The organism is Rhizobium sp. SEMIA4064 (genome assembly GCF_003025035.1).
In the GTDB taxonomy this organism is placed as follows: Bacteria; Pseudomonadota; Alphaproteobacteria; order Rhizobiales; family Rhizobiaceae; genus Rhizobium; species Rhizobium paranaense.
Map to the genome: position 1 here is coordinate 1 of NZ_PYJN01000018.1, position 111,128 is coordinate 111,128.

General features: G+C 59.5%; 116 protein-coding genes and 1 tRNA gene (1 of these 117 running past the window's edge). 50 read left to right on the forward strand and 67 right to left on the reverse strand.

Features of this window, described 5'->3' with window-relative positions; translation table 11 throughout:
- From C9E91_RS12185 to C9E91_RS19885, 5 genes are all read right to left on the reverse strand, one after another.
- Positions 1 to 1,706: phage tail protein (locus C9E91_RS12185; RefSeq protein ID WP_210203683.1), on the reverse strand; the 1,706-nt coding region annotated here is incomplete at its 3' end.
- Positions 1,707 to 1,810: 104 nt separating this feature from the next.
- Complete coding sequence (locus C9E91_RS12190) at positions 1,811 to 2,239, reverse strand: DUF6950 family protein (protein ID WP_107108566.1); 429 nt, start codon at positions 2,237 to 2,239, stop codon at positions 1,811 to 1,813.
- Positions 2,236 to 2,856, reverse strand: a complete 621-nt coding sequence (locus tag C9E91_RS12195) for a hypothetical protein (RefSeq protein ID WP_107108567.1) — start codon at positions 2,854 to 2,856, stop codon at positions 2,236 to 2,238. The genes C9E91_RS12190 and C9E91_RS12195 overlap by 4 nt, the downstream gene beginning before the upstream one ends.
- 3 nt (positions 2,857 to 2,859) lie before the next feature.
- Positions 2,860 to 3,504, reverse strand: a complete 645-nt coding sequence (locus tag C9E91_RS12200; RefSeq protein ID WP_107108568.1) for a hypothetical protein — start codon at positions 3,502 to 3,504, stop codon at positions 2,860 to 2,862.
- Complete coding sequence (locus C9E91_RS19885; protein WP_210203684.1) at positions 3,504 to 6,017, reverse strand: hypothetical protein; 2,514 nt, start codon at positions 6,015 to 6,017, stop codon at positions 3,504 to 3,506. Before C9E91_RS19885 ends, C9E91_RS12200 begins: the two co-directional genes overlap by 1 nt.
- Before the next feature lie 61 nt (positions 6,018 to 6,078).
- Here C9E91_RS19885 and C9E91_RS12215 point away from each other — a divergent pair, with 61 nt between their 5' ends.
- On the forward strand, positions 6,079 to 6,633 hold the full coding sequence (locus C9E91_RS12215) for a hypothetical protein (RefSeq protein WP_107108570.1): 555 nt from the start codon (positions 6,079 to 6,081) through the stop codon (positions 6,631 to 6,633).
- A gap of 29 nt (positions 6,634 to 6,662) precedes the next feature.
- Here the strand turns inward: C9E91_RS12215 and C9E91_RS19665 are convergent, their stop codons facing one another.
- The gene (locus tag C9E91_RS19665; RefSeq protein ID WP_146143996.1) at positions 6,663 to 6,866 is read right to left on the reverse strand and encodes a hypothetical protein; all 204 of its coding nucleotides are present in this window, start codon (positions 6,864 to 6,866) and stop codon (positions 6,663 to 6,665) included.
- 110 nt (positions 6,867 to 6,976) lie between these two features.
- Here C9E91_RS19665 and C9E91_RS12220 point away from each other — a divergent pair, with 110 nt between their 5' ends.
- Together C9E91_RS12220 and C9E91_RS12225 are read left to right on the forward strand one after the other, a co-directional pair.
- On the forward strand, positions 6,977 to 7,300 hold the full coding sequence (locus C9E91_RS12220) for a hypothetical protein (protein ID WP_107108571.1): 324 nt from the start codon (positions 6,977 to 6,979) through the stop codon (positions 7,298 to 7,300).
- 91 nt (positions 7,301 to 7,391) lie between these two features.
- Positions 7,392 to 8,069 (forward strand): transposase, encoded by a 678-nt coding sequence (locus C9E91_RS12225; RefSeq protein ID WP_107108572.1) that lies wholly within the window; start codon positions 7,392 to 7,394, stop codon positions 8,067 to 8,069.
- Between the two features lie 206 nt (positions 8,070 to 8,275).
- On the opposite strand, the gene C9E91_RS12230 is transcribed toward C9E91_RS12225, so the two are convergent.
- The 13 genes from C9E91_RS12230 to C9E91_RS12290 form a co-directional block, all read right to left on the reverse strand.
- A complete protein-coding gene (locus tag C9E91_RS12230; protein ID WP_107108573.1) occupies positions 8,276 to 8,581 on the reverse strand; it encodes a phage tail assembly chaperone in 306 nt (101 codons plus the stop codon).
- Between the two features lie 23 nt (positions 8,582 to 8,604).
- Positions 8,605 to 9,006 carry a hypothetical protein gene (locus tag C9E91_RS12235; protein ID WP_107108574.1) on the reverse strand — a complete coding sequence of 134 codons (402 nt, stop codon included), beginning with the start codon at positions 9,004 to 9,006 and terminating at the stop codon, positions 8,605 to 8,607.
- Between the two features lie 81 nt (positions 9,007 to 9,087).
- A complete protein-coding gene (locus C9E91_RS12240) occupies positions 9,088 to 9,573 on the reverse strand; it encodes a hypothetical protein (protein WP_107108575.1) in 486 nt (161 codons plus the stop codon).
- Positions 9,574 to 9,576: 3 nt separating this feature from the next.
- Positions 9,577 to 10,008 carry a phage tail terminator-like protein gene (locus tag C9E91_RS12245; protein ID WP_107108576.1) on the reverse strand — a complete coding sequence of 144 codons (432 nt, stop codon included), beginning with the start codon at positions 10,006 to 10,008 and terminating at the stop codon, positions 9,577 to 9,579.
- Positions 10,009 to 10,044: 36 nt separating this feature from the next.
- Positions 10,045 to 10,464, reverse strand: a complete 420-nt coding sequence (locus C9E91_RS12250) for a hypothetical protein (protein WP_107108577.1) — start codon at positions 10,462 to 10,464, stop codon at positions 10,045 to 10,047.
- A 249-nt stretch (positions 10,465 to 10,713) separates the two neighbouring features.
- Positions 10,714 to 11,070, reverse strand: coding sequence for a hypothetical protein (locus C9E91_RS12255; protein ID WP_107108578.1), 357 nt, complete (start codon positions 11,068 to 11,070; stop codon positions 10,714 to 10,716).
- Positions 11,070 to 11,567 (reverse strand): DnaT-like ssDNA-binding protein, encoded by a 498-nt coding sequence (locus C9E91_RS12260; protein WP_107108579.1) that lies wholly within the window; start codon positions 11,565 to 11,567, stop codon positions 11,070 to 11,072. The genes C9E91_RS12255 and C9E91_RS12260 overlap by 1 nt, the downstream gene beginning before the upstream one ends.
- Positions 11,568 to 11,636: 69 nt before the next feature.
- Positions 11,637 to 12,608, reverse strand: a complete 972-nt coding sequence (locus C9E91_RS12265; protein WP_107108580.1) for a DUF2184 domain-containing protein — start codon at positions 12,606 to 12,608, stop codon at positions 11,637 to 11,639.
- A 3-nt stretch (positions 12,609 to 12,611) separates the two neighbouring features.
- On the reverse strand, positions 12,612 to 13,082 hold the full coding sequence (locus tag C9E91_RS12270; protein WP_107108581.1) for a structural cement protein Gp24: 471 nt from the start codon (positions 13,080 to 13,082) through the stop codon (positions 12,612 to 12,614).
- Positions 13,083 to 13,109: 27 nt separating this feature from the next.
- Positions 13,110 to 14,225, reverse strand: a complete 1,116-nt coding sequence (locus C9E91_RS12275) for a DUF2213 domain-containing protein (RefSeq protein WP_107108582.1) — start codon at positions 14,223 to 14,225, stop codon at positions 13,110 to 13,112.
- Positions 14,226 to 14,274: 49 nt separating this feature from the next.
- Positions 14,275 to 15,675: a DUF1073 domain-containing protein gene (locus C9E91_RS12280; protein WP_107108583.1), complete on the reverse strand. Its 1,401-nt coding sequence runs from the start codon at positions 15,673 to 15,675 to the stop codon at positions 14,275 to 14,277.
- Positions 15,676 to 15,721: 46 nt separating this feature from the next.
- Positions 15,722 to 17,206, reverse strand: a complete 1,485-nt coding sequence (terL, locus tag C9E91_RS12285; protein ID WP_181316076.1) for a phage terminase large subunit — start codon at positions 17,204 to 17,206, stop codon at positions 15,722 to 15,724.
- Complete coding sequence (locus C9E91_RS12290; RefSeq protein WP_107108833.1) at positions 17,163 to 17,510, reverse strand: hypothetical protein; 348 nt, start codon at positions 17,508 to 17,510, stop codon at positions 17,163 to 17,165. The genes terL and C9E91_RS12290 overlap by 44 nt, the downstream gene beginning before the upstream one ends.
- 292 nt (positions 17,511 to 17,802) lie before the next feature.
- Here C9E91_RS12290 and C9E91_RS12295 point away from each other — a divergent pair, with 292 nt between their 5' ends.
- Positions 17,803 to 18,495, forward strand: coding sequence for a class I SAM-dependent methyltransferase (locus C9E91_RS12295; RefSeq protein ID WP_107108584.1), 693 nt, complete (start codon positions 17,803 to 17,805; stop codon positions 18,493 to 18,495).
- A gap of 53 nt (positions 18,496 to 18,548) precedes the next feature.
- On the opposite strand, the gene C9E91_RS12300 is transcribed toward C9E91_RS12295, so the two are convergent.
- From C9E91_RS12300 to C9E91_RS12320, 5 genes are all read right to left on the reverse strand, one after another.
- Complete coding sequence (locus C9E91_RS12300) at positions 18,549 to 19,214, reverse strand: DUF6362 family protein (protein ID WP_107108585.1); 666 nt, start codon at positions 19,212 to 19,214, stop codon at positions 18,549 to 18,551.
- Positions 19,189 to 19,605, reverse strand: coding sequence for a hypothetical protein (locus tag C9E91_RS12305; protein WP_107108586.1), 417 nt, complete (start codon positions 19,603 to 19,605; stop codon positions 19,189 to 19,191). Before C9E91_RS12305 ends, C9E91_RS12300 begins: the two co-directional genes overlap by 26 nt.
- A gap of 55 nt (positions 19,606 to 19,660) precedes the next feature.
- Complete coding sequence (locus C9E91_RS12310; RefSeq protein ID WP_107108587.1) at positions 19,661 to 19,951, reverse strand: hypothetical protein; 291 nt, start codon at positions 19,949 to 19,951, stop codon at positions 19,661 to 19,663.
- Positions 19,952 to 20,039: 88 nt separating this feature from the next.
- On the reverse strand, positions 20,040 to 20,291 hold the full coding sequence (locus C9E91_RS12315) for a hypothetical protein (protein WP_107108588.1): 252 nt from the start codon (positions 20,289 to 20,291) through the stop codon (positions 20,040 to 20,042).
- Positions 20,288 to 20,482, reverse strand: a complete 195-nt coding sequence (locus C9E91_RS12320) for a hypothetical protein (protein ID WP_181316077.1) — start codon at positions 20,480 to 20,482, stop codon at positions 20,288 to 20,290. Before C9E91_RS12320 ends, C9E91_RS12315 begins: the two co-directional genes overlap by 4 nt.
- 158 nt (positions 20,483 to 20,640) lie before the next feature.
- Between C9E91_RS12320 and C9E91_RS12325 the strand changes: the two genes are divergently transcribed.
- Positions 20,641 to 21,432 (forward strand): S24 family peptidase, encoded by a 792-nt coding sequence (locus C9E91_RS12325; RefSeq protein WP_107108589.1) that lies wholly within the window; start codon positions 20,641 to 20,643, stop codon positions 21,430 to 21,432.
- 213 nt (positions 21,433 to 21,645) lie between these two features.
- Positions 21,646 to 22,440, forward strand: a complete 795-nt coding sequence (locus tag C9E91_RS19990; RefSeq protein WP_245407481.1) for a hypothetical protein — start codon at positions 21,646 to 21,648, stop codon at positions 22,438 to 22,440.
- An 80-nt stretch (positions 22,441 to 22,520) separates the two neighbouring features.
- Here C9E91_RS19990 and C9E91_RS12340 read toward each other — a convergent pair whose 3' ends face one another.
- From C9E91_RS12340 to C9E91_RS12350, 3 genes are all read right to left on the reverse strand, one after another.
- Positions 22,521 to 22,991: an MEKHLA domain-containing protein gene (locus C9E91_RS12340; protein ID WP_107108592.1), complete on the reverse strand. Its 471-nt coding sequence runs from the start codon at positions 22,989 to 22,991 to the stop codon at positions 22,521 to 22,523.
- 212 nt (positions 22,992 to 23,203) lie between these two features.
- On the reverse strand, positions 23,204 to 23,611 hold the full coding sequence (locus tag C9E91_RS12345; protein ID WP_107108835.1) for a hypothetical protein: 408 nt from the start codon (positions 23,609 to 23,611) through the stop codon (positions 23,204 to 23,206).
- Positions 23,612 to 23,746: 135 nt separating this feature from the next.
- A tRNA-Ile gene (locus C9E91_RS12350) sits at positions 23,747 to 23,822 on the reverse strand.
- A gap of 164 nt (positions 23,823 to 23,986) precedes the next feature.
- Between C9E91_RS12350 and C9E91_RS12355 the strand changes: the two genes are divergently transcribed.
- Complete coding sequence (locus tag C9E91_RS12355) at positions 23,987 to 24,727, forward strand: SIMPL domain-containing protein (protein ID WP_107108593.1); 741 nt, start codon at positions 23,987 to 23,989, stop codon at positions 24,725 to 24,727.
- 129 nt (positions 24,728 to 24,856) lie between these two features.
- Here the strand turns inward: C9E91_RS12355 and C9E91_RS12360 are convergent, their stop codons facing one another.
- The 3 genes from C9E91_RS12360 to C9E91_RS12370 form a co-directional block, all read right to left on the reverse strand.
- On the reverse strand, positions 24,857 to 25,195 hold the full coding sequence (locus tag C9E91_RS12360; protein ID WP_107108594.1) for a hypothetical protein: 339 nt from the start codon (positions 25,193 to 25,195) through the stop codon (positions 24,857 to 24,859).
- 312 nt (positions 25,196 to 25,507) lie between these two features.
- Positions 25,508 to 25,945 carry a secondary thiamine-phosphate synthase enzyme YjbQ gene (locus tag C9E91_RS12365; RefSeq protein WP_107108836.1) on the reverse strand — a complete coding sequence of 146 codons (438 nt, stop codon included), beginning with the start codon at positions 25,943 to 25,945 and terminating at the stop codon, positions 25,508 to 25,510.
- An 87-nt stretch (positions 25,946 to 26,032) separates the two neighbouring features.
- On the reverse strand, positions 26,033 to 26,386 hold the full coding sequence (locus C9E91_RS12370) for a DUF1428 domain-containing protein (protein ID WP_107108595.1): 354 nt from the start codon (positions 26,384 to 26,386) through the stop codon (positions 26,033 to 26,035).
- Positions 26,387 to 26,564: 178 nt separating this feature from the next.
- Here C9E91_RS12370 and C9E91_RS12375 point away from each other — a divergent pair, with 178 nt between their 5' ends.
- On the forward strand, positions 26,565 to 26,957 hold the full coding sequence (locus C9E91_RS12375) for a GNAT family N-acetyltransferase (protein WP_107108837.1): 393 nt from the start codon (positions 26,565 to 26,567) through the stop codon (positions 26,955 to 26,957).
- Between the two features lie 13 nt (positions 26,958 to 26,970).
- Here C9E91_RS12375 and C9E91_RS12380 read toward each other — a convergent pair whose 3' ends face one another.
- From C9E91_RS12380 to C9E91_RS12435, 11 genes are all read right to left on the reverse strand, one after another.
- The gene (locus C9E91_RS12380) at positions 26,971 to 27,897 is read right to left on the reverse strand and encodes a LysR substrate-binding domain-containing protein (protein WP_107108596.1); all 927 of its coding nucleotides are present in this window, start codon (positions 27,895 to 27,897) and stop codon (positions 26,971 to 26,973) included.
- A gap of 293 nt (positions 27,898 to 28,190) precedes the next feature.
- Positions 28,191 to 29,420 carry an MFS transporter gene (locus C9E91_RS12390; protein ID WP_107108598.1) on the reverse strand — a complete coding sequence of 410 codons (1,230 nt, stop codon included), beginning with the start codon at positions 29,418 to 29,420 and terminating at the stop codon, positions 28,191 to 28,193.
- A gap of 149 nt (positions 29,421 to 29,569) precedes the next feature.
- Positions 29,570 to 30,262, reverse strand: coding sequence for a B3/B4 domain-containing protein (locus C9E91_RS12395; protein WP_107108599.1), 693 nt, complete (start codon positions 30,260 to 30,262; stop codon positions 29,570 to 29,572).
- Positions 30,263 to 30,345: 83 nt separating this feature from the next.
- Complete coding sequence (locus C9E91_RS12400; RefSeq protein ID WP_107108600.1) at positions 30,346 to 31,155, reverse strand: AraC family transcriptional regulator; 810 nt, start codon at positions 31,153 to 31,155, stop codon at positions 30,346 to 30,348.
- Positions 31,152 to 31,808 carry a glutathione S-transferase family protein gene (locus C9E91_RS12405; protein WP_107108601.1) on the reverse strand — a complete coding sequence of 219 codons (657 nt, stop codon included), beginning with the start codon at positions 31,806 to 31,808 and terminating at the stop codon, positions 31,152 to 31,154. The genes C9E91_RS12400 and C9E91_RS12405 overlap by 4 nt, the downstream gene beginning before the upstream one ends.
- 143 nt (positions 31,809 to 31,951) lie before the next feature.
- Positions 31,952 to 32,245, reverse strand: a complete 294-nt coding sequence (locus tag C9E91_RS12410) for a GYD domain-containing protein (RefSeq protein ID WP_107108602.1) — start codon at positions 32,243 to 32,245, stop codon at positions 31,952 to 31,954.
- Between the two features lie 254 nt (positions 32,246 to 32,499).
- The gene (locus tag C9E91_RS12415) at positions 32,500 to 33,465 is read right to left on the reverse strand and encodes a DMT family transporter (protein ID WP_107108603.1); all 966 of its coding nucleotides are present in this window, start codon (positions 33,463 to 33,465) and stop codon (positions 32,500 to 32,502) included.
- Positions 33,466 to 33,596: 131 nt separating this feature from the next.
- The gene (locus tag C9E91_RS12420; RefSeq protein ID WP_107108604.1) at positions 33,597 to 35,267 is read right to left on the reverse strand and encodes a DUF930 domain-containing protein; all 1,671 of its coding nucleotides are present in this window, start codon (positions 35,265 to 35,267) and stop codon (positions 33,597 to 33,599) included.
- Positions 35,268 to 35,634: 367 nt separating this feature from the next.
- Positions 35,635 to 37,698, reverse strand: coding sequence for an RNA polymerase sigma factor RpoD (gene rpoD, locus C9E91_RS12425; protein WP_107108605.1), 2,064 nt, complete (start codon positions 37,696 to 37,698; stop codon positions 35,635 to 35,637).
- A gap of 444 nt (positions 37,699 to 38,142) precedes the next feature.
- The gene (gene tdh, locus C9E91_RS12430) at positions 38,143 to 39,180 is read right to left on the reverse strand and encodes an L-threonine 3-dehydrogenase (RefSeq protein WP_107108606.1); all 1,038 of its coding nucleotides are present in this window, start codon (positions 39,178 to 39,180) and stop codon (positions 38,143 to 38,145) included.
- Positions 39,181 to 39,201: 21 nt separating this feature from the next.
- On the reverse strand, positions 39,202 to 40,389 hold the full coding sequence (locus C9E91_RS12435; RefSeq protein WP_107108607.1) for a glycine C-acetyltransferase: 1,188 nt from the start codon (positions 40,387 to 40,389) through the stop codon (positions 39,202 to 39,204).
- A 168-nt stretch (positions 40,390 to 40,557) separates the two neighbouring features.
- Here C9E91_RS12435 and C9E91_RS12440 point away from each other — a divergent pair, with 168 nt between their 5' ends.
- Both C9E91_RS12440 and C9E91_RS12445 read left to right on the forward strand, forming a co-directional pair.
- Complete coding sequence (locus tag C9E91_RS12440) at positions 40,558 to 40,803, forward strand: type II toxin-antitoxin system VapB family antitoxin (RefSeq protein ID WP_107108608.1); 246 nt, start codon at positions 40,558 to 40,560, stop codon at positions 40,801 to 40,803.
- The gene (locus C9E91_RS12445; RefSeq protein WP_107108609.1) at positions 40,803 to 41,225 is read left to right on the forward strand and encodes a type II toxin-antitoxin system VapC family toxin; all 423 of its coding nucleotides are present in this window, start codon (positions 40,803 to 40,805) and stop codon (positions 41,223 to 41,225) included. Before C9E91_RS12440 ends, C9E91_RS12445 begins: the two co-directional genes overlap by 1 nt.
- Before the next feature lie 17 nt (positions 41,226 to 41,242).
- Here C9E91_RS12445 and recQ read toward each other — a convergent pair whose 3' ends face one another.
- Both recQ and dnaG read right to left on the reverse strand, forming a co-directional pair.
- Positions 41,243 to 43,123 carry a DNA helicase RecQ gene (recQ, locus tag C9E91_RS12450; RefSeq protein WP_107108610.1) on the reverse strand — a complete coding sequence of 627 codons (1,881 nt, stop codon included), beginning with the start codon at positions 43,121 to 43,123 and terminating at the stop codon, positions 41,243 to 41,245.
- A gap of 6 nt (positions 43,124 to 43,129) precedes the next feature.
- Positions 43,130 to 45,121: a DNA primase gene (gene dnaG, locus C9E91_RS12455; RefSeq protein ID WP_107108611.1), complete on the reverse strand. Its 1,992-nt coding sequence runs from the start codon at positions 45,119 to 45,121 to the stop codon at positions 43,130 to 43,132.
- A 570-nt stretch (positions 45,122 to 45,691) separates the two neighbouring features.
- Between dnaG and C9E91_RS12460 the strand changes: the two genes are divergently transcribed.
- Both C9E91_RS12460 and C9E91_RS12465 read left to right on the forward strand, forming a co-directional pair.
- The gene (locus tag C9E91_RS12460; protein ID WP_107108612.1) at positions 45,692 to 45,934 is read left to right on the forward strand and encodes a DUF1344 domain-containing protein; all 243 of its coding nucleotides are present in this window, start codon (positions 45,692 to 45,694) and stop codon (positions 45,932 to 45,934) included.
- Positions 45,935 to 46,380: 446 nt separating this feature from the next.
- On the forward strand, positions 46,381 to 47,181 hold the full coding sequence (locus tag C9E91_RS12465; RefSeq protein WP_245407482.1) for a hypothetical protein: 801 nt from the start codon (positions 46,381 to 46,383) through the stop codon (positions 47,179 to 47,181).
- Here C9E91_RS12465 and C9E91_RS12470 read toward each other — a convergent pair.
- Positions 47,162 to 47,614, reverse strand: coding sequence for a GatB/YqeY domain-containing protein (locus C9E91_RS12470; RefSeq protein WP_107108613.1), 453 nt, complete (start codon positions 47,612 to 47,614; stop codon positions 47,162 to 47,164). The genes C9E91_RS12465 and C9E91_RS12470 overlap by 20 nt on opposite strands.
- Before the next feature lie 308 nt (positions 47,615 to 47,922).
- Here C9E91_RS12470 and carA point away from each other — a divergent pair, with 308 nt between their 5' ends.
- Complete coding sequence (carA, locus tag C9E91_RS12475; protein ID WP_107108839.1) at positions 47,923 to 49,131, forward strand: glutamine-hydrolyzing carbamoyl-phosphate synthase small subunit; 1,209 nt, start codon at positions 47,923 to 47,925, stop codon at positions 49,129 to 49,131.
- Between the two features lie 201 nt (positions 49,132 to 49,332).
- Here carA and C9E91_RS12480 read toward each other — a convergent pair whose 3' ends face one another.
- The 4 genes from C9E91_RS12480 to C9E91_RS12495 form a co-directional block, all read right to left on the reverse strand.
- Positions 49,333 to 49,905 carry an EVE domain-containing protein gene (locus C9E91_RS12480; RefSeq protein WP_107108614.1) on the reverse strand — a complete coding sequence of 191 codons (573 nt, stop codon included), beginning with the start codon at positions 49,903 to 49,905 and terminating at the stop codon, positions 49,333 to 49,335.
- Positions 49,906 to 50,001: 96 nt separating this feature from the next.
- On the reverse strand, positions 50,002 to 51,399 hold the full coding sequence (locus C9E91_RS12485; protein ID WP_107108615.1) for an MATE family efflux transporter: 1,398 nt from the start codon (positions 51,397 to 51,399) through the stop codon (positions 50,002 to 50,004).
- 145 nt (positions 51,400 to 51,544) lie between these two features.
- Positions 51,545 to 52,801, reverse strand: coding sequence for a TCR/Tet family MFS transporter (locus C9E91_RS12490; RefSeq protein WP_107108616.1), 1,257 nt, complete (start codon positions 52,799 to 52,801; stop codon positions 51,545 to 51,547).
- A gap of 162 nt (positions 52,802 to 52,963) precedes the next feature.
- Positions 52,964 to 53,875, reverse strand: a complete 912-nt coding sequence (locus C9E91_RS12495; protein WP_107108617.1) for a LysR family transcriptional regulator — start codon at positions 53,873 to 53,875, stop codon at positions 52,964 to 52,966.
- Between the two features lie 117 nt (positions 53,876 to 53,992).
- Between C9E91_RS12495 and C9E91_RS12500 the strand changes: the two genes are divergently transcribed.
- On the forward strand, positions 53,993 to 54,985 hold the full coding sequence (locus tag C9E91_RS12500) for an aldo/keto reductase (protein ID WP_107108618.1): 993 nt from the start codon (positions 53,993 to 53,995) through the stop codon (positions 54,983 to 54,985).
- A 19-nt stretch (positions 54,986 to 55,004) separates the two neighbouring features.
- Here C9E91_RS12500 and ypfJ read toward each other — a convergent pair whose 3' ends face one another.
- Both ypfJ and C9E91_RS12510 read right to left on the reverse strand, forming a co-directional pair.
- Positions 55,005 to 55,940: a KPN_02809 family neutral zinc metallopeptidase gene (gene ypfJ / locus C9E91_RS12505; protein WP_107108619.1), complete on the reverse strand. Its 936-nt coding sequence runs from the start codon at positions 55,938 to 55,940 to the stop codon at positions 55,005 to 55,007.
- 79 nt (positions 55,941 to 56,019) lie between these two features.
- A complete protein-coding gene (locus tag C9E91_RS12510; RefSeq protein ID WP_107108840.1) occupies positions 56,020 to 56,514 on the reverse strand; it encodes a DUF2306 domain-containing protein in 495 nt (164 codons plus the stop codon).
- An 85-nt stretch (positions 56,515 to 56,599) separates the two neighbouring features.
- On the opposite strand from C9E91_RS12510, the gene C9E91_RS12515 reads away from it, so the two are divergent.
- The 4 genes from C9E91_RS12515 to C9E91_RS12530 all read left to right on the forward strand — a co-directional run bounded on the left by C9E91_RS12515 (position 56,600) and on the right by C9E91_RS12530 (position 63,056).
- Positions 56,600 to 57,424: a LytTR family DNA-binding domain-containing protein gene (locus C9E91_RS12515; RefSeq protein WP_107108620.1), complete on the forward strand. Its 825-nt coding sequence runs from the start codon at positions 56,600 to 56,602 to the stop codon at positions 57,422 to 57,424.
- A gap of 171 nt (positions 57,425 to 57,595) precedes the next feature.
- On the forward strand, positions 57,596 to 61,081 hold the full coding sequence (gene carB / locus C9E91_RS12520; RefSeq protein WP_107108621.1) for a carbamoyl-phosphate synthase large subunit: 3,486 nt from the start codon (positions 57,596 to 57,598) through the stop codon (positions 61,079 to 61,081).
- Between the two features lie 412 nt (positions 61,082 to 61,493).
- Positions 61,494 to 61,970 (forward strand): transcription elongation factor GreA, encoded by a 477-nt coding sequence (gene greA / locus C9E91_RS12525; protein WP_107108622.1) that lies wholly within the window; start codon positions 61,494 to 61,496, stop codon positions 61,968 to 61,970.
- A 6-nt stretch (positions 61,971 to 61,976) separates the two neighbouring features.
- The gene (locus C9E91_RS12530; RefSeq protein WP_107108623.1) at positions 61,977 to 63,056 is read left to right on the forward strand and encodes a glycosyltransferase family 4 protein; all 1,080 of its coding nucleotides are present in this window, start codon (positions 61,977 to 61,979) and stop codon (positions 63,054 to 63,056) included.
- 9 nt (positions 63,057 to 63,065) lie between these two features.
- Here C9E91_RS12530 and C9E91_RS12535 read toward each other — a convergent pair whose 3' ends face one another.
- Genes C9E91_RS12535 through C9E91_RS12545 form a run of 3 tightly spaced genes read right to left on the reverse strand, consistent with a single transcriptional unit; the run spans position 63,066 to position 65,378 of the window.
- Complete coding sequence (locus C9E91_RS12535; RefSeq protein WP_107108624.1) at positions 63,066 to 63,980, reverse strand: glycosyltransferase family 92 protein; 915 nt, start codon at positions 63,978 to 63,980, stop codon at positions 63,066 to 63,068.
- 18 nt (positions 63,981 to 63,998) lie between these two features.
- On the reverse strand, positions 63,999 to 64,907 hold the full coding sequence (locus tag C9E91_RS12540) for a WaaZ-like lipopolysaccharide core biosynthesis protein (protein ID WP_107108625.1): 909 nt from the start codon (positions 64,905 to 64,907) through the stop codon (positions 63,999 to 64,001).
- Positions 64,908 to 64,910: 3 nt separating this feature from the next.
- Positions 64,911 to 65,378 (reverse strand): Lrp/AsnC family transcriptional regulator, encoded by a 468-nt coding sequence (locus C9E91_RS12545; protein WP_104823707.1) that lies wholly within the window; start codon positions 65,376 to 65,378, stop codon positions 64,911 to 64,913.
- Between the two features lie 240 nt (positions 65,379 to 65,618).
- Between C9E91_RS12545 and trxB the strand changes: the two genes are divergently transcribed.
- The 6 genes from trxB (at position 65,619) to C9E91_RS12580 (ending at position 71,577) form a co-directional block, all read left to right on the forward strand.
- Positions 65,619 to 66,593, forward strand: coding sequence for a thioredoxin-disulfide reductase (gene trxB / locus C9E91_RS12550; RefSeq protein WP_107108626.1), 975 nt, complete (start codon positions 65,619 to 65,621; stop codon positions 66,591 to 66,593).
- Between the two features lie 23 nt (positions 66,594 to 66,616).
- The gene (locus C9E91_RS12555; RefSeq protein WP_104823709.1) at positions 66,617 to 67,513 is read left to right on the forward strand and encodes a LysR family transcriptional regulator VtlR; all 897 of its coding nucleotides are present in this window, start codon (positions 66,617 to 66,619) and stop codon (positions 67,511 to 67,513) included.
- Between the two features lie 565 nt (positions 67,514 to 68,078).
- A complete protein-coding gene (locus C9E91_RS12565) occupies positions 68,079 to 68,372 on the forward strand; it encodes an ArsR/SmtB family transcription factor (RefSeq protein WP_107108841.1) in 294 nt (97 codons plus the stop codon).
- 1 nt (position 68,373) lies between these two features.
- Entirely contained in the window at positions 68,374 to 69,540 is a 1,167-nt protein-coding gene (locus tag C9E91_RS12570) for an MFS transporter (protein ID WP_107108627.1), read from the forward strand.
- A 46-nt stretch (positions 69,541 to 69,586) separates the two neighbouring features.
- Positions 69,587 to 70,696 carry an alkene reductase gene (locus C9E91_RS12575; protein WP_107108628.1) on the forward strand — a complete coding sequence of 370 codons (1,110 nt, stop codon included), beginning with the start codon at positions 69,587 to 69,589 and terminating at the stop codon, positions 70,694 to 70,696.
- 80 nt (positions 70,697 to 70,776) lie between these two features.
- The gene (locus C9E91_RS12580) at positions 70,777 to 71,577 is read left to right on the forward strand and encodes an aminoglycoside phosphotransferase family protein (protein ID WP_107108629.1); all 801 of its coding nucleotides are present in this window, start codon (positions 70,777 to 70,779) and stop codon (positions 71,575 to 71,577) included.
- A 6-nt stretch (positions 71,578 to 71,583) separates the two neighbouring features.
- Here C9E91_RS12580 and C9E91_RS12585 read toward each other — a convergent pair whose 3' ends face one another.
- Complete coding sequence (locus C9E91_RS12585) at positions 71,584 to 72,558, reverse strand: NAD-dependent epimerase/dehydratase family protein (protein WP_107108630.1); 975 nt, start codon at positions 72,556 to 72,558, stop codon at positions 71,584 to 71,586.
- A gap of 90 nt (positions 72,559 to 72,648) precedes the next feature.
- On the opposite strand from C9E91_RS12585, the gene C9E91_RS12590 reads away from it, so the two are divergent.
- Positions 72,649 to 73,548, forward strand: a complete 900-nt coding sequence (locus C9E91_RS12590; protein WP_107108631.1) for a LysR family transcriptional regulator — start codon at positions 72,649 to 72,651, stop codon at positions 73,546 to 73,548.
- Between the two features lie 65 nt (positions 73,549 to 73,613).
- On the opposite strand, the gene C9E91_RS12595 is transcribed toward C9E91_RS12590, so the two are convergent.
- Positions 73,614 to 73,895 (reverse strand): DUF2188 domain-containing protein, encoded by a 282-nt coding sequence (locus C9E91_RS12595; RefSeq protein ID WP_028751637.1) that lies wholly within the window; start codon positions 73,893 to 73,895, stop codon positions 73,614 to 73,616.
- A gap of 231 nt (positions 73,896 to 74,126) precedes the next feature.
- On the opposite strand from C9E91_RS12595, the gene C9E91_RS12600 reads away from it, so the two are divergent.
- The gene (locus C9E91_RS12600) at positions 74,127 to 75,224 is read left to right on the forward strand and encodes a calcium:cation antiporter (RefSeq protein WP_107108632.1); all 1,098 of its coding nucleotides are present in this window, start codon (positions 74,127 to 74,129) and stop codon (positions 75,222 to 75,224) included.
- A 141-nt stretch (positions 75,225 to 75,365) separates the two neighbouring features.
- On the opposite strand, the gene C9E91_RS12605 is transcribed toward C9E91_RS12600, so the two are convergent.
- Positions 75,366 to 76,568, reverse strand: coding sequence for a pyridoxal phosphate-dependent aminotransferase (locus C9E91_RS12605; protein WP_107108633.1), 1,203 nt, complete (start codon positions 76,566 to 76,568; stop codon positions 75,366 to 75,368).
- A gap of 458 nt (positions 76,569 to 77,026) precedes the next feature.
- Here C9E91_RS12605 and C9E91_RS12610 point away from each other — a divergent pair, with 458 nt between their 5' ends.
- From C9E91_RS12610 to C9E91_RS12635, 6 genes are all read left to right on the forward strand, one after another.
- Positions 77,027 to 79,426, forward strand: a complete 2,400-nt coding sequence (locus C9E91_RS12610) for a marine proteobacterial sortase target protein (RefSeq protein WP_107108634.1) — start codon at positions 77,027 to 77,029, stop codon at positions 79,424 to 79,426.
- Positions 79,427 to 79,455: 29 nt separating this feature from the next.
- Positions 79,456 to 80,160 (forward strand): class GN sortase, encoded by a 705-nt coding sequence (locus C9E91_RS12615; protein ID WP_245407483.1) that lies wholly within the window; start codon positions 79,456 to 79,458, stop codon positions 80,158 to 80,160.
- 123 nt (positions 80,161 to 80,283) lie between these two features.
- On the forward strand, positions 80,284 to 81,375 hold the full coding sequence (locus C9E91_RS12620; protein WP_107108842.1) for a PQQ-dependent sugar dehydrogenase: 1,092 nt from the start codon (positions 80,284 to 80,286) through the stop codon (positions 81,373 to 81,375).
- 85 nt (positions 81,376 to 81,460) lie between these two features.
- On the forward strand, positions 81,461 to 82,351 hold the full coding sequence (locus tag C9E91_RS12625) for a DMT family transporter (protein WP_107108636.1): 891 nt from the start codon (positions 81,461 to 81,463) through the stop codon (positions 82,349 to 82,351).
- 500 nt (positions 82,352 to 82,851) lie between these two features.
- Entirely contained in the window at positions 82,852 to 83,067 is a 216-nt protein-coding gene (locus C9E91_RS12630; RefSeq protein ID WP_004116423.1) for a cold-shock protein, read from the forward strand.
- Between the two features lie 148 nt (positions 83,068 to 83,215).
- The gene (locus C9E91_RS12635) at positions 83,216 to 83,644 is read left to right on the forward strand and encodes a BA14K family protein (RefSeq protein ID WP_107108637.1); all 429 of its coding nucleotides are present in this window, start codon (positions 83,216 to 83,218) and stop codon (positions 83,642 to 83,644) included.
- Between the two features lie 144 nt (positions 83,645 to 83,788).
- On the opposite strand, the gene C9E91_RS12640 is transcribed toward C9E91_RS12635, so the two are convergent.
- Positions 83,789 to 84,433 carry an MBL fold metallo-hydrolase gene (locus C9E91_RS12640; RefSeq protein ID WP_245407484.1) on the reverse strand — a complete coding sequence of 215 codons (645 nt, stop codon included), beginning with the start codon at positions 84,431 to 84,433 and terminating at the stop codon, positions 83,789 to 83,791.
- Positions 84,434 to 84,602: 169 nt separating this feature from the next.
- On the opposite strand from C9E91_RS12640, the gene C9E91_RS12645 reads away from it, so the two are divergent.
- Entirely contained in the window at positions 84,603 to 85,220 is a 618-nt protein-coding gene (locus C9E91_RS12645; protein ID WP_107108638.1) for a DUF1236 domain-containing protein, read from the forward strand.
- A 245-nt stretch (positions 85,221 to 85,465) separates the two neighbouring features.
- Entirely contained in the window at positions 85,466 to 85,726 is a 261-nt protein-coding gene (locus tag C9E91_RS12650) for a hypothetical protein (RefSeq protein WP_107108639.1), read from the forward strand.
- Between the two features lie 72 nt (positions 85,727 to 85,798).
- On the opposite strand, the gene C9E91_RS12655 is transcribed toward C9E91_RS12650, so the two are convergent.
- Positions 85,799 to 86,689 carry a branched-chain amino acid aminotransferase gene (locus tag C9E91_RS12655; RefSeq protein WP_107108640.1) on the reverse strand — a complete coding sequence of 297 codons (891 nt, stop codon included), beginning with the start codon at positions 86,687 to 86,689 and terminating at the stop codon, positions 85,799 to 85,801.
- Positions 86,690 to 86,947: 258 nt separating this feature from the next.
- Here C9E91_RS12655 and C9E91_RS12660 point away from each other — a divergent pair, with 258 nt between their 5' ends.
- The 4 genes from C9E91_RS12660 (at position 86,948) to C9E91_RS12675 (ending at position 90,306) form a co-directional block, all read left to right on the forward strand.
- Entirely contained in the window at positions 86,948 to 87,424 is a 477-nt protein-coding gene (locus C9E91_RS12660; protein WP_107108641.1) for a MarR family winged helix-turn-helix transcriptional regulator, read from the forward strand.
- Between the two features lie 89 nt (positions 87,425 to 87,513).
- A complete protein-coding gene (locus C9E91_RS12665) occupies positions 87,514 to 88,215 on the forward strand; it encodes a response regulator (RefSeq protein WP_107108642.1) in 702 nt (233 codons plus the stop codon).
- Positions 88,216 to 88,231: 16 nt separating this feature from the next.
- Complete coding sequence (locus tag C9E91_RS12670) at positions 88,232 to 89,611, forward strand: ATP-binding protein (protein ID WP_107108643.1); 1,380 nt, start codon at positions 88,232 to 88,234, stop codon at positions 89,609 to 89,611.
- 113 nt (positions 89,612 to 89,724) lie between these two features.
- Entirely contained in the window at positions 89,725 to 90,306 is a 582-nt protein-coding gene (locus C9E91_RS12675) for a DUF1349 domain-containing protein (protein ID WP_107108644.1), read from the forward strand.
- Positions 90,307 to 90,340: 34 nt separating this feature from the next.
- Here C9E91_RS12675 and C9E91_RS12680 read toward each other — a convergent pair whose 3' ends face one another.
- The 4 genes from C9E91_RS12680 to C9E91_RS12695 all read right to left on the reverse strand — a co-directional run bounded on the left by C9E91_RS12680 (position 90,341) and on the right by C9E91_RS12695 (position 92,699).
- The gene (locus C9E91_RS12680; protein WP_107108844.1) at positions 90,341 to 90,682 is read right to left on the reverse strand and encodes a tRNA-binding protein; all 342 of its coding nucleotides are present in this window, start codon (positions 90,680 to 90,682) and stop codon (positions 90,341 to 90,343) included.
- Positions 90,683 to 90,707: 25 nt separating this feature from the next.
- The gene (gene proC / locus C9E91_RS12685) at positions 90,708 to 91,547 is read right to left on the reverse strand and encodes a pyrroline-5-carboxylate reductase (RefSeq protein WP_107108645.1); all 840 of its coding nucleotides are present in this window, start codon (positions 91,545 to 91,547) and stop codon (positions 90,708 to 90,710) included.
- 1 nt (position 91,548) lies between these two features.
- A complete protein-coding gene (locus C9E91_RS12690) occupies positions 91,549 to 92,049 on the reverse strand; it encodes a type III secretion system chaperone family protein (protein ID WP_107108646.1) in 501 nt (166 codons plus the stop codon).
- A gap of 389 nt (positions 92,050 to 92,438) precedes the next feature.
- Positions 92,439 to 92,699, reverse strand: a complete 261-nt coding sequence (locus C9E91_RS12695) for an accessory factor UbiK family protein (RefSeq protein ID WP_107108845.1) — start codon at positions 92,697 to 92,699, stop codon at positions 92,439 to 92,441.
- 265 nt (positions 92,700 to 92,964) lie between these two features.
- Here C9E91_RS12695 and lgt point away from each other — a divergent pair, with 265 nt between their 5' ends.
- The 6 genes from lgt (at position 92,965) to C9E91_RS12725 (ending at position 99,077) form a co-directional block, all read left to right on the forward strand.
- On the forward strand, positions 92,965 to 93,852 hold the full coding sequence (gene lgt / locus C9E91_RS12700) for a prolipoprotein diacylglyceryl transferase (protein WP_107108647.1): 888 nt from the start codon (positions 92,965 to 92,967) through the stop codon (positions 93,850 to 93,852).
- 78 nt (positions 93,853 to 93,930) lie between these two features.
- A complete protein-coding gene (locus C9E91_RS12705) occupies positions 93,931 to 95,028 on the forward strand; it encodes a class I SAM-dependent methyltransferase (RefSeq protein ID WP_107108846.1) in 1,098 nt (365 codons plus the stop codon).
- Between the two features lie 126 nt (positions 95,029 to 95,154).
- Positions 95,155 to 95,937, forward strand: coding sequence for a peptidoglycan editing factor PgeF (gene pgeF / locus C9E91_RS12710; RefSeq protein WP_107108648.1), 783 nt, complete (start codon positions 95,155 to 95,157; stop codon positions 95,935 to 95,937).
- Between the two features lies 1 nt (position 95,938).
- Entirely contained in the window at positions 95,939 to 97,090 is a 1,152-nt protein-coding gene (locus C9E91_RS12715) for a M24 family metallopeptidase (RefSeq protein ID WP_107108649.1), read from the forward strand.
- Between the two features lie 55 nt (positions 97,091 to 97,145).
- Positions 97,146 to 98,039: a hypothetical protein gene (locus C9E91_RS12720; protein WP_107108650.1), complete on the forward strand. Its 894-nt coding sequence runs from the start codon at positions 97,146 to 97,148 to the stop codon at positions 98,037 to 98,039.
- A gap of 105 nt (positions 98,040 to 98,144) precedes the next feature.
- Positions 98,145 to 99,077: a ribose-phosphate pyrophosphokinase gene (locus C9E91_RS12725; RefSeq protein WP_028751659.1), complete on the forward strand. Its 933-nt coding sequence runs from the start codon at positions 98,145 to 98,147 to the stop codon at positions 99,075 to 99,077.
- A 16-nt stretch (positions 99,078 to 99,093) separates the two neighbouring features.
- On the opposite strand, the gene C9E91_RS12730 is transcribed toward C9E91_RS12725, so the two are convergent.
- From C9E91_RS12730 to C9E91_RS12740, 3 genes are all read right to left on the reverse strand, one after another.
- Positions 99,094 to 100,329, reverse strand: a complete 1,236-nt coding sequence (locus C9E91_RS12730) for an MFS transporter (protein WP_107108651.1) — start codon at positions 100,327 to 100,329, stop codon at positions 99,094 to 99,096.
- A 25-nt stretch (positions 100,330 to 100,354) separates the two neighbouring features.
- Complete coding sequence (locus tag C9E91_RS12735; RefSeq protein WP_107108652.1) at positions 100,355 to 101,812, reverse strand: hypothetical protein; 1,458 nt, start codon at positions 101,810 to 101,812, stop codon at positions 100,355 to 100,357.
- 113 nt (positions 101,813 to 101,925) lie between these two features.
- Entirely contained in the window at positions 101,926 to 103,368 is a 1,443-nt protein-coding gene (locus C9E91_RS12740) for a hypothetical protein (RefSeq protein WP_107108653.1), read from the reverse strand.
- A 294-nt stretch (positions 103,369 to 103,662) separates the two neighbouring features.
- Between C9E91_RS12740 and C9E91_RS12745 the strand changes: the two genes are divergently transcribed.
- The 5 genes from C9E91_RS12745 (at position 103,663) to C9E91_RS12765 (ending at position 108,911) form a co-directional block, all read left to right on the forward strand.
- Positions 103,663 to 104,277, forward strand: coding sequence for a 50S ribosomal protein L25/general stress protein Ctc (locus tag C9E91_RS12745; RefSeq protein WP_107108654.1), 615 nt, complete (start codon positions 103,663 to 103,665; stop codon positions 104,275 to 104,277).
- A 246-nt stretch (positions 104,278 to 104,523) separates the two neighbouring features.
- A complete protein-coding gene (locus C9E91_RS12750) occupies positions 104,524 to 106,890 on the forward strand; it encodes an EAL domain-containing protein (RefSeq protein ID WP_107108655.1) in 2,367 nt (788 codons plus the stop codon).
- Positions 106,891 to 106,906: 16 nt separating this feature from the next.
- The gene (locus tag C9E91_RS12755) at positions 106,907 to 107,638 is read left to right on the forward strand and encodes a substrate-binding periplasmic protein (protein WP_107108656.1); all 732 of its coding nucleotides are present in this window, start codon (positions 106,907 to 106,909) and stop codon (positions 107,636 to 107,638) included.
- Between the two features lie 75 nt (positions 107,639 to 107,713).
- Complete coding sequence (gene pth / locus C9E91_RS12760) at positions 107,714 to 108,430, forward strand: aminoacyl-tRNA hydrolase (protein WP_107108657.1); 717 nt, start codon at positions 107,714 to 107,716, stop codon at positions 108,428 to 108,430.
- 1 nt (position 108,431) lies between these two features.
- A complete protein-coding gene (locus C9E91_RS12765) occupies positions 108,432 to 108,911 on the forward strand; it encodes a GNAT family N-acetyltransferase (protein ID WP_107108658.1) in 480 nt (159 codons plus the stop codon).
- A 15-nt stretch (positions 108,912 to 108,926) separates the two neighbouring features.
- Here the strand turns inward: C9E91_RS12765 and clpS are convergent, their stop codons facing one another.
- Positions 108,927 to 109,238 (reverse strand): ATP-dependent Clp protease adapter ClpS, encoded by a 312-nt coding sequence (clpS, locus tag C9E91_RS12770; protein WP_107108659.1) that lies wholly within the window; start codon positions 109,236 to 109,238, stop codon positions 108,927 to 108,929.
- A 259-nt stretch (positions 109,239 to 109,497) separates the two neighbouring features.
- On the opposite strand from clpS, the gene ychF reads away from it, so the two are divergent.
- Positions 109,498 to 110,601, forward strand: coding sequence for a redox-regulated ATPase YchF (ychF, locus tag C9E91_RS12775; protein ID WP_107108660.1), 1,104 nt, complete (start codon positions 109,498 to 109,500; stop codon positions 110,599 to 110,601).
- A gap of 16 nt (positions 110,602 to 110,617) precedes the next feature.
- Here the strand turns inward: ychF and C9E91_RS12780 are convergent, their stop codons facing one another.
- On the reverse strand, positions 110,618 to 111,128 hold the 3' end of the coding sequence (locus tag C9E91_RS12780; RefSeq protein WP_107108661.1) for a hypothetical protein. The gene runs 614 nt beyond the window's last position; 511 of the gene's 1,125 nt are visible here — the last part of the coding sequence; the start codon falls outside the window, past its right edge; its stop codon occupies positions 110,618 to 110,620.

A 111,128-nucleotide genomic window follows, 5' to 3' on the forward strand; every position in this document is an offset into this window, starting at 1 on the left:
GCCGCGCAACTGATCTTGATCGCCGGCCGACGATCGATACCGCCGGCGTCTTTCACAGTCGCCGGCTCGACGGTCCAGCCGACCATTGGCTGTGAGGGCGGCGTAATGGGGCCGATCCAACCTGTAGCAGTGGGCAATTGCAAACCGCTGTGCCAGTCGTAGTCGGCAGGATCGACTTCCTTCAGCGTGACAACGATGAGGAAATTCGGCTGTGGCTCGACCTTGACGACAAGGAATTTCTTTTCGTCATAGCCATTTCGCACCGAAGTCCAGGAAACGACATCGTTCGGCTCCAGCGGATAGGCGTCCGGCGGCAGCGATACCTGGTGCACGCGGAAGCGCCGGTAGTCCTGGATCATCGCCAGGCCGACACGTTGCACCTGATTGGCGAAGGGAACTGTCGGCAACTGGATCTGTGCCGGCAGACGGCGATTGCCGTCCTGAGCTTCCAGATCGGCATTGTAACGGCCGGGCGCATCCTTCGTCGCCCACTTCTCGGTGGGCTCCGGATAGGTCGCCTCGATGGCGTTGTAGGTGTCCGAAAGCGACGGAAACGGCTGGAAATCCTGCTCCTCCGTCACGACGATATCATCGTCGGAGAAAGAATAGACAGCGCCGCCAGGCGTGCTGATAAGCACCTTGAAGATGCCGCCGACTTCGGCCATGCGGCCGTTGCAGCCTTTCAAGAGTTCGGAGATCACGTCGAGCGGCTGTTGATCGCATTGCACTTCGTAGCCGGCGCGGAAGGCGGGTTCGCTAGTGCCGTCACCGAGTGCAACTGGAGCATCGCAAGCGTTTGCCGCCGCCATCCAGTTCGCGGCGGGCAGACAGAAGGCAGCGATATTCTGGCCACCACAGACCCATTCCGACCCACGGTAGACGCCGCGCGCCAGATTGTAGATCATCGTGGCCGGGTTGCTCGTCGGCTCCCAGCTAGCCGGATTATCCCAGCGATGGGTGCCATTGCCGCCGACGGACGAATCCTTGCGGATATCGTAGAGCGGCACCGGATGCGGCTGGTACAGGCCGGCGGGAATGCCGGAGAACAGATTGGTATTATAACGTGCAGTCAGGATGACGACCTGACAGCCAAGGCCAATCATCGTCGGCTTCCATGGGCGATCGGGATTGGAACCGAATTTCGCAGTCAGGAAGGCGTCGGCGCTGGACTGTGTTCCGTCGAGAAATTTGATCCAGAGATAGTCCTTGCCTTTCACACGATACTGCAGAACGGGAAAACCGCGACCATCGGGATGCGGCTCTTCCCAGAGCACGCCGACCTGCTGATCATCGATCCAGACGCTGGTCAGCCCGCGTTCGCCGGCATAGTTGGGCAGGTTGCCGACTTCGATGACATCGGTGAAATAGGCGTTCGGCGTCTTGCCATCCTCGCCCCAAGAGCCGGCATATTTGCGACGGCCGGCGGTGGCGTAGCTGCCCATGATGAAGGACATGGGGTGGTCATCGCCCATGCTGATTTCCAGCTTGGCGCCGGCCTGTTGCGGCTGGTCTTTCTTAGCCAGCGCCTTTTCGACCAGCGACAGGCCGACATTGATGGCAACCGTAAGCACCAGCTTGCCGATGACACCGACCGAACCGATGAATTGGGAAATCGCGGCGATCGCCGCAGTGATCGGATCGGCATGCGCCGCATCCGCCATCAGCCAGAAGCTGAGGACGCTCAGGATCAAAATCAAAATTTTCATGGACCGGGCGACCTCGAAAGACGCATGGAAAAAGCGCGCCGCCGGTTGGTCGGCAGCGGCATATCACCGATAGGTGATAAAGAAAAAGCGGTGGCGTCGCCGGCTCAGCCGACCCTGAAGGCCCGCTTGGCGTCGAGCAGATCGACGGTGCCGAGGCCGGTTTCGCGCAGCACGAAAATGCGCTCGCCATTGACAACGCCGAGGGCGTAGCCGAAGGGGCCTTCATGCGGGATGGCAGCGATGTCGCCGATATGGGCCTGGCTCGGATGGATCTCCGGCAGCATGCTGGCGACGAGATCGGCGAGATTGTCGAAACCGGCCACCTTCATGGTCTTCAGCGCGCCGGCGGCGGTCGAGTATTCGCCGCGAAACTGGGCAGCGCAATCGATGCCGGTGATCGCCAGCACCAGATTGCCGGCAAGGCCCGGACCGCAATCATGGCTGCCCCAGGCAAAGGGAGTGCGCTTCAGCCGATCGATCTCGGCGACAAAGCGAGCACGCCAGTTCTTGAGCCTGACAAGATCATCAATCACTTCTGCCCCCAAGGTATCTGCCAATTGGCGACGGTGCTGGAATAAAGGCCGAACTCATCGCCGCTGCGGCGCTTCTGGCCCTCATAGGAGGATTTCGCCGGATTGGTGCGTTCCAGCATGGCGATGGCGGCGGAGATGGCGGAGATCTCGATATCGCCGTCCTGCCCCACCGCCGGCGTCTTGATCGGCGCGCCATCGGCAATGCCGAGAAAGGCGATTTCCGGCACCGCACTCGGCAGACGCGTGCCGGTATCGAACGACATATCGTGGATTTCGATCGGCGCCAGCCGCAGATCGTAGCCGCGCACGAGCTGCTGCACGGCGGGCGCGATCTGGCCGACGGTGATGGTCACGGTCTGGATCGTCAGGTCGGCGGTGCGGGGGATCGGGCTCACCTTCAGATTGAGGCCGCCATAATAGGTCCGCGCCTCCGGCAGACCGGTGACGCCTGAAGTGACCGTGATGTTGATGTCGTCGTCGCCGGTCCAGAGGCCAACGGAAGCGGGCGCGCCGCTCGCCAGGTCCTTGCCGGTGATCCATACGAAGCGACGGGGCACGAGCCCCTTGTCGCGCGCGCCGGTCAGCGCCGCGAAGAAGGCGGAGGTGATGTTCTTCATCGTCTATTTCTTCTGAATGACCTTGAAGGTGGCGCCCGAGGTGATCGGGCCGCTCGCGGCGCCGGGATTGTGGCTGCCCGGCGTGATCAGACATTTGCAGGCTGGCAGCAGCAGGATCACGCCGAGACCGGCGGCAAAGCCCGCCGGCAGATGCGGGAAGACGCCGAAGACGGGCGTAATCCCCTGCCCGTCGGCGCTTGCCGTTTCCGAGACTTCGAGAAAGGCGTAGCGGCCGCCATAGCCGACCTGCATCTTGTCGCCGACGGTCAGCCGATATCCCGACGGCAGGCCCTTGAGGCTGAGCGAAGCATTATCGCCCCCGAGCGCCGCAATGCTGACGCTCGCGGCCCCGATCTTCGTCCCGTCCGGATCGGCCTGCGGATATTTCGACAGCGGATCATAAAGAAAAAGCGCCTCCTGGGCGCCGTGTAGTTTGCGGATGCGGGCGGCGATCTGTTTCGCCTCCGCATTGTACATGTCGGCCAGCGTCACCGTGCCGGTCCAGAGCGGCGGCGCCAGCTCCGCCTGCCAGACCCTGCCATCGCCGGAGCCGGAAAGCTCGTCGTTACGCTGAATGTCCCAGACGATGCTGGAAATCTTCAGAAGATCGGCAAAGGCCGGCAGGCTGTAGGGATAGGAAACGGCCATCAGCGCCTCCGGGGATTGCGGTTGATTTGCGCGACGCGATCGGGAAGCTGCTGATTGAAATCGTTCAGCCCCTGACGCGTCGAACTCTGCGCTTCCGATTGCGCGACATTCTTCACATAGGCCTTCAGATTGCCATCCTCATCGACGGAAACGCCGACCGTGACATGCACACCGGAAGCGGAGCCCGAGGCATCGTTCTGATTATCAGCCCAGAGGCGACGGACGGGAACGGGAGCATCCGGCTGCGCCCGTACCAATTTCGGGCCGCCCTCGCCGACCACGCCGCCATCGGCATAGCCGCGCCGGCCAAGCCGCATGGCCTCGACGACGCCGACGCCGCCCGCCCGGGCGATATCCTTCTGGCTCCAGACGACCTCGCCGGCATGAACGATGCCGGCCGGCTCATGCTTGCCGCCGGGGCCGGTATAGCCGCCATCGGCCCAAAGGCCGGGAATGCCACTCGCAACGGCTGCCGCCGCCTGCGGCGATCGCGCCAGAATACCGAGATCCAGCCCACCGCCTCCGCCGAAGAGCCCGCCAAGAATACCTCCACCACCGAACAGCCCGCCGCCCGCGGCGGCGCTGTTGACCTTGAACAGGCTGTTGAGCACATCGTTCAGCAACCTGTCGGAAATCTTGGTGAGCACGGAAATCGCCGCCTTCCCCAGGGATTTCCAGAGCCCCTCGCCATTGCGCAAGCCGCTGACCGGCGTCGAGGCGAAATCGCCGGCAAGCTCGCGAGCATATTTCAGCTGCTCATTGTAACGAATGATATTGGCCGAGGCCGAATTCATATCGACCGGCAGGCCATATTGCTTCTGTGTCGAAGCAACAGTCTGATCGATGGTCGAGCGGCCCATTTGATCCTGCTGGAACTGGATATCGCGCGCGAGCTTCTGCAGCGCCTGCGCCTCGGCGACACGCCGATAGGCATCAGCCTGATCGTTGGCCGCCTTGGTCAATTGCGGCATTTGCACCAACTGCGCTGCACCACTTTTCTGAAGATCGTCCTGACTTTGCTTCAGCGTGACGACCTTCGATGTCACATTGTCTGTTGCGGCAGCGGATTGGGTGGAGGTCTGTGTAGTAAGCTTGGTTTGTCCAGCGTAAGCTGCCGAGGATTTTGTCGCGTTATCAATGGCCTTTGCTGATCTCCCAATAGCAACGTCATTATCGGTCCGTCCTGCAACTCGATTCGCCTCTACGCTAACGGTAGATTGATCGGCAATTTTTGCGCCAGAATTCGTTGTCGCAGCCGAACTGGACAAACTTGCCAACCCTGGAATAAGCAATCGCGTGATGGCGGCCATTCCATTAACAAATCCTGAGGAACTATTTGCCCATTCAACTAACTTTGAAGCGACTATTTGCGTCGCAGCATTCGATGCCCCAACGTTGTTAATGTTTGTCGCATCAACCGAAGTTCCCGGTGCACCTCCGTTAGTCATATAGCTTACAACCGCAGCTTTAGCTTCCGTACTCGTCTCTTGAATCTTTTCCAATCTCTGCGAAATCAAGCTGGCGTAATTATTTTCCCAAGAGTTTTGTAACGCCTCCAAGTCGGGCGCCACGTCCAGATTTTCCGGCTTCGCTCGGGCTGCTGCAATACCCTCGATAACTTTTTTCACATCCTCCGGAACGGCGTCCATGTGCTGTAATCCGTTGATCAACTTTTCCAACGGCGCCGCAAACTCATAATAACTCGCACCAGGAGTATTCCGCTGAATTCTCGCGTCCGCAACAATATTATAGTTTTCTTTCATAAAGTTATCTAGAATTTTCTCTGATTCTTGGTATTTTTCGTTTATAGATATTCTACTTTTATATATAGTATTTGCCACACTAAGCATTTTCTCAGCGTCTTCGGCGTCTTTCTTAAATTGCGGCATAGAATCGCCGCTCAGCGTGCTTCTATCTTTCTTTTCATCCCGGTCTTTTTTTATTTCCTCAAATGCCGTGGCTTGTTTATTGAGATCGGTCTCGCGCAACAGCCGAGTCAATATGTTATCGCCTTGAGTGGCAGCAAGTTTTGCTTTCGCATCACTAACAAACGGCCCAACAAGCTGCAGAAACCAATGTATTGCTTCACCAACTTCCTGGATTTCGCTCTTGCGAAGGGGTTCACCTGCCCCCGAGGCGCGTTCACGAATAAAATCGAAGTTAGAATATCCCGTAGGATGACTAAAATCTAACATGCTTCTATTAGCACCGCTGGCTGATGCTTGTGTGGTTGGCGGCGCGCTATTAATGAGTTGCGCAACTGCGAAAGTAGTCGTGGCATTTGCTGCCACTTTGCCGTTCGCTGCCGCAAGTTTTATAACTTCTGCGTTTGCTTTGCCGATCGTTCCGCCAGCGACCCGAACCTTGCCATTCATATCGTCGATGGCTCGCGCTGCTGCGCTTGTTTTCTTTTCCGCCCGTGTGGCCTCCGCATTCCATACGCTAAGATCGTTTGCTGCGGAGCGTACTTGGGATGCATCAATGACAATACCAAGTCTTGCAATGTCTAACATAGGCTTGCCCTCCCCTGAATAGCAGAGTATCGTCTCTAGGTTGTCTCATTGGGAAAATTTCGTGCTGTATCTTTTATCTACGGCTGCAGACGCAGCCGCTGTGTGCCCACACCTCAGCTATTTGAAGCGGGCTTCAATCATCGCGAGCGCTTTGCTTGCAACGTCGGCCTTGAGCGGCTGCAACTTTTTTGATCCACCGCTCGTTACCGCATGCGAAGAAAATCTAAAAGGCGCGCTCGTAAAACCCTCAAGCTATCGGCGCCATGATTTCAACATCACTTCAATGCCAGTCACACGATCCGAATTGGATAATTATTTTGAAGGCACGCCATTAAAGGCATTGCGCAAAGAGGCTCTTGAGCGTTTTGACGACGGAACTGAGCGACCGGTACGCTATATGCTAAATTTACAATTTTCCGCTGACGACGAAAACGCCGAAACTGTGACAACAAAGCTCGCGTGCGAGTATTTCTCTTTTGACGGCAAACAGTCCAGCGTCGTTCCGTTCGTAACAGGGTTAAAACCCTTAGATATTTCCGAGTTTTCGCGACTAACGTCCAAATCACTTACGGGTATCGCCGAAGAGAACCTTCGAAAGGCGGCGGAAGGTCTATAGTAGTCCAGCCAACTATGTTTACCTTCTCCCTATGCGGCAGCGCCCACCGCTACTTTGTCAAGTGCTCCTCGTGAAGCTGTGGCGTTCCCAGTTACAACAGCAAATGCTTTTGCTAAAGCTCCCGTTCCCTTCTGTGCATTCCAAGTAGCCACTGTCATACTGGCGAGATTGGTGTTCGCGGCCTTAATACTTGAGCTATCAGCCGTTAAAGTCAGCGTTGCAATGTCCGTCATGGGCTTTCCTTTTCCGGGAAACTTGTCTTATATCCACTAAAATCAATCAGGAGATGAAAATGCGCTGTACCTTTGCGGCTATTTGTATGTGTTTGTGGAGTAATAGTGTAATGGCAGACGATAGTACGCGGACTGAATTGTCCAATACGGTTGTCAATGCGGCACTGACTGCCATAGCTCATGCTTACGTATGCCGTACCGCCTTGGGTTTGGATTATTACGATGCAGTTCGTGGAGGGGCAGAAAGAGCGATCGAAAGTGTGATCGACGACACGAAGGTTTCAGAAAAGCTCAACAGCCTTGAAGAAGAAATGAAAAATAGACCTAAATTTACCAAATTAAAGCCAAGCAAAGATAAATGCATTGAGGTATTATCGAATGGCAAGAACGATATACTCATAAAACTCGATAAATATCAAAAATATAAATATTGAATGTCGCTCTTCATTAATTGAACTAAGAATTATGCAAGAATTACGGTGACAGTGCATTCAAATACACTTCCAGATTTGACCAAAGCAACCAATGGCCCGTCTCGCTCGTATCGTCATCCCTGACACTCCACATCACGTCACCCAACGCGGCAACAGGCGGGCTCAAACCTTCTTTTGCGATGACGACTATGCGCTCTATCGCGATCTCCTAGCTCATTATTGTCGCGCCGCCGGTGTCGAGGTCTGGAGCTGGATATTGATGCCCAACCATGTGCACCTCATTCTCGTGCCGGCGGATGCCGACGGCATTCGCCGGGCTCTATCTCGCGTGCATCGCGTCTACGCCGGCCGTATTCATGCAAGGCTGCGCCGGACCGGCCATTTCTGGCAGGGCCGCTTCGGTTGTGTCGCCATGGATGAAGAGCATCTGGCAGCAGCGCTCCGCTACGTCGCCCTCAATCCGGTGCGCGCTCGCCTTGTCGAACGGGCTGCCGATTGGCGAAGGTCGAGTGTCGCGGCCCAACTTGGACTGATTGAGGATAACGGCGTCACGACCATAACACCGGTTCGTGCTCGCTTTCCCGATTTCGCCGCCCTCCTCGCTGCCGGAGAAGAAGAGATGGCGTTTGCCGCGCTTCGCCGCGCCGAAAGCATCGGCCGCCCCATTGGCAATACCGACTTTTTCGACTGGCTCGAAGACCTCACCGACGCCACCCTCAAGCCGGCTCGTCGCGGCCGCAAAGCTAAGGCCCTCATGGGCGAGAATTAGTGCTCTGTCACCGTAATTCTGTCACCGTAATTCGAGCCGAATACTTACGGGACGCCCACACGGCACATTTCAAAATGCACTTATGTCGGTAATGACGCTTCTAACGTTTTGGAACCAGATGTATCAGTGGATGGTATGACATGGGCGGATTTGCATTGATCGTGTCGTCGGCAAAATCGCAGAAAAATTGTTGGAAGAGCAAAAGCTTACCCCGCCTCCCGCGCCCTGATCGCCTCCGTCTCCTCCTCCACCGCCTGGCAATAGCGCCCGTCCATCGCCTTCAGCACGGCGATGTCCTCGCGGCGCAGAAGGTTGCCGGTCAGGTGCAGCCAGGCAAGCATTTCCTGATGAGAGAGCGGTGCGGGGCCGGAAAAGCCGGGGGCCTGCGCCGAACGCAGGTCCCAGAACCAGTCCCAGAGCGCATAGCCGGCCTCCGGCACCTCGGCCTCCGGGCTTACAAGCTCGAAGGCCTCGTTACGCTCGCGCCGGGTCTCGCCGTTCGCATCGCGCACGCAATCATAGCGTGCGACGATCCTTACGGCTTCGGAGAGCCCTTCGGCAAGCTCTTCATAAAATTTGCGCGGTCCTCCGAGGCGCCGGCCACCTGATCATAGATCCAGCCGGCTTCCTCGACGACTTCGCGAGCCTTCTCGAAGGAGAGTGCCGGCTGCTCGCCCTTCCACTGCTGCTCGCCCCAGCTCCAGGAAGCGATGGCGGCGGCGGCCTTGTCGAGATATTCGGCCTCGACCTTGCTGGTCGTCAGCTTCTTCTTGCGGCTGGCAAGGAAACGGTCGCTATGCTGGCGAACGATCTTCTTCACCTCGTTGCTCTCGGCCGAGCGGATCATGAAGGAGATGCCGAGCGGCTCCTCGGTGGCCGGATGCAGGAGCCGCAGTTCGAAGAGATCTTCGGAATTGACGAGACTGGAGATATCCAAGGAAACACCTTATCGGTTGGGACATTTGAAAGTGGCCGCGCGCCGCAGGAGAGCGACGCGCAAGATTCCGTAAGATGGCGCTTACGGCGTAGTGACAGGATCGACGCGGATCGGAAGCTGGTTGAGCCCGATCTTGAACTTCTCCAGATCGAAATCGTCGGAGCCGCCGCCCGGATAGAGCGGGCCGGAAACGACGCCGCGCGAATAGAAGACCGTGTTGGTCTTGCCCTGCGGCGCGTCGTTGCGCTCGACCTTGATCGCCATGTTGTTGATATTAGGCGGATCGCCGAAGGTGCGCAGGATGATCTGGCCGGGATCATCGGCGATGGAGGCGACTTCGAGCTCCGGATCGCCGGCGTTGGAAACGCCCTTCTGCTTCTGCTGCACCGGCTCATCCAGCGTATTGTAATTGTTGATGGTGGAGTCGGAGCCGAAATCGCCGACCTTGCCGACCTTGCCCACCTGCACCCAGGTCAGCGCGGCATAGGCGCTGGCCGTGAGATCGCTATTCTGGGGCGTCTCGCATACGTAGACCTTGGAGCCCTTCTTGGTACTTTTATTCGCCATGGATCATCTCTCCGGTTCAAAGGCGGTGTAGGGAATGGTGACCGGTATCTGCACGCGGTCATCCTCTTGGATCGGGCCTGCGGCCCACGGCTCGCTACTGATCGTGATCTTCACGCCAGAGGCGAACAGCGTCTTGTTGTTGAAATGGTCGATGAGCCGGCCGGCGGCATCGAGCGGCTTGATCAGCCCGCCGCCGGCCTGCCAATAGACGGAAACCTGCAGAAGCCCGCGCTTCTGCTGCGGATCGTCGCCGAGCGTCACCTGCCGAGTGCGGTTGGGCAGGAAGCTGACGGCCAGATATTTATCCGGCTTAATTTGCCCTGCCGGCGGAAAGGCAATGCCCGGCTGCGCCACCGGCAGCGGCGGCGTAAAAGTCAGCGCCGCCAAGTGGTCCAGCAGCGCAGCCAGAATGAGTGCGTCCGTTCCCGTCGCCATGAATCCCGCCTGATTGTGAGTTGAAGGAGTTTTGCGTTACGCGGTCTCGCGCACGGCCTGCTCGACGGTGTCGGACCAGCGCTGGGCGGCAAGCCGCACCATGCCGGCGCCCGCCTTGCCGTCGACCCCATATTCGACAGCAGCCGCATAGGGCGCGGTAAACCCCATATAGATCCTGCCGCCTAACGGCACGCCGAGGATCGCCAGATTGACCGGCCCGGCATCGAAGCCGTAGCTGCCCGCAGGCGCTGTGTCGGAGGATTGCCCTGACCGCAAGACCGGTATCTCTGAAGCAGAGGCCTGGAACGAATGCACCAGCGCGCCGCTGTCATCCGGTGTGCCCTCGATAACGGCCTCAGCAAGCCGGGTCGCGGAGGTGTGAACAACATCCTCCATCCGCCGTTTGGTCTTTTCAACCCAGGCGGAAACGGCATCGGAGAAATTGGAAGAAGCCATCGTATCAGCCCTCTGAAATGATTCGGCTTTGGCGGCACGCGCTTACACCCGACGACGGAGTGCGCCGTTCGAAATCCAGCAAGGTCGAAGCGCCATAGCGCACGCGGATCGCGGAAACGCCACTTTCCCGGGCAGCCCTCTGCCTCCCCTGCCGCTCGCTCTCTGACAACGACATCAATCGGTCCAGCGCCAGGAGAAACCGGAAAACCAACCAAAGAACGAGCGCGGCGCGGAAGCGGGCAAAGGCGCTCACTGGCGCACCTGTAGCTGCCAGAGCACTGTAATCCCGCCCGGCGACAGCGGCAGCACATCGAAGATCGCATGCTCAACGCCGGCGATCAGCAATCTGTCCTCGAGCATCGGCGCAATCGAAAGCCCGGCCGTAGACAGATAGATCATCCTATCGCCGCGCTGGATCAGCGTATTGCTAATGTGCGCCTGCGTATAATCGAGATCGACCAGCACGCAGGCAAAATCCTGGCTCGTCTGGAAGGGATCGTAATCCGCACCTGAATTGGTGATGCGCCTAAGCAGAGCCTGCTGGCCGAATTTGGCGATCAGCCGCTCGGCCGTTGTGCGGGTTTTGGCATAGTCGAAAGCGGCCATCACACCACCAGGATGCCCGGCAGAACCGGACGCAAGAAGGGATAGAGCAGACCGTCGAGAATGGTCATAACCGGCCTTGCCGAAGAAATGATGTCGGCTGGCGAACCGGCCGCGACATATTCCGTCTCCAGCGGCCCGACCTTTTCGCGTTTGACGGTCTGCGCTGCAGTGACCACGGGGGTCAGGCTGCCAGGTTCGGCGAGCTCGACAGCGGCCGCCTCATAGGCAGCGTAAGTAATCGGCAACGGCACGACATCTTCGGGAACAGCCTCGCCATTGGCCGTCCTGGCCACCTTCCGCGGCCAGGACAGAGCCTGGTCATAACCACCAGCGCGAAGGCCGGGAAAACGCGACTCGTACAAGCCGTCCACGACCTGCGATCCGCGCACTAGGGCAGCCGTGCGCTCACTGTCTCCGGTGGCAGCCCAGGCTGCGTTGTCCCGATCGACAAAATAGGTATTGGCAGCATCGAGCGTGCCGTAGAAAGCTGCAGACATGAGAACTCCAGCGGTAAATGAGGCGGCGCAGCCCCTCTCCCCGCCGAGGCGGAGAGAGGGAAATCAAAGTCACGACGCAGCCGTGATCTCGTCGCCATAGGCCATCGCGGCCGGCAGGCGTACTTCCGTGCCGCCGGTGCGGGCGATGATGCCGGTTTCGAAGCTCATGATCGATTTCTGGCGTGGCTGCAGCACACGCCGCGGCATCGGCAGATGGAAGCGCAGGACTTCCGGATCGCGGCGATAGACGACCATGCGGCCACCGCCATCCTGGGATGCCGTCGCAAGCTCGCGCAGCGGCTGGATATCCAGCGGCTGGCCGGTCTCCGCCGTGTAGACATTGCCCTGACGCAAGAATTCCAGCACGGTGATATAGCCGTCGCCATCGGCAAGCCGCTTGGTGGCAATCAGGCGGAAGGCTTCCGGCGGCAGGCGCAGACTATCCACCCATTCCACTTCGCCGGTGCTTTCGCGCACGCCGCCGATGAGATCGTTGACATCGCGCAGGATCTGATCGGCCGTCTTGGCGGACCACAAGGTCGAAGAGCCCGTGCCATCCGCGGCAATATCGACGCGCGAGACATTGGGATCGTTGACAAAACCCGTCCAACCCTTTTCCGCGGAGCCGACCATGGCAACGGAGTTGAGCAGACGTTCGATCTTGTCCGCAGCAAAGATGGCGTTGGAGGCGTTGAGATCGAGATTGTAGAGCGCCGCCTGATTGACCTCCTCCAGATTCCATTCCCAGCCGGAGCCGACCATTGCGAAATCGTGACTGGCGCTGTCACGCGTCGATTGGTTGAAGGGCATATCCGTGCCGGCGCCGGAGAGGAACTTCGCTTCGCCCGCGCTATCGACGGTGAAGAAGGTCGTACCGGCAGCCCATTCGTTGCCCTCGGTGACGACAGGTACATGCAGGCCGTAATTGAGTGTGGGGTAGCGACGCTGATAGATGCGCGTCTCGATGTTGCGGCCCTGCGCAATGACGAAGGAATAGGCTGCCTGGGCATCGGCGAAATGCTGTCGAACGAACTGGTTCATGGATTAAGCGCTCCTGTGCTTGAGCGAGATTTCGACGATGTCACCATTGCCGCCGCTCGTATCGAAGAAACAATCGGGAATGGGACCGACGATGCCGGTGCCAGCGGCGTTGACATAGGCATTGGTGACCGGGTTGTAATAGACGGCGTCGCCGTCAGCGACCGCACCGCCCGCCCGCACATACATCTGGCCCGAGGTCAGAAAGGCGCCGGTGATGAACTGCGCATAGCCGTCCACCTGGGTCGCGCCGGGCAGCACGGTCGGCGTCAGCACAGCGATACCGAGAAACTTGCCACCTGCGGCATAGGGCGCAACGCCATGATCGGCGAGACCGCGCTGGGCCGGCTGGCCGAACTTGATACCGGCGGCATTTTCCACCGTACGGCTGATCTTGTTGGATTTTTCCTCCGAAGCGATCTGCCCGTGCAGGCCCTTCTGAGGAGCGTTTCCATAGGTGGTCTGATAAGTCGCCATTGAAGCGTCTCCTTTTCGTTGACCTGGTTAGATGGGATTGGCCGGCAGGTGAGCGGACCGCAGGTCACGCACCATGGCGGCATAGGCACTGAACGCCGCGGACATCGACGTCTGCTCGGTAGTAATGCCGTCCTTGACCACGGCCGCGAAAGGATCCGGCGTCTCACGGATGGCCTCGGCTAGCATGTCGAAACGAGCGTCGATATAGGCGTCCGATCTGCCCTCGACCGCCGCTTCGCCGACCTTGGCGAGGACGACCGCCTTGCGGATCGCCGTGTCGGAAAGACCTGCCGTTTTCACGTTGCCGACGATCGCCTTGGCAAGCCCGATGAGATCGGCGCGGGCCTCGGCTCGCCGTTCGATCTCAGCATCGGACAACAGCCCTGCCTTGACGGCATCGAGTTCGGCATCGCGAATGGCAATGGCCTTCTGGCTTGCGATGTCGGCGTCCGCGAGCCGTTGCTGCAACGTCGCAATAAGCTCCGCAGCCTGGTCGCTGACCTCGATGCCGACGCCATCGACGGTGATTGTCTTTGTGATCATCATTCCTTCCTTATTCAAATGGTGATCGGAATTGGAGCGTGGGGCTGCGAGAGGAGCGCAGCCCCACGGTGCTGCCACATCGCCGATGCGGACTTTCGATCCCGCACGGCCACGGCGCACAATGGCGATATGATTGATGCGAATATTCTTTTGGACGGCGTCATAGGCTTCGCCGGCAGGCGTCACGCCCGCGGTAAAGTCGAGATCGCAGACATAGCCGGCTGACAGCTCCTGCTTGCCGCTCTCGATGTCCTGAATGGCCGCCTCGTCACTGACCATGAGTGGCACGCGAATGAAGATGCCCTCGCCGGCGATCTCATCGCCGGTCTGGCCGACGGAGTAGGTCTTCCAGTTTGCCGACGTGACCATTTCCGGCGGATGCTCATTTGTCACCGGTCGGTGAGCAGCACTCTTCAGCGTATCCTGGGAAAAGACTTCCGCACCCGGCCGATAGACCCGCACGGTGCGCATTTCCGGCCTGCCGACCTCCGCACCGAGATAGTTCTGAATACCCGTGCGAGCGATCCGGGCGTCGGCGACAAGATAGCCGTCGCCAGTCCGCCGCGTTCCCGCGACGGTGACAATGTCTGTAAAATTCATGATTGGATGTCCCTTGGTCGGAATCGACTTTGGCAGATGGTTCCGCCGCCTATGACAAGGCGGGGTTCGCTGCGGAGGCGGCAGATGCCGGGCTTTGTTCCTGGCTCTGACGTGTGGTTTCTTCGGATATGCCTTCTTGCAGACCCCCGCCAAAAGCCTCGATCGCCGCCTCCAGTCCCGGCAGCGACCCGTCCTCGACAAAGGTGTTCACCAGTGCCTCCGACAATGCTTGCCGCGGGATGATTTCTTGACCGGAAGACGAACCAAACAAGGCCCGCGCGGCATCGGCCTTAGTCTTGAAAATCTCGGCCTTCTCCTTCTCGCTCATCTGCTCCAACGGCGCCCAAGTAGCGTAGATCTCGGGATCGCGGGCGCCCGTAGCGGAGCGAATAAGGCATTCGTCCAGTCGTGACATGGCGGGTGTGAAATCGAGCTCCTGAATCGCCTGGATGCGATCGTGATAGTTCTTCATGTCGCCATCGCCGGTCGCGTTGAGACCGGCGGGAGATTGGCCAAGCAGGCGCGTGACCGGAATATCGGCGGCACCGGAGACGATCTGCATGAAAGCCATGAGGATGTCCGTCAGTCCCGCCAGCGGCGCGCTCTTGCTATCGTACTCTTCCTCACTGTCGAGGATCAGCGTCCCGTTGACGCCCTTGATGGTGTTGGCCAGCGTATAGCGGCGCAGTACAGCATCCTCGTAAGCCTGATTGCCGATATTGGCCGAGAATTGCGGTACCTTGATAATGTCGATCTTCGCCTCGAAAATGAGACTGGCGATGTTGGCCGCCGTGCTGTCGGCATTCTTGATGGCATCGAAGGTCGCCGTGAGCACGCTCTCGCCCCAGCCATGACCGGCCTGCCCCAGTGTGCCACCAAAATCCTCGTCCGGCGCCATGGCGCCGTTGAAGATCACCAGTCTCGACGGGTGGATGGCAACCTGCGATCCGTTCGCGCCCATCAGTGTGTAGAATTTCGGACTGCCATACCATTCCGACGTCGGGTCGCGCTCGATCTCCCCCGCGGCAAGTTGACGACGTGTCAATACGGTCAGATGCTTCAGCCCGCCCTTGCCGACGCGCTCTGCATCGAGCGGCTGCGAAGGATCTGCGTCGCCGGTGCCGATGAACAAAGCAGCGCCACCGAAGAGCCGCCCTTTCTTAGCGGCTTCCAGAACTTTGCCGCGCAGGTTCAACCGGCGCTCCTCGGCCTCGATCGCCCCGATCTGATCACTCTCGGCCTGCCAGTTGCGCCATTTGCGGCAACTGTCCAGGGCCGGGATATCGACGATCTTGCGCGGCAGCCACGAACCGCGATAGGCGGCAATAATCTGTTCGTCGGTCAGGATCGGCTGGGCATAGAAGACCGATGCCGCCTTGTCGCGCTCCGTCCCCATGCGAGACGCAAGGTTCATCAGCCCATCGCGAACCATCGAGAGTACGTGTCCCATGGATTATCCTTTGGCATCTATGTGAAGGAGAGACCCTTGCAGGGCCTTAGAAATTCTTGAAGCTGAAGGAGGAGCCTAAGGCCAGCTCGTTCAGCGCGTCGGCCAAGGCATCCACCTGATCGTCGAACTGCGCATTCGGAAAGGCGCAGACCTCATCGAGAAATGCCTCGTTCCAATCGCCACGCAACAATTTGACATTTCCAGCCTCCGCCTGCGCAGAAGCCGGCTTGGCGCGCGTCGCCTTGTCACCAGTGATAGACATGACCTTAATGGGAAAGCCGGCAAGCAACTTGATCTTCGTCTCCGCATCGGCTTTGCCGGCGGCGCCAGGGTCCTGTGGCATGCGGATCATCACCGCCGGCCCATCCTGCGTCGCCATGTTCTTCAGATTGCGCTCGACCTCTGCCGGCGACCAGCGGCCACGGGTGACAGTCTCCACATAGAAGATGCCGTTGGCTTGCGCCATGCGCAGGCCGACAGTCCAATCCGGCTGGCGACCGGGACGCTCCTTCGAGGCCGCAAAATCCCAGGCGCGGCAACGCTTCGCGCCCGCCGGTACGGCATCGACGATTTCGAAATCGCCACGCTGAAACAAACCGCCCGAGCGTGGCGACGGCCGCTGCTGAAACTGGCCGGCGACAGCATAGGAGCCGAGCGGTACCTTGTCCCGCTCGACCACCGAACGCGGAAACCGCTCGGGAAAGAGCAATTCGCCCTCCTCCGTCCGCGGATCTTCGAAACCGATCGACGTTCGGCATCGGCGCTCCGGCTCGAATTCCATCGGCAGCATCAGATGCTCATAACCGAGCCCAAGCGCCAGGATCGCGCCCGAGACATCCGCCTCGTGCAGCCGCTGCATGATCACGACAATCGCCGAGCGCTGCGGGTCGTTGAGCCGCGTCGGCACGGATTCGCGGAAGGTGCGGATGGTCGACAGCCGCTCCGCTTCGGATTCCGCGCCATCGACCGAATGCGGATCGTCGATGATCACCCGATCGCCGCGCCCACCGGTCAGTCTTGAAAATGGCACACCCTGGCGAAAGCCGGTGTGCGTATTGGCAAAGGCCATTTCGCCCGTCCGCGTCAGCTTCACCCGGTCGCCCCAAAGCGTCTGATACCATTCCGAGGCGACGAGATCGCGCATGCGCCTATTGTCGCGTTTGGCATAATGTTCCGAATAGGACGAGCCGAGATAGCGCATCTCCGGCATGTTCTTCGGCCCCCATTCCCAAGCCGGCCAGAAAACACCGCAGAGCAGCGACTTCATCGTGCCTGGCGGCACATTGATCAGCAATCGCGTGATCTCGCCAGATGTCACCGACTCGAGATGTCGGCAGATGGCATCGATATGCCAACCATAGACATAGTCGACGGAAGGCTCGACGACATGCCAGGCTTCGCGGACGAAACCGACAAGCGACTGACAGCGCGCCCGAATACCCTCGGCGTTCTCGGCAATCTGCCGGGCTAGTTCCGTCCGCTCCGCCTCAGCCTTCCGTCTCGTCCGCTCCTCGCGTATCGCGGCCATCATCGCCGCCGGGTCCGGCAAGCGGACCGAAGAGGGATTCAAGTGTCGCAAGCTGCTCATCCGTGGCGTTGGTTAAGTCGATCGTGAAACTCTGGCCGCCCTTGGCGCCGCTGCTCTGGCGTTCACTCGGTTTCTGATGAACATAGGATGCGGCGATCTTCGCCATTTCATCCCGCCGTTTCTGATCCGCCTCGTCATCGCGCATGACCTTCAGCATATAGTCGAGCGGCGTATCGCCGGCAGACGCGGTTTTTCGCGGGCGCGCACGCGGCTTGCGCGGCACGACAGGCTTGTCGGCAGTGGACATGCTTTGGAATTCCGATGGAACGTTGAAAGGAAACTCGCGGCTGACAACGGAGCCGCTTGCGGTCAACAGTGCGTCGCTGCAACTGTTCTCATCATGCCAAAATCAATACCCTAATTCGGCGCAGTTGGCGACACCCTTGATCGATAAGACGGCTGCAAGGATTGCGAAATCTTTGATCGCGTCACAGATAATCACTTGAAATTACACTAAGATATCGCACTCTGTCGTCCGACGATCAGAGCAAGATTGCTCCCCTTTTTCCTTCAAAAGGCTTCTGCGCCAGACAAAGCGAATGACCAACAAGCAAGATCATAATCATGCGAAGATCGCCGCGGCACGGGATTTCATTTCTGCCAATCTCCCCATCGTACCCGTCCCTTCAATTCCAGAGATTCGCTTGCACAAGGCCGGACCGCAAAGCGGCTTGTGGCGGCTTGCCGAGCAGGATCAGGAGTTTGGTTCACCCTATTGGGCGCATCATTGGGGTGGAGGATTGGTGCTGGCGCGATATCTTCTCGACCGACCTGACGCCGTCGCCGGCCGCCGCGTACTCGACCTCGGCGCCGGATCCGGCATTGTCGGCATTGCAGCGGCAAAGGCGGGTGCGGCGGAGGTAATCGCGGCCGACGTCGATCCCTATGCTATCGCTGCGACAGGGCTGAATGCCGCCATCAATGGGATGACGGTTCTGCCTGTTCTCACCGATCTGACGACAGGCGAGCCTCCCGCCACGGACATTATCTGCGTCGGCGATCTCTTCTATGAAGCCGCGCTTGCCGAGCGTGTTACCTCATTTCTTGACCCTTGCCTGGCAAGAGGCATCAAGGTCCTGATCGGCGATCCCTGGCGTGCCTATCTGCCGCAGTCGCGGCTGCGGTTGCTGGCGGAATATGCTGTGCCGGATTTTGGCACCACCACCAGCTCGAGGCCGAGCGGGGTCTTTGCATTTGAAACGCAAAACGCCCCGGCAAAGCCGAGGCGATGAAGATCAATCTTGACGACGAAAGCCCTGGGGTTGAATCAGGGCCGATAGCGAACTTAAGCTTTCATCTTCGCACGCCGCCGGTTCTCTCGTTCCAGCCGTTTCGCCAGCGCCGCCAGTTCCGGGCTGGCCGCATCGAAGACCGGCTTTGAATCGTCCGGCAGCCAATGCATCTCGTACTTGACGGGCGGAGTTTTCACGCGCTCAAAACTCCCTGCCGAATTCGGCATCATCGGGGATATGCGTGACCAATCAGGCTCCTGTAGCGACGACGAAATCGCGAGCAGCGCATTGGCGACACTTTGAAATTCGCTCTGAATGCGCCGTTCCGCCGTTCGCCTCACCCGCCCAGTCTTCCCGCAGAAATCGCGGAAGGAACCGACAATATGAGGCGCAGCAAGGCAGACCGACCATCGGGAAAGCAGGATGCGACGTTCCTGATCCCTGACATGGGTCAGCAGCCAGTCCTGCAGCACCTCTTCGGCGCGGCTGATAGCCGCTGCATTCGGACGATAACGGATGCGGGTATCGGCGTGGTCAGTCGGTTCGGGAAGAACATCCGGCCAAAGCGTGCGCACCCGATCCGGGCGGACGCCGCGCACGTCGAGATGAATCATCGTATCGGCAGCCTCGACGAAGCGGGCACGAACGACGAGGCTTAGATCGGCGATCTCGGCCGCACGCTCGGAAAGATCGTCAAACTGCAAGGCGCTGTGGTGCATCAAGTCGCTTCTCCAATTCCCGATAGATCAAAATCCGAAGTGTGGCGCGCACCGGCCATGGACGCCGCGCCACTGCGTCGGCGCGCAAAGCGCCAAGCGCGATATCGTCGAAGGCGGCAAGCAGATCACCCGGTCGGTGCAGCGCCCAATCCTGGCGCTGTACAAGGATGTCGGAAACGGCTCCGATCGTGTCCGACCATAGTTCATCGCGGTTGTTGCCGGTCTGGCGAATACAGCGCAATACGAAGACCAGATGCCCATCGCCGTACTGCCCTCGAATTTCCTGCATCGTGCCGCGGGCGTGGCTTTGTGCCGGCGCACGGCGGCGATGGACGGGCACGAGCTTGATGCCGAGGCCGTCAAGAAGAGTGTCGAGCCTGCCTTTGCTCATGAAGATATCGCCTCCCCTCCAAAAAAATTGAATGCAATCAATGGCAATCGCTTGGTCACGCTACCTTCCCGTTTGCCGCGCCGGCGTCGGCAAAGGGATGCCTCGGCTTGAACAGGGCTTCCGCCTTTGACATCCTCTCCACCCTCGCCCCATCGCGCAGCATCGGCGTGTTGAGATAGGCAACCATCGCCTCGCCGGCTGCCGCCTTGGCCGCATCCTGGGTCGGGAAGACGATGGGCTCGCCGCGATGATCCCTAAGGACTTCGTTCGTGGCGCGGTGGACCTTGCGTATCCAGCCGAGGTGACCGCAGGCGACAGCTTCAGTACCGATTTGAAATTCATTCATGGAAACCTCCTCTGGCGCATCGGCCAGGTCTTTCGAATTAAGTTTTGAAAGTGGTCCAAATGCCTGGCAGCAGGCGGTTCGCGCTGTATCAGCGGGTGCGGAATCTCGAGCGCAATCCGAATGGCCAAAGTCCTCGACGTCCAACCGGATTGGTCTCTGGCTGAAGCTCATCCTTGATCATCTGGAAATGGATCAGATCCCCCTCCGGCGCGCCGCTGGCATCATCCTCCGGACCGGCAAGCCTCGAAGATGAAATGATTGGCTCCAGAGCGGCAAGAACGCAGAGGAAGAAAAGTGCGGCGCCGAGACAGGCAAGAAGACCTTGAATCATCTCGCTCATACCGTCTTCTCCATACCGGGCTCGCTCCCGACCGAACCGGGATCGGATATCTCCGTTGGCTCGACATGCTCATCGCAAGTCTCACAATGCCGCTCGATCACCTCCCCGATCGACAGCGCCCTGCCACAGCCGGGGCAGCCCCAGAAGAAGTCGAAATAACCCACCTTTATGCCCTTCATAGTCGAGATCATACGATCACCCCCAAAATCATCCTTCGCCGGACGCCGTTCGCCTCAGCACTTCGGCCTACAGCGAATTTCGTCGCCGGCATCTTGATGCACACAAAATATGTTGTTATTAATGTCGATGTCAACATGATTTATGTTAATTATTTTGCGAGTGTTGGATCATGCAGAAATCCATGGGCGAACGACTGAAGGCGGCGCGCGAAGCCGCAAACTATCCCTCGGCGACGAAGGCGGCGGAGGCACTCGGCATTGGCCTGTCCACCTACCGAGCGCACGAAAACGGCCAGAACGAATTCGGTCCTGAGATCGCCGACCGCTATGCCAAGAAGTTCGGCACTACCGCTGGTTATCTCCTGACCGGCGAAGGGCCAAGGAAGGTGGAGCGACCGGGGCCACGCATGGTGGTCACCTCCTTCGATCCCGATGAACAGTACAATGAAGGGTTTGCCGAAGGCGGCGAAGACCTGAGCTACAGTCGGGAACATTGGCAGCCGAAGATCGAAGGCGCGACGCCGGAGGTGGACGTCAAACTCGGCGCCGGCAGCGGCATCGTCGGCGAAGTCATCAACCTGCCGGTCGGCGCAGGCAATGTCGCCGGCCACAAGATCGTGGCGGAATGGCTGATTCCCTCGGGCTATTTGCGCAACGAAGCAAAGGCATCACCGAACCATACCATCATCATGGAAGTGATCGGCGATTCCATGCAGCCCACCTACATGCCCGGCGATCGCGTCGTCGTCGATCTCTCGCAGAACCAGATGGCGACCGATACGGTCTATGCCATCAGCGACGGCTATTCCGAACCGCAGATCAAACGCCTCCAGCGCGTTCCCTTCACCCAGCCCAGCCAAGTGAAGATCATCTCCGACAACCCTGCGCTGGAGACCTTTACGGTTGAATTGGCGCGGCTGACGATCATCGGGCGCATCTGCGGGCATATTGCCAGGAAGTAAGCGCCCCCTCGTCTTAAGCCTCATCAACCGTCCAGCCCAGCCTGACCGATTCCGGCCGGTCACTTCAACTCAAGCCAGTTAAACATCTTTCGTGTTTTTCTGCAATTATAAGACACAAATTATGTTGACACATATCGTGCCATATGACAGCTTGCCTTTCGTGAGCCGATCGGCCGAAACGGAATGAGCCCAGGCAAGTCCAGAAGATCTTGCGTGAAGTCAGCGAAACCGGATCGGCGGTCGGATGAACAGATGGTGCATCTCTCGGGTGCAGAAAGGGAAGACGCCACGCATGCCTTCGAGATCCGATGTCATGACTACCGCCTGGACGCTCTATCGCCGCGACACGCGGTTGCTCCGGCCTTCGACTGCGGCCGCCCGGCGCAGATGGTTTGCCCGCTCGCTTTCGACGGCTTGGACATGGGCACGCCAACAAGCAACCGATGCGACCAAAACCGAAGATCAGAACCGCGCCGAGCGAATTGCAGGCTTGAGACTGGAACTGTTGCGCATCGACGCCCGGCCTTTTGGAATGTCGATTGCGAAGGATCGGGCAATGCTGGCGGAAGAGATCCATCATCTGTCAGCAAAATCGTGTTCGTCGGTTGCACAAATGGCCGCCTGATGATGCCTGCTGATGTTTTCTCCTGTGAATATTCATTCGACGAACTCACCATTAACCTCTGCGATCGTTGGGAGACGGGCCTGCTTCTCTACGGCCGCGCCGAATTGACATCGGCAGGGGATGGTTATGACGGTGAGTTTTATGTCTCGGCGATCCGATTGGATGGCGGTGCGCGCCTGGCACGGCCACATCCGCTCGGCAACGCAGGCGGCTTCGAGGCCGAACTGTTCCGCCGCATCGCTGCCGTGATCGAAAACGACAAGACGCTCGCTGGCCGTCAGGCCGCCGAGCTGTTCGCCATCGAGTACGGACAGTCTACGGAGACCGATTACGATATATTTCGCAAAATTGAGCAGGAGAGGATATTGGAGCCGGTGGCTTGATATCCTGCCGACGTCCCTTGAAGAAGAGTGCGGAATTACGGCCTGAACTTCCGTTAGTGCGCGACGGGGAATCTGTTGGCCTACACGTTTTTCCATTTCGAAAACGTCGCCGCCTGCCCCCGCCGATTTCCCTCGCGGTCGATGAGTTGCCAGACAATGCCGTCTTCCATCCAGAAGCGCCGTCCCGACTTCGTGATCCGCAACCCGCGATACCCCGAAATGAAACCGTCCCGCGTAACCGCATCCAACAATTGCTGACGCTCGGCCCGGTTGGGCAGCTCCGCCGAAAGACGCGACGGCAAAGTGATGAACTCATCCCAGGGATATTCGAAACAAGCCTGGCCAGCTTTATTCGCATAAATAAAACGCGGATCGGCGTCGGTATTATGCGCCACGACCACGAAGGGGGCTTCATTGTAAAGCCAGCTCGGCCCCAGCCCCTCGCCGATGAGAGGCGCCCCGACGATACGCGCATAACTTCCGGTGAGTAGATCGAAGAACTCAGGATCGACCGACAAATCGGCGGCATTGTGTTCTGGGCTAACGGCCATGGATATCTTTCCTGTTGAGCACATCCGGCTTTTCTTTAGGCCGGATGTGCGGGAAACCAAACAGGAAATCTCGCTGATACCTGTGACTTGGCCTGGTGCATAGGTTCAAAAGATGGTGAGCCCGAAGGCAAACCATAACCAGCGAAAATCAATGATTTAGACGAAAGCGGGACCGGAAAACCTTCCGCAGATAATCTCGACCGCCCGCTTGACTATTGATAGTCGTCGTCTCGCGACGAGGACCGCCGCCCTTCAAGCCTATCCAGAATTTGGTTTAGCTCGTCCGCACATGCCTTCATCGGTTCATCTTCGGCACATTTGATATCTATTTTAACGTCGCCGCTCTCGATGCGAAAACGAGCGGCCTTGGACATCATCGGACGATGCCCCATCATGCCCCTATGCCAATCGCCCCTCATCGCGTCGTCATCGGGCCGGCGCTGCCCCATTGTTGGCGGTTGCGGCGAGTTTGCTGGCGGTGCAGTTTCGCTCTGGGTCGGCTGTTGAGCTGGCTGCTGGGCCGGCTGTGTCGGCGTCGCTGTGTTCGGCGCCTGTTGGGCGAAACCGACGCCAGCCGAAAACAATACCGTCAGCGCAGCGATAGATAGGATCGTTCTCATTCCGTGGTCCTCCTCTAGACTGTGTGAAGAACACGCGAACTGGAGGATGGTTGCCGGGATGTACGAAAATTTGAAGTCACGTAGCCTAGGGGCTCCGAAAAGCACCATTGGTAGCTGCAGCCAGAAGAAAAAAGATGGTGGGCCCGGAGGGACTCGAACCCCCAACCAAGCGGTTATGAGCCGCCGGCTCTAACCATTGAGCTACAGGCCCGGCACGAGTAAAAATGATCGTGCATACAGCACCGGAGCAATGGTTCCCCGGAAGCCGACTTGGCTCTAGCCCAATTCGTCTTTCCCCACAAGGGACTGCCGCAATACCTTCACAATCAATCCGCAAAAGCGAACCTCAAGGAAACACCAACCAAGGAATGAGCCATGCCCCTGACGAAAACCAGAGATTTTATTTTTGCCGCTTTTCTCGGCACGACTCTTCTCGTGCCTGCCACCCATAGTTTCGCCGAGGATGCGAGACCGCGCGAGGCGACCATCACGGTCACCGGCGAGGGGCATTCCGCAATCGCGCCGGATATGGCCGTTGTCACGCTCTCGGTCGTCAAACAGGCAAAAGCTGCCCAGGACGCGCTCGATCAGAACAACAAGGCAATGGGCGCGGTGCTGGCGACGCTGAAGGACAGAGGCATTGCGGAGCGCGATCTTCAGACTTCGGGCTTCTCGATCCAGCCGCAATATGTCTATCAGAACGATAAGAACGGCCAGTCCCTGCCGCCGACGCTGACCGGCTATCAGGTGATCAACGGGCTGACGGTGCGCGTGCGGGATCTCTCCAAGCTCGGCGCCCTCCTCGATCAGGCCGTCAATCTCGGCATCAACCAGGGCGGCGATATTCAGTTTACCAACGACAAGCCGGATGCGGCGCTGGAAGAGGCCCGGAAGAACGCCGTGGCCGATGCGGCGGCGAAAGCAAAAACCTTGACCGATGCGGCGGGCGTCAAGCTCGGCCACGTCCTTGCGATCAACGAGGGCGCCATCGTCATGCCGCCGCAGCCACTTATGCGTCAATCCATGGCGATGGCTGCCGAGAAGGCGGTGCCGGTGGCGAGCGGCGAAAACACCTATAACGCCTCGGTCAGCATCACCTACTCAATCCAGCAATAGCTTCAAAACAAAACCGCCCTTCGCTCAGGTCCTAGGGGACCGAACAAAGGGCGGTTTCATGGCCCCCGCCGATAAAAGCGAAAGCGTCAAGCGGTGGTCGTTGGACGCAACTAGGCGTCCGTAGTGATATCAGCGGCCGATCAACGGGCAGCCGCGAACATTGGCGAACATCATCGTGTCCGGGCCACGGCGGCCAAAACCATCGACGATGACGCGGCGCGGCGTTACGTCGACCACGCGAGCGCGGTGCAGGCCGTAGCTACGGGCAACATCCATGGCTTCGCGCGGGTCACAGCCACGGCGCTCGTAGCGCGGCGGCGGGATATCGTAATCCGGCGGTGGCGGCCGGTGCCGGCCCGGGCCGATATAGATGTCGACGCCCTGGGCGGCAGCATATCCCGTAGTCCCCGACAGCGCGGTAACGGTGATCGCGGCAGCGATCCCCAACTTTGCCAGCAATTGTTTCATTTATCCTCCATAGAGCAAATGGCTTTCCCTCATGTGCTTGCCGCCGCTCCTGAGGGAATATCTTGGGAGTAACGGCATGATACTGAACAAGTTCAGAATCAACCGTTCATGCGCTATTCAGGTACAATGAAAGCAAAAGCGAGGCCAGTGGCCGAGTCGCCGCACAGCAGAAAATAACAGCCGCCCTCTTTCATGAGGACGACTCTCCTAATCTTTGAAACAGCGCTGCGGCTGTCCGCCATCAACCGCGAATCACCCATTCAGATTGCATTCAGCACAAATTACGATCGGCTTACGGGAATTTTCGCAGCGTCAGGCAGAAAGATGCAGCACGATTTCGCGTCGGTGCGGACGGTCGCGATGCTCGAAAAGATAGATGCCCTGCCATGTGCCAAGCGCCAGACGACCGCGCGTCACAGGGATGCCGACCGACACCTGCGTCAGCGCCGTCTTGATATGCGCCGGCATATCGTCGGGCCCTTCCGTCGTATGTACGATCCACCGCATTGAAGGGTCGGAAGACGGCGGCACGAGCCGGCGGAAGAAAGCATTGAGATCTGTCTGCACGTCAGGATCGGCATTCTCCTGAATAAGGAGGGAACAGGAGGTGTGACGGACGAAGACGGTCAACAGACCGTCACTGGATGCCGAGCCTGCCGAAGTTGCCGCGCGGACGAATTCCGCCGCCTGGCCCGTGAACTCGTAAAGTCCCTGGCCATGGGTCGACAGGGTGATGACGGTCTGCGGCATGGCATCTCCGGTAGTGATCGCAGCGATGCGCTTGAGGTCGGCCGCAGCGGTCGGAAAGTCAAGCCCGGCCGCCGGGATCAAGAGAGATTAGAGCTGCAGAAAAATATCGAAGCCGCCATAGATCATGCGCTTGCCATCAAAAGGCATATTCGCCATCTCATCCCTCAGCCGCGGATCGGCTATGACCTTTTCCATCACAGTGTCGCGATGCTGGCGAGATTCATAGGTGATCCAGGAAAAGATCACGATCTCGTCTTCCTTGGCCATAACGGAACGGGGAAAGGATGTCAGCTCGCCATAGGGCACGTCGTCCCCAACGGACTCCACGTAGCTCAGCGCTCCGTATTCCTTCCAGACATCGCCGGACTTCCGCGCCAATGTCTTGTAGAGCTCGATCTTGTCTTTCGGAACGGCGATAACAAACCCATCCACATAGGGCATGGCAATCTCCTCTGTTCTGTTTCCACCCCCAAAGACGATTGACTATAGCGCGATCCGACATGGGATGCACTTTCCCATTGCAATTACTCGGATATCGCTTGCCTTATGAGCCCGTTACGGTCGTTCTCCCTGCGGATAAGCTTGGCATTGAAGTTTCATCAATAACGAGAGGATGGTCATGACGATCGAATTCAGGATCGATCCCTATCCTGACAACAACGCACTCAACGCCTTGTGGGCGACGGCTTGGAACGAAGTCGCCGTGCGCGATTTCTCATCGGTTCTGTCGAGAAGCCTCGCCCATATGGGCGCTTTCGACGGAGCGCGCCTGGTAGGATTCGTCAACGTAGCCTCAGATGGTGGCATACACGCCTTTATCCTCGACACCTGCGTCGCCCCGGAATTCCGTCGACAGGGAATAGCGACCAGGCTTGTCGAAATGGCAACGAATGTTGCGCGCGAACGCGGCGCGGAATGGCTACATGTCGATTTCGAACCGCATCTCACCGACCTCTATCGGAGGCTGGGCTTTGCAGCGACGGAGGCCGGCTTGATCAGGCTACGCGATTGACGGCGATCGCCTTTCAAGCAATTGCGTTGACCTGCGATGTCAACCACGTACGGAACAATGCCGCCGATGGATTTTGCAAGGCGTTCGGCGGGTACAGCAGGTTGTAGCTGACGGCTGCCGGCTGAACCTCCACGAAACAACGCACCAACTGCCCCTCCGCAATGTCCTTCGCGACAAGAGAACTGCGAACCAGCGCAAAGCCAAGGCCGTCTCGGCATGCTCCAAGCATATCGGCAAAGGATTCGAAGAGAGGTCCATTCTCGACCGCCTGGCCGATATCAAAATCGGCCATTCCGCCCGCAACATCATGATCAAGCACTTGTTCGTACCAGCGTTGCCAATCGAGCACCGTATGTCGCATGCCGGTGTAACGCAGCAGGGGCGCGGCTTTTATGGCGTAGCGCTTCGGCAGCCGCTCGGACAGTGTTGGCGAGCTGACGACAAACTCCTCATCCATCAGCAATTCATCGAGAACGAGACCGGCTTCGGCTCGCCCGAGCCAGATCGCAAGATCGACGCCATTAGGCCCGAAATCGGGCCGCTGGTAGCCGACGACCATCTTCAGCTCGATGTCGGGATAGCGCTGGCAGAAATCGCCGAGCCGCGAAGCGAGCCACTGACTGGAAAATTCCGGCGTTACCGACAGCGTCAGGGTGCGAACCGACACGCTCGCCCGCGCCTGATACAGCGCTGTCTCCAATTGAGAGATCGTGTCGACGATTGCCGGATGAAGACGCGCACCCAGCGGCGTCAACCTTGCGCCTGAGCGTCCTCGATCGAAAAGCTTACCGCCGATCCAGCCTTCGAGCTGTGAAAGCTGATGGCTGACCGCAGTCTGCGTCAGTCCCATGCGTTCGGCCGCACGACCAAAGCCGCCGGTTTCGACGATGGCGCAAAATGTCTGCAACACGGCCAACGGCGGAAGCGGTCTTTTTCCCATGAAAATCCTTCATGCTTGATCGACGAAGGCTTCATTATACATCGCAAATACGTAGGCGCATTCCTCTATGTCATAAGAACATGGAGCTTATAATAGATGAGAAACATTCATATATTCACTCCGATGCGTCGCGCCCAAAAGTGGCTCGGCCGAATGCTCCGGGCATTTGCTTCTGTGCGAAAGCAGCTCGCCGACAAGGAGGCCGGACGCCAAAGTATCCTGTCAATCAGTGCCCACCTTCAGCGAGATGCCGGGCTGGATAAAATCCCGGACGATCCATGAGCGAAGCCGCCTCACCCCTTGAGTGTCTTCACCTTGGTCAAATCGGGAAAAATCCGCATCCAGAGCAGTACGACCGCGATTGTGCCGATGCCGCCGACGATACCGGTAAGAACCGGGCCGAGCGCGCTGGCGAGCATGCCGGATTCAAATTCGCCGAGTTGGTTGGACGTGCCGATGAACAGGGAATTCACGGCATTGACGCGGCCGCGCATATTGTCCGGCGTCAGGAGCTGCACCAGCGAACTGCGCACGACGACGCTGACCGTATCCGACGCGCCGACGATAAGCAGCGCTGCGACGGAAAGGATGATGTTGGTCGAAAGCGCGAAGACGACGGTGGCAACGCCAAAAACGAAAACTGCGAGCAGCATTTTCTTGCCAGCATCCGTCTGCAGAGGCCGACGCGCCAGCCAGATCGACATGACCAAAGCACCGATTGCAGGTGCGGCACGCAGAAGTCCGAGCCCCCATGGTCCGGCATGCAGGATATCCCGCGCGAACATCGGCAATAGCGCCGTGGCGCCGCCGAGCAGCACGGCGAAAAGATCGAGCGAGATCGTGCCCATCATTACCGGCCTACTCCGGATAAAGGAGACGCCGGCAAAGACCGAACTCAATGTCACGGGCTCGCGTGACGACGGCTGCTTTCGTTCGACGCGGATCGAAATGACATTGAGGCTCGCGATGACATACAGCACGGCGGATACCGCGAAAGGCGCGATCGGACTGACGCCATAGAGCAGGCCACCGAGCGATGGACCGATGATGAAGGCGGTCTGCATCATCGACGTGGAGGTCGCGATCGCCATCTGTAACATCAATGGCGGCACGATATTGGGCAACAGAGCGGCCATGGTAGGGCGTTCGAAGGCGGTGGCGGCGCCCATGACGGCGACTGCAGCGAGGATGCCAGCCGGGCCGATCCAATGCTGCCAGACGGCGACGGCAAGCACCAGCGCGGTCAAGGCTTCGACCAACTGGCAGACCAGGCCGATGCGCCGGCGGTCGAACCGGTCGGCAACATGACCGACGATGAAGGTCAGGATGACCATCGGCAAAAATTGGCAGAAGCCGACCAGGCCAAGGAAGAAGGCGCTATGCGTCTGATCGTAGATCATCCAACCCATGGCGACCGTGACCGACTGGAAACCGATCGAGGAAAAGACGCGAGAGGCAGCGAAGGAACGATATCCGGGATGGCCGAGCACGCTTGCCCGGTCTTGGCTTTGCAGGGTGTCCATATGTCTTTCTTCAGCTCCGGACGCCGCGCCCAGAGCAAGATTTATGAGCAATATGAAATATCTATTGGGTTCCCCTGCTCTGCCCGAATGCCGCGCTTGTCAACCGCATTTTTGTTTCTGATCGGCCATTTGCCGGCAAATACTAAGATCTACAGATCAAATCGTGGTGAAGAGCAACTGAGCACCTTTGTCCTGGCTTGGACCGACCACACGGCGGCGAGTTCTGCCGCAAGGGTCGCGATCAATTTCGGCACATCACTGCTGGCCGCCTCGTGCATAGCCTCGGCGACGATCAGCACGGATCGCGTATCCTCGCGAACGGCGGAAAGACCGCTTTGACGGTTGGTCCAGCGCCGCGCATGCGCCTGACCGGCACCATCGGCAAAGATCACCTCGCGCAGCTCTGGATGCTCTGTTTCGCCGGCGAAGGTCAGATAGGTCTCTCTGCCCGTCGCGTGCCTGACTTCGAGATCGCCGGAAATTTTCGCAAGATCGAAGACGGCAATGGGAATGGCGAAAGCGATCGAGATGGCGTTGCAGAGATCGACGAGCGGATGCAACTGCGGCAGCGATTTTTCCTGGCGGAATCGCCTGAGCAAAGCCTCGGAAGCACAGCGATATTGCGTCGGCTTCAGCCCCATTTTCGAGAAGGTGCGCCGCCAGGCTTGGATCTCCGGCATCTCACCTTCCGGACTGCCCGCCAGCCGTTCCTCGGCGATCGCATGGAACGTCGCGAGACGATCGGTGACGCCCACATTCGCGGTGACTCCTTCCACGAAGAGTGCGCCGGCGACCAGATCGGGGAATTCGTTCCACATCTCATTCGAATGGTGGAAATACATGGCTTTTCCTTCTGCGGTTCTGATTTGGAGCAGAAGAAAAACCCGAAGCCGGCGGCCGGTCTTGAACGAAATTGCAGATGCCTTCAGCGCTTCGTGTCGGCGTAGATGCGTGGCGAGACGCCGAAATTGCGCACGAAGATCCGAGTCATATGGCTTTGATCGGCAAATCCGCTGGCAAAAGCCGCTTCCGCCAGGGGCATGCCAGCGGCGATCAGCCCCCGTGCCCGAAGGATGCGACGCTGAAGCAGGTAGGCGTGCGGTGTCAGCCCCGTTGCCTTGGCAAAACCGCGCAGGAGCTGGAAACGGCTGAGCCCGCTTGCCTCGGCGAGATCGGCCAGCGTCACCGATGCTGCCGGATCGTCATCGATGAGATCGCGGGCACGCCTGATTGCGGCGGGAACATTGGTACCCTCATCCGCTTGCCGCTGTTCGCGCATCACGTCCGCGACAATCGATAACAACAGTCCATCTCGCCGCAACGCAGCTTCCGGGCCATCCTGGCCGGTCACCGTCGAAAACAGTGCTTTGAACCGCACCGCAGCTTGTCCGTTTCGAAGGACGGGAGAAGGAAACTCCCCCTCGCCGCTGCCCCCTTCGCCGATATCGCCCAGAAGATCTCCCACCAGCCGCGGATCGAAATAGAGCATCGACCACGCTCGGCTCTCCCCAACCGGCATGCCGTCATGCACCTCGTTCGGATTGAGAGTGATGATGTCGCCGGCTTCAGCCCGTACCACGCCACGCCCGCTCAGCGACACCTGCGCGCCGCGCTCGATGACGCCGATGCCGAACTGATCATGCGTATGCTTGGGAAAGCTATGTCCGGTCTCCGCCGCCACGGCTTCAACACCAGCAACGGAAGAGCGAAGCATCCTGAACTGGCTGGACCTCATGCGCGCCGCCCGCCCGGCTTGCTGAAACCCGTCATCCCAACACTCGGCCGGGCAACGATACACGACCACCATGCCGCCAGCTTCGGATGATGCTCGATCATTTCCCGCCCCTCCGGCGCCATGAGAAAATAGTCGAACATTGGTGCCACATAGAGATCGGCAAGCGTCAACTCCGGGCCGCACAACCAGGGACCGTCGCCGATCAGATCGGAAAGAGCGGCAAGGCCGATGGCAGCTTTGGCAAGGCTCGCCGCAATCCGCTCTTCATCGGCGGCGATGCCCTTTGCCGGCTTCGAGACCCGTTCCACGCAAACGCCCCAGACCAGATGAGGATAGAGATATCCGTCGGCAATGCTGACGATCTGGTTCATCCGTGCCCGCTGACGAGGCGCAACAGGCTGAAGGCGCGGCCCATCGAATGCCTCATCGACATAGCGTGTGATCGCAGCCGTTTCATAGAGCCGAAAATCACCGTGCTCGAAGGCCGGAATGCGGCCGAATGGATGCCGCTCCAGATAGGATGCCGACGGCCCGCCCTCAGCGAAAATGTCGATCGGCACCCTCTCGTGCTCGACGCCTTTCTCGAGAAGCGCAAGCCGCGCAATTCGCACGTAGACGCTATAGTCTGCGCCAAAGAGGCAGGGCTTTTCCATGTCTCAACGCCATTCTGTTCATCCGCCGACATCTTTTCGAAGTCGGCCGCTGCGGTCAATGGCGACACGGCTGGCCACATCTTCCATATACCCGGTCAGCCGCCGCTGACCGGGTTTCAACAGTGACAAAATCGCCCCCAACACTATCCCAAGGACGCCATGATTTCGCGATAAGCGGCCTCGGGAAAAGCCTTCAGCGTGCGCGAGCGCACGTTGCCGCCCATCCCAAGCGTCAAGGCGAAGCGCGCCATCACCGCGTCATCGGGCGCCTCGCAGACGGCGACCATGTCGTGATCGCCCATGGTCAGGAAAAATTGCTTAAACGAACCGCCCATATCCTGGAGCTGCTTCTTGGCAGCATCCAGCCGCCGCGGCGATTCCTTTACGCTACGCACTCCTTGGTCGGTCCAATTGAGCAGAACGATATAAGTGGTCATCCCACACCTCCTCCGCTGCGTCGCGCATCCATTGAGACGAGCAGGCAGATGACGCAGTAACGGTTTGATCCACGCGTAAGCCCTGGAAAAACCATCCCAGTTTTCGGAATTACGCGCCGCCACCCCGGCGTTTCGGGCCCCGTCCCGTCAATACAGGTCGCGCTTAACAACCATAGGCTTGTCACCTCATGGCGACAATAAACCTAATCCCCACTCATTCGGGTGACGCGCGATGGGATCGCAGGCGAGCCACATCATCTATCTGATGTCTCAGCCGCAAAGGCGCCTTGGGTGTTGGCCGCAACAACGGCCGCCGGCAAGGGTGTGCCGCGTTTGCGCTCACGCGCCAGCGTCAGCAGGCCGGAAAAGATGATGAGGACGATACCGAGCGCCATCGCTAGATCGATGCTGTCATTGAACAGCAGATAACCGAAACCGATCGCCCAAATCATTTGGCTGTATTGCGGCGGCGCGACGAGATTGGCGGGAGCCAACTGCGCCGCGCTCATCAGCAGAACGGTGCCAACAGCGCCGAGAAGGCCGTAGCTCGCGAGGAGTATCCATTGCCACGCCGCTGGCCACGTCATCTCCTGCAGCATCAGCAATCCACTGACGATGAGCGTGCCGAACAACACCGCACCATAAAGCGAGATGCGCTTCTCCTTCGAGCCGAGTGCGCGATTGATGATGATCGAGACGGCCCCGCTCAAGCCGCCGATCGCCGCGCAGAGATGGCCGATCGAAAGCTCGCGAAAGCCCGGCCGCAGCACGATGAGCACGCCGACAAAACCGAGGATGACCGCGGTCCAACGCTGCCAGCGCACATCCTCCTTGAGGAAGACGACAGAAAGAATAGTGACGAAGGACGGCAGGAGGAAGAGCAGCGCGAAAGCCTCTGCCATCGGCAGCTTGGTGAAAGCTATGATCGAACATATGGTGCCGATCGCGCCACAGGCGAAACGCAGCATCCACAACGGCCGGTTCGTCGTCTTGACGACATCCATCCAACCATCCCCGCGCCCCTTCAGGAATGGAATGGCCGCAAAGCCAAACAGCGAGCCGATGAAGGCCACTTCATAGGACGGCAGCGTCCCATGCAATAGCTTGATCGACGCGTCACTGAACGCATAAACGGCATAGGATGCGAATGCCACGAGGACGCCACGCAGCGTTGAATGGCCAGCGGCCATGGATTTGGAATCGGCTGTGATCGATGTCATTAGAATTGTGCGATGCAAAGGGAGGACATTGAATCAGATAGATACAGTGAATTGTATGATGAAATTGGCCGAATTTCGATCGGGCATGGGAATAAACTATTGTTTCAAGCTGACGAGGCGAGTGTTGTCATTCAATTGCTGGGAACGCCCAGTTTCTCCAGCCGACTGACGGGGATGCGACCTTTGATGGCATAGGAGAAAGCGACAACTTTCAAGGCATCGTCATCAACCTGACATTTGAATTGGACCTGTTGCCATCCCTTGGGTGTTTGAACGGCAACGCCATCGCCATAGATGCCAGTATAGATGTACATATTAGGTGAGAGCGCAGAATTGATGAAATTGAGACCATAGGCATTCAAATCATGCCAGTACTGCTGCTTTTGCTCGTTGTTGCAAAGCATCCGCACACGGTCGCGCCGCGGGAGTTTTTTCCAGGCGTCCAACTCGTCCTTTGACATGCGCGCTATTTCCGTGCCGGAGTAGAAGCGCTTGGCCTGGATGACTTTGCCCTGTTGGCCGCCGGTTTTGTCCACCGGCTTTTGTTGCGTCTGCGACGGATCGGATGTCGATGCCTGTTGTGTACCGTCCGCCGGCGACCGCTGCTGCGGTCGAGGTTGAGGCTCGGGAACGAATGTGGTTCCAGCCGTTGGGTCGCTAGCGGCGCCGGAGATCGATTGATCCTGCGATTGTTGCTGTGGCTGTGCGCCGCCGGTCGTCGGAACGGCGACATCCGGGGCGACCTTGGGATCGGCCGCGGCCTGCTGTTGGGCATTCTGATCTACCTGCCCTTCGGCGGTCTTCGCTTGTCCCGCAATGGGATCAGACGCCGCTCCGTCTTTTTGATCCGCCTGCGTTCCTGCTTGATCCGTCGAAGGTTTATCCGGCTCCGCAACCTGGGTATCGGACGCCTGGTCCGTCGCCAGCTCCTGCGGCGTCGGCATTGACGCTGGATCACTGGAATTCGGATCGGTCGCAGATGTTGCAGCATCTGGCTTGGCGGCCTTCGCCTCCGCGTCGGTCTTTGCCGCCTCCTGTGCCTGTTGCTGCTGTGAAGCGGCATCGCTTGGGGACGGCGTCACATCTGTCTTCGGCTGCACGTTGGCCTCCGCCGCAGCTTGCGCGGCCGAAGCATCCAGCGCCGGTTGATCAGCAGTTTGCTGTTGCGGCTGGGTGTTCGCGTCCCTGGTCGGCGGTGTCTGGTCCTGCTTCTGCGCCTCTGTTGCCGGATCGGAGTTGGGCGGCGTCTGGTCTTGCTGCCGCGCCTGCGTCTGGTCTTGCGGCTTCGCCTGATCATCAGCCGGTGTCGGCGACGGCGTATCACTCGGCTGCGGCTGCGCGTCAGCTTGCTGCGTGGCCGGTGACGGCTGATCGGCCTTTACATCGGCAGGCTTATCCGCCTGCGCCGGCTCTTGCGATTTGGCGTTCTGGTCTTGCGCATTCGGATCGGGAGCCTTCTCGGTCTTCGTCTTGCTCTCGTCGCTCAGCTTGTCGGCGGTCTGCTCGCCCTCTGTTTTATCGGCAGATGCTGCCTTTTCCTTCGAAGTATCCTTCTGATCAGGCCTGGGCGTCGGCGTCGGCACGCGGCCGGATCGCTGCTCCTGTGGCTTCGCAGCATTTTGTGCCTGCTCCTTGGGCTGCGGCACCATCTCGACATTGATGCTGTCTTCCGGCTGCGGTATCGGCATCGCCACCACCGGCAGCAAGAAAAGCGCCGCGAAAAACAGGATATGCAGCAGGATCGAAGGGATCAGTCCCCATCGACGCTCATCCGGCTTCCGCTGTTCGGCGACGCGCTCCATCGGTCAGCGGCCGCAAGGCTGACGACGCAGGGCAGACGGAGAAGCGCTCAACAATTTCATCCAAACCTTACCGAACAAACGACATCCCACGATGCCCAGATTCCCGACATATGGTGTTAAACATCAAGGCCAGAAAGAGGCAGCCGGAAAATTGCAGGCTGTCAGTCTGACCACAGCTCCGCAGTGCCCGGAAAACAAACCTGCGTGATCCCAGGCAAAGCCTCGAGGAAGCCCCCCGACAAGGTAACATACAACGTCGCACCTTTAGAAGAACGCGCCGGGAAACGGCGGTGCCGGCATCTCACAAAACGAAAAACCCGGCTCGCTTCCGCGAACCGGGTTCTGATCTCGTAACAGCGCAAATCCCTCAGCTATCGAGGAACGAGCGCAGCTTTCTGGAGCGGCTCGGATGCTTCAGCTTGCGCAACGCCTTGGCTTCGATCTGACGGATACGTTCGCGGGTAACCGAGAACTGCTGGCCGACTTCTTCGAGCGTATGGTCGGTGTTCATGCCGATGCCGAAGCGCATGCGCAGCACGCGCTCTTCGCGCGGCGTCAGCGATGCCAGAACGCGGGTCGTCGTCTCGCGCAGATTCGCCTGAATGGCGGCGTCGATCGGCAGCAGCGCATTCTTGTCCTCGATGAAATCGCCGAGATGGGAATCTTCTTCGTCACCCACCGGGGTTTCGAGCGAGATCGGCTCCTTGGCAATCTTCAGCACCTTGCGCACTTTTTCAAGCGGCATGGCAAGCTTTTCGGCCAGTTCTTCCGGCGTCGGCTCGCGGCCGATTTCATGCAGCATCTGGCGCGAGGTACGAACGATCTTGTTGATCGTTTCGATCATATGCACCGGAATGCGGATCGTGCGCGCCTGGTCCGCGATCGAGCGGGTGATCGCCTGACGAATCCACCATGTGGCGTAGGTCGAGAACTTGTAGCCGCGGCGATATTCGAACTTATCGACCGCCTTCATCAGGCCGATATTGCCTTCCTGAATGAGGTCGAGGAACTGCAGACCGCGGTTGGTGTATTTCTTGGCGATGGAGATGACGAGGCGCAGGTTCGCTTCGACCATTTCCTTCTTGGCGATACGCGCTTCGCGCTCGCCCTTCTGAACCATGTGAACGATGCGGCGGAATTCCGAGATCGAAATGCCGGTTTCGGTCGCAAGGTTCTGAATTTCCTGGCGGATGTCGCGGATCGTGGTGTTTTCGCTCTTGGCGAATTCCTTCCAGCCGCGAGCGGCCAGATTGCCGATCGACTTCATCCAGTTCGGGTCGAGCTCGGCGCCCTGATACTGCTCCAGGAAGCTATCGCGCTTGACGCCGTAGGATTCGGCAAGACGCAGCAGGCGGCCTTCGTTCTGCACAAGGCGCTTGTTGATGTCGTAGAGCTGCTCGACGAGAGCGTCGATACGGTTCTGGTTCAGCGACAGAGACTTGACCGACTTGACTAGCTCATCCTTGAGTTCCTTGTAGCGGCGCTCCTGTGCGGAAGACAGCGTGCCGGAAGCCGACAGGCGCTGCTCGACCTGCTGGTCCTGCAGCTTGCGTAGCTTCTTGTAGGTCTCGGCGATCGTATCGAGCGTCAGCATGACCTGCGGACGAAGCTCAGCTTCCATCGCGGCGAGCGAGAGGCTGGATTCGTCCTCGTCCTCTTCCTCCTCCTCGATCGGCATGCCTTCGCCGCCGACATCGGTGATGTCGTCGTCGCCGGAGGAACGGCCACGGCGGGCCTTTTCCTTCTCTTCAGCGGCCTTGCGGTCCGCCTCGATCTTTTCCGGGCTCTGGAACTGCGGCGCAGCCTTGGCCTCGGGACCGGAATAGGTCGTTTCGAGGTCGATGATTTCGCGGAGCAGCGTGGTGCCTTCGTTGAGTTCGTCGCGCCAGATGATCAGCGCCTGGAACGTCAACGGGCTCTCACAAAGACCGCCGATCATGGTTTCGCGGCCGGCCTCGATGCGCTTGGCTATCGCGATTTCGCCTTCGCGCGACAGCAGTTCGACGGAACCCATCTCGCGCAGATACATGCGCACGGGATCGTCGGTGCGATCGGTCGGCTCTTTCTTCTTGGTGGTTGCAAGCGCTGAACCGCCGGAAGGCGCAAGCTCGCCGCCTTCGCCATCCTCGTCGCTGCTGGAATCGTCGTCGTCGCCGCCACTGGCTGCCGCGCCCGCCTCTTCGACATCCTCGTCTTCGATGACGTTGATGCCCATATCGGAGAGCATAGCCATCGTGTCTTCGATCTGCTCCGACGTCACTTCTTCGGACGGCAGAACGGCGTTAAGCTCGTCCATCGTCACATAGCCGCGCTTCTTCGCGGCCTTGATCATCTTTTTGACCGCGTCGTCGGAAAGATCGAGAAGCGGGCCATCCGAGGCGCCGTCGCGTTCGACTTCAGCTTCTTCGTTCTCTTTGACCTTGGTTGCCATCTCTATATCGTCGCTTTCCCTGACGCTTAAACTACACGCGGTGAATGACCGCTCTGGCCCGGCGCGCTTCGCGCCAGCCCCGAATCACCGACAAACACCTAACGGAATGACCTTTAATGCCTGATTAACCACGATCGCCGGCTCCGAACAGCAAAGCTGGATTGCGTTTGGAATTCCGGCCATGGTATATGTGATCCGCCTGACCCAGTTCACCGTTTTTCCGAGGACAAACGGTGATTCCTACAATTTTTGTTCTCGTCAAGCTTTTCCAGCAAAAAAGCCTGTTAAAATCGTGAAAAAGCCTTATCCACAGGCCCAACACGCCCAGAAACGATTGCTTCCCGTATTTAGGAAGTCCCCGTGCGATGACAAGGGCAGGTCTATGAAACCACCCGTATTTCCGCAGTTCGCGGCAATATTGATGCGATCGGGCCACAATTTTGCTCAAATCCAGTCCATCACCACCTTGCCGGAGTTACCGGAACGCATGGCTTCGAAGCCATCGCGGAAATCATCGATTCCGATACGGTGGGTAATGACCGGCGAGACGTCGAGCCCGCCCTGAACGAAGGCGATCATCTTATACCAGGTCTCGAACATCTCGCGGCCGTAGATGCCTTTCAGATTGAGCATCTTGAAAATCACCTTGTTCCAGTCGATCTCGAAGCCGGCCGGCGCGATGCCAAGAATGGCGATCTTGCCGCCATTGTTCATCTTGTCGATCATGTCGCGGAAGGCGGGGGCTGCACCCGACATTTCCAGACCGACATCGAAACCTTCGGTCATGCCGATAGACTTCATCACATCGGCAAGATTTTCTTTTGAAGCATCGACAACATGCTCGATACCGAGCTTGCGGGCGAGCGCCAGCCGGTTGGGATTGATATCGGTGATGACCACCTTGCGGGCGCCGGAACGCTTGGCGACCATGGCGCCCATGATGCCGATCGGCCCCGCGCCGGTGACCAGCACATCCTCGCCCACCAGATCGAAGGAAAGTGCAGTGTGTACCGCATTGCCGAAAGGATCGAAGATCGCCGCCACCTCATCCGGGATATCGTCGGGGATCGGCACCACGTTGCTTTCCGGAATGCAGACGAATTCACCGAAGGAGCCCGGACGGTTGACGCCGACACCCTGCGTATTGCGGCAGAGATGCCCCCTGCCCGCCCGGCAGTTGCGGCACTTGCCGCAAACGATATGTCCCTCGCCGGAAACGCGCTCGCCGACGTGATATTTCGTGACCGCCGAGCCGATCTCGGCAATTTCGCCACAGAATTCATGACCGACGACCATCGGCACCGGAATGGTCTTCTGCGCCCATTGGTCCCAATTCCAAATATGCACATCCGTGCCGCAGATCGCCGATTTTTTGACCCGGATCAGCACATCATTCGGCCCAACCTCGGGAACCGGAACATGCTCCATCCATAGCCCGACTTCCGGCTTCGATTTGACCAGCGCCTTCATCATGTTCGACATGAGCTGTCGTCTCCATCCGATTCAAATGATTCCGAGTTCACGTCCCGCCTCAGCGAAAGCGGCAATCGCGCGCTCGACATCGGCTTTCGAATGCGCCGCCGACATCTGCGTGCGGATGCGCGCCTGGCCCTTCGGCACGACCGGGAAGGAGAAGCCGATGACGTAGACGCCCTTTTTCAGCATCAGCGCCGCCATCTCCTGCGCCAGCTTCGCATCGCCGAGCATGACGGGAATGATCGGGTGATCGGCGCCCGCCAAAGTGAAACCGAGCTTGGTCATTTCACTACGGAAAAACTCCGTATTACCACGGAGTCGGTCGCGCAGATCGCTGCCGTTTTGGATCAGCTCGAAGACCTTCAACGAGGCGGCCGCGATAACCGGAGCCAGGGTATTGGAGAAAAGATAGGGGCGCGAACGCTGGCGCAGCCAATCGACGATCTCAGCCTTGGCCGAAGTGTAGCCTCCCGATGCACCGCCGAGCGCCTTGCCAAGCGTACCGGTGATAATATCGACCCTGCCCTCGACACCGCAATGTTCCGGCGAGCCGCGACCGTGATCGCCGACAAAGCCGACGGCATGGCTGTCATCGACCATGACCATTGCGCCATATTTTTCGGCAAGATCGCAGACGCCCTCGAGATTGGCGATGATGCCATCCATGGAGAAAACGCCATCGGTAGCGATCAGCTTGAATCGGCTGCCCTCCGCCTTCTTCAGCTCCTCCTCCAAAGCCGCCATGTCATTGTTGGCGTAGCGAAAGCGTTTCGCCTTGGAGAGGCGCACGCCGTCGATGATCGAGGCGTGGTTCAGCGCGTCGGAGATGATGGCGTCCTCCTCCGACAACAGCGTCTCGAACAGTCCGCCATTGGCATCGAAGCAGGAGGAATAGAGGATGGTATCCTCCATGCCCAAAAAGGCCGATATCCTTGCCTCGAGCTGCTTATGCTCCTCCTGCGTCCCGCAGATGAAGCGCACCGAGGCCATGCCATAACCATAGCGATCAAGTGCCTTCTTCGCAGCCTCGGCCAGTTCCTCGTTGTCGGCGAGCCCGAGATAGTTGTTGGCACAGAAGTTCAGCACCCGCTCGCCGCCAGCCACGGCGATCTCGCCCGCCTGCTTGGATGTGATGATCCGCTCGGACTTATAGAGGCCTGCCTCCTTCAGACTGGCGATTTCGGATTGAAGATGGGAGATGAAGGCAGATGTCATGATGAACGCGCTTTCTCGAAAAGAGATGGAACCATCTAACGACGACATCATCGAATTAGCACATCTGCACACACCATGTCGCGAGGAAGGCGTCAGCGCGACGGTCAAAAGTGTCGCTGGCTTGAATATCGCCGCCGTGATATACAGATATACATGGGAGATATATCGATGGCACTTTATATTCGCGATGCGGAAGTAGACTCCTTAGCTAACGAAATTCAGAAATTGACCAAGGCGCCCACGAAAACGGAGGCGGTTCGCCAAGCGCTGAAACATGAGCTTGCACGCGCAAGGAAGGAGCTTCCGCTGCGCGATCGACTGGCCCGCGCCAAAGCAATGGCCGATGCACTAGGCCCCAATGATCCAAATTTCGATATGAAAGCGTTCACTGATGAAATGTGGGGCGATGACTGATGTTTATCGACGCATCGGCAATTGTCGCAATACTTGGCGAGGAGCCAGGCTATGAGGAAATTGAAAAAAGCCTGGCGAAGGTCAACAGCGATTTCTATGTATCGCCACTCGTGAAGTTCGAGGCAACCTTAGCCCTCGCCCGTCGTAAAACCCCGGTCCCCGGGCAAAAACCATCACCATCTCTCCTTCGACGGGCCGGACAAGCTATTGATACATTTATCGAGGATATCGGGGCGCAGGAGATCGAAATCTCATCGGACATTGGCAAAGCCGCACTGGAAGCAAGCGCTCGATATGGCAAGGCGGTAGGTCACAAAGCCGATCTCAATTTTGGCGATTGTTTCGCTTATGCTTGCGCCAAAGCCCTGAATGTGGGCTTGCTCTACAAGGGAAATGATCTCGCTTTCACTGATATCGGGTAAAGGAAAGCCCCTGCCGCTCATCCCTCTTCGAACGCCCGGATAACCTTCAAGAACGCATCTCCGTAGCGTTCCAACTTTGACTGCCCTACGCCCGAAATTTCCAGGAGGGCATCGCGGCTTGTCGGCCGCTCCGTAGCAAAGGCAATCAGTGTCGTATCCGGGAAAACGACGTAGGGCGGCACGCCGAGCGCCTTAGCGATCCTGGCGCGCTCGCTTCTCAACGCCTCGAACAGCGGCTGAGCCTCGCTCGACAGGCTTGACTGCCGCTTCTCGATCCGCGCCGCCTTCTTGGCGCGACGCCCCGCCTCCGGCCTGTCCTTGCGGAAGAAAACCTGGCGCTCGTGCTTGAAGACCGCCCGCGCCTCCGGCTCGAGCTTCATCGCGCCGAAAGCGGCGTGATCGATGCTGACGAAGCCGCTTGCCAGCAATTGGCGGAAGACAGACTGCCAGGTGCGGGCGGGAATATCTTTGCCGGCCCCGAAAACCGGCATGTTCACATGACCGAAACGCTCGGTCTTCTCATTGACCGTCCCCATCAGCACATCGATGACATGGCCGGTGCCGAAGCGCTCGCCGGTGCGGTAGACCGCGGCGAGCGCCTTGATCGCCGCTTCCGTGCCATCCCAAGTCTCGACCGGTTTCAGGCAGGTGTCGCAATTGCCGCAGCCGCCGCCATGCCCCTCGCCAAAATGCGCAAGGATCGCCTGTCGCCGGCAGCCGGCCGTCTCACAGATCGCAAGCAATGCGTTGAGCTTGGCACGCTCGACGCGTTTGATCTCTTCCGCAGCATTGCCCTCATCGATCATCCGCCGCCGCTGGATGACGTCAGCCATGCCATAGGCCATCCAGACTTCGGACGGTAGGCCGTCGCGTCCCGCGCGCCCGGTCTCCTGATAATAGGCCTCGACGGAACCGGGCAGATCGAGATGGGCGACATAGCGGACATTCGGCTTGTCGATGCCCATGCCGAAGGCGACCGTCGCCACCAGGCAAAGATCCTCTTCCTTCAAGAAGGCATCCTGATTGGCATCGCGCACCGACCGATCCGTGCCGGCATGATAGGCAAGCGCGCGAACGCCCTGCCCGTTCAACCACTCCGCCGTATCCTCGACCTTGGCCCGCGACAGGCAATAGACAATGCCGCTATCGCCGCGATGACCATCGAGGAAACGCAGCAATTGCTGACGCGGCTGATCACGCTCGACGATCTCATAGGTGATATTCGGGCGATCGAAGCTGGTGGTGAACACCTTGGCGTTATCGAGCGCCAGCCTCTCGATGATATCGTCGCGCGTGTGCGGATCGGCCGTCGCCGTCAACGCGATGCGCGGCACATCGGGAAAGAGTTCCGCAAGCTTGCCGAGATCACGGTATTCCGGCCGGAAATCATGTCCCCATTGCGAGACGCAATGCGCCTCGTCGATCGCGAACAAGGCAATCTTCGCCTTGGCGATCATCTGGCTGAAGCCGTCGGTCAAGATGCGTTCGGGCGTGACATAGAGCAGATCGAGCCTGCCCCCGGAGATGGCGCGATAGACATCACTTGCCTCATCCCGCGATAAGGACGAGTTCAGCGCCGCCGCCCGGATGCCGAGCTGTTTCATCGCCTCGACCTGATCGCGCATCAGGGCGATCAATGGCGAAACGATGATGCCGAGGCCATCGCGGCACAACGCCGGAATCTGGAAACAAAGCGATTTGCCGGCGCCGGTCGGAAACAGCACGACCGCATCGCCACCGGAAACCACATGCTCGACCACCTGCTGCTGCTTGCCGCGAAAGGCGGAATAGCCATAGACCCGCTTGAGGATATCGAGCGGCGCCGCTCCCGAATTGTCTCTCCCGAACAGCGCATCATCGGCGGAAAACCGCGGCTCCTGTCGATCTGGCAGTGACATCTATCCCTATTTCCCCGCTGCCCCTTTGATGCGACCGGAAAGCACGCCAAAGCCATCAATGATCGCTTCCTGGTTTTCGAGGCGCAAAGCCTCGAGCTGCACTTCCTGCAAAGCGCGCATCAACTGCTCGATAAGGTCGCCGTCACCCTCTTCCGTTGCCTCGGCGATCGCGCTTTGCAGCTCGATCTTGTGCCAACGCAACGCCTTCGACCGCTTGTGAAGCGCAAGCGCCTGGCGATATCCCTCGCGCGCATCTTCCGTGGCGGCTTCCTCGGTCGCCGTCCAAAGCCGGGCATTGCGCACCTGCTGGTCGAGGCTCTTCAGCAATGCGGCAAAACCCTGCTCCTCCAACTGCTCGAGCAGCCGCTCGCGATTGAGCTGCGGGCCGGCCATGGCTGCTGCCGTGCCGAGCATGGCGGACCACAGACGCTGCAATTCGCGGCTTTCGTAATCGATCGCAGCGATCTCATCATATTCGTCCTGCAGCAACGCCGGATGATTGACGATGGTCAACGCCAACACGCTCTCGCGCAGCCCCGGTATGTCCTGATGACCCTTGATCATGCCTGAACGCGTCAAGCGATCCGACGCCGTTATATTGGCGACCTGCTGCCGATCACGGGTCGACCCGCCGCGGCCACCGAAATTGCGGCCATTGCCTTCGCGGGAAAAACCGCGCCCCTGCTGATTGCCGCCGCGCTGGAACTGCGGCTGGAACAGCCCGTTCAGCCGGTCGCGCATGTCCTGCTGATAATGCCGGCGGACATTCTCGTCCGATATGACCGAAACCATCTGCTTCAGCCGCGCCTCAAGTTCGGCGCGCGCCTCCGGTGTGTCGAAGGTGCCACTGCCCGCTTCGCGACTCCAGATCATTTCCGCCAGCGGCTTTGCCTGCGCCATGACCTTGTCGAAAGGTGCGCGGCCATCGTGGCGGACGAGATCATCGGGATCCTTGCCGTCGGGCAGCAAGGCGAAGCGCACGGTACGGCCCGGCTTGATATGTGGCAGCGCCAGATCGGCGGCACGATTGGCGGCGCGAATGCCGGCGCCGTCGCCATCGAAGCAGAGCACCGGCTGGGGCGTCATCTTCCACAGGAGTTCGAGCTGGTTTTCCGTCAGCGCCGTGCCGAGCGGCGCAACCGCGTTCTCGACGCCAGCCTGATGCAGCGCGATGACGTCCATATAGCCTTCGACGGCGATGATCGTCCCTGCACCGTCGTTCCCCTGGGCGGCACGGCGCGCACGCGTGAAATTGTAAAGCACATTGCCCTTGTGAAAGAGTTCGGTCTCGTTGGAATTGAGATATTTGGCCGGCGCATCCGGCGACATGGCACGGCCGCCGAAGGCGATCACCTTTTCACGCGAAGACAGGATCGGGAACATGATACGATCACGGAAGCGGTCGTAGGAGACCGGCACATTCTCGTGCACGACAAGGCCGCAAGCTTCCATCTGCTCTTTCAAGACGCCTTTGCCGGCTAAAAACTCCTTGAGTGCATTGCGGCTGTCCGGCGAATAGCCGAGGCGGAAGGTCTCGATGGTGCGGCCGGTCAGGCCGCGATCGCGCAGATAGGCGCGCGCCCTTGCACCGTTTGCCGCCTGGAGCTGATCCTGAAAGAACTGCGTTGCCATTTCCATGACATCGAGCAGCGATGTGCGCTCCTTTTCGCGCTTTGCCTCCATGGGATCGGCGACCGGCATGGGAAGGCCCGCCATGTCGGCGATCTGCTGCACCGCTTCGGGGAAGCTGAGCCCCTCGATCTCGGTCAGAAAACGGAAATGATCGCCCGTGACGCCGCAACCGAAGCAGTGATAACGGCCCTTGCGGTCCTCGCAGTGGAAGCTCGGTGACTTTTCGCCATGGAACGGGCAGCAGGCCCAATAATCGCCGCGCGGCACATTGGTCTTGCGCCGATCCCAGGTCACACGTCGACCGATCACGTCCGAAATGGGAACGCGGTCGCGAATCTCATCGAGAAACGTATTGGAAAATCGCATGACTACCTCTGGCTTGCCCCCATATAATCAGGAACGGAGCGCATTGCCACGAGAACCCTCCGCCACGCCCGCTATTCACAGCCTTCTCGCTGGATAGTCGAATTCAACTTTTCCGATCACAACTCCGTGAAAGCTTCGGCACAATTCATGTCCGTGCCCCTGGTTGGGAGGCGGTTTTCGGCATCGTCAGAGGCAGGATCAGGTCCAGCTTTTCCCGCCTATATGTGCATCGCAAAAACCCGGCACCACAGCTAGACCGTGCCGAAAACTTCGCAAAAGCAAAGAGTTACTGATTATAAGGATGAGCAGTTAAGGGCGAAAAACGACGCAAGCGGCAACCGTTGCCGAAGGTCGAAAGGCGCGCGTTCTTCCCTGCCGGTGGCGCATTTGAGGCATAGTTCGTAAGCCAAACATTATTTTTTTGTAATTTGATTGTTGGTGTGCAGCGCAATAGCTTTCTTCTCACGGGACGAGACAAGCCGGCGAACAAATGCTTCGCGACGCGACATGCCTAGACGCCCCGACGGACAGGAAGCCAGAGGTACAGGTTTCCAGTTTGGGAGAATTCAAATGCGCGTTCTGCTCGTACCCTTTGCTGCCGCTGCCCTCTTCGCCACAGCTAACTATAGCTCGGCTACGACAACGCAGGGTGTAGCACCGGCGGTGACGACGAACGTGCTTTATACCGGGGCCGATTATCAGGTACCCGTTGATATGAAAGTTCCGGCCCTCAAAGCCGGCATCAAGGTTCAGATATCCTGGTTGCAGTCGCAAGGCATGGATTCGCCAGAGCAAGTCAGGATCATCAAGTAAAGTTCACCCATACCCAGGTGAGGCACCATCCCTACCCCCGGCGCCGCCTCACCTGGGTGCCTTTGCAAAAGACGTTTGATTTTTGGGCCCCACCCTGCGTCATCAAACGCCTGCAAAGCGCAAGAAGGCAGGAGCTCCCCCAGCTCCTGCCTTCTCTATTTGCGGTCAAGGGTGGCGCAAAGCGCGCTAAATTCGACGCCGTTTCGGCGATTGCCCCCAGCTCATCAAAGCTCTAGCCGGAGCGGATATATTAGCAATACTCCATTTACGCCATGACATCCAAATTCAATTGACAATTGACACCGCCGCGCCGATGAATTCCCCGGCTCATTGGAAATCTTCATATGTCATTCGTTGCGGAAGAACTTGCCTCTGATCTTCGTTTCTTCACAATTGTTCTCGGCTGCTCGCGCGAGATGGTTGCCGCATACGTTGGCAATCCACGCATGAGCTCTGTTTTTGCTTCCCAGCAACGTTGGCTGATGGCCCAAGCCGGCCTCGGACTGCATTACGGCGGAATAGACGGAGAGCCGCCGGGCTTCTATGCCCGCCGCTTTGTGGATTACGTTCTCAAACATGAGATCGCCAGCCACAATACGGCGCTGAGCTTCATCCAGGAAATGCTCGCCTATCGCTATATGCGCCATCTGCCCGACTCACCCGACAAGCGCCTGCGCCCGATCGAGCCGACCGAAGCGGCGGTCGAACAGCTCGCGAAATGGTTTTATATCCACCTCATGGTGCTCGACAGCCTGGATGGCAGCCAGCGGATTGCGACTTTTGTCGAACGACCGGAACTCGTTGCAGTGCTGCAGCCGACAGTCGCATCCAGAATCATTGCCAGCGACCGAGTTCGCCATCCCGGCGAGACCTTCGATCTCTTCACCTGGGCAAATTCCGGCGGCGTCATCATGGATTATCTGATCTCCCGCATCGGAACGATGGATCCGACGGCGGCGAGAATGGATATCGGTCCGATTTCGTTCAGCGAGATCTGCGAACGCTTCCTGATCTCCAGAACGCATGTGAAACGGCTGATGAGCAAGGCATCGGCGATGGGAAGCGTGGGCTGGGTCGGCAGTCCGGGCAAGAGCCACTTCTGGCTCTCCCGCGGCTTCATTCAGGAATATTGGGACTACCAGGCCGAAAAATTCGCCATCATCGGCAATGTCTGGGAAGAAACCGTCGGCGCGCAGCCCGAGCCCGCACCGACGGAGCAACAAAGACTTACTTCAGCAGCTCTTTGAGGATCGCCGAAGCCTTGGCGAAATCCATCTGCCCGGCATAGCGCTCGCGCAGGGCGGCGACGCACTTGCCCATGTCCTTCAGACCCTGCGCACCCAGTTCCGCCACGACGGCGACGCAGATCTCGCGCACCTTCTCGTCGGAAAGCTGCTCAGGCATGAAGCCCTGGATAACAGCGATTTCCTCGCGTTCCTTGTCGGCCAGTTCCGGACGTCCGCCATCCATGTAGATCTTCACCGACTCTTCGCGCTGCTTGATCATCTTGGCGAGCAACTGCAGAATCTCGTCGTCGCTTGCCTGTTCCTTGCCGAGACCACGATTGGCAATGTCCTTGTCCTTGATCGCGGCGAGGATGAGGCGCACGGTCGAAAGCCTCGCCGCGTCCTTGGCCTTCATGGCATCTTTCTGGGCGTTGGAAAGCGTTTCGCGGATCATGTCTTAAACTCCTTAAGCAAGCCGGCGACGATCGCCTAGCCTCTCATTTCACGTTGCCAGTCTCATAGACCATCAGCGGCGATCAATGCAATTACATCAGGTTTGCTCGAAAGCCGGCGAATTCCTTGGCGGGAAACGAACGGGGCGCATTGACCGACACGCCTTGTTTGGCTATGTCCAGCACCTGCACATTAGATCGATATGAAGGTCTCAAGCCGCGACGCACGTCGCCGGCTGCAATCGGCACAAACATGGCGGAAGCCCACGGTCTTTTCAAGGCCGCGCACGACGCCGGAAACGGGATGACAATGACCGCGACAGCCCCATGGACAACTGAAAAGCCGAGTGCCCTGCTCGTTCTCGCCGACGGCACCGTAATCGAAGGCAAGGGTATCGGCGCGACCGGCAAGGTCCAAGCCGAAGTCTGCTTCAACACGGCGCTGACCGGCTACGAGGAAATCCTGACCGACCCCTCCTATCTCGGCCAGATCGTTACCTTCACCTTCCCCCATATCGGCAATGTCGGCACCAATGACGAAGACATCGAAGATCTGACGCCTGCCGCCCGGCATGGCGCCGTCGGCGTCGTCTTCAAGGCCGATATCACCGATCCCTCGAACTACCGCGCCGCAAAGCATCTCGACCAGTGGCTGAAGGCTCGCGGCATCATCGGCATGTGCGGCATCGACACCCGCGCGCTGACCGCCTGGATCCGCGAAAACGGCATGCCCAACGGCGTCATCGCCCATGATCCGAACGGCGTCTTCGATATCGAGCAATTGAAGGCGGATGCGAAGTCCTGGAGCGGCCTGGAAGGCCTCGACCTCGCCAAGGTCGCCACGTCAGGCCAATCGTCGCAATGGTCCCAGACGCCTTGGATTTGGAACGAAGGCTACGGCGAACTCAACGCCGACGATGCCAAATATCACGTCGTCTGCCTCGATTACGGCGTCAAGCGCAATATCCTGCGCCTCTTCTCAGGCCTCGATTGCAAGGTCACCGTATTGCCGGCGACCGCATCCACCGATGATGTCTTGGCTTTGAAGCCCGACGGTATTTTCCTGTCGAACGGTCCGGGCGACCCGGCGGCAACCGGCGAATATGCCGTGCCTGTCATCAAGGACCTGCTGAAGACCGAAATCCCGTTGTTCGGCATCTGCCTCGGTCACCAGATGCTCGGCCTCGCGCTCGGCGCCAAGACGGCGAAGATGCATCAGGGTCACCACGGCGCCAACCATCCGGTCAAGGATCACACGACGGGCAAGGTCGAGATCGTCTCGATGAACCATGGCTTCGCAGTCGACTCGAGCTCGCTCCCACAAGGCGTTGAGGAGACTCACGTTTCGCTGTTCGACGGCAGCAATTGCGGCCTGCGCGTTTCCGGCAAGCCGGTCTTCTCCGTGCAGCATCACCCGGAAGCCTCTCCGGGCCCCCAGGACAGCCACTACCTCTTCCGCCGCTTCGTCAATCTGGTGCGCGAGAAGAAGGGCGAACCGGCTTTGGCCGAGCGCGCCTGAGCGCATCAGCCGCCTAACACATAAGAAAGCCTCGGATTCGCGATCAATCCGAGGCTTTTTTTTACGCGTCAAGTTGGGAGGTATAGAGCACTTCCAGGAAAAGTGCGCAGCGGTTTTCCGTCCGGAATGCGCAAAAACAAAGGGATAGAGCGGGAAAGCGATTCCGTGAAACGCTGAACCGCTCTATGTCTTCACATCGGCTTACGCCTGCAGGCGACGCTGCTTTACGACTTCCAGTTCGCTCATCATGATCTCCTGCAGGAATTCGAAATCGGACTGTCCAAAGTCGACGAGCCCGAATCTCAATCTGTAGCCCCAGTTCTTATCCTGGGTAAAATCCAGCCAACCCAGCAAGGGACGAAGCGGCTGCTCGGGCGCATCGAGCCAATCGACATCGCGCCGATAGGCTTTTCCGCAATCCATCTGCGCCTGATAAACCCCGCCCTCGCGGACATAGCCGATGGCCGTGAAGCTTTGGAAACCGTCCCGGTCTCCCATCGTCAGCGATGGCGAATAATAGACGATGCCGTCACCCGGCTTGATGCGCTTCAGCGGACCCGGCTTGCCGTGGCAAACCTGCATGAAGCCATGTTCGCGCCCGAGGCGAACGTGCTCCGTGGAAGCCACTGCCAGCCAATAGGATTTCTCGGCAGGCTTGGGTTCTCCGCGAGACACGTTGGCATGCGGCAGGAGGCGCACCGGTGCACCCTGACTGATCGATTCTTCCCGCGGGAACAGCGCGGCATCGTTACGATTGCTTGCCTTGAAAATCATGATCGTCTCCCGTCGTTGGTATGGCACCAATATAGACGACCATGCTGTCAATTTTTGTCAGCAGTCTTGCCCGCTCCGGCGTCAAATTGACCGGCGTCAGCCAGCCAATTTCTCCGAGCGCACCAGGATGTAGAACCGCGTGCAGAGCATCGTTGCGGCCGAGGCCAGCCCCAGAAGAAAGCCGAACCAGATACCGATCCCACCGAAGCCAAGCGGGAAGGCAAGCAGCCATGCCAGGAAGAAACCGATCGGCCAATAGGCGATCAGCGCCATGATCATCGGCACGCGCGCGTCCTTCAAACCGCGCAGCAGACCGCTGGCGATTGCCTGCAGTCCATCCACAAGCTGGAACAGGCCGGCCACGACGATCAGCGGCGCCGCATAGGCGAGCACCTGCGGCGCTTCTGCCGACTTGACGTCAAGGAACCAGCTTCCCAGCCACGCCGGCGCCGTCGCGAACAGGATGCTGCCGCAGAGCGCAATGCAGCTCGAAACGATAAGCGCCACGATTGCCGCGCGCTTTAGGCCGAGATGATCACCCTGCCCGTGCGCAACACCGACCCGCACGGTCGCCGCCTGGCTGAGGCCGAGCGGGATCATGAAGGCGATCGACGCCCACTGCAGCGCGATACCATGCGCGGCGAGCTCAATCGTACCGATCTGCCCCATCAACAGCGAAGCGGCCGTAAACAGGCTGACCTCGGCCAGAACCGTGATGCTGATTGGAAAGCCAAGGCGAACGACTTCCCAGAGCGCATGCCAATCCGGCCGCCAAAGACGGACGAAGATTTCGTAGCGGCGCGTCTCTTCGCGGCTCTGCACATAGCCGAGAATGAACAGGAACCCCGCCGTCTGCACCGCAACGGAGACGATCGCCGCACCATGCAGCCCGAGCGCCGGCATGCCGAAATGGCCGAGCACCAGGCAGTAGGCAAGCACCGCATTCATCACCAGCATGGCAATGGTGACCTTGAGGATGATGCCGGCGCGGCCAATGGCGCTCACGAGTGCGCGAATGACGTTGTAAAGCAGCCCCGGCAGCACGGCGAAGTGGCCGATCGCAATATAGCCGCTCGCAAGCCTCGCGACATCCGGCTTTTGCCCAGCCGCAAGAAGGATCTGCTCCGAATAAAGAAAGGCCGGCTGCGCCACCAGCCAATAGGCCGTGACGACCCATAGGCCCATGCGCAATGCACGGCGCACCGAAGCCACATCGCCCCTACCATAGGCCTGAGCCACCAGCGGTACGACGGCGATGGAAAAGCCCGAACCGAAAATCAGGATCGTGAAGAGAAACTGCGCAGAGAGCACCATGGCTGCCAGTTGCTCGGCACCGAGACGGCCGACGATCATCACATCCGTTGTGTTGATGCCAAGCTGCGCCAGTTGCGCGCCGATCAGCGGTATGCCGAGCGCCAGGGTGGCGCGGACATGCGCAGACCACGAATTATTATTGTCGTGCGCGAAGGGGCGCGCAGCTACCGGCGTATCCATCTTGAAAACTCGATTTAAGAAAGCGCAAACCGCCTACCCAGGGGTGCGCAAGCCCATCGGCTTAGCGCAACTTGACCCGAAAAGCCAGTCGGCAAAACCCCGATGCTGAAGAATTCATCATATCATCAAAATATCTGATGAATATTTAGGCCACTTCCTGAACGGCCGGTTCCACCGCGGCTTTCGATTCGTTCTTGTGCACCTTGGCAACAAAGACGAACACTGCGGCCGCAATCAGCAACGCGGACATGATGAATGGAGCGCCCGCGAAAGCCACGGGCGCCGATGGTGCGGTAAAATAGCGAAACAGGTAGGGAAACAGCACCGGTCCGATGATCGCAGTAATGCTGGTCAGGCTGCCGAGAGCGCCTTGCAGCTCGCCCTGTGCCGATGGGGGCACCTTGCTTGCTGCAATGGAGCGCAGCGGCGCGTCTGCAACGTTTTCGATCACCGTGACTACGATCACCGCATAGACCATCCAGCCCTGCCACGCGAAGGCATATCCCAGCAAGCCGATGCCGGAAAAGACGAGCCCGAACACCACGGTCTTCCATTCGCCGAGCACCGGCACGATGCGAGGCATAGCAAAACCCATCACCAGCGCCATGCCAATGCCATAGGTGCCGAGCGAAAGGCCGATTTCCAGCGAGGTCCATCCATAACGATAGGAGCTGACGAAGGACCAGACCGCCGGAAAGACACCATGCGCCAACCAGTTGAAGAACATGACGACGAAGACCCAACCAAGGCCCTGATAGCGGCGCACTTGCCGCAATGCGCCGAGCGGACTGGCACGCCAAAATTCGAACCGGCGGCGGTTCCTCGCTTCCAGCGTTTCCGGAAGGAGGAAATAGGCGCCGATAAAGTTCAGGAGCGACAGCGCTGCCGCACCATAAAAGGGAGCGCGCGGGCCGAATTCACCGAGGAAACCGCCGATCACAGGTCCGAGCACGAAGCCGACGCCGAAGGCCATGCCGATCAACCCGAAATTCTTAGCCCGGTTCTCGTCATTGCTGATGTCGGCGATGTAGGCGGAGCACGTCGAGAAGCTTGCTCCGCTAATACCGGCTAGGATGCGGCCGGCGAACAATATCCAGTAGCTGCCGGCGATCGCGCAGATGAAATTGTCGATCGCGAAGGTCAGCACGGAAGCGAGCAGGATCGGACGACGGCCGAAACGGTCGCTCAGATTACCAATCAGCGGCGAGAACAGGAATTGCATGGCAGCATAGGCAAGCAACAGCCAGCCGCCATCCGTGGCCGCCTCGCTGACCGAAGCGCCCGTCAGTTCCTCGAGGTATTTCGGCATGACCGGCATGATGATGGCAATGCCGATGACATCGAGGAAGAGGATGACAAAGACGAGGAAAAGGCCGCGACGTACAAATTTCTGATCGATCATGGAGTTTGCCTATTGGTGGCCCCATCTCCATGAAGAGACAGAACGTGAACGAAAAATCAAAGCGTCCCCATACCGAAAGATTTTGCCGGAAACAATCCGTGAACGCTTCAATCTTCTTGATTTGCCGCCCGATTTTTTTGATCTTCGGCGCAAAGACGGCGCCTATCCTCCGTTCACGCGCCGCTGCTCCAATTTCAGAAAATCGACGAAGGCTCGAAGCGGCGCCGGCATATGGCGACGGCTTGCGTAATAGAGGAACGGGCCGGGAAAGGCAGTATCCCACTCTTCAAGAACAGGAACCAGCTCACCGCTTGCGATCTGCGGCGCGATGAACTCCCTGAAGGTTCGGATGATGCCGAGACCCTCCACGGCAGCGCAGCGTTCGATATCGACTGAATTGGTGGCGAGAACCATGGGCGGCGAAATGACGATCGTCTCGCCTTCCCTTTCGAACTCCCAAGGAAAGGCCGAACTGCTGAGGAAACGGTGACGGACACAGCGATGGTCGAGAATGTCGCGCGGGTGACGAGGCGTGCCATTCGCCGCAAGATAGGCCGGCGAAGCGGCGGTAGCATAGCATTGCTGCCGTGGCCCGATCGGCACGGCGATCATATCCCGTTCCAGCCGCTCGTCGTAACGAATGCCGGCATCATAACCCGCCGCCAGCACATCGATAAAACTGTCTTCGGCGACGATTTCGACCGAGATACCCGGATAGGCTTTCAGGAAGCGATTGATGATCCCCGGTATGATCACGATGGCGGCCACCGTGGGCACATTGAGCCGCAGCGTCCCGCCGGGAGTATCGCGGAATGTGTTGATATCGTCGAGTGCTGTGGCGATCTCGCCCATCGCTGGTCCCAGCCGCTCGATCAGCCGCTCGCCGGCCTCTGTCAGCGTGACGCTACGGGTGGTACGGTTGAGCAGGCGCACACCGAGCCGCTCCTCGAGCCGCCGCAACGCCTCGCTCAATGATGACGCTGAGACATGGCGCTTACGCGCAGCCTCCCGAAAACTGCGCTCACGGGCGACGGCAGCAAAGGCATCGAGATCGGCAAGCGGCAAATCACTCATTATACAAAATTCCAAACGGCCCGTTTCAATTTAACCGGATTATCGCACAGCAGGCGATGGAGTAAACCGATCTCGAAGACGCCTCTCGGAGAGCGCCGCTGATGAAGGAGAACTGAAATGCAGATGCGTCAATTGGGCAAGACCGGTCCCGAAGTATCCGCCATCGGCCTCGGCTGCATGGGTATGTCCGGCATGTACGGACCATCCGACCGCGCCGAGAGCATCGCCACCATTCACGCCGCCTTCGACGCCGGCATCAACCTGCTGGATACCGGCGATTTCTATGGCATGGGCCACAATGAAATGCTGATCGGCGAGGCGATCAAAGGGGTGAAGCGCGACGATTTCCTGATCAGCGTCAAGTTCGGCGCATTGCGCGATCCCGCCGGCGCCTGGTCAGGCTATGATGCGCGTCCAGCCGCAATCCGCAACTTCCTCGCCTATACGCTGCAGCGCCTCGGCGTCGAGTATATCGATATCTACCGCCCTGCCCGCCTCGATCCGAACGTGCCGATCGAGGAGCAGATCGGGGCAATGGCCGATCTGATCAAGCAGGGTTATGTCAGGCATATCGGCCTTTCCGAAGTCGGAGCCGACACCATCCGCCGCGCCGCTGCCGTGCATCCGATCGTAGATCTGCAAGTCGAATATTCGCTGATCTCGCGCGGCATCGAGGACCAAATCCTGCCAACCTGCCGCGAACTCGGCATCGGCATCACCGCCTATGGCGTCCTCTCCCGCGGCCTGATGAGCGGCCACTGGCAGAAGGATGCGGCGCAGAAGGGTGATTTCCGTGCCTTCAGCCCGCGCTTCCAGGCCGGAAACGTTGAGAAGAACCTGGAGCTGGTGGAAGCACTGCGCCAGATCGCCGACGCCAAGGGCGTCAGCGTTGCGCAGATCGCCATTGCCTGGGTCGACGCCCAAGGCGAGGACATCATCCCCCTCATCGGCGCCCGCCGCCGCGATCGCCTGACCGAGGCCCTCGGCTCGCTATCCGTCGAATTGTCCGAAGCGGATTTCGCAGCGATCGAACGCGCAATCCCGAAGGGCGCCGCCGCTGGCGGCCGCTATGCGGAGGCGCAATTGGCGCACATGGACAGCGAGAAGTAGGAAGGGTCACCTTCTCCTTTTAAACCGGATTGTTCAGCGTATCGCAGTCGCTGAGCTTGCCGGATTGGAAACCCTGCTTGAACCATTTTACACGCTGTGCCGACGTGCCGTGGTTGAAGCTATCCGGAACGACATAACCCTGGCTGCGCTTCTGCAGCGTATCGTCGCCGATCTGCTGCGCGGCATTCAACGCCTCTTCGAGGTCGCCTTCCTGCAGAATGCCTTTCTGCTGGGTGAACTTGCCCCAGACGCCGGCGAAGCAATCGGCTTGCAGCTCGATCCGCACCGACATCTTGTTGGCGTCCACCTCGCTCATGGTTTGGCGGGCCTGATTGAACTTCGGCAGGATACCAAGCAAGTCCTGGACATGATGGCCGACTTCATGCGCGATCACATAGGCCTGCGCGAAATCGCCGGCTGCGCCGAATTGATCCTTCATCTGCTGGAAGAAGGCCATGTCGAGATAGACCTTCTGGTCGCTCGGGCAATAGAAAGGACCGGTCGCAGCCGATGCCGTGCCGCAGGCTGACGGGAAACGGCCGGAGAACAGCACCAGCTTCGGATCGGTGTAGGTCTTGCCCATCGACTTGAAGATGCCGGTCCATGTGTCTTCGGTATCGGCGAGCACTGTTGCCACGAACTGCTTCATCTCGTCGTTGGCCGGCGGGGCGTTGCCGCCGCGGGAATCGCTCTGCTGGTAACCTGGACCACCGTCCAAAGCGCCGCTCTGCTGCAGGAGCCCGATGACGTCGACGCCCATGGCCCTCAGTACAAGGAAAATCACCACCAGAATGATGATGGTGCTGATGCTCAAACCGCCGCCGCGCCGCATGCCGCCGCCGGGAAAGCCCATGCCGCCACCGCCGAGGGGACCACCTCCCGAACCGCCATCCATCGGCGATGAGCCACGCTCATCCTCGATATTGTCGGATTGCCGACGTCCCTTCCAATCCATAGCGCACCTCCCGGCGATGCCTAAAAACTAAAGTCCCTTAGGCATTTATATATCCAGGAAGATGGACAAAGCCAGTTGGCTATCGGGTTAAACGACGGCGGCGCCACATTTCTTTCGACGTCAGCCACAAAAGCGCGACGCCTATACCGGCCGCGACCAGGAGCGGGGCGAGTTCATCGCCATCGAAAGCCACTTCGTTCATGATGCGGCCCGGAAGCAAGGCAAAAGCTCCTGCACCGACAACGCCGCCGAAATAAAGACTTCTAACGATACGCTTGTGCGCTTCGATATTGTGCTTGAGGGCATTGACGATAGCGCCCCAGCAACTAAGCAAAGTGTATACCGAAAGCAGGTGAATGGGGCTGAAGCCGTAAAACATGTTGATCTGATGAATGAAGAAGCTCGACAGCGCCACAATCACCATCAAGGCCAACCATATCTTGCCAAGCAGACGGTGCCTCGGCGTCCCCTTCGGTCTGACGAGAAGATAGGCGCCGAGCAGGGCGGCGGGAACGACCGCCACGACATGGATCTGGATCGCGATCGGGGCATCGATAAGCGGCTCAAGAGTCATCATCTGTATCCGGTTGAGTTTATCGAGCCTTTCCGCGATATTGCTGTTCTCTCAATCGAAATTGCGCAAAAGAACGGAAATCTTCGTGGATCACACCTTTCTGCAATCCACGCTTCGTGAATTGCAGGTCATCCAGCGTTCACCGCGCTTCTGGGCGACTTTTGTCACGATCGTCCTGATCTTTGCCGTGACCGGCCCGTACGGCACCCTTGATCGGCTGATGCCCGGAGCGCGGCTCGGCTACTGGCTTGCCCTTCACGCCATGGCCTGGTCGTGCGCGGTCGTCTTCTCCGTCGCCGCCGAAATCCTGCTACGCAGGGCTATAGCGAGCATGTTCGCCCGGATGATGATCGGATCCGTCGTCGCGGCATTGCCGATTGGCTTCGGTATCACGCTCGTTGAGCTCGCATTCTTCGGAACAGCGCCCAGCCTGACCGCCAGCCTGCATCACTCGCTCGACTCCATACCGCTTTGCGTCCTCTTCTGTGTTCTCACCTATCTGACCATGCACCGGCAGATACTGATGGTGGCCGAGGGATTGGATGCCACGGAGGCGAAAGCTACGCTCACCGCCGCGGCAGAGATTCGAACGCTGGCTTCCCAGCCGCCGATTCTATTGCGCTTGAAACCGGAAAACCGGGGTGCATTGGTAAGGCTTACCGTTCGCGATCACTATACCGAGGTTGTGACAACACGCGGTCGGGAGCTCATCCTGCTGCGTTTCGGCGATGCGCTCACGGAAATCGGCAATACGGAGGGCATACGCCTGCACCGATCCCATTGGATCGCGACGGAACACGTCGACCGGCTGAAACGCGACAACGGCAAGCTTTTCGTCATCGCACGTGACGGCGTTGAGATGCCCGTCAGCCGCTCCTATGTCGAAGCTGTCCAACGTCGTTTTGGCTAATGGCGGCAAAGGCTGTAGAATTCATGTCGATTCCGCGATTTATGGGGTTCCGTTTGCAAATACATTTGCCTATAAGCCGCTTCTAGCCTGAAAAGACTTGCCCATGCGCCCCGGCCGGTGATCTCCCACCCTGGCCGGTTTTTCGCGCAACGAAAAAACGGATGAGAGCCCATGCCGAAGCGCCAAGATATCAAATCGATCCTCATCATCGGTGCAGGACCGATCGTCATTGGCCAAGCTTGCGAGTTCGATTATTCCGGCACGCAGGCCTGCAAGGCGCTTAGGGAGGAAGGCTACCGCGTCATCCTCGTCAACTCCAACCCGGCGACGATCATGACCGATCCGGGCCTGGCGGACGCGACCTATGTCGAGCCGATCACGCCGGAAGTGGTCGCCAAGATCATCGCCAAGGAACGCCCGGATGCGCTGCTGCCGACCATGGGCGGCCAGACGGCCCTCAACACGGCGCTTTCGCTGAAGCGCATGGGCGTGCTCGACCGCTACAATGTCGAGATGATCGGCGCGAAGCCGGCCGCGATCGACATGGCCGAAGACCGCGCCCTCTTCCGCGAAGCCATGGCCCGCATCGGCCTCGAAACCCCGCGCTCGATGCTGGCGAACGCCACCGACATCAAGGATGCCGACCGCAAGACGCATGAAGCCGAGCGCACCAAGCTGAAGGCGCAGCTTTCCGGCGATGGGCTCGATAAGGCGCTGGACGAGCTGGAAAACCAGTGGAACCTCGGCGAAAGCGACCGCAAGCAGCGCTATATGAACCACGCCATGGCGGTTGCCGCCCAGGCGCTCGATCATGTCGGCCTACCCGCCATCATCCGTCCTTCCTTCACGCTCGGCGGCACCGGCGGCGGCATCGCCTACAACCGCTCGGAATTCTTCGAGATCGTCGGCGGCGGCCTCGATGCCTCCCCGACCACCGAAGTCCTGATCGAGGAATCGGTGTTGGGCTGGAAGGAATTCGAGATGGAAGTCGTCCGCGACAAGGCGGACAATTGCATCATCATCTGCTCGATCGAAAACATCGACCCGATGGGCGTTCATACCGGCGATTCGATCACCGTTGCTCCGGCACTGACGCTGACCGACAAAGAATACCAGATCATGCGCAACGCCTCGATCGCGGTTCTGCGCGAGATCGGCGTGGAAACCGGCGGCTCGAACGTGCAGTTCGCCGTCAATCCGCAGGACGGCCGCCTCGTCGTCATCGAAATGAACCCGCGCGTGTCGCGCTCGTCGGCCCTCGCATCGAAGGCCACCGGCTTCCCCATTGCCAAGGTCGCGGCCAAGCTGGCGATCGGCTATACGCTCGATGAACTGGAAAACGACATCACCGGCGGTGCGACGCCGGCATCGTTCGAACCCTCGATCGACTACGTCGTCACGAAAATTCCACGCTTCGCCTTCGAGAAATTCCCGGGCGCCTCGCCGGTGCTGACCACCGCGATGAAGTCGGTCGGCGAAGTCATGGCGATCGGCCGCACCTTCGCGGAATCGCTGCAGAAGGCGCTTCGCGGCTTGGAAACAGGCCTCACCGGCCTCGATGAGATCGAAATTCCCGGCACCGAAGAGGGCGAAGGCAGCCAGAATGCGATCCGCGCCGCCATCGGCACGCCCACTCCCGACCGCCTGCGCATGGTCGCCCAGGCACTGCGCCTCGGCATGTCGCCCGAAGAGGTGCACGAAGGCTGCAAGATCGACCCGTGGTTCATCGCCCAGTTCAAGGCGATCGTCGACATGGAAGCCCGCATCCGCGAGCATGGCCTGCCGGAAGATGCGTCCAACCTGCGTATGCTGAAGGCGATGGGCTTCTCGGACGCGCGTCTCGCGACGCTGACCGGTAAACGCCCGAAGGAAGTTGCAGAACTGCGCAACGGGCTGAATGTCCGCCCGGTCTTCAAGCGCATCGACACCTGCGCCGCCGAGTTCGCCTCGCCGACCGCCTATATGTATTCGACCTATGAGACGCCCTTTGTCGGCGCCGCCCGCACGGAAGCGCAGGTTTCCGATCGCAAGAAGGTCGTCATCCTCGGCGGCGGTCCGAACCGTATCGGCCAGGGCATCGAATTCGACTATTGCTGCTGCCACGCCGCCTTCGCGTTGAAGGATGCCGGCTACGAAGCGATCATGATCAACTGCAATCCGGAAACCGTCTCGACCGACTACGATACGTCGGACCGTCTCTATTTCGAGCCGCTGACCGCCGAAGACGTGATCGAAATCCTGCGCGCGGAGCAGGAAAAGGGCGAAGTGGTCGGCGTCATCGTCCAGTTCGGCGGCCAGACGCCGCTGAAGCTCGCCGAAGCGCTGGAAAAGAACGGCATCCCGATTCTCGGCACCGCGCCGGACGCAATCGACCTCGCCGAAGACCGCGACCGCTTCCAGAAGCTGCTGATGAAGCTCGACCTCAATCAGCCGAACAACGGCATCGCCTATTCAGTCGAGCAGGCCCGCCTCGTCGCCGCTGAAATCGGCTTCCCGCTGGTGGTACGCCCGTCCTACGTCCTCGGCGGCCGCGCCATGCAGATCATTCATTCGGAAGGCATGCTGCAGACCTATCTTCTCGACACGGTGCCGGAACTGGTGCCGGAAGACATCAAGGCCCGCTATCCGAACGACAAGACCGGCCAGATCAACACCCTGCTCGGCAAAAACCCGTTGCTGTTCGACAGCTATCTCGCCAACGCCATCGAAGTCGACGTCGACTGCCTGTCAGACGGCACCAACGTCTACGTTGCCGGGATCATGGAGCATATCGAAGAGGCCGGCATCCACTCGGGCGACTCGGCCTGCTCGCTGCCGCCGCGCACGCTGTCGCCGGCCATGATCGATGAGCTGGAGCGCCAGGCAAAGGCCATGGCCAAGGCGCTGAACGTTGGCGGCTTGATGAACGTGCAGTTCGCCATCAAGGATGACACGGTCTACGTGCTTGAAGTCAACCCGCGCGCTTCGCGCACCGTACCCTTCGTCGCCAAGACCATCGGCGCGCCGATCGCCAAGATCGCCGCCCGCGTCATGGCCGGCGAAAAGCTGGACGCGACCTTCGCCGCCTATGGCGAAAAGCCCGATCCGCGTAAGCTGAAGCACATCGCCGTCAAGGAAGCCGTCTTCCCCTTCGCCCGCTTCCCCGGCGTCGACACCCTGCTTGGACCGGAAATGCGCTCGACCGGCGAAGTCATCGGGCTGGATACGGATTTTGCACTGGCCTTTGCCAAGTCGCAGCTCGGCGCCGGCGTCGAGTTGCCGCGCGACGGGACCGTCTTCGTCTCCGTTCGTGACGACGACAAGCCGCGTGTTCTGCCCGCTATCCGCATGTTGACCGAGCTAGGCTTCAAGGTGCTCGCAACCGGCGGCACCCAGCGTTTCCTCGCTGAAAATGGCATCGAGGCGACGAAGATCAACAAGGTTCTGGAAGGCCGCCCGCATATCGAGGACGCTATCCGCAACCGTCAGGTCCAGCTCGTCATCAACACGACCGACAGCAACAAGGCGATCTCGGATTCGAAATCGCTGCGCCGCGCGACGCTGATGCAGAAAGTGCCCTATTACACCACCATGGCCGGCGCCGAAGCCGCCGCCATGGCGATTAAGGCACTGAAGGCCGGCAACCTCGAAGTCCGGCCTCTGCAGAGTTACTTCTGAGAGCTGTTTTCACGATGACGGGGCCAAATAAGGCTTCGTCATCGCTAGCGCCGACGCTCGTTCCTCTCGTTTGAGTGGATAGGCGCTCTACGGACATAATCGCAAAAAGATTGCCGCGCCGCCCCAGGCGCAATTACACGTTCCTCCCAACGATGCAGGGTAAATCCGCCGCAGCGGTTGGCGCCGTTCGTCGCCGCCAACAAGCCCGTCGACGAGCGCATGAAATCACACCTCAACGAGGATCGGCGAAGATCAGCTTCGCCATAAGTCACCGAATTTTCTGGAAATCGGCCTTCGCAATCTGCTATAGATGACAGAATAATGGCTCTGTATGGTTCCGAAGTACCGCTTCGGGACCTGTTTTCTTTTTGTGTCTGCGACAGAGCAACGCAGGGAGTGAAGGACAAGAAAAATGGTTGAAAAGGTACCGATGACGCAGAACGGGTTCGTCAAGCTGCAGGAAGAACTGCGCTGGCGTCAGCAGGAAGAGCGCCCGCGAATCATCGAGGCAATTTCGGAAGCACGTGCCCATGGCGATCTCTCCGAAAACGCCGAGTACCACGCCGCCAAGGAAGCCCAGAGCCACAACGAGGGCCGCATCACCGAGCTTGAAGACCTGACGGCGCGCGCCGAAGTCATCGACCTTTCGAAGATGTCCGGTTCGAAGATCAAGTTCGGCGCCAAGGTGAAGCTCGTCGACGAGGACACCGAAGAAGAGAAGATCTATCAGATCGTCGGAGACCAGGAAGCGGATGTGAAGGCCGGCCGCATCTCCATTTCCTCGCCGATCGCCCGTGCGCTGATCGGCAAGGAGGTTGGCGATTCCATCGAGGTCAACGCGCCCGGCGGCGCCAAGGCCTACGAAATCCTCTCCGTCTCCTGGGGCTGATCGCCCGTGCGCGATCGCGACGTATCGCACTCAAGCGATCTCAGCGAAATCGAGGTCATCGCGACGAACTTCAAACGCCGGCTCTCCGGCGTTACCTCGACGATCGTGCAATTGATCCCGAAGCAGATCGAGCTTGGCTGTCATATCGCCACGCTCGGTCCGGGTTTGCCGGAAGACCTGCCAAAGCTTGGCTGGTCGCGGCTGCCCGGTCTCTGGACGAAACCGCGCCGCCACCGCGTTCGTGTCTGGCATGCCCGCCGCAACAATGAGATGCTGGTCGGGCTGTTGCTGCGCTCCGTGCTGCGCATGCCGCTGAAACTGGTCTTCACGTCGGCCGCCCAGCGCCGCCACACCGCCTATACGCGTTGGCTGATCCGCCGCATGGATGCCGTGATCGCCACCAGCACGCGCTCCGGCAGCTTCCTGCAGGTGCCGCACACCGTCATCCAGCACGGCATCGACTTGAACATGTTTCATCCGCCGGAAGTGCCACACGACCGCATGGCCGCTACCGGCCTGCCCGGCACCTATCTGATCGGCTGCTTCGGCCGCGTCCGCCATCAGAAGGGAACGGATCTCTTCGTCAAGGCGATGATCGAGCTTCTGCCGCGCTATCCGGACTGGACCGCCGTTATCTGCGGCAGGGTCACCGCCGAGCATCGCGGCTTCGGCGACGAATTGGTTAAGATGGTCGCTGCGGCCGGCCTCACCGACCGCATCCGTTTTCTCGGCGAAGTCGACGATATCAGGCCTTGGTATCGTCGCGCGACGCTTTATGTCGCCCCTTCCCGCAATGAAGGTTTCGGCCTGACGCCGCTGGAGGCCATGGCCTCCCGCACCGTCGTCGTCGCCTCCGATGCGGGCGCCTATGCCGAATTGGTCGTACCCGGAGAAACCGGCGCGATCGTGCCCGCCGGCGATGGCGAGGCGCTCACGAAAGCAATCGCCTTCTATCTCGCCAATCCCGAAGAGGCGCTTCGCCAAGGCGAAAATGCGGTGCGACACGTCCGCAGCGAGTTCGCTTTGGAAAAGGAAGCGACGGCGATCGGCGACATCTATCGACAATTGCTCGGCGGCGCCCGCTGAAACGACGGCTTACTGGCCAAGGTCGATGCGGTTGCGCTCGATGAAATCGACCATCGCCCGATCCTCGACCAGATCTTCTTCGATGCTTTTGACGACGGACAGCACCTTGTCCCGGTACTTGGTCGGCGAGGCGTCGTAGGACCATCCGCGCGCCAGCTTGGCCATCAGCTCTTCACGGGATTTGGTGTAGTAGTGGTTGAGCTGCAGGAACCGGTTCGAATAGAAATCCGCCGATTTTCGTGCGCGGCGCGTGAAACGCTTTCCGGCATCATTCGCCGTCAGATCGCCGAATGCTCGCGTCTGAAACTGATGCACGCTGACTTCCGTTACTTCGCAAGGATCGATGATGCATTTGAAATTGCTGGCATTTTCCTTGCGTGTCATCGGATCGGCACCACGCATCGTGTAGTTCAGCGCCAACGGACCATCTGGGCGCTTCTCGTGACCGCTCGTCGTGAACATATGCCATGGCAGCGAGACATTTGGAAAATCGCCGACCGCAGCCAACGCTTGTTCGACCGTTTGCCCTTCCTTCGGCAGCAGGAATTCGTCGACGTCGATGAAGGCCATCCAGCGGTACGCGCCGCCGAAATTGAGGATGGCGTGGGCGAAGACAATGACTTGACCGTTCAGGGGTGCTCCTGTGGTTGCATCGATCATACGTCCCGCCCAAGGGATGATCGTCAGCGTGTCGGCATCGAGGAGATCTCGCAGTATGGCGAGGGTCTCGTCCGTCGAACCGTTGTCATACATATAGAAGTGACGAATACCGACGGCCCGGTGGAAGCGCACCCACTCCTCGATATAGGGTGCCTCATCCTTGACGCAGGCGGCGATCGCGATGCCGTGCCTGCCCTCCTGCGGCTTCGGCGGATCGATCGTAAGCCGCTTCGCATCCGATATCTTCGGCTTCAGCCAACCCATGCGTCCATTCCCAGCAACTCAGATTATCGATACGGCGGCAAAGCGCGCATCATAACCAAATCCATGCTTCAACAGCGCCGAAACCGGCGAATAATTGACAAATGTCACGCCCCGCTCCGAGGCGATTTCCTTGGCCAGCACCAAGTGTTCGAGGATACGGCCTTCGGCCTGAGCGATTCCGGAAAAGGCGGTTTCATCGCTGGTCTCGTAAAAACGGGGCTCGCCGGCGTTGGAAATATCAATGCCCAGGAAGCCGATCGTTTTAGGCGAGCAATAAAGCGCGAACTGCAGCGCCGACACGGCCACCGAACCGCCTTGGAAAACACCGCGATCCGGCGCGAAGGAAAAGCCGGCGGAACCCGTTGCATTGAGTCGCACGAAATCGAGTTTCCTGATGTCATCCATGGAGCGACGGCGCGCGCCGTAAGGCTTGCGGATATCGTCGATCAGAATGACCGTCTTGTCCGCCAACCAGCGGCTGTCGAGCTCCGAGAGCGCCCTCAGCACGGCGACCGAAAACAGGCAAATCGTATCGGACTTGATCCTGCGTCGCATCATCTCGGAATGCCGCCAGACGAAACGCTCGTCCTCCACGGCGATGGCAAGCGGTTCGGCAATCTGTTTGCCGATCAACCCGATGGCACCGTTCAGCAGGATGGCGCTGCCCTTCTCAAGCCCGGTCAGATCGCAGTCGCGGATCGATGGGCCGGAGCCGACGATATGGATGACTTGGTCGGACTTTTCGTGCAGACGATCCACGGAAGAAAGGGCCGCGACTTTGGCGCGGTGATGATACACCTCACCTGCGCCGTTCCCTCGCACGATGTTGAGCCCCGGAAACCAATCCTGCGCATGGGCGCGCGAACCGCCAAGCAGCAGGCGTGCGCCCGTCTTGATAAGAGATCGGTGCCATGGGCGATCCGCCATGTCCTAGAGCTCCACCAGCCCGAGTTTCTTCACCTGCCGAATGGTCAGCATGGTGCGCACCGTGTCGACATGCTCGTTCGCCGTCAGCACCTCGATGACGAAATCCTGGAACCGGGTGAGATTTTCGGCGACGCAATGCAGCAGGAAATCGCTGTCGCCGGAAACCATCCATGCCTGCCGCACGAGCGGCCACTCCGCCGTCACCGCCGCGAAAGCTTTGAGATTGGCCTCCGACTGATGTTTGAGACCGACCATGCAGAAGGCGACGAGATCGAAGCCGAGCTTCGGGCTGTTCAGCATCGCATGATAGCCCTCGATGACGCCGGCTTCTTCCAGCTTGCGCACCCGGCGCAGGCAGGGCGGCGCGGAGATGCCGACGCGATCGGCGAGTTCGACATTGGTCATGCGCCCGTCGCGCTGGAGTTCCCGCAAGATCTTGATATCGATGGCGTCGAGTTCAGCCCGCAGCACTTTTCTTGCCTTTCTTTAATTCCCAATCGGCAGCTTCTATATAAAGCGGGAAAATACGCAAGAAAGTTTCCCTCGCGTAACCGAATCTTACACAAAGCAGATTTGCTCTGTTAGTAATGCAAGGCTGCCCTTGAATAAATGCATGCGGCAATCATAAATGGGGCGGCGGATCGTGAAATCGCCTGCTTTTACCCGTTTGAAGCCGCGGCTTCCGAAGCGCTTAGATTGAAAGGACTTCTTATGCCTGCCCGCCACACCAAGGTGCTCATCATCGGTTCCGGCCCTGCCGGCTATACGGCTGCCGTCTATGCCGCGCGCGCCATGCTGAAGCCGGTTCTGATCGCCGGCCTTGAACAAGGCGGCCAGCTCATGATCACCACGGATGTCGAAAACTATCCGGGCTTCGCCGATCCGATCCAAGGACCATGGCTGATGGAGCAGATGCTGCTGCAGGCCCAGCATGTCGGCGCGGAGATCGTCAACGATCTCGTGACCGAAGTCGATACCACCAAGCGCCCGTTTGTTGCGCGCACCGACAGCGGCCAGGTCTGGACCGCCGACACGCTAATCATCGCGACCGGCGCCAAGGCCAAGTGGCTCGGCATCGAAAGCGAGCAGCATTTCCAAGGCTTTGGCGTTTCCGCCTGCGCTACCTGCGACGGCTTCTTCTATCGCAATAAGGATGTGATCGTGGTCGGCGGCGGCAACAGCGCCGTCGAGGAAGCGCTCTATCTCTCCAATATCGCCAAGTCGGTGACGGTGGCGCATCGCCGCGATTCGTTCCGCGCCGAAAAGATCCTGCAGGAGCGCCTGTTCGCCAAGGAGAACGTCAAGGTCCTCTGGAATACCGAGGTTGCCGAAATCACTGGCACGCCGGCCAAGCCGCCGATGCCGCCGTCAGTTTCTGGCGCACGTCTGCGCGACACCCACACGGGCGTTGTTACGGACGTTACGATCGACGGCGTCTTTGTCGCTATCGGCCATGCGCCGGCCACCGAGCTTTTCAAGGGCAAACTGAAGCTCAAGGACAATGGTTATCTCTGGACCGCACCCGATTCGACTGCCACCAGCGTCGAAGGCATCTACGCCGCCGGCGACGTGACGGACGATACGTTCCGACAGGCGATCACGGCAGCCGGGATGGGCTGCATGGCAGCGCTTGAGGCGGAACGCTATTTGACCGGGCACATGCCCGTCGCCGTAGCTGCGGAGTGATGCAGCCGATGAGGGGGAACGGCATGCCACTGGACTGGGACAAGCTGCGTATCTTTCACGCGGCTGCCGAAGCGGGTTCGTTCACGCATGCGGCGGATAAATTGCATCTGTCCCAATCCGCCATCAGCCGCCAAGTCAGCGCTCTCGAGCAAGATGTCGGCATCAAGCTGTTCCATCGTCATGCCCGCGGCCTGATCCTGACCGAACAGGGCGAATTGCTGTATCGCACCGCGCATGACGTTCTCTTGAAACTCGAAACGGTCAAGATGCAATTGACCGAGACGACCGACAAGCCGAGCGGCAAGCTGCGCGTGACGACGACTGTCGGCCTCGGCCAGGGCTGGTTGACCGACAAGATCCAGGAATTCCTGCAGCTTTATCCCGACATGTCGATCCAGCTCATCCTCGACAATGAGGAGCTGGATGTGAACATGCGCCATGCGGATTGCGCTATCCGCCTGCGCCAGCCACAGCAGTCGGACCTGATCCAACGTAAGCTTTTCACCGTGCATATGCATGTCTACGCTGCCCCCTCTTACATCAACCGCTACGGCGAACCGCAGTCGGTGGAGGCTCTGGACGAGCATCGCATCATCAGCTTCGGCGAACCGGCGCCGAACTATCTGCTCGACGTCAATTGGCTGGAAATTGCCGGCCGCTCGTCTGACAACAAGCGCGTGCCGCATCTGCAGATCAACAGCCAGACATCGATCAAGCGCGCCTGCCTGCTCGGCATCGGCATCGCCGTTCTGCCGGACTACATCGTCGGTCGCGATCCGGGACTGATTCAGCTCGCGATCAATGCCGATGTGCCGTCCTTCGACACCTATTTCTGCTACCCTGACGAAATGAAAAATGCCGCCAAGCTCAAGGTTTTCCGGGATTTTATCGTCGCCAAGGCACGAAACTGGAACTTTTAGTTGAGCTAAGACTCTGTGCTACAAGCGTTTTTCGCCGTAACATATCTGTCACGCGTATGACGCATAGCTGATATGCACAAAACAGAGTTGAAGCCTGCCCAATTAACTACCATATCGCACATAGCTGATGCACATGGTGGCTTTTCCTCCCAGTTCCACCGCATTGGCTGTTCCCCTCTGGAGGTTTTTTAACCTTCATACCTATAGGGCCCTGGTTATTACCGGTGGCCCTTTTTTTTGCCTTTTTGCGCCAGAAGTCGCAAACGCATAACTGCCATGCACAAAAAAGCATTGCGCACTGCACAAATTAGCATCATACAGCACCTAGCTGATGCACATGGTGGCTTTTCCTCCCAGTTCCACCGCAGCAGCTGTTCCCCTCTGGAGGTTTTTACCTTCACACCTACAAGGGCCCTGGTTTTTCCGGTGGCCCTCTTTTTTTGCCCAAATTCTGAGCATGCCGCCGCCGTGAATTGCGTAAAATAATTTGCTGCGGCTCACCTTGATATATCGAAAATCGACGATACATAAATCGTCTCTTTTCGATATTCACTTGGTGAGCATCATGGACAGAACTGAGATACTGAAGGCATTGGCCCATCCCGCCAGGCTCGAAATCCTCAATCAGCTCAAAGATCCGCACACCCATTTTCCGACCCAGGAACACCCGCTGGAGCTGGGTGTCTGCGCCAGTCAGTTCGAGCGTTGCGGCCTGTCGCAATCCACTGTTTCCGCCCATCTCGGCACACTGCATCGTGCCGGCCTGGTAACCACCAAGCGCCTTGGCCAGTGGATTTTCTACAAGCGCAACGAGGAAACCATCGCCGAATTCCTTGCCACCCTACAGAAGGAGCTTTGACATGCCGCTCGCTCTCCTTGTCCTGGCGTTGAGTTCTTTTGCCATCGGAACGACCGAATTCGTCATCATGGGCCTGCTGCCCGAAGTTGCCACCGATTTGTCCATCAGCATCCCGCAAGCCGGCTGGTTGGTGACCGGCTATGCGCTGGCGGTGGCAATCGGTGCGCCGATCATGGCCATCTCCACAGCGCATCTGTGCCGCCGCTCGACGCTGATCATGTTGATGGGTCTCTTCATTCTCGGCAACCTGCTCTGCGCCATCGCACCCGGCTATTGGGTCCTGATGATCGCCCGCATCGTCACCGCGCTTTGCCATGGTGCCTTCTTCGGCATCGGTTCGGTTGTTGCTGCAAACCTCGTCACCGAGGACCGCAAGGCTCGCGCCCTCGCGCTGATGTTCACCGGTCTGACGCTCGCCAATGTGCTTGGTGTGCCGCTCGGTACCGCGCTCGGCCACGCTTTCGGCTGGCACACACCCTTTTGGATCATCACCCTGCTGGGCGTCGCCTCGCTTATCGGCTTGGTGCTTGTCCTGCCCAAAGGCGAAGAAGTCCGCCAGGGCAGCCTTGCCCGCGAACTCCTGGCGCTACGCGGTCTCGGCCTGTGGCTGTCGCTGATGACAACGGTATTTTTCGCCTCGTCCATGTTCGCGCTGTTCACGTATATTGCGCCGCTGCTGAGGGAAATCACCGGCGTTTCGCCGCGATGGGTAACCTTGACGCTATTGTGGATGGGCATCGGCCTCACCATCGGCAATCTCATCGGCGGCAAGCTCGCGGACTGGCGTCTCGGCACCACACTTGCCGGCACCTTCCTGGCGATCGCGCTGACCTCGGCCATCTTCAGCATCTCCAGCCATTTCTTCATCCCAGCCGAGATCACCCTCTTCCTCTGGTCTGCGGCAAGCTTCGCCGCAGTGCCGGCGCTGCAGATCAACGTCGTCGGTTTCGGCAAGGATGCGCCGAACCTCGTGTCGACCATCAATATCGGCGCCTTCAATACCGGCAACGCACTCGGAGCCTGGGTCGGTGGCGTCGTCATCGACGCCGGCTTCTCGCTGTCGCACGTACCGCTCGCCGGTGCCGCCATGGCCCTCCTCGGCCTTGCCACCGTGGCGTTGACCTTCGCGACCGTCAGAGCGAAGAGCGCCGCTGCCGCCTCCTCCTAAACTTTGCCTTCAACACTTCATTCCGTAAAACAGGAAAGGACCTCCCATGAGCAAACTCTTTGAACCGACTAAGCTTGGCGATATCTCCCTCGCCAACCGTATCGTCATGGCACCGCTGACGCGCAATCGCTCTCCGAATGCCGTGCCGAACGACTTGAACGTCAAATATTATGGTCAGCGCGCCACGGCCGGCCTGATCATCACCGAAGCAACCGCCATCACCCATCAGGGCCAGGGCTATGCCGACGTGCCCGGTCTCTACACAAAGGAAGCTCTCGACGGCTGGAAGAAAGTGACCGACGCCGTGCACGCAAACGGCGGCAAGATCGTCGTGCAGATGTGGCATGTCGGCCGTATCTCCCACACCACACTGCAGCCGAATGGCGGCAAGCCTGTTTCCTCCACCTCCAGGCGCGCCAATGCCAAGACCTATCTGGTCAACGGCGATGGCAGCGGCGCTTTTGCCGATGTCTCGGAACCGCGCGCCCTTGAGGCCTCGGAAATTCCGGGAATCATCGAGGATTACCGCAAGGCCGCTCGCGCCGCGATCGAAGCCGGATTTGACGGCGTCGAAATCCATGGCGCCAACGGCTATCTCATCGACCAGTTCCTCCGCGCCGACGTGAACGATCGTACAGACCAATATGGCGGCTCGATCGAAAACCGCGCCCGTTTCCTTTTCGAGGTTGTGGACGCCGTGACCAAGGAAGTCGGCGCCGGCCGCACCGCGATCCGCATCTCGCCGGTAACGCCGTCGGGCGATGCCAGCGATCCGCATCCGCAGGCGCTCTTTACCTACGTCATCGAAGGCCTGGCAAAATATGGTCTCGCCTACATCCACACCGTCGAAGGCCAGACGGGCGGCGCCCGTGACTTCCTGCCCTTTGACTATGACGCCCTGCACGCCGCCTATAAGGCTGCGGGCGGCAAGGCAGCCTGGATGCTCAACAACGGCTACAATCGCGAGATGGCCATCGAAGCGGTCGAAAGCGGCAAGGCCGACGTCGTTGCCTTCGGCAAGCCGTTCATCGCCAACCCGGACCTCGTCCGCCGTCTGAAGGAAAACGCCCCCCTCGCCGTCCTCAACCAGGCTACGCTCTATGGCGGCGGTGCAAACGGCTACGCTGACTACCCGACGCTCGACGAAGTGGCTTAACTCCCACCGCTCCGATCATGACGGAAAATCCCGCTGCCAGGCGGGATTTTCTTTTTGGGGATAGCCGTTAGAGTGCACGCATGTTTGAGCCCTATTTGAAGCGCTGGTCGCTCGCACCGGATGGCGAGGCGATTATCACCCGTTCCAGTCATCTTCTGCCAGTCATTTGGCGCGGCGTGCCCGCCATGCTGAAGGTCGCACTCGATATTGACGAGAAGCTCGGCAGCCAGGTCTTGCGCTGGTGGGATGGCGACGGTGCGGCGCAGGTCTTCGAACACGACACCGACGCAGCACTTCTGGAGAGAGCAACCGGACCAAGGTCCCTGCTGACGATGGCGATGGAAGGTGGTGATAACGAGGCAAGCCGGATCATCTGCCACACGGCCGCTAAGCTCCACGCGCCGCGGGCAACGCCGTTGCCGGATCTCGTCCCGCTTGACCGCTGGTTCCGAGAGCTGGAGCCGGCGGCGCGCGCCCATGGCGGCGTTCTCACCACCTGCGCCGAGATTGCCGGTCACCTGCTTGCGGATCAGCGCGACCTCACCGTTCTGCATGGCGATATCCACCATGAGAATATCATGGATTTCGGTCCGCGCGGCTGGCTCGCCATCGACCCGAAGCGCGTTCACGGTGAACGCGGCTACGATTTCGCCAATACCTTCTGCAATCCGGAACTCCCCATCGTCACCGCTCCCGGTCGTCTGCAGCGTCAATTGCCGATCGTCTGCACCGAAGCAAGATTGAAACCGAAGCGGATGCTGCAGTGGATCGTCGCCTATGCCGGTCTCTCTGCCGCCTGGTTTCTCAGCGACGGCGATACCAAGAATGCCGAGTCGGACTTTACCGTCGCCAGGATAGCGCTTGCCGAACTCCGGACCTAACGCGCCTTACCGTGCCGGCAGGCAGCCGAGTGCCGCCAGGCTCGTCTTCACCGCCTCGTCGATCGGAGTATGCGGCTCCTCGCCGAGCACAGCCAGCAGTTTGTCATTTCTCATCTGCAGCGGCACTTTCCAGAGATAGCGCATTTCACGCAGCTCTTTCATCAGCGGCACGAAAGGCGCGGCAAGCGGCAGTATCCACCAGGGAAAGGATTTCGCTTTCACCCTATGTCCGACCACCCGCTCGATCGCGCCAATCATCTGCTGGCCGTCACCATCCCAATGGCCGCGCATGTGGTAGACGGCAAAAGTGGGAAGCGCGTCACCCTTCTCGATCAGCCGGATCATTGTTTCGGCGACGTCAGGCAGATAGGCCCATTGATGGCCGATGCCCGCCCTACCCGGATTGGTCACCGACGCCACCGGCTTGCCGGGTTTTACAACGCCCTGAGAGAACCAGCTATTGGTGACGCGCTCGCCGAAGAAATCCCCGGCGCGGAGGATAATGACCGGCGTGCCGGCCTCTGCCGCCGCCTTCAGGCGCCGCTCCATTTCGACGCGGATCGCGCCCTTGCGTGTCTGCGGATGCTGCGGGCTGTCCTCGGTCACATTGGGAAGGACGTCCGGCCCGAAATTGTAGACTGTGCCCGGCAGGACAATCCTCGCGCCGACCGCTTTCGCCGCCGCGATCGTGCTGTCGAGCATTGGCAGGACCAATTGCCCCCAATTGCGATAGCCGGGCGGGTTGACGGCATGCACGATAACCTCAACGCCCGCCGCCGCCTTCAATACATCGCCCGCCTGCATTGCATCACCCTGCACCCAGTCGAATCCGGGCTCGCGGCGCGCGGCCTCGGCTGCGTTGCGGTTCAGCGCCCGGATGCGCCAGCCACGGGCAGCGAGCCCGCGAGCGACGGCGCCGCCGATACCGCCAGTGGCGCCTAGTACGAGAGCGGTCTTTCCAGTGTTCGTCTGCTCAGTCATCGTCATCTCCATCGGTTGATGAGATGACTATGCCGCGCAGCTGCGATAAACGAAATTGCCAAAAAATCTGCACATGATATACAAAAATATATGGCATCCACATCAGAACCAAGCTGGGATTTCTACCGCACCTTCCTCGCCGTGCTCCGTCACGGCTCGCTTTCGGCTGCCGCCCGGGAACTCGGCCTGACCCAGCCGACCATCGGCCGCCATATCGACGCGCTGGAAGCAACTGTAGGCGCCGAGCTCTTCACGCGCTCACAACAAGGCCTTCTTCCGACCGACGCGGCCCTCGCCCTCAAACCCTATGCGGAAACCCTGGCCAGCACGACTGCCGCACTGCTGCGCGTCGCGTCCGAAGCGCGCGATAGTGTCAGCGGCACCGTGCGCATTAGCGCCAGCGAGGTCATCGGCGCGGAAGTCTTGCCGCCGATCCTGGCGGAGCTGCAGGCCGCGCATCCCGATCTGATCATCGAGCTCTCCGCCTCCGACGCTGTTGAGGACCTATTGCAGCGAGAAGCAGATATCGCCGTGCGCATGGTCGCGCCCACACAGGATGCACTGCTTGCGCGCCGTATCGGCGTCATCCCCCTCGGCTTGTTCGCGCATCGCAACTATCTAAAGCGATACGGCGAACCCAAGAGCATTGCGGACCTGCGTCACCACAAGTTGATCGGTTTCGATCGCCAGACCGCTTACATCCGCACGATGTTGAAGCGCTATCCCCTGTTTGACGGCATCTCCTTTGCCTTCAAGTCGGATCACAGCATAGCGCTGCACAACGCATTATGCGCCGGCATCGGCATCAGCTTCTATCAAGTGCCGCTTGCAAAAAGGGATGAAAATCTTGTCCGGCTGCTGCCCGAGATCGAACTCGCGCTAGACACCTGGGTCGCCATGCATGAGAACCTGAAGACGTCACCGCGCTGCCGCGTGACGTTCGATGCGCTGGTGGCCGGATTGCTGGACTACGTCAAAGCTGACGCATAGTGGGGCCGCCGCGAAGCAAGACTTCATCGACATGAGTCGACCAGGCATCACGGGAGCGGTAGCGCTCAGGCGCCAGGAGCCGTATCGACAGGCGGGAAACGCACCTTACCGTCGACAACTTCCGTTTCCGGACGGTCGCCGCCATCGGTGTATTCTTCGTGCCATTTGCCCCGCTCGTCCTGCCAACTGATCTCTGCCGAATCGCCGCCAACCTGCTGTTCGGCCGCCACGATCCTGGCCGCCTCCACTGCTTCGGAATGAGTCGGAAACGCCTCGGAATAGACTTCGCCAAAACGATACGCCCATCCGCCGTCATGTGGCACAATTTCGTAAGTGACCTTGACCATTCACAGCCTCCTTCTCATCTGCCAAGACCTTAGGCTCCGGGTGCCACCCGGCAGGACCGCGGTCCATCTCAGACGAATTGCAAGGATGCCGCGATATTGGGTTGGGCAGACCGATCCGGACAGTATTCCATTAAACGCCGTGGACTGCAAATCTTGTCATCTACGCGCATGCTTGATGTGAGAAATCATTGATTTAGACTGAGAAAGTGAATCCGTGCGAAAGGTGAGGACTTGGCAATATCGAGCTGGCTGAAGCAGGAAAAGTTCCTGATCATCGCGTTTGCAGTCGCCGTCGTGGCCTATCTCGGCGAACATGCGGTGCTGGATATGGGGCGGATCGCATCGCTGTTGGCCGCCGCCGGACTGATTGCAACCATCGTCCTTGTCTCAATGCGCGTCGCCCATCACGCCGAGATTCTGGCGACCAAAGTCGGTGATCCCTATGGCACGATGATCCTCACTCTATCGGCCGTCGCTGTCGAAGTGATCATGCTGGCAATCCTGATGGGTGGCGAAAGCTCGCCAACGCTCGTGCGCGATACGATCTATTCCGCCGTCATGCTCGACATCAACGGCATCCTCGGTCTTGCCGCCCTGCTCGGCGGCCTGAAGCACGGCGAACAGCCCTATAATGACGATTCCGGCAAGACCTACGGCGTGATGATCCTAACCGCCATGGGCATTTCGATGATCGTGCCGGAGTTCATCCCCGATGCAAAATGGCACTATTACTCCGCCTTCACCATCGCCGCGATGATCGCGCTTTACGGTCTTTTCCTGCGCATGCAGGTCGGTCAGCACAGCTATTTCTTCAGCTACAGCTATCCGCGCGTCGAGAAGAAGCATGGCGCACAAGAGGATCATCATGGCGAAGACTCCACCGCAGCCTCCATCGTCACCATTCTGATCGGCGTCGTGTTGATCGGCGGCCTTGCCGAGTTCATGTCGGCCTTCATGGATGTCGGCCTCAGGGATAGCGGTGCGCCGCCGGCGATTGCCGCCATCGTGGTCGCCGCCATTTCCGCCGCCCCGGAAATCTTGACGGCACTGCGCGCGGCACTGCGAAACCGCATGCAGGCGACCATCAATATCGCCATGGGCGCCTCGCTGTCGACCGTCATCCTGACGGTGCCGGTCATGGAGGCAATCGCGCTCTATACGGGCCAGCCCTTCGTCATGGCCATGTCGCCGGTACAGACCGTGATGATCATGATCACGTTGATTGCCGCAGCGATCAATCTCAACGACGGCGAGACCAATGCCATCGAAGGCATGACCCATTTCATCCTCTTCGCCACGTTCATCATGCTGACGGCGCTCGGACTTTGATTCTGATTTCAAGGACTTGCGCCGACGGGCGGACTCAAATCGCGAAGCGCTTGACTCAATTGATGAACCCGAAACCATCGGCCTGAACGCAAAAAGCCCGCCATCTCTGGCGGGCTTTTTATTTGACTTATCTTCGACTGCTTACTTGCAGGCCGCGCAGAAGCGCTGAATGCGGCGGCAAGCTTCTTCGAGAAGGTCTTCCGAAGTCGCGTAGGAAATGCGGAAATTCGGGCCGAGGCCGAAGGCGGAGCCGTGGACCACGGCGACGCCTTCCGATTCCAGCAATTCCGACACGAAGTCTTCGTCCGTCTCGATGACCTTGCCGGTCGGCGAAGTCTTGCCGATCAGGCCGGCGCAGGACGGATAGACGTAGAATGCGCCTTCCGGAACCGGGCAGGAAATGCCCTTCGCCTGGTTCAGCATCGATACGACGAGATCGCGGCGGCCTTCGAAGATCTTCTTGTTGCGCGGAATGAAATCCTGCGGACCGTTCAGCGCTTCGACAGCAGCCCATTGCGCAATCGATGTCGCGCCCGAGGTCTGCTGGCCCTGGATCATGTCCATGGCCTTGATGAGCTGCAGCGGGCCTGCGGCGTAACCGATACGCCAGCCGGTCATCGCATAGGCCTTCGAGACACCGTTCATCGTCAGCGTGCGATCATAGAGGCTCGGCTCGACTTCAACCGGCGTGGCGAATTTGAACTCGCCATAGGTCAGGTGCTCGTACATGTCGTCCGTCAGAATCCAGACGTGCGGATGCTCGACCAGCACGTCCGTCAGCGCCTTCAGTTCGGCGTGCGTGTAAGCAGCGCCCGACGGGTTGGACGGCGAGTTGAACATGAACCACTTCGTCTTCGGCGTGATCGCCTTCTCAAGATCGGCAGGCTGGAGCTTGAAGCTGTTCTCCTGCGTCGTCGCGACAAAAACCGGAGTGCCGCCGCAAAGCGCCACCATTTCCGGGTAGGAAACCCAGTAAGGCGTCGGGATGATGACTTCATCGCCGGCATTCAGCGTCGCCATGAAGGCGTTGAACAAGATCTGCTTGCCGCCGGTGCCGACGATCGTCTGCTCCCAGGTATAGTCAAGATTGTTCTCGCGCTTGAACTTGGCAGCGATTGCCTTGCGCAGTTCCGGAATGCCGGAGACGGGCGTGTACTTCGTCTCGCCGCGGTTGATCGCGTCGATGGCGGCCTTCTTGATATTGTCAGGCGTATCGAAATCCGGCTCGCCGGCGCCGAGGCCGATCACGTCACGGCCTTTTGCTTTCAGCTCGCGCGCTTTCTGGGAAACGGCGATGGTGGCAGAAGGCTTTACACGGGAAAGAGCGTCGGCAAGAAAGGCCATGATGATCGGTCCTAATCGGTTGGAAGTGGGCAGAAAGCCTGTGGACCAGATTTCTGCGCTAAGCTCTATGTCGAATGTAGGCCGCCGTTTCAAGCACAAAGGCGTCACAGTGACGTTATTTCGAGACATGCAGACGGCGCGCCACACGCCATCGTTGGGCTGCCATACGCCCGCCATTTTCCGAAACGAAGCTCACCCACACGCTCCGGCTGAATAGAGCGATTGAAAAGCGGTCAGATGCGAACGCTCTGCCCGTCGGTTGAATCATTTTGTGAAGCGGCCGATTCAATCTCTGAAGCCGGCGGAAATTCTTCACGAAAATCATACAGATCGTTATACATCTTGATTGCCACAAATTAGCCTTAACAAATGCTTTACGGCGTCGCAATTCGGTCCTGAAGCAGCCTGCTTCCCACACTCTTATCGTGCAATCGCAGCCAGTCACGCAGGGGGTAGCCATGTTTCTGGATGACGAATGCACAACCGAGCGCCTGCGGGCGCGCAGTCTCCTTTCTTCTTTCTCAATCGTAATGATAACATTGGCCGCATTGGCGGTGATGATGCTGAGTCTCATCACGACCGCACGCGCCGAAATCGCGGATCAGCCAGGCCAATCCGGCCAGCAGCTCGCCGGCCTTATTCGCCCGAATGACGTCAACAGCGGCTCGCTGCTCTTCCCGTCCAAGGAGCCCGGCTATTATGTCGAAGCGCCGCGCCTGAAGACGGACGTCGAGATCGACGTCACCGGCCCTGTTTCCCGCGTGAAGGTGACGCAACGGTTCCAGAACCCGAGCAAGGGCTGGGTCGAAGGCACCTATGTCTTCCCGTTGCCGGACAATTCAGCCGTCGACACGCTGCGCATGCAGATCGGCGACCGCTTCATCGAGGGTCAGATCAAGCCGCGCGAAGAAGCACGGCAAATCTATGAGGACGCCAAAGCGCAGGGCAGGAAGACGGCGCTGCTCGAGCAGCAACGGCCGAACATCTTCACCAACCAGGTTGCCAATATCGGTCCCGGCGAAACCGTTGTCGTGCAGATCGAATACCAACAGACGGTCCATCAGTCGGCCGGCCAATTCTCGCTACGCTTCCCGATGGTTGTCGCTCCACGCTATAACCCGCAGCCGATCGTCCAGAGCGTCGAGTTCCACAACGGCACTGGTTTTGCCGTGCAGGACCCGGTCCCGAACAGGGAAAAGATCGAAGCCCCGGTTCTTGATCCGCGTGAAAACGCCAAGATCAATCCGGTATCGTTGACCATCAACCTCAGGGCTGGCTTCCCTCTCGGCGAGGTAAAATCCTCATTCCATGAGATCAATCTCACTGAGAACGGCGAACAGAGCCGCACGATTTCGCTGAAAGGCGACACCGTGCCCGCCGATCGCGATTTTGAGCTGACCTGGGAGGCGGCTCTGGGCAAGACGCCGAGCGCCGGCCTCTTCCGAGAGGTAAAGGACGGCAAAACCTATCTGCTGGCCTTTGTCACGCCGCCGTCGACGCCGGATGCGACGACCCAGCAGCCGAAGCGCGAGGTGGTCTTCGTCATCGACAACTCGGGCTCCATGTCCGGCCCGTCGATCGAACAGGCCCGTGCCAGCCTGGCGCTTGCAATCTCCAAGCTGCAGTCCGACGACCGCTTCAACGTCATCCGCTTCGACGACACGATGACCGATTATTTTCACGGCCTCGTCGCCGCCACGCCCAACAACCGGGAAAAAGCGATCGCCTATGTCAACGGCCTCGACGCTGCCGGCGGCACGGAAATGCTGCCGGCCCTGTCGGATGCGCTCCGCAATCAGGGACCGATCGCCAGCGGCGCGCTCCGCCAGGTCGTCTTCCTGACCGACGGCGCAATCGGCAATGAGCAGCAACTCTTCCAGGAAATCAGCCAGAACCGCGCCGACGCTCGCGTCTTCACCGTTGGCATCGGCTCCGCGCCAAACACCTACTTCATGACCAAGGCCGCCGAAGTCGGCCGCGGCACCTATACCGCCATCGGTTCGCAGGATCAGGTGGCCGAGCGCATGGGCGAGTTGTTCGCCAAGCTCGAAAATCCCGCCATGACCGACATTGCCGCCAGATTCGACAATGCCAAGGCGGACGATATCACACCGAACCCGATGCCTGACCTCTACACCGGCGAACCGGTCGTGCTGACAGCCGAACTCTCCGACGCACAACCGAATGGCAAGCTGCAGATATCGGGCAAGACCGGCGCCCAGCCCTGGCGTGTCGAAATGGATATTGCCGGCGCCGCCGAAGGCAAAGGCATTTCGCAGCTTTGGGCACGCCGCAAGATCGACGATATCGAAGCTCGCGCCTACGAGATCCAGGATCAGGGAGCGCTGGACAAGCAGGTCGAAGCGGTGGCGCTCGCCCACCACCTCGTCTCGCGCGTCACCAGCCTTGTCGCCGTCGACGTTACGCCTTCACGTCCCGCCGACCAGTCGCTCGGTTCTGCCAAACTGCCGCAGAACCTTCCCGCCGGTTGGGATTTCGGCAAGGTCTTCGGCGAAGGCGAAGCGCCGGTCACGGCACCTAGCGGCGAACGCAAGGCCTCGGTTGAGCCGATCGGCGCGGCGGATGAACAGGCAGAGGCGGATCAGGCCGATGTCAACGGCGCTATGCTCCCTAAGTATGGGTCAGCAAAGCGACAGGCGGCGCTGGCAAGCCAGATCGCCGCCGCGCCGACGCCGGCCACCGCCGGCATGATCGCCCGCCAGGCCACATCCAGCGTCAACCTGCCGCAAACGGCGACACCCGCCGAGCGCAACATCATGATCGGCTTGGCCCTGCTCCTTCTCGCGGCGATCATTACTGTGCTCATGATGCTGCGTCGCCGCGTGTTTGGACGGTGAACGCGATGAGGGACGACGGCCATTTCCAAATGTCCAAAGCCCCTCACCCCCACCTTCTCTCCGTGCGCGGGGAGAAGGTGGCCGAGAGGCCGCATGAGGGGCCTTTCCATCGTCTCACACACCTCGAAAAACTCGCTCTCGCCGGTATCATCGTCCTTGCAATGACGGGGCTGAGCTTTCTCGGCAATGGCCTCGATATGAAAGCCAAGGCCGAGCTCGCACAGGTCCTGCTGAAACGCGCCTTCGCCGCGGAGCTTCGCGGCGAAGATGCAAAGCCCTGGCCTTGGGCGGATTTCACCACCGAGGCTGAGGTGCGGGCACCGCGGATCGGCGCGGAAGCGATAGTGCTTGCCGGCGCCAGCGGCCAGGCGCTGGCTTTCGGGCCGGGCTGGCTGACGAATACGCCGCAGCCGGGAGAAGAAGGCACCGCCGTCATCGCCGCCCATCGCGACACGCATTTCCGCTGGTTGAAGGATGTCAAACCGGGCGATCTGATCGAAGTCACGCGCCATGACGGCAAGGTGCTCACCTTCCGGGCCGGTCAGGGCCGTGTCGCACCGTGGGACAAGAACGGCATCGATCCCGCCACGCCCGGTCGGCATCTGGCGCTGGCCACCTGCTGGCCGTTCGATGCCATCACGCGCGGGCCGCTGCGTTATATCGTGGACGCCGAGCTGGTGGAGACTGCCGAACAGACGGCCTTCGCAGACACAAAGACGTTACCCTCGCCATAGCGCGCCTTGACCGGCAATCCGCCCACCCCACGTTGCGTAAATAGTTCATGGAAGGGAGGAGACGGATTGAAGCGCTTTCACAGAATTAGCTGCTGCGCCGTTCTTACGGCTTCCACGCTGGCGATGGCGAATGCCGCCCCTGCCGATCCGGTCAAGACGATCGACACGCAGAAGGTCAAGGTCAAGATCGAGACGATCGCAAGCGGGCTCGACCATCCTTGGGCAGTCGAAGTGCTGCCGGACGGCGCCTACCTCGTGACGGAGCGGCCGGGCCGGATGCGCGTCATCTGCGACGGTAAGACCTCCGACCCGATCGCGGGACTGCCGGATGTCTATGCCCGCGGCCAAGGCGGCCTGCTCGACGTGGCCCTCGATCCGAAATTCGCTGGCAACCGCACCATCTATTTCACCGCCTCCATTGCCGCGGACGGCGGCAGTGGCACGGCGGTCTTCCGCGCGGTCCTGCCGCCGGACGAGCGGCGGCTGACCGATGTGAAGCGCATTTTCGTGATGAACAAGATGTCGCGCGGCAGCATCCAATATGGCTCGCGCATTGCAATCGCCAAGGACGGCAGCCTGTTCGTCAGCCTCGGCGACCGCGGTGAACAGGATCGCGCCCAGGATTTCCACGACGATGCCGGTTCGATCGTCCATATCAACGCCGACGGCGGCATTCCCACCGACAATCCGTTCAAGGACGGCGCAAAAGCCCTGCCGGAAATCTGGTCCAAGGGACATCGCAATCCGGAAGGCATTACCTTCGATACCGCCGATGGCAAGCTTTATACGGTCGAACACGGCGCCAGAGGTGGTGATGAAATCAACACTCCGGAGGCGGGCAAGAATTACGGCTGGCCGGTCATCTCCTACGGACGCAACTATTCCGGCACCAAGATTGGCGTCGGTACGGCAAAGGCAGGCATGGAGCAGCCGCTCTTCTATTGGGACCCGTCGATCGCGCCCGGCGCCATCGCCGTCTATCGCGGCAAAATGTTCCCGGAATGGAAAGGCGATTTCCTTGTCGCCGCGCTGAAATTCGAGCTGCTGTCCCGTCTCGATCGCAACAGTAGCGGCAAGGTGACCGAACGCGAACGCATATTCGACGGAGAATTCGGCCGGTTGCGCGATGTCGTGGTCGCGCCGGATGGAGCGTTGTTGCTGACGACCGACGAGGACGACGGCGCACTGCTGCGCGTTTCCAGGGCAGCGGAATAGGCTCACATCCTTCAGCCTTTTCACCTTGCCCCAAAGAAAAGCAACTGCTAACGGTCAGCCTCTTTCCCTCTCCCGTAGGATGCAGATGACTCGCATACAGGCGAATTTGGTATTGTTGTTGGCTGCCGCCATCTGGGGCGGAGGCTTCGTCGCGCAGTCTACCGCGATGAAGGCGATCGGACCGTTCTGGTTCATCGGCCTGCGCTTCGCCGTCGCCACCATCGTCGTCCTGCCCTTCGTCTGGATGGAAAACCGCAAGGCCAAGAAACCTCTGACGCGCCGGAACTGGCTTTCCTTTTTCCTCGTCGGCGTCGCGCTCTTCGGTGGAGCGGCAACGCAGCAGATCGGGCTTTTGACGACGACCGTCACCAATTCCAGTTTCATCACCGGCCTCTATGTCGTCTTCGTGCCGCTGATCGCCGTCGTCTTCCTGCGCCGCCCGCCGCATTGGATCGTCTGGCCGGCGGCACTGACGGCGCTTGCCGGGATCTATCTCTTGTCCGGTGGCTCCTTCTCGCGGCTGACGGTCGGCGATTTCCTGACCGTCATCTGCGCCCTCTTCTGGGCAGCGCAGATCACCCTCGCCGGCTCTTCCGTCAACGAAACCGGCCGGCCGCTCGGAATCTCCACGATGCAATTTGCGGTCACTGCAGTCGCAGCCCTTGGGGTCGCTGTGATTGCCGAGCCGATCAGCATCGCCGCTATCCAAGGCGCGCTGGGCGAAATCCTCTATGTCGGCATCTTTTCGTCCGGCCTCGCATTCGTGCTGCAGGTCATCGGCCAGCGTTACACAACCGCGCCGCAGGCTGCGATCTTCCTCTCTTCGGAGGCTCTGTTCGGTGCCTCGCTGGGCAGCCTGCTGCTCGGTGAAACCATGGGGCCGCTAGGCTATGCCGGCTGCTCCCTGATGTTTGTCGCCATGCTTGCCGTGGAATTGGTGCCGGAACTCGTTCGGCGACGCGGCGCCATCGCGTGAAAATTGTTGAAAATACGCGTTATGGCTGTTTTGAACGGCTCTTAATGAAATTTTTTCGAATGATCCAAAAGATGGATTTTGGCTATATCATTTGGGAAAATTTCGCCAAAATTATATCGCAAACGATACAAAAACCTTAGAAACCCATTCTCGGCGTGGGAAAATTTGCGATTCGCGCTAACACACTTGCATTACGGCAGTGTGCTCACCAGAACACGTTAAAAAACTTTTGCTTGCCAATTCCCAATAAACACAGCACTCTCACCGCTGTTCGGGCATTTTTAGAGCATGGGAAGTCCTTAATAGAGTTGCGCGCCGGAAACGCTAAATTATTCCGGTCAGCTTGGTTGAGAAACGGATGCGCGAATTCGCTTCGAAACCACGCCGAGGTATAGGGGACCTTTTCCTTCAAATTGCGAGAACTGCCTGCAAGCGCCCGCAAGGGCAATACAGCAATGCTGCCCGTGTGGATGGTGGGCAGAGAGAAAAGGACCTGAGGCATGGCCGAGACTGGCACTGTAAAGTTTTTCAATACCGATAAGGGCTTCGGTTTCATCAAACCGGACAAGGGTGGCGCGGACATCTTTGTGCACATTTCCGCAGTACAGGCTTCTGGTCTGGCAGGTTTGTCGGAAAACCAGAAGGTAAGCTTCGACACGGAACCGGATCGCCGCGGCAAGGGACCGAAGGCCGTCAATCTTCAGATTGCGGGCTGAGACGCCTTACGGCTTTCATTCGAGTTGAAGCCCGGCAGTGATGCCGGGTTTTGTCATTCAGTCTGCATTCAGCTTGCCGCGTCTAGTCATGGCCTCCATGAAAGATTGGGAACTACGGTCTTCCCGGTTCCCCTTAGAGGACAGACTAATGAACATGCTCGGCAAATCGCTCCTAATGTCCGCCGTCGCTGCAGCCCTGACGCTGACGACGATTTCCACAGCTTCGGCCGACGATCACTGGCATCATCACAATGGAGAGGGTTGGGCGATTGGCGCCGCAGGTCTCGCCACCGGCCTGATTGTCGGTTCGGCGATCGCCAGCCAGCCGCGCTATGTCGAACCTGACCCGGTCTACGTCGACCCCGACTATGCGCCCCAGCCCTACTACTATCGCGCCGCGCCGCGCCGCGTCTATGTCGAGCGTGACGTCAGTTATTACGCTCCGCAGCCTGTCGGCTTACGCCCGTGGTCTTCCCAGTGGATGCGCTATTGCTACGATCGCTACAGCAGCTTCGACGGCCGCAGCGGCACCTATCTCGGCTACGATGGCATGCGCCACTTCTGCACAGCCAACTAACCCTACACAAGCTAATCTCTTGAAAGAAAGCGCCGCCATCGAGCGGCGCTTTTATTTTGGCTCAGAGCGGTTCAGCGGTTCAAGGAACTGCTGAACCGCTCTATCCTTTTGTTTTTACGCAATTCCGGACGGAAAACCGCTGCTTTAAAGTCCACGCAGAAAAGGATTGGTGCGGCGCTCCTCGCCGATCTGGCCACCAGGGCCATGGCCGCAGATGAAGCCGACGTCGTCGCCTAAGGGAAATACCTTGTCGCGGATCGATTCCAAAAGCTGCTGGTGATTGCCGCCCGGCAGGTCGGTACGGCCGATCGAGCCATGAAACAGCACGTCGCCGACATGGGCGAATTTCTGCGCTCTGTTGAAATAGATGACATGGCCCGGGGCATGGCCGGGACAATGGAAGACTTCGAACTCATGCTCGCCGAAGGAAACCTTGTCACCGTCCTTCAGGAACCGATCCGGCACCACGTTGCGAACGCCCTCGATGTTGAACATCTTGCTCTTCGCCTCGATATCCTGCAGCAGCGGGCGATCGTCTTCATGCGGGCCAATGACCTCCAGACCGAGCGCCTCCCGAAGTTCGTCAGCGCCGCCGGCATGGTCGATATGACCGTGCGTCAGCCAGATCGCCTTCAGCACAATGCCATTTTCGCGCACCGTCTGCAGGACGACGTCGACGTCGCCGCCGGGATCCACCACGACTCCCTCCTTCGTTTCCGGATCGAACAAGATGGTGCAGTTCTGTTCGAAGGGTGTCACCGGAATGATGCCGGCCTGGAGCATGCCCATGGGAAGCGCCTCGTCTGTTGAATGCATATCCCGCCGATATAATCCCAAACACCAGGCAAAACAGCCCCTCCTCCCCGGAAAATGCCGAGACTGCCGGACAGTGCGGCGGAACCCTCCGCCTTTGCGAGCGTTTGCAAAGGTAGACTGCCAAAGCAAAGGAGAAAGGCCAATGTTTGCAAAGAGAAACTTGCTGCTGATGGGGGTGGTGCTCCTGGGCAGCGCCGGGTTGGCGCAAGCGCAGATGTCGGCGACAACTGCGACCGATCTCGACGTTCGCACCGGCCCTGGTCCGCAGTATCCAAGTGTCGGCATGGCAACCCGCGGCTCTGAAGCGAGCCTCGACGGCTGCATCCAAGGCAGTAGCTGGTGCCGCATCGATGTCAACGGCATGCGCGGCTGGGTAGACGCCGAGGCCTTGAGCGTCGAGCAGAACGGCAATCCGGTCGTCGTCGAGGAGCACTACAGTCAGCTCGGCGTACCAACCATAACCTATAGCACAACCGATCAGACGACGACGGGCAGCGTTTCCCCATCGCCGGACGACGAATTGATCGGCCCGGTGAGTGAGGTCGATGCCGTCGCCCCGCCGACTGAAGTCCGTACCTATATCACCCAGAACCGGGTCAACACCGTGCGGCTGCGCGGCAACGTCGTAGTCGGCGCCACCCTGCCGCAAAGCGTCGTCATCCACCGTATCCCGGATTATCAATACAGCTACGTGGAAGTGAACCGTCAGCCGGTGCTGGTCGATCCGAATACCCGCCGCATCGTCTACGTGTATCAATGAATCGCTGCTGCTAAGCAGCAATTCGTCAAAATCGCCGGCGGCCGAGGGGCCGCCGCTCTTTTTGCGCGGACTTTCCATCGGATTGTTGCGGAATTCTCCCGTGTGAGTTGCCTTCCTGTTTCCACCGGCCGATACATGATGTATTTCTAATATCGATAGAGATTACCGCCACTCCCGAGGCTCAATCCGGGACGTGGCAGAGGGCATTCCGGAAAGGGATTCCGGGACAAGGGGAGAAGGTAATCATGGAAAGTCTGGGGCCAATCATCACGCAACTGATCGCCGGTGCAATCGGCGGTAACGCGGCCAGCGCCGCCCTGAAGCAGGAAGGGATCAATATCGTCGCCAGAACGATTGCCGGCGCCGTCGGCGGTCTGGGCGGCGGCCTCATCCTCAACCTGATCGGCAGCGAGGCGCTGACCGGCCTTATCGCGCAGGGCATTTCCTCGCTGATCGCCGGTGGCGTGCTCTCGGCGATCGTCGGCGCGGTTCTCGGCCGGAAATAAGACGAGGCATCGGACAGAATAAAAGCCGGGGCGAACCAGCCGCACCCGGCTTTCGTAAGCTGTTCTACATCCTTATGCGGCGGCAGCCGCAGTCGGATACACTTCCTTCATGTAATCGTTCATCAGCGTTTCGCTGATCGATGCCGGCGTGAAACGATAAGGTCCGATTTCCGAGACCGGAGTTACTTCCGCCGCCGAACCGGTCAGGAAGCATTCGCTGAAATCGGGAAGTTCTTCCGGCATGATCGCCCGTTCGATCACCTGCAGTCCGCGGCGTTTGGCGAGTTCGATCACCGTCTGGCGCGTGATGCCGTTCAGGAAGCAATCCGGCGTCGGCGTATGGATGACACCGTCCTTGACGAAGAAGATATTGGCGCCCGTCGCCTCCGCCACCTGGCCGCGGTAATCGAGCATCATCGCGTCGGCATAGCCCTTGGCCTCGGCCGCATGTTTGGAGATGGTGCAGATCATGTAGAGGCCGGCGGCCTTCGAGGCGCAAGGCGCAGTCTTCGGATCGGGACGGCGATATTCGGCGATATCGAGGCGGATGCCCTTCAGCTTTTCGGCCGGATTGAAATAGCTGCCCCATTGCCAGATCGCGATCGCAACATTGATGCGGTTGTTCTGGGCGGACACGCCCATCATCTCGCTGCCGCGCCAGGCGATCGGGCGCACATAGGCCTCGGAAAAGCCCTGACGCTTCAACAATTCGATTGTCGCCGCATCCAACTCGGCAACGCTGTAGGGAATCTTGAAACCGAGGATGTCGGCGGACTTGTGAAGACGCTGATTGTGCTCCGTCAGCTTGAAGACCCGGCCGCCATAGGCGCGCTCGCCCTCGAAGACCGCGCTTGCATAGTGCAAACCATGGGTCAGCACATGAATCTTAGCGTCCTTCCAGGGCACGAACTCGCCGTTGAACCAGATCTCCCCATCCAGTTGATCAAAAGGAACCGATGCCATCTTGCTTCTCCTCCGGCGCCCGGACGCCATGACAGTTGATTGTTGTCCCCATTCCGCATTATCCACGATGCAAGTGGGGAAAATATGAGACGTGTTGGAGTTTTGCGCAGCCGGGCTTAGTTTCCAAATATGGCCATATCCGTCCGGGCGGCGCAAGATCGGCGAAAAACTAGCAGCGGCGTAAAAATACGTCAATAATGCTGACATATTTTTGCGTAAGTTTCCCGATTGCCCCAAAATAAGAAAGGAAATGCCAAGGTGCCACGACAGACGAGCCAAAAAGCAGCAAAACCGGAGCTGCTGGCGACGCCGATGGAGAATGCGGGGATCATCGATTTCGAGATCATCGAGCTGCTTTTCTTTGCCTATCGGGACTTCGTGTCCGATCCCGACCAGATTCTGGACAAGAGTGGATTCGGACGCGCCCATCACCGCGTCGTTCATTTCGTTAACCGCGAACCCGGCATGACGGTTGCGGACCTGTTGGAAACATTGAAGATCACCAAACAGAGTTTGGCGCGGGTTCTCAAACAATTGATCGATTCAGGGTATATTCATCAGGTAACCGGGCCTGAGGATCGTCGGCAGCGTAAGCTCTACCCCACACAAGCCGGCCGCGATTTGGCATTGGCGCTGGCCGAGCCGCAATCGCGCCGTATTGAACGGGCATTCGAAGGCGCGTCCGATGCGACGCGCGAAAGCGTCAAAAGGTTCCTGAGGGGAATGCAGGACTAAGTTATGGTCTCGGACCGAAGAGCCGCAAGGCGGTGTCTTGGATAAGATCATATCAATCAAACGGATAGAACAAGATCGAGACGGATTGAATGACGACAAAGACAGCAATTTCGGACGATGCAGCGCACCTCCTGGTCGTGGATGACGACACGCGTATCCGCGCCCTTCTCAACCGTTATCTCATGGAAAAGGGATTCCGCGTGACGGCCGCCGCCGATGGCGCCGAGGCCCGCCGCAAGCTCGAAGGGCTCGATTTCGACCTGATCATCATGGACGTGATGATGCCTGGCGAATCCGGAATCTCGCTGACCGCGAGCCTTCGCGCCATAAAGAACATCCCGATCATCATGCTGACCGCCCTTGCCGAGTCCGAAGCCCGCATCGCCGGCTTGGAAGCAGGCGCCGACGACTATCTGCCTAAGCCGTTCGATCCGCGCGAACTGGTACTGCGCATCAACAATATCCTGCGTCGCAACGCGCCTGCCGACGCGCCGAAGATCGAACAGGTGATGTTCGGCCCCTACACCTTCTCGCTGACCCGCAAGGAGCTGAAGAAGGCCTCCGAGCTTATCCGCCTGACCGACCGCGAGCAGGAAATCATGCTGCTCTTTGCCAAGCGCGCCGGCGACACGATCCCCCGCCACGAACTGATCGGCACCGACGCCGAAGTCGGCGAGCGCACCATCGACGTGCAGATCAACCGCCTGCGCCGCAAGATCGAGGACGATCCGGCCAACCCCATCTGGCTGCAGACGGTGCGCGGCATCGGCTACCGGCTGAGCATAGATTAACCTAGGATCAGCGGCGATGGTGACATTCGACTCGATCAGGCGCGATCAGGAGCACACGCCCTCCAATGGCATGCGCTGGCTTTCGCGCTGGTGGCGGCGACGGCTGCCGACCGGCCTTTTTGCGCGCACGCTGCTGATCTTCATTCTGCCCATGATCATCCTGCAGGCGGTCGTCACCATCGTCTTCATGGAGCGCCACTGGCAGATGGTGACCCAGCGCCTGTCGATGGCCACCACCCGCGACATTGCCGCCATCATCGACATTATCCAAACCTACCCGCAGGATGCCGACTATTCCGCTGTCACGCAGATGGCCCGGCAAAAGCTCGACCTCGCCATCTCGATCGAGCCGGGTGGCGAGCTGCCGCCGCCGCGCGAGAAACCGTTCTTCTCGATTCTCGATGGCATCTTGAGCGACGAAATCCGCGATCAGATCAATCTCCCCTTCTGGGTCGATACGGTCGGCAATTCCAGCCTGGTCGAAATTCGCGTCAAGCTGCCGGATAAAGTGCTGCGCGTCTTTGCCAAGCGCAGCCAGACCTACGCCTCGAATACGCATATCTTCATTCTTTGGATGGTCGGCACATCGCTGGTGCTGATCGGCATTGCCGTGCTGTTCCTGCGCGGCCAGATCCGGCCGATCCTGGCGCTGACGCAGGCTGCAGAGAGCTTCGGCAAGGGGCAGCGGCTGGAGAATTATTCGCCACGCGGCGCCGACGAGGTTCGCCGCGCCGGCCTCGCGTTCATCCTGATGCGCGAGCGCATCGAACGGCAGATCGAGCAGCGCACGGCGATGCTCTCCGGCGTCAGCCATGACCTGCGCACCGTGCTCACGCGCTTCAAACTGCAGCTCGCCCTTGTCGGCGACAATCCCGATCTCGTCGGCCTTAACGAGGACGTCGAGGATATGCAGAGCATGTTGGAAGGCTATATGGCCTTCGCTCGCGGCGAGGCGGAAGAGGATGTCGGCAAGCTTCGGCTCAGCGATATTCTCGACAAGGTCGAGCAGGACTTCTCGCTGCACGGCAAATCCATCAGCTTCTCCATCGATGGCGACGATGAAATCTCCGTCCGTCCGAACGCGTTTACACGGCTGGTGACGAACCTCGCCTCCAATGCACGCCGCTATGCGCACACGCTGCGCATCGAGGCCAAGCACAGTCCCAAATGGCTGACGATCAATTTCGACGATGACGGCCCCGGCATTCCCGTCAATGCGCGCGAGGATGTGTTCAAGCCGTTCTTCCGGCTGGACGAGGCGCGCAATCTCGACAATTCCGGCACGGGTCTCGGCCTTGCTATTGCCCGCGACATCGCGCGCAGCCATGGCGGCAACGTCACGCTCGGCGACAGCCCGCTCGGGGGCCTGCGCGCCACCATCCGCATTCCGGCCTAGAGCGGCTTAGCGTTTCACGGAATCGCTTTCCCACTCTATCCCTTTGTTTTACGCATTCCGGACGGAAAATCACTTCGCACTTTTCCTGGAATTGCTCAAAGAGAGGACAGTGCATGCCGATCGATATCAACGACATGCATTGGCTCAATCTGCCACCGACCTGGGAAATGAACAACGGCCGGCTTTTCGTCCGTTCCGGCGACAAGACCGATTTCTGGCAGGGAACCTATTACGGCTTCCACCGCGACGACGGCCATTTCCTCGGCCGGCAGTGGCACGGCGACTTTACCGCCGAGATCACCTTCATCGGCCACTATCGCGAACTCTACGATCAGGCCGGGCTGATGGTCCGCCATGACGACACGCACTGGATGAAATGCGGGATCGAATATACCGACGGCGCCAAACATTTCAGCGTTGTCGTCACCAACGGCAATTCCGACTGGTCCGCCTTCCGGCTCGATCATGAGTTTGAGGCGCTGTCGGCGCGGGTGACCCGCAACGGCGACGCGCTTTTCATCCAATACCGCACCGACAAGATGAGCGAGTGGCGCATGGCCCGCCTCGCCTGGTTCGATCCGGCCCTCGAAGACGTCTCCATCGGCCCCGTCTTCTGCTCACCCCAGCGCGAAGGTTTCGAGGCAGAATTTCTGGATTTCAGTGTGACAGATCCCGTGTCGCGGGAGATTCACTGACAGATTACCTTCTCCCCGAGGGGAGAAGGCAAAATCACATCATCTTCCTGCCATTCGGCACCGGCTGGGTCACTGCTGCAAGCACGATCGCGCCGGCTTCATCCTCGAAGCCGAGGGTCAGCACTTCGGAGCGGACGGGCCCGATCTGGCGCGGCGGAAAATTGACGACGCCGAGGACCTGGCGGCCGACGAGGGATTCCGGTGTGTAGTGGACGGTGATCTGCGCCGAGGAGCGCTTGATGCCGATCTCCGGTCCGAAATCGATCTTCAACTTGAAGGCCGGCTTGCGTGCTTCCGGAAAAGGCTCCGCCTCGATGATCGTGCCGACGCGGATATCCACCCGCTCGAAATCGCCATAGGTGATCTCTTCCGCCATACGCATACCTCTTGATACAGGGAGATTAGCCCGCCAGTTCCTGCGCGCGCTTGCGCGCTGCCTCCAGCGCCTCGTCGAACAGAGGCTGCATGCCATCTTCCGCCATCAGAACGGCAAGGGCGGCGGCAGTGGTTCCGCCGGGAGACGTCACATTCTGACGCAGACGCGAAGCGTCATCGGGGGACTGATGCAACAATTCACCAGCCCCCGCGACAGTTTCCCGTGCGAGGCGCATGGCGAGGTCCGCCTGCAGGCCGAGCTTCCGGCCTGCCTCCGCCATGCACTCGACGAGATAAAAGACATAAGCCGGCCCGCTGCCGGAAACGGCCGTTACGGCATCGATATCGGCCTCCGCCGGCACCCATTCGACTGGACCGGACACCTTCAGAAGATTTTGCACCAACTGTCGCTGGCGCTCGCCGACTTTGGCGTTGGCAAACGCGCCGGTGACGCCACGGCCGACCATCGCCGGCGTGTTCGGCATGGCGCGCACCATCGCCGCTTCACCCAGGCTTTGCTCAAGGAACGCAAGCGTCTTGCCGGCAGCGATCGACACCACCACCGTACTCGGTCCGATCGACGCCTTGAACGGCGGCAATACGGCTTCCATAACCTGCGGCTTCACCGCAATGAAGAGAACGCCGGCGATAACCCCTTCGGGAACGCCGGCAACATGCTTCGCGCCGGCATCGGCGATCAACTTCAGCATCGCCTCGGACGGCTTGGGATCGACGACAGTTACCGAGGAACCCGGCACGCCGTTTTTCAGCCACCCCGTCAACAGAGCGCCGCCCATGTTCCCGGCCCCGATCAGGATGATGGGATCGGAGGATGCAAAAGCGCTCGATGATGCCTCTGTTGCCATATCAGGCTTCGCCCACGGTTTCGAAAAGAACGGCTTCCATGGCGCGATTTGCGTCAAGGCCGGACCATACTACAAATTGGAAGGCCTGATAATAAGCCTCACAGGTGTCAAGGGCATTGGACAGCAGCACTTCCACCTGCCGGTTGGTCGGCTCGGCGCCGCCGGAAAGCAGCAGCGACTGACGGAAGATCACGATATCCTCCTGCCGCCACAGATCGAAATGTCCCATCAGCACCTGACCATTGATGCAGGACAGCAGCTTGATGACCTCGTTGACACGAGGATCGGGAACCTTGATGTCGAAGGCGCAGGCAATGTGCAACGCCTCGAACTCCTCCATCCACGAAAAGGAGACATGATAATCCGTCCATCGACCTTCGACGGTCATGGCGATTTCATCCTCGCCGGACCGCTCGAACGACCAGTCGTTATTGGCGGCTACGAATTCGATCATATCGACCGGATTCGATTGTCGTTCGATTTCCAATTCCATAAGGCTCATGCAGCACCTTTTTGACCGGAATGAATGCAGCTTCCCGTGCTCGAACACTGAAAGAACGCAAACAGTTTTACTCCGGAAACATCCTCGGGATGATGTTGAACGGCTGCCAGACTAACGCATCCACCCTGCCCGGAGCTTACCAAGTCCGTTTCGAATCATCATTTAAAATCAGTGTATAACGGCATGCCCGACATGCCAGCCCCTCATCGGAGATTTGGCGAAGGGCGCTGTGGACAGCTCCTCCGACGTCTATTCAGAAGGGAGTCATAACTGACTCTGACGATTGGCTTTTTTGCCTGTGTCCACAGGTGGAAAAACTGTCGAAAATTTTAGAGGAAAAATGCGCGGCAGACGCGTGCCGCGCCGATTTTACGCAAAATGAATTGCGATTACTTGCTTTCGGAGGAAAGACGCGCTTCCAGCGCTTCGATTCTGGCAAGCAGCGCTTCGTTTTCGTCGCGTGCCTTGATCGCCATTTCGCGAACGGCTTCGAACTCCTCGCGCTTGACGATATCCAGGCTGTTCAGCCAACGCTCGGCCTGGGCATTGAACGCGGTTTCGATCTCGCGGCGCACGCCCTGGGCAGCACCGGCGGCATCGGTCATCAGCTTGGCGAATTCATCCAAGATACGGTTCGGTCCAGTGCTCATAGTGATCTCCTTGCGGCCGTCGGCCCCGAAAATGGACGGCATCATATGAGGGGCCAGATAGATCTGAGGTAAGATTTCCCAGGGTCCGATGCAAGCAAATTGAGATAGAGCGGGACAACCAGTCCCGCTCTGCGAGACACACGAATAATCGACTTGACCGTTTCAATAGTGAACGCCATGTTCCGCGCACATTGGATTTAGCATGCTCTTATCCAAAAAAACGCACAGAGTTTTTGGGAATCATGCTGTAACGGACGCGAAAATCTTGCTGACATCAGCCAATCTTGCCGCCATCCTGCCGTTTCCGGATATCAATCCGATCGCCTTTTCGCTCGGCCCGCTGTCGGTCCACTGGTACGGTCTTGCCTATGTTGCTGGCATTCTGCTCGGCTGGTTCTATGCGAGACGGCTCGTCGACAATGGCAAGCTTTGGCTGAACGACACCGCGCCGGTGACGCGGGCGCACCTGGACGACTTTCTTCTGTGGGTGGCCTTCGGCATCGTGCTCGGCGGACGCATTGGTTACATCCTGTTCTACGATCTCGATCCGGTACTCGCCAATCCGATTCGCGCCATCGAGGTCTGGAATGGCGGCATGTCTTTCCACGGTGGATTGATTGGCACGACCATCGCCATGATTTTGTTTGCCAATCGCAACAAGATTCCGGCCTGGAGCCTGTTCGATATCGTCGCCGCCGTCGCCCCGATCGGCCTTTTCTTCGGCCGCATCGCCAATTTCATCAATGGCGAACTCTGGGGCCGGACCACCGATGTGCCCTGGGCAATGATTTTCTGCAGCCCGCATATCATCGCCGCTCACCAGGGCGCCTGCCCTGCCGGCCTTGATCCGCGCCACCCCAGCCAGCTCTATGAAGCGGGCATCGAGGGCATCGTGCTCTTCACCGTCCTCTTCATCCTCACGCGCTGGGCGTTGGCGCTGAAGAAGCCCGGCACCGTCAGCGGCGTCTTTGTCATCGGTTACGCCTGCTCGCGCATTTTCGTCGAATTCTTCCGTCAGCCTGACGAACAGCTCGGCTATCTGCTTGGCACGAACTGGCTGACCATGGGCATGGTGCTCTCCCTGCCGATGGTAGCGATCGGCCTGTGGGCCGTGATCCGCGCCCGCCACGTTGCAGCCAGACAGACGGCTTGAACTCTAGGTTTAATGTCGCATGATCCGCCCGGAAGCCGTTTCATATTTTTCGGGACCATGCTTTAGCGAGACCAAATGATGACGACCGCGCTCGGAGAAAAAATCAAAGCCATCATCCGCGCCAACGGACCGATCAGCATCACCGACTTTTTCTCGCTCTGCCTCGCCGATCCGCAGCATGGCTACTACAAGACGCGTGAGCCCTTCGGCCGCATGGGCGATTTTGTCACGGCACCCGAGATCAGCCAGCTTTTCGGCGAGATGATCGGCGTCTTCATGGTGCATGCCTGGCAGCGCCACGGCACGCCGGCCGATATCCGCCTCGTCGAAATCGGCCCCGGCCGCGGCACGATGATGGCGGATATGCTGCGCGTCATCGCCAAGCTCGCGCCGCCGCTCTATGACGCGATGAGCGTGCATCTGGTCGAGACCAGCGAGCGGCTGCAGGGGTTTCAGCGCCAGACGCTTGAAGCGCATGGCGATAAGGTTTCCTGGCATTCGGATTTCGATGACGTACCGGCGGGCTTCACGCTTCTTGCCGCCAACGAACTGTTCGACGCCATTCCCATTCGCCAGTTCGTCCGCACCGCTAACGGTTTTCGCGAGCGCACGGTGGGGCTCGACGTCGATGACGAGCTGACTTTCACGGCCGGCGTCGCGAGCCTCGACCCCGCGCTTCTTCCCGCCGGGCCGCTGCCGCCGATCGGCACGATCTTCGAGATCGCCCCTGCCCGTCAGGCGGTCATGACGACGATCTGCGACCGGATCGCAGCCCATGGCGGCACAGCGCTCGCCATAGATTACGGCCATATGGCAACAGGCTTCGGCGATACGCTGCAGGCCGTGCGCATGCATGAATACGACCCACCACTGGAACACCCCGGCGAAGCGGACCTTACCAGCCATGTCGATTTCCAGCATCTGGCCGAAACCGCTCTCGCATCCGGCCTGCATATCAACGGATGCTGTCATCAAGGCGATTTTCTCATCGGCCTTGGACTGCTGGAGCGGGCTGCAGCGCTTGGCCGCGACCACGACGCCGCTATGCAAGAGAACATCCGCGCCGCCGCCGAACGGCTCGCTGGCGCCGGCGAAGGCAAGATGGGTGAGCTTTTCAAGGTGCTGGCCGTCTCCAGTCCGGCGATCGATCTTTTGCCCTTTCGTCCAGTCCGCTGATCAACACTATTGACTTCCGCGGATTGACAGAACGCGCATCGCTGGGCCAACATCCCCCTCAAATCGAACCGCTTCGCCACAGAAGCGTTATTTCCAGCACGAAAGAACATATCAAGGGACGCAGCATTGCCGACTCCGATCGAAAGCACGCTGCTGAGCGCCGCCAAGAGCGCCGGCATCCGTCACGGTTATTTCACCCGTGACGGCGGCGTTTCAGAGGGCCTTTATCGCGGATTGAATGTCGGCCTCGGTTCCAACGACAGTCGGGAGCATGTCCAGGAAAATCGTCGTCGCGTCGCCGCCTGGTTCGGCCTGCCGTTGGAACGGCTTGCAACCGTACATCAAATCCATTCGCCCGACGTGATTGCAGTCGACGCGAACTATGACGGCACTCGCCCGCAAGCCGACGCCATGGTGACGGCGACGCCGGGGATTGTGCTCGGCGTGCTCGCCGCCGATTGCGGGCCGATCCTCTTCGCCGATCCTGCAAACCGGGTGATCGGTGCCGCCCATGCCGGCTGGAAGGGCGCACTGACAGGCGTCCTGGAAAACACCATCGAAGCCATGCTTGCGCTTGGCGCCAAGCGGGAGACGATTATGGCCTGCCTTGGCCCCTCGATCAGCCAGGCGAGCTACGAGGTCGGCCCGGAATTCGTGGATCGTTTCGTCAGCCACGATCCAAGCTATGCCAAGTACTTCATTCCGTCCGAGCGGACCGGTCATGCGATGTTCAACCTGCCAAATCTGACGATCGACCGCCTGCGCAAGGCCGGCGTGATCGCCGAAAACCTCAATCTCTGTACCTATCCCGATCCCGACCGCTTCTTCTCCTATCGCCGCACCACGCACGCGAAGGAGCCGGATTACGGCCGGCAGATTTCCGCCATTGCCATCGAGGAGACGTTCTAAAATGGCCCTGCATTTCGAGCGCAGCGAATTCGACGCCCGCCTAGCCCGCCTTCTTGCAAAAATGCAGGAGGAAAAACTCGACGCCATGCTGCTCTTCGCGCAGGAAAGCATGTACTGGCTGACCGGCTACGACACCTTTGGCTACTGCTTCTTCCAGACGCTGGTGGTCAAGGCTGACGGCACGATGGTGCTGCTGACCCGCTCGGCCGACCTTCGCCAGGCACAGCTCACATCGGTCATTTCCGACATCCGCATCTGGGTTGATCGCGTCAACGCCGATCCGACGCTCGATCTCAAGGAATTGCTGGTCGAGCTCGATCTCCTCGGCAGCCGCATCGGCGTCGAATACGACACCCATGGCATGACTGGCCGCGTGGCGCGCTTGCTTGACAACCAGATTTCCACCTTCGGCCAGATCATCGACGCCTCCTACCTCGTCAGCCGGCTGCGCCTCGTCAAAAGCCCGACGGAAATTGCCTATGTCGAGCGCGCCGCCGCGCTCGCCGATGATGCGCTGGACGCAGCGCTTGCCTTGATCAAGCCCGGCGCCGATGAGGCCGACATTCTCGCCGCCATGCAGGGCGCGATTTTTTCAGGCGGCGGCGATTATCCCGCCAATGAATTCATCATCGGCTCCGGCGCAGAGGCCCTGCTCTGCCGCTACAAGGCCGGCCGCCGCAAGCTGGATGCCCATGACCAGTTGACCCTCGAATGGGCTGGCACCTATGCCCATTACCACGCCGCCATGATGCGCACGGTCGTCATTGGCGACCCCACGCACCGCCACCGCGAACTCTACAATGCCTGCCTCGAGACCATTCAGGCGATCGAAACGGTGCTGAAGCCTGGCCATACCTTCGGCGACGTCTTCGATATGCATGCCAAGATCATGGACGAGCGCGGCCTTGCCCGCCACAGGCTGAATGCCTGCGGCTACTCGCTCGGCGCCCGCTTCTCGCCCTCCTGGATGGAGCACCAGATGTTCCATATCGGCAATCCGCAGGAGATCGAAGAAGGCATGTCGCTCTTCATCCACATGATCATCATGGACTCCGACACCGGCACCGCGATGACGCTCGGCCAGACCTACCTGACGACCTCTCAGGCTCCAAAATCTTTGTCGCGTCACCAGCTCGAATTTCTTAACCGTTAGCGGCTTAAAATAGCGATCCTGAACGGGGTGACCGTCTAAGGAAGGGATCGCGTAAATGGGACTGGTCAGGACAACGTTTGTTTCCGTTGGCTTCTGCTTCGCGCTCGCCGCCTGCAACACGACGGATGCCCTGACCCCGCCCGAGACGATCGGCGATGCCGGCTCCAGCCCCGTCACCCAGCGCGATGTCGAGCGCATGGCCGCCGCGCCGCAACGCCAGCAGAACTATGAAACCGCGCAGGACAGCTACAGCTATCAGCGGCAGGGCTATCAGCAGCAGGGATATCAGTCGCAAAACTATGGCGGCGGTGGCTCGCTCGACGATCAGGCGGCTGCGCTGAGAAGCGGCGGCCGCAATCCCTATGCCTCCCGCCCGCTCGACGGCTCGCGGACCGCCTCCATCCAGTCACAGGATTCGCAGGCTTCGGAAACCGACGAGCAGCGCGAGGCCGACCGCCGCCTCTCCGATGATCCTCAGCCACAGCCGCAGCGGCAACAAGCGGCTGAAGACCAGCAGGACGATCAGCAGCCTGAACAACAGCAACAACAGCAAGCCTCCCGTCCCCCTGCCGCAGCGACGGATAGAAACAGCGTCCGCTTCCTGCCGATCATCGGCGCCCCGGTTGAGGCAGTAACACCGCTGTCGCGTCAGCTTGGCGCAGAGGCCCGCGCGCTCGGCCTGACGATCAAGAGCTCCAGCGATTCCAGCGCGAGCTTTATCCTGAAGGGCTATCTCTCGGCCTTCCAGGACGGGCCGCAGATTTCCGTGACCTATGTCTGGGACGTTCTCGACAACAGTGGTGCCCGCCTGCACCGAATCCAGGGATCGGAAAGCGCGCCGCTGAAGCGTGGCGATCCGTGGGCCGCCATCCCGCCCTCCGTCATGCAAAAAATCGCCACTGAAACCATGTCGGAATTCAATTCTTGGCGCGACTCTCGCCGTGGATAGCCACAAGCTTTTCAGAAATATGAAAGCTATCGCACTCTAGCCCCTTGCATTCGAGAGCAAGGCGGTTAAAAGCGCGGCTATCAGGTTGGTAATAGGCGGGCCACAATGAAGGTTTTCGCAGGGAATTCGAACCGGCATCTCGCCGAAGCGATCTGCAATTATCTCAACGTTCCCTTGGGAAAGGCCAGTGTCCGGCGTTTCGCGGACCAGGAAATTTTCGTTGAAATTCAGGAAAACGTGCGTGGCGAGGATGTTTTCGTCGTCCAGCCGACCTCGTTTCCGACCAACGATCATCTCATGGAACTGCTGATCATGATCGATGCGATGCGCCGCTCGTCGGCGCGGCGCATAACGGCAGTCATCCCCTATTTCGGCTATGCCCGCCAGGATCGCCGCGCCTCGGGGCGCACGCCGATCTCGGCCAAGCTGGTAGCCAATCTGATCACCGAGGCAGGCGCCGACCGCGTTCTCACCCTCGACCTGCACGCAGGCCAGATCCAGGGCTTCTTCGATATCCCGACCGACAATCTCTATGCGATTCCGGTGCTGACCCGTGACATCAAGGCCAATTACGACATCAGCAATGTCATGGTTGTCTCCCCTGACGTCGGCGGTGTCGTGCGCGCCCGTGCGCTCGCTAAACGCCTCGACTGTCTGTTGGCGATCGTGGACAAACGCCGCGACCGCCCGGGCGAATCCGAAGTGATGAACATCATCGGCGAAGTGGCCGGCAAGGATTGCATCCTGATCGACGATATCGTCGATTCCGGCGGCACGCTCTGCAACGCAGCCGATGCCCTGCTCGCACAAGGCGCGGCAAGCGTCACCGCCTATATCACCCACGGCGTTCTCTCCGGCGGCGCCGTGACCCGCGTGGCAAACTCGAAACTGAAGGAACTGGTGATCACTGATTCCATTCAGCCGACGACCGCCGTGCAATCGGCGCCCAATATCCGCGTCATCACCACTGCAAGCCTTATCGGCGAAGCCATTAATCGTACCAGCCAGGAAGAATCGGTTTCGAGCCTGTTCGACTAAAGGCCACCGGATTTTCTCATGCGGGTTTCGCATCGACTGGATGGCTTTGCCTCCAGGCGAGCAATCCTATGCCAATAAGCCCGGAGACAAAGACCGCCGCACCGGCACCCATAATCGATGGGCCGATGCCGAACCAGGCAAATAGGCTGGGCGACATGAGATAGGCCAGGAAAAGGCCGAGGAAGATCGCGCACATCAGCAAGCGATAGACCTGCGCCAATCGATGCGGCTCGCTGCGCGTCTGCATCAGGTGCAGCATGGCGAGGTTCTCGAACGGGCCATTGATGGCGGCGAGAGATGCGACGACCATCAGCCATATCCGGTCATGCATCAGCGGCAGCAGAAAGACGCCGGCGCCAAAAATAAGCTTCGCCGCAATGATCCACACCACCGGTCGACGCGGTTTGACACTGCTGAGGATCAAATTGGTCGTCAGATTGCCAACGCCGTAAGCCGTCATCATCAGACTGTAATCCGTCAAGGGATCGGCGCTGGTCTCACGCAGGTGCAGCAGCATTCCGAGCAAAATGCCCATCGCCCAGGCGATATTCCCCATCAGGTTCGTAAACAGCCCATAGAGTATGGCGGCATGGCCCCGCGCCATCCGCCAGCCGCCCAACACGCCGTCGATCACCGCCGCCGTTCCCGAGAAATCGCGACGCCGCGGCGCGGACGGCAATTTGGCGACGGCCAGCCACACCGCGAGAGCCGAAAGCAGGAAAGTCGCCGCCGTCACCGTGAAGAACTGCGATTTCGGCAGGAAGCCGTTGACCAGCGCAATCATGCTCGGCCCGAGGATACGGGCCATGCGCCTCGTCGCGTCGAACAATCCATTGGTCGCATGACGAATATCGGGATCGACCGCGATGGTGGGCAACGTTGCCTGGAGCGACGGATCGAAGGCGGCCGTCAGCAAGGCAATGCACCCGGCGAGCACCATCAACAATGGCAAGCTCATGAAATGCATGAGGCCGGTGACGGATAGCACCAGCAATAGAAGCGTACGCAGCACGTCGGCCGAGATCATCGTCGTGCTGTGCCGCCAGCGATCCGTTAGAATGCCACCGAACAGGCTGCCGAAGAGAAGCGCCCCCGATTGCAAGGCGGAAACGTAACCCGCATCACGGCCGATGAAATCCGCCGCAATCCAGACGACGGCGACCATGTAGAACTCGGATCCGGTCGCCGCCAAAACCTGACCGGCCCACAAAAGCGAAATCGAGCGTTGGGCCAGCGGCTTCAAGACAAACATAGTGGCATTCTGAAATTTGGGCGGCTTATTTGATGGCTTGCCCGTTGATCGTTATGGACTCGTCGTCGGCGATGCTGACGTCCCAACGCGCGCGCCCGTCGGGATCGGTCTTTGCAAACCCCTTGGCCATCATCAGGCCGAAGGACAATTGGCTGAGGTCCGGCTCCGTTTTCGCCGCGTCTTGGACGGCTGCGATGGTCTTGTCGAGATCGCGCGCAAGCACCGTCATCGTCATGGAGACACGATCCTTGTCGTTCAACCAGCCGCGCATGCTGCCGGAAGCCTGGATGTCATAGAGGCCTGAGACCGCACTGATTTTCGGGAAATTGATCGTCATCGTTCCGTCCGGGAACATCGCCTGCTGCAACTTTTCATCCATGGATGCCGTTCCCGCAGAATTGTTGAAATCGGTCTGCTGCAGAACATCCATCAGGGCGGAAAAATTCAGGTTGGGGAACTGCATCTGCAGTTCGGCGGCATCGGGAATGAAGGCGACATAATCCTGAGGCACCAGGCCGGAGGCCAGGGTAAGCTTCTCGGCCCGCATGCCGAAATCGGCATTCATCGCATTAGCCGGCCCCGCGATCTTGAACGAGTAGCCCATCTGCTGCAGTCCGCCGTTGCCGAGCGGAGTCGTCACGGAAATATCCTTGGCGGAGACAGACTCTTCAAGCGAGCCGACCAGCGGCATCGCGTTCCGCAGCAATGCCTTGAGCGCCGCACTTTCGCTGTCAGACAGGGTTTTCGTGTCCTTGTGGTCGGAAACGAAGCGCAAGATCTCGTTCAGCGCCTTAAGCGGCAGCTTGGTCGCATTGGCCCTGAAATCGATCGCTCCGATCTTGAATTCGCCCAAAGTTGCGTCATCGGAAGAAACCTTATCGTGGAAGGATTGCAGGCCCCCCATCATCTGAAGGTCGAGCTTATCCGGCTCGCCGCTGCTGGATGAGGAGAGCGCGTAGTTGATACCATCGATCGTGATATCGTTGTTCTCGACACCGTTGGTGTCGGTGGTCTTGGTGGCAAGCGTAATGCCGTTGCCCTTCACGTCCATCGAACGAACATAGTGGATGGCAGGGTCGAAGACGCCGGAGAAACTGGATGATGCCACCGCATAACGGAGCGCGACATCCGGGCTGCTGCCGGGCTTCGAACGGGCCGTGACGTCGATCGCATTGTTCCCCTCGATGTTCCAAAGGCCGCCGTCCTGCGGCGTGGCAAGGGCCATCAGCGGCTTGAGCCCCGCAACGTCGAAACCGCTGATATTCAATTTGTCGAAGAGCTTCTGCAGGTCATAGGTGATTTCGTAGTGACCGCTCGCCGGCGTCACAGTCACAAAGCCGCTTTTAACGAGATCGTCGGGCAGGAAATGCGTCAGGTTGCCGAGCAGGTCCTTGGCCCCCTGCTCATTGACGTCAGCCGCCTGCGAGGCGCCGGCCAAGCCGACGGCAAAAGCCGCGGCAGCGGCAACTGTTCTAAAACGCATAATTCACCCCCGTGATACTAGGAAAAACAATTTGAAAGCGGGAAAACCCTAAACGTGATTCTCAATTGAATGATGACGGTGCATGCGCGCTGGCGCCCAAGCTGGACGTGGCCTCAAAGCCCCTTCATCACCTGCCCGTTCACCGTGACGGTCCGGTTTTCGTCCATCGTGACATCCCAGCGCAGGCGGCCATCCGGATCGGTCTTGGCAAAGCCCTTGGCGGCCATCAGGCTGAAGGAAACGCCGTTCAGTTGCGGGTCCGTCTTTGCTGCATCCTGAATGGCAGCAACCGTCTTGTCGAAATTGCGCGCGAGGACCGTCGCCTGCAGCGAATAGCTTGGATGGTGCTTCGTGGAGCCCTTCAACGCGCCGGAGACCTCGAGGTCATAGACGCCGGAAGCCGCGCTGATCCTCGGGAATTCGAGGGTCCCGTAACCGCTCGGGAACATGGTGCGCTTCAATGCTTCGCCGGAAACCGGCGTTGCACGCGTCGACACTGCGTCCAGAACCGTGTCGATGATCCCTTCGAAATTGACGTTGGGAATTCCGAGCTGCACATCGACCGTTTCCGGCAGGAAAGGCGCGTAGGCCGGCGGAATAAGGCCGGCATCCGGTGTGAAATGCTCCGCCCGCAAGCCGAAATTGATGTTGGAGGCCTTTGTCAGACCATCCATCTTGAAACTGTAGTCCAACGTCTTGAGGCCGACCTTCCCTTTGTCGGTCGATACCTCTGCGTTGTTCAGCGTCACCGTCTCGTTCAGCGAACCGAATCCCGGCAAGGCGCGGCGCACCAGCTCCTCGAACTTTTCGCTGCCGCTCTCCGATAACTGTTTTGCCTTCACATGCTGGACGAAGAAGCGGATGAGCTCACGCAACTCCTTCGCCGGCAAGCTCGTTGCGGTCACTTTGACATCGACGCTATCGGCGCTCAGGCCGACGGATGGCGCGCCGGGTGCCGTGATCTGCTCGTTGAGATGCTGCAGCATGCCCTGCGATTGCAGGTCCACCTTGCCGGTCTCGCTGCTGTCGGTCACCGCATGGCTGAAGGACGCGCTGTCGATGGTGGCATCCACCTTGCGCCCGCTATTTTTACCGCTGCCGATGCTGGAAAACTTGGCACCGTTGCTCTTCACATCGATCGACCGCATCATCTCGATCGACGGGTCGAAAATGCCGTCAAGCGAGCTGGATGCGACCGAATAGGTTATGTCCGACGCCGGCGAATGAACCGAGACGTCGATGCTGTTGTCGCCCTTCAGATGCCATCTGCCTTGATCCAGCGGCTGCGCGAACAGCGACAGCGGCTTCAGGCCGGTAACGGAAAGCGCGCTGGAATTGACCTTGTCGAAGAATTTCGCGAGATCGTAGGTAATCTCATACTGATCGCCGGCCGGTTTGACGGCGACAAAACCGCTGCGGGCGAGATCCCGCGAGAGCGAATGCGTCAGGATACCGCGCAGTTCCTTTGCGCCCTGCTCGTTGACTTCAGCCGCCTGCGAAACGCCAGCGAGACCGATGGAAAAAACTGCGGCGGCGGCGATAGCCTTGGGGCCCATACCCGACCTCTCCCTTTGACGCTGATCGATTGGAGTCGACTGTTGAAGAGGCCGAACGTATATGTCAAGCCATTGATAGAAATAGCATCGTCGGCTCTTTATCATGAGTTGCATTGTCATCACAGATGCGCTTTCTCCGGAGATGCTTGCACCGTCGGCATCTTTGTATTATACGCCACGCGTCCGCGTAGACACCCTTGGAGGCAACGCGGATGAGGTAGGGCTTGCCCTCCTCCAGTTCAACCGGTTCTGATGAACGGATGAACTCTCCAAATAACCTCGAAAGGAATAGCCATGAGCCACGAAAGCTACGAGCTCAAGGCCGAGGCGCGCGAACGGGTTGGTAAGGGGTCCGCCCGTGAACTTCGCCGCAACGGTTTCATTCCCGCTGTCATCTATGGTGACAAGCAGGCCCCTATTTCGATCGCTCTCAACACCAATGAGGTGACGAAGCGCATTCATGCCGGTGGTTTCCTCACCACGATCGCGACGATCGACGTCGACGGCAAGAAGATCAAGGTTCTGCCGAAGGACTACCAGCTCGATCCGGTCCGCGACTTCACGGTCCACGTCGATTTCCTGCGCGTCTCCGGCAACACCCAGGTGACCGTTGAAATCCCGGTTCACTTCGAAAACCATGAAAAGTCCCCGGGCCTCAAGGCTGGCGGCGTGCTGAACATCGTTCGCCACGAAGTCGAAGTCCATTGCCCGGCCGATGCGATCCCCGAATTCTTCACTGTTGATCTGTCCGGTCACAAGGGCGGCGCCAGCATCCACATTTCGGATATTACGCTGCCGAAGGGCGTGTCCCCGGTCATCGCCGACCGCGACTTCACGATCGCAACGATCGTCGCTCCGGCTGCCGGTCTTGCAGAAGAAGAAGCTGGCGAAGAAGAAGCCGGCGCTTAATCGGCATCTTCATCGTGACGCATTCAGACCCGCCTCCCCTCTGGGGATGGCGGGTTTTTCATGTATAACTTCTAATAAAAGCAAAAAGAAATCTATTCGTTTTTGAAATTAATACTCGATTTAAATCCATTAACTCCCCGGTTTTTCAGCAACATTTAACAAATTCGTGAAAGTTTACGCGAAAGAGTTGTAGAGAACGGCCAACCCCAAGATCAGCCGGTCTACGACTGGGGAGCAAGCGGAACTATGAGTCATTCCGTCGAAAACAGGTTTTTCGCGATCGTCTGCGGCGCGCTGCTGGTTTTCGTCGCGCCGCTCTTCGTGCTGTTCCTCTTCCTTTCGTCCGAACGCGCCGAAAAGGAAATCAAAGACCATATCTCCGTCCTGCTCGTCGCCAATGCCCAGGCGCTGGCAAAGCCGCTGTGGGACCTCGATGAAGACAGCGTCACTCAGATCAGCGCGACGACGGTCGCCGAGGGTGCGATCGTCAAGGTCAATGTCCGCGACGTCTCCGGCCAGCTCGATGTTACGCAGACGACCATCCCGAGGTCCTACAAGGGCCTGCTGGAGTCCATCGCCCGCCCGATCATCTACAACGGTGTGGACGGCCCGAAAAATCTCGGCACCATTACCGTCTATTACCCCGCGCTCGGCCTCTTCGACGGCTTGAAGAATGAGGAGATCGTTTTCATCTCGATCTTCATCTTCGCCGTGCTGACCGTCTTTGGCGCGGCCCTCATCGGCAACCGCATCTTCATCATCCAGCCGCTGATGCGGCTGACCCACGCCGTCGAAGCGACCCGGCGGCTCGGCTCGCGCCATCATGTGGATTGGCAGTCGAACGACGAAATGGGCCGCCTCGCCAGCAGCTTCAACGACATGCAGAGCAAGCTGGAGCGTGAGGAAACCGAACTGAAGCTTGCCCACCGCCGCGCAACGGACACCTATAACCTGACGCCGGCCATGCTCTTTTCGCTCGACAAGGACGATTACATCGCCGCCGTCAGCGATTATTGGCTCGCCGCGACCGGCTATGCCCGCTCCGAGGTGCTGGGACGTAAATTCGCAAGCTTGGTCCTGCCGGAATCGCGCGAGAAATATACCGAACGCAAACGCAGCCGTTTGGACAGCGCCGCCCGTCTCGACGTTACGGTTAAATTCCTGTGCCGGGATGACCGGATCATGGACGTGCTGATCCTCGAAACCACGGCGATCCAGGATGGTGTTTCGCTCTCGGTCATGACCGACGTCACCGACCTCAAGCAGTCCGAAGACCGCAACCTCCGCCAGGCGATCACCGACCATCTGACCGGCCTTTTGAACCGTCAGGGTTTCGAAACGGCGCTCGATGCCAAGATCAACGAGGCGGATCTGCGCAAGCGCGAACTCGCCTGCCTCTTCGTCGATCTCGACCGCTTCAAATGGATCAACGACAATATGGGCCATGCCGCCGGTGACGCAGCGCTCCGCGAGCTGGTTTCGCGCATGCAGTCGCGATTGGTCCCGGGTGATATTGCCGCCCGCCTCGGCGGCGACGAATTCGCCATCCTGCTGCTCGCCGAAGATGCCGAGAAGAGAGCGATCGACATGGCCGCCCGGATCGCGGAGGTCTTCGACACGCCTTTCGGTGGCGACGCCCGCCTCAGCGCCAGCATCGGCATCGCCATCTACCCGCGTCATGCCGCCAACGCCGCAGAACTGCTGCTGAAATCCGACATCGCGATGTATGCGAAAAAGCGCGACGGCAAGAACGGCGCGCAGATCTTCGACAACAGCATGCTGGACGATTCCCGCCGCCGCGCCGAGCTGGAAAGCCATATCGAAAGCGGCCTGAGCGACGACTGGTTCGAGGCGCATCTTCAGCCGATCGTCAATATCGATGATCGCTCCATCGCCGGCTTCGAAGCGCTGATGCGCCTGCATCACCCGCAGAAGGGCATCCTGCCGCCGGCACGGATCATCGACGTTGCCGAGGAGACCGGCTCGATCGTGCGCATCGGCAATCGCGTCATGGAAAAGGCGATCTCCCACTTTGCCCGTCTCTCGCGCCTCGACGGCATGCAGGACACCTATCTCGCCATCAATTTCTCGCCGCTGCAATTCGAGTCCGGACTGCCGATGCGCATCGCGGCCCTGCTGTCCCGCTACGATATCCGCCCCGAACGCATCGTCGTCGAAATCACCGAAGCCGTGCTCATGGACGACAATCCGGAGACACGCACGGTCATCAACGAGATCTGCCGCTACGGCTGCCGCATCGCGCTCGACGACTTTGGCACCGGCTACTCTTCGCTGAGCTACATCAACCGCTTCCCGGTCGACATCATCAAGATCGACCAATCCTTCATCCGCGCGATCAACGACATTGCCTCGGATGTCAGTCTCAAGAGCCGTATGCTGGTCGAAAGCATCACGACCTTGTCGCACAAGATGAACTGCACCGTGATTGCAGAAGGCATCGAGACCGAGGAAGAGTGCGCTACCCTGCGCGCCATGGGGCTCGACTACGGTCAGGGCTACCTGTTCCACCGGCCGCAGCATCCGAACGACCTGATGAAGGCGCTTGCGGGACCGCGAGCTGATCACCTTACCCCTGTGGCGCAAGCATCATAGAGAAACGAGGAACTACATGCGAAAACTGCTGCTCCTGGTATTTTTCGGCCTGTCCTCCCTCACGCTCCTCCACGGGGCGCAAGCCGCAACCGTCAACTTTACCACGGAAGAATATCCGCCCTTCAACTATCGCGACGGCAAGACTCCCGTCGGCGCGACTGTCGAGCAGGTGGAAAAGATAATGACGGACATCGGCGTCGACTATTCGATCGAGGTGCTGCCCTGGGCGCGAGCCTATAATGAGGCACTGACGGCACCGATGACCTGCGTCTTTGTCGCCGCTCACAACAATGAGCGCGACAAGCTGTTCAAATGGGTCGAGCCGCTGCTGGTCGATCGCAACGTCCTGATCAAGCATACCGGATCCAGCGTCACCGCCACGACGCTGGACGAAGCGCGGAAGTATCTCGTCGGCACATGGCGGGGCGATTATACCGAGACGACGCTGCGGCAAGCCAATTTTGCAAGGATCGATATCGGCGCCGACTTCAAGGCAACACTCAAAAAGCTTATGAGCGACCGTATCGACCTGATGCCGATATCTGAATTCTATTTTGACAAGCTGAAGCAGGACGGAGACGCCGTTGAAAAGGTCACCGTTCTCTCCGAACAGCCGATGAGCATCGCCTGCCACAAGGATTTCCCGAACGATCTTCTGAAGAAGATGCAGGCCGCGCTGGACAAGCTGATCGCCGACGGCACGCAGAAGCAGATATTCCTGAAGTACGGCCTGCACCTCGGCAACTGACGCGGTTGCTGCCTTGACTTTGCCGCCAATTCGCTGTCGTGAAGGGCATCGGCATTTTCCAAGGGGTGAAGCGCAATGCTTCTTATCGCGGGTCTCGGCAATCCCGGCGCCAAATATCAGGGCAATCGTCACAATATCGGCTTCATGGCCGTGGACGCGATCCATCGCCGCCACAGCTTTTCGCCCTGGTCGAAGAAATTCAGGGCGGAGATTGCCGAAGGCGAACTCGGGGGCCAGAAAGTTCTGCTGATCAAGCCGCAGACCTTCATGAATCTCTCGGGTGAATCCGTCGGCGAGGCCATGCGCTTCTACAAGCTGGAGCCTTCCGATCTCGTCGTGATCTATGACGAACTCGATCTGGTGGCCGGCAAGGCACGGCTGAAGACCGGCGGCGGCCATGGCGGCCATAACGGCATCAAATCGATCGACGCCCATTGCGGGCGCGAATACCGGCGGCTGCGTCTCGGCATCGGTCATCCCGGCGTCAAGGAGCTGGTGCACAATCACGTACTCGGCGATTTCGCCAAGGCGGACCGGAGCTGGCTGGAGCCGCTGTTCGACGCGCTCGCCGACAATGCCGACATGCTGGTGCGTGGCGAAGATTCGCAGCTCATGAACAAGATCGCTCTGGCCCTCGGCGGCAAGGCGGAAGAAGAAGCGCCGAAGCCGGAAAAGAAGGCCGTGGCCAAATCGCACATCCACCAGGCGCGCAGTCACAATCAGCCGCGGATGCCTGAGAGCGGCCCGATGGCCGAGATGCTGAAGAGAATGTTCGGCAAGAAGGGCGATTGAAATGGCGGAGCCAGCAGGAGACGGGGCCGCGGACATTGTAATCCGTCCGGCCGCCACCGGCGACCTGCTAGCGCTGCTGGCTCTCTACCGCCATCTCAACCACGACGATCCCGACATGGATTTGGGCTTTGCGGAGGACCGCTTCGCGGCGATTTTAGCCCATCCGGGCATGACGATCTTCGTCGCCTTCGAAGGCAACCTCGCGGTTTCCTCCATCACCCTGGTCGTCATCCCCAACCTGACGCGTCGTGGCGCTTCCTATGCGCTGATCGAAAACGTCGTCACCCATGCCGACCATCGCCAGCGTGGCCACGCACGGGCGCTGATCAAAACGGCCATCGCAACGGCCTGGGAGAAGAATTGCTATAAGGTGATGCTGCTCACAGGATCGAAGGAGCCGGCGACGCTGCGCTTCTATGCCAAATGCGGCTTCACGCAGGACAAGACCGGTTTCCAGATCCGGCGTCCTGCCGCAGGCTGATAGCTCTGCCCGAGCCTATTCTTCCGGTTCCGTGGTGAACATCAGCGGGAAACCGGCGCTCTTCGCCAGATCGATCGCTTCCTTTGCCCTGGTTTCGGCAATATCCCTGGCGCAGACCATGACAACGCAGGTGCCGAGCTTATGCGCGGTCATCATGACGCGATAACCGGTCTCCTCGCTCATACGGAAGACCGCCTTCAGCACCATGATGACGAATTCGCGCGGGGTGTAATCGTCATTGACGAGAATGATCTTGTAAAGCTTCGGCCGATCGAGCTTCGGCTTCGTCTTAGTCTTCGGTTTTAGGACGACATCATTGTCACTCATCGGGCTCACCGTTGATGACAGGGAAAAAGGATTTGTGGCTGATAGCAAATTTATACTGCACCGCAACCAGTCATTCAAGGAAAACAACGTTTTCGGTAGGACCGGCAGATCAATCGATCGTGAGGAACAGCTCCTATCGCTGGCGCTTCCGGCTTCCCTTCTCTACAGAAAAACGGCGCATCCGCCCTGCAAGGCTTGACCCGCAACGGCCCTTCGCCCATACGCACAGCAAAGTTTTTCAAGATATGGACAAGGTGCCATGGGTTTCAAATGCGGTATCGTCGGATTGCCGAATGTCGGCAAGTCCACTCTCTTCAATGCGCTCACCAAAACGGCGGCGGCGCAGGCGGCGAATTATCCCTTCTGCACGATCGAGCCGAACACGGGTGAAGTGGCGGTTCCCGATCCGCGCATGCGCAAGCTTGCCGACGTCGCCAAGTCGAAAGAGCTGATCCCGACGCGTATCTCCTTCGTCGACATCGCCGGTCTGGTGCGCGGCGCGTCGAAGGGCGAAGGCTTGGGCAACCAGTTCCTCGCCAATATCCGCGAAGTCGACGCCATCGTTCATGTGCTGCGCTGCTTCGAAGACAGCGACATCACCCACGTCGAAGGCCGCATCAATCCGGTCGCCGACGCCGAGACGATCGAGACCGAGCTGATGCTCGCCGACCTCGAAAGCCTGGAGCGCCGCACCGAGCAGACGCGCAAGCGCGCCACCGGCAAGGACAAGGAATCCATGGCGATGCTGCCGATCATGGATGCCTCGCTCCAACTGCTGAACGAAGGCAAGCCGGTGCGCACCCTGCTGTCGAAGCTCGACGCTGAGGAAATCCGCATCCTCAAGGGCTTGAACCTTCTGACCTCGCACCCGGTCCTCTATGTCTGCAACGTCGCCGAGGCCGATGCCGCAACCGGCAACGAGCACACAGCCGCCGTCGCCGCCATGGCGAAGGAACAGAATTCCGAAGTGGTGATCATTTCCGCCGCCATCGAAGCGGAAGTGGCGCAGCTCCCCGAAGACGAATCCAAGGAATTCCTCTCCGCTCTCGGCCTAGACGAAGCCGGCCTCGACCGGCTGATCCGCGCCGGCTATAAGCTGCTGCACCTCATTACCTATTTCACCGTAGGTCCGAAGGAAACACGCGCCTGGACGATCGAACGGGGCACCAAGGCCCCGCAGGCCGCCGGCGTCATCCATTCCGACTTCGAACGCGGCTTCATTCGCGCCAACACCATCGCCTATGACGACTACATCGCCTTCAACGGTGAAACGGGCGCCAAGGAAGCCGGCAAGGCGCGCGACGAAGGCAAGGAATACGTCGTCCAGGACGGCGACGTCATCCACTTCCGCTTCAACACGTAAGACAGGATTACCGGCCTCAGCGGAGCGCCGGCAGCCTCCCCTGGACGGATGCCGGCAGCAGCCGGACGACAGCGCGGCGCAGATGTGGCCAGCCGACACCGATCACCAGCACGATCAGGCCGACAATCATCAGCACGATGAAGCTGACCTTGTCGAGCCCGGCATTGTTCTGCCGGAGAATGGCCCCGATGGCGACGCCTAGCGACGTCAGCCCTGCGGTCACGAAAGCACGTCTGTCGATGATCAGACCGACCAGCATCATGATCACCACAATGGCGACGATGATCAGCGCCTGCGCGTAGCCGCCATACTCGGCGGTGGCAGCGAAAAATGTGCCGCTGCTGCCGGCCCTAATCTGAAATGCCAGCAGGATCGCGGTGTAAAGCAGCGCCGGCGCCGTGACGAGATGCAGCCAGAAAGCCACATCCGAGCGACGCGTCCTGCGGCTGGGATCGCTGAGATCGAAACGCATCGCCACGGCAAATGCCCCAAGTGCGGCCGCAAACATGATGCCGAGCGACGGCAGC

What these genes read in the sequence shown, in the direction of transcription:
- C9E91_RS12195 (WP_107108567.1), bottom strand. Translation starts at nt 2,856, where the DNA reads ATGAAGAACATCACCTCCGCCTTCTTCGCGGCGCTGACCGGCGCGCGC.
- C9E91_RS12200 (WP_107108568.1), bottom strand. Translation starts at nt 3,504, where the DNA reads ATGGCCGTTTCCTATCCCTACAGCCTGCCGGCCTTTGCCGATCTTCTG.
- C9E91_RS19885 (WP_210203684.1), bottom strand. Translation starts at nt 6,017, where the DNA reads ATGTTAGACATTGCAAGACTTGGTATTGTCATTGATGCATCCCAAGTA.
- C9E91_RS19665 (WP_146143996.1), bottom strand. Translation starts at nt 6,866, where the DNA reads ATGACGGACATTGCAACGCTGACTTTAACGGCTGATAGCTCAAGTATT.
- C9E91_RS12220 (WP_107108571.1), top strand. Translation starts at nt 6,977, where the DNA reads ATGGCAGACGATAGTACGCGGACTGAATTGTCCAATACGGTTGTCAAT.
- C9E91_RS12225 (WP_107108572.1), top strand. Translation starts at nt 7,392, where the DNA reads ATGGCCCGTCTCGCTCGTATCGTCATCCCTGACACTCCACATCACGTC.
- C9E91_RS12240 (WP_107108575.1), bottom strand. Translation starts at nt 9,573, where the DNA reads ATGGCGAATAAAAGTACCAAGAAGGGCTCCAAGGTCTACGTATGCGAG.
- C9E91_RS12245 (WP_107108576.1), bottom strand. Translation starts at nt 10,008, where the DNA reads ATGGCGACGGGAACGGACGCACTCATTCTGGCTGCGCTGCTGGACCAC.
- C9E91_RS12250 (WP_107108577.1), bottom strand. Translation starts at nt 10,464, where the DNA reads ATGGCTTCTTCCAATTTCTCCGATGCCGTTTCCGCCTGGGTTGAAAAG.
- C9E91_RS12255 (WP_107108578.1), bottom strand. Translation starts at nt 11,070, where the DNA reads ATGGCCGCTTTCGACTATGCCAAAACCCGCACAACGGCCGAGCGGCTG.
- C9E91_RS12260 (WP_107108579.1), bottom strand. Translation starts at nt 11,567, where the DNA reads ATGTCTGCAGCTTTCTACGGCACGCTCGATGCTGCCAATACCTATTTT.
- C9E91_RS12265 (WP_107108580.1), bottom strand. Translation starts at nt 12,608, where the DNA reads ATGAACCAGTTCGTTCGACAGCATTTCGCCGATGCCCAGGCAGCCTAT.
- C9E91_RS12270 (WP_107108581.1), bottom strand. Translation starts at nt 13,082, where the DNA reads ATGGCGACTTATCAGACCACCTATGGAAACGCTCCTCAGAAGGGCCTG.
- C9E91_RS12275 (WP_107108582.1), bottom strand. Translation starts at nt 14,225, where the DNA reads ATGAATTTTACAGACATTGTCACCGTCGCGGGAACGCGGCGGACTGGC.
- C9E91_RS12280 (WP_107108583.1), bottom strand. Translation starts at nt 15,675, where the DNA reads ATGGGACACGTACTCTCGATGGTTCGCGATGGGCTGATGAACCTTGCG.
- terL (WP_181316076.1), bottom strand. Translation starts at nt 17,206, where the DNA reads ATGATGGCCGCGATACGCGAGGAGCGGACGAGACGGAAGGCTGAGGCG.
- C9E91_RS12290 (WP_107108833.1), bottom strand. Translation starts at nt 17,510, where the DNA reads ATGTCCACTGCCGACAAGCCTGTCGTGCCGCGCAAGCCGCGTGCGCGC.
- C9E91_RS12295 (WP_107108584.1), top strand. Translation starts at nt 17,803, where the DNA reads ATGACCAACAAGCAAGATCATAATCATGCGAAGATCGCCGCGGCACGG.
- C9E91_RS12300 (WP_107108585.1), bottom strand. Translation starts at nt 19,214, where the DNA reads ATGCACCACAGCGCCTTGCAGTTTGACGATCTTTCCGAGCGTGCGGCC.
- C9E91_RS12305 (WP_107108586.1), bottom strand. Translation starts at nt 19,605, where the DNA reads ATGAGCAAAGGCAGGCTCGACACTCTTCTTGACGGCCTCGGCATCAAG.
- C9E91_RS12310 (WP_107108587.1), bottom strand. Translation starts at nt 19,951, where the DNA reads ATGAATGAATTTCAAATCGGTACTGAAGCTGTCGCCTGCGGTCACCTC.
- C9E91_RS12315 (WP_107108588.1), bottom strand. Translation starts at nt 20,291, where the DNA reads ATGAGCGAGATGATTCAAGGTCTTCTTGCCTGTCTCGGCGCCGCACTT.
- C9E91_RS12320 (WP_181316077.1), bottom strand. Translation starts at nt 20,482, where the DNA reads ATGATCTCGACTATGAAGGGCATAAAGGTGGGTTATTTCGACTTCTTC.
- C9E91_RS12325 (WP_107108589.1), top strand. Translation starts at nt 20,641, where the DNA reads ATGCAGAAATCCATGGGCGAACGACTGAAGGCGGCGCGCGAAGCCGCA.
- C9E91_RS12340 (WP_107108592.1), bottom strand. Translation starts at nt 22,991, where the DNA reads ATGGCCGTTAGCCCAGAACACAATGCCGCCGATTTGTCGGTCGATCCT.
- C9E91_RS12345 (WP_107108835.1), bottom strand. Translation starts at nt 23,611, where the DNA reads ATGAGAACGATCCTATCTATCGCTGCGCTGACGGTATTGTTTTCGGCT.
- C9E91_RS12355 (WP_107108593.1), top strand. Translation starts at nt 23,987, where the DNA reads ATGCCCCTGACGAAAACCAGAGATTTTATTTTTGCCGCTTTTCTCGGC.
- C9E91_RS12360 (WP_107108594.1), bottom strand. Translation starts at nt 25,195, where the DNA reads ATGAAACAATTGCTGGCAAAGTTGGGGATCGCTGCCGCGATCACCGTT.
- C9E91_RS12365 (WP_107108836.1), bottom strand. Translation starts at nt 25,945, where the DNA reads ATGCCGCAGACCGTCATCACCCTGTCGACCCATGGCCAGGGACTTTAC.
- C9E91_RS12370 (WP_107108595.1), bottom strand. Translation starts at nt 26,386, where the DNA reads ATGCCCTATGTGGATGGGTTTGTTATCGCCGTTCCGAAAGACAAGATC.
- C9E91_RS12375 (WP_107108837.1), top strand. Translation starts at nt 26,565, where the DNA reads ATGACGATCGAATTCAGGATCGATCCCTATCCTGACAACAACGCACTC.
- C9E91_RS12380 (WP_107108596.1), bottom strand. Translation starts at nt 27,897, where the DNA reads ATGGGAAAAAGACCGCTTCCGCCGTTGGCCGTGTTGCAGACATTTTGC.
- C9E91_RS12390 (WP_107108598.1), bottom strand. Translation starts at nt 29,420, where the DNA reads ATGGACACCCTGCAAAGCCAAGACCGGGCAAGCGTGCTCGGCCATCCC.
- C9E91_RS12395 (WP_107108599.1), bottom strand. Translation starts at nt 30,262, where the DNA reads ATGTATTTCCACCATTCGAATGAGATGTGGAACGAATTCCCCGATCTG.
- C9E91_RS12400 (WP_107108600.1), bottom strand. Translation starts at nt 31,155, where the DNA reads ATGAGGTCCAGCCAGTTCAGGATGCTTCGCTCTTCCGTTGCTGGTGTT.
- C9E91_RS12405 (WP_107108601.1), bottom strand. Translation starts at nt 31,808, where the DNA reads ATGGAAAAGCCCTGCCTCTTTGGCGCAGACTATAGCGTCTACGTGCGA.
- C9E91_RS12410 (WP_107108602.1), bottom strand. Translation starts at nt 32,245, where the DNA reads ATGACCACTTATATCGTTCTGCTCAATTGGACCGACCAAGGAGTGCGT.
- C9E91_RS12415 (WP_107108603.1), bottom strand. Translation starts at nt 33,465, where the DNA reads ATGACATCGATCACAGCCGATTCCAAATCCATGGCCGCTGGCCATTCA.
- C9E91_RS12420 (WP_107108604.1), bottom strand. Translation starts at nt 35,267, where the DNA reads ATGGAGCGCGTCGCCGAACAGCGGAAGCCGGATGAGCGTCGATGGGGA.
- rpoD (WP_107108605.1), bottom strand. Translation starts at nt 37,698, where the DNA reads ATGGCAACCAAGGTCAAAGAGAACGAAGAAGCTGAAGTCGAACGCGAC.
- tdh (WP_107108606.1), bottom strand. Translation starts at nt 39,180, where the DNA reads ATGTCGAACATGATGAAGGCGCTGGTCAAATCGAAGCCGGAAGTCGGG.
- C9E91_RS12435 (WP_107108607.1), bottom strand. Translation starts at nt 40,389, where the DNA reads ATGACATCTGCCTTCATCTCCCATCTTCAATCCGAAATCGCCAGTCTG.
- C9E91_RS12440 (WP_107108608.1), top strand. Translation starts at nt 40,558, where the DNA reads ATGGCACTTTATATTCGCGATGCGGAAGTAGACTCCTTAGCTAACGAA.
- C9E91_RS12445 (WP_107108609.1), top strand. Translation starts at nt 40,803, where the DNA reads ATGTTTATCGACGCATCGGCAATTGTCGCAATACTTGGCGAGGAGCCA.
- recQ (WP_107108610.1), bottom strand. Translation starts at nt 43,123, where the DNA reads ATGTCACTGCCAGATCGACAGGAGCCGCGGTTTTCCGCCGATGATGCG.
- dnaG (WP_107108611.1), bottom strand. Translation starts at nt 45,121, where the DNA reads ATGCGATTTTCCAATACGTTTCTCGATGAGATTCGCGACCGCGTTCCC.
- C9E91_RS12460 (WP_107108612.1), top strand. Translation starts at nt 45,692, where the DNA reads ATGCGCGTTCTGCTCGTACCCTTTGCTGCCGCTGCCCTCTTCGCCACA.
- C9E91_RS12465 (WP_245407482.1), top strand. Translation starts at nt 46,381, where the DNA reads ATGAGCTCTGTTTTTGCTTCCCAGCAACGTTGGCTGATGGCCCAAGCC.
- C9E91_RS12470 (WP_107108613.1), bottom strand. Translation starts at nt 47,614, where the DNA reads ATGATCCGCGAAACGCTTTCCAACGCCCAGAAAGATGCCATGAAGGCC.
- carA (WP_107108839.1), top strand. Translation starts at nt 47,923, where the DNA reads ATGACCGCGACAGCCCCATGGACAACTGAAAAGCCGAGTGCCCTGCTC.
- C9E91_RS12480 (WP_107108614.1), bottom strand. Translation starts at nt 49,905, where the DNA reads ATGATTTTCAAGGCAAGCAATCGTAACGATGCCGCGCTGTTCCCGCGG.
- C9E91_RS12485 (WP_107108615.1), bottom strand. Translation starts at nt 51,399, where the DNA reads ATGGATACGCCGGTAGCTGCGCGCCCCTTCGCGCACGACAATAATAAT.
- C9E91_RS12490 (WP_107108616.1), bottom strand. Translation starts at nt 52,801, where the DNA reads ATGATCGATCAGAAATTTGTACGTCGCGGCCTTTTCCTCGTCTTTGTC.
- C9E91_RS12495 (WP_107108617.1), bottom strand. Translation starts at nt 53,875, where the DNA reads ATGAGTGATTTGCCGCTTGCCGATCTCGATGCCTTTGCTGCCGTCGCC.
- C9E91_RS12500 (WP_107108618.1), top strand. Translation starts at nt 53,993, where the DNA reads ATGCAGATGCGTCAATTGGGCAAGACCGGTCCCGAAGTATCCGCCATC.
- ypfJ (WP_107108619.1), bottom strand. Translation starts at nt 55,940, where the DNA reads ATGGATTGGAAGGGACGTCGGCAATCCGACAATATCGAGGATGAGCGT.
- C9E91_RS12510 (WP_107108840.1), bottom strand. Translation starts at nt 56,514, where the DNA reads ATGACTCTTGAGCCGCTTATCGATGCCCCGATCGCGATCCAGATCCAT.
- carB (WP_107108621.1), top strand. Translation starts at nt 57,596, where the DNA reads ATGCCGAAGCGCCAAGATATCAAATCGATCCTCATCATCGGTGCAGGA.
- greA (WP_107108622.1), top strand. Translation starts at nt 61,494, where the DNA reads ATGGTTGAAAAGGTACCGATGACGCAGAACGGGTTCGTCAAGCTGCAG.
- C9E91_RS12535 (WP_107108624.1), bottom strand. Translation starts at nt 63,980, where the DNA reads ATGGGTTGGCTGAAGCCGAAGATATCGGATGCGAAGCGGCTTACGATC.
- C9E91_RS12540 (WP_107108625.1), bottom strand. Translation starts at nt 64,907, where the DNA reads ATGGCGGATCGCCCATGGCACCGATCTCTTATCAAGACGGGCGCACGC.
- trxB (WP_107108626.1), top strand. Translation starts at nt 65,619, where the DNA reads ATGCCTGCCCGCCACACCAAGGTGCTCATCATCGGTTCCGGCCCTGCC.
- C9E91_RS12555 (WP_104823709.1), top strand. Translation starts at nt 66,617, where the DNA reads ATGCCACTGGACTGGGACAAGCTGCGTATCTTTCACGCGGCTGCCGAA.
- C9E91_RS12565 (WP_107108841.1), top strand. Translation starts at nt 68,079, where the DNA reads ATGGACAGAACTGAGATACTGAAGGCATTGGCCCATCCCGCCAGGCTC.
- C9E91_RS12570 (WP_107108627.1), top strand. Translation starts at nt 68,374, where the DNA reads ATGCCGCTCGCTCTCCTTGTCCTGGCGTTGAGTTCTTTTGCCATCGGA.
- C9E91_RS12575 (WP_107108628.1), top strand. Translation starts at nt 69,587, where the DNA reads ATGAGCAAACTCTTTGAACCGACTAAGCTTGGCGATATCTCCCTCGCC.
- C9E91_RS12580 (WP_107108629.1), top strand. Translation starts at nt 70,777, where the DNA reads ATGTTTGAGCCCTATTTGAAGCGCTGGTCGCTCGCACCGGATGGCGAG.
- C9E91_RS12585 (WP_107108630.1), bottom strand. Translation starts at nt 72,558, where the DNA reads ATGACTGAGCAGACGAACACTGGAAAGACCGCTCTCGTACTAGGCGCC.
- C9E91_RS12590 (WP_107108631.1), top strand. Translation starts at nt 72,649, where the DNA reads ATGGCATCCACATCAGAACCAAGCTGGGATTTCTACCGCACCTTCCTC.
- C9E91_RS12595 (WP_028751637.1), bottom strand. Translation starts at nt 73,895, where the DNA reads ATGGTCAAGGTCACTTACGAAATTGTGCCACATGACGGCGGATGGGCG.
- C9E91_RS12605 (WP_107108633.1), bottom strand. Translation starts at nt 76,568, where the DNA reads ATGGCCTTTCTTGCCGACGCTCTTTCCCGTGTAAAGCCTTCTGCCACC.
- C9E91_RS12610 (WP_107108634.1), top strand. Translation starts at nt 77,027, where the DNA reads ATGTTTCTGGATGACGAATGCACAACCGAGCGCCTGCGGGCGCGCAGT.
- C9E91_RS12615 (WP_245407483.1), top strand. Translation starts at nt 79,456, where the DNA reads ATGTCCAAAGCCCCTCACCCCCACCTTCTCTCCGTGCGCGGGGAGAAG.
- C9E91_RS12620 (WP_107108842.1), top strand. Translation starts at nt 80,284, where the DNA reads ATGGCGAATGCCGCCCCTGCCGATCCGGTCAAGACGATCGACACGCAG.
- C9E91_RS12625 (WP_107108636.1), top strand. Translation starts at nt 81,461, where the DNA reads ATGACTCGCATACAGGCGAATTTGGTATTGTTGTTGGCTGCCGCCATC.
- C9E91_RS12630 (WP_004116423.1), top strand. Translation starts at nt 82,852, where the DNA reads ATGGCCGAGACTGGCACTGTAAAGTTTTTCAATACCGATAAGGGCTTC.
- C9E91_RS12635 (WP_107108637.1), top strand. Translation starts at nt 83,216, where the DNA reads ATGAACATGCTCGGCAAATCGCTCCTAATGTCCGCCGTCGCTGCAGCC.
- C9E91_RS12640 (WP_245407484.1), bottom strand. Translation starts at nt 84,433, where the DNA reads ATGGGCATGCTCCAGGCCGGCATCATTCCGGTGACACCCTTCGAACAG.
- C9E91_RS12645 (WP_107108638.1), top strand. Translation starts at nt 84,603, where the DNA reads ATGTTTGCAAAGAGAAACTTGCTGCTGATGGGGGTGGTGCTCCTGGGC.
- C9E91_RS12650 (WP_107108639.1), top strand. Translation starts at nt 85,466, where the DNA reads ATGGAAAGTCTGGGGCCAATCATCACGCAACTGATCGCCGGTGCAATC.
- C9E91_RS12655 (WP_107108640.1), bottom strand. Translation starts at nt 86,689, where the DNA reads ATGGCATCGGTTCCTTTTGATCAACTGGATGGGGAGATCTGGTTCAAC.
- C9E91_RS12665 (WP_107108642.1), top strand. Translation starts at nt 87,514, where the DNA reads ATGACGACAAAGACAGCAATTTCGGACGATGCAGCGCACCTCCTGGTC.
- C9E91_RS12670 (WP_107108643.1), top strand. Translation starts at nt 88,232, where the DNA reads ATGGTGACATTCGACTCGATCAGGCGCGATCAGGAGCACACGCCCTCC.
- C9E91_RS12675 (WP_107108644.1), top strand. Translation starts at nt 89,725, where the DNA reads ATGCCGATCGATATCAACGACATGCATTGGCTCAATCTGCCACCGACC.
- C9E91_RS12680 (WP_107108844.1), bottom strand. Translation starts at nt 90,682, where the DNA reads ATGGCGGAAGAGATCACCTATGGCGATTTCGAGCGGGTGGATATCCGC.
- proC (WP_107108645.1), bottom strand. Translation starts at nt 91,547, where the DNA reads ATGGCAACAGAGGCATCATCGAGCGCTTTTGCATCCTCCGATCCCATC.
- C9E91_RS12690 (WP_107108646.1), bottom strand. Translation starts at nt 92,049, where the DNA reads ATGAGCCTTATGGAATTGGAAATCGAACGACAATCGAATCCGGTCGAT.
- C9E91_RS12695 (WP_107108845.1), bottom strand. Translation starts at nt 92,699, where the DNA reads ATGAGCACTGGACCGAACCGTATCTTGGATGAATTCGCCAAGCTGATG.
- C9E91_RS12705 (WP_107108846.1), top strand. Translation starts at nt 93,931, where the DNA reads ATGACGACCGCGCTCGGAGAAAAAATCAAAGCCATCATCCGCGCCAAC.
- C9E91_RS12715 (WP_107108649.1), top strand. Translation starts at nt 95,939, where the DNA reads ATGGCCCTGCATTTCGAGCGCAGCGAATTCGACGCCCGCCTAGCCCGC.
- C9E91_RS12720 (WP_107108650.1), top strand. Translation starts at nt 97,146, where the DNA reads ATGGGACTGGTCAGGACAACGTTTGTTTCCGTTGGCTTCTGCTTCGCG.
- C9E91_RS12725 (WP_028751659.1), top strand. Translation starts at nt 98,145, where the DNA reads ATGAAGGTTTTCGCAGGGAATTCGAACCGGCATCTCGCCGAAGCGATC.
- C9E91_RS12730 (WP_107108651.1), bottom strand. Translation starts at nt 100,329, where the DNA reads ATGTTTGTCTTGAAGCCGCTGGCCCAACGCTCGATTTCGCTTTTGTGG.
- C9E91_RS12735 (WP_107108652.1), bottom strand. Translation starts at nt 101,812, where the DNA reads ATGCGTTTTAGAACAGTTGCCGCTGCCGCGGCTTTTGCCGTCGGCTTG.
- C9E91_RS12740 (WP_107108653.1), bottom strand. Translation starts at nt 103,368, where the DNA reads ATGGGCCCCAAGGCTATCGCCGCCGCCGCAGTTTTTTCCATCGGTCTC.
- C9E91_RS12745 (WP_107108654.1), top strand. Translation starts at nt 103,663, where the DNA reads ATGAGCCACGAAAGCTACGAGCTCAAGGCCGAGGCGCGCGAACGGGTT.
- C9E91_RS12750 (WP_107108655.1), top strand. Translation starts at nt 104,524, where the DNA reads ATGAGTCATTCCGTCGAAAACAGGTTTTTCGCGATCGTCTGCGGCGCG.
- C9E91_RS12755 (WP_107108656.1), top strand. Translation starts at nt 106,907, where the DNA reads ATGCGAAAACTGCTGCTCCTGGTATTTTTCGGCCTGTCCTCCCTCACG.
- pth (WP_107108657.1), top strand. Translation starts at nt 107,714, where the DNA reads ATGCTTCTTATCGCGGGTCTCGGCAATCCCGGCGCCAAATATCAGGGC.
- C9E91_RS12765 (WP_107108658.1), top strand. Translation starts at nt 108,432, where the DNA reads ATGGCGGAGCCAGCAGGAGACGGGGCCGCGGACATTGTAATCCGTCCG.
- clpS (WP_107108659.1), bottom strand. Translation starts at nt 109,238, where the DNA reads ATGAGTGACAATGATGTCGTCCTAAAACCGAAGACTAAGACGAAGCCG.
- ychF (WP_107108660.1), top strand. Translation starts at nt 109,498, where the DNA reads ATGGGTTTCAAATGCGGTATCGTCGGATTGCCGAATGTCGGCAAGTCC.